Genomic DNA, 86,417 nt, shown 5'->3' with positions numbered 1-86,417 from the left:
AGCTACGGCATTTACCGGAAAGCAGACAGAAACTATTGTCTCAGGATTGACCACCACTGTTAAGGAAACAAATCCGGCAGACTACGGAAGGACAACTTCCCAGACGATGGACGCTTTAGGAAATGTTATTTCATCTACAGATAAGGGAGGAACCGTAAAGTTCTCTTACAATGCAGCAGGACAGCAGGTCCAGGCAGAATATGAGGATAATATGGTGGTCACAAATTATGATGAATGGGGAAATAAGATAGAGGTAGCAGATCCTTCTACTGGTACATACCTGTACGAATACAAAGGCTATATGGGCGCATTGTCCAAAATTATAAGCCCTAAAGGAGAGAAAAGATATACGTACAATAGTCTGGGCCAGCTGATCAGCCAGGTGGAGAAATCAACTACAGGAAACGATACGGATAAAAACATCAATTTTGCTTATAACAATAAAGGAAGACTTATCTCAAAAAAAGGAACGTCCAATGGAAAAGTGTATACCTACACGATAAAGTATGATCCTCAGGGAAGGGTGATCTCCTCTTCCCAAAAATCCCCCGAAGCTACTTTTGTTCACAAAAATGTAGTCTATGACAGCAAAGGAAAAGTAATCTCCTATGAAAAGGAACTACTTTCTTCAGGAACTGTAACAAAGGCCTCTATTGAAAACCTGTACAACCCGTGGAACGGGGAGCTTGCCCAGGTAAAAGACCAAATTTCCGGAAAGGTGTTATGGGAGCTGAAAGAAACCAATGCCAGGGCACAGGTACTCAAAGCAATGTTGGGAACTTCAGAAGTAAGGAATATCTATAATGATGCCACAGGGATGATTCGGGAAATTAATCATGTAAATTATGTGGGAGATCCTTTGGTCAATATTCAGTATAGCTTTAATGCCATCAAAAATGAATTGAGCTCCAGAAAAGTACTGGGGAATTTCAATAGTAAAGAAACCTTTGATTACGATGATAATAACCGCCTTATCAACTGGACCAACCCGGTAACGGGAATAAAGCCGACTTCCAACAGGAATATCTATGATATAAAAGGAAGGATCTTAAAGAATGACCAGATAGGAAAAATAAAATTTGACAATCCTGACAACGTCTACCAACCTACCGGAATGAGCCTGAATACTGACGGAATCCAGAACTATAATAATGACCTGATCCAAAGTATTACATACAACGAAAACAATGATCCGGTATTCATAGACGGTGAAAAAGGGGATGCTGCTTTCCAGTATGGGCTTACTGCCATGAGGCAGAGGGTTACTTATGGGGGGAATTTCAGCAGTGGAAGTGATGGGAAATTCACCAAATTATATAGTGAAGAAGGAAGCTTTGAAGTGGTAAAAGACAATACGACCGGGAAAGAAAAACATATTATTTATATCGGGGGATCGCCATATGATTCTGATATTGTATATTTGAAAAGTTTTGAGGCAACTAATGGTGGTTACCTGTTGCTGCATAAGGATTATCTGGGGAGTATTCTGGCCATCAGCTCTTTAAGCGGCAAGCCGCTCGAGCGCAGGCATTATGATGCATGGGGCAATCTTACTCATCTTCAGCTGGCTGGCGGTCCTGTTATTACGGATAAGAATATACTCAACACTACTCCGTTATGGGTGGACAGGGGCTATACCAGTCATGAGTATTTTCCGGAAATAGGGATTGTTCATATGAATGGAAGGCTCTACGATCCACTACTCAGAAGGTTCCTGAATGCTGATGAAAATATCCAGGCACCATTTAATACCCAAAATTATAACAGGTACGGGTATGTGATGAATAATCCGATGATGTATAATGACCCGGATGGGGAATTTGCCTGGATGATTGCAGGAGCAATAATGGGAGCTTATTTCACAGGAGTAAAAGCGAATGGCTCATGGAATCCTGCCAAGTGGGACTGGGGAGCCACCTGGGGTAAAATTGCAATGGGCGGAGCCATAGGTGCATTTACCGGAGGTGTAGGGTTTGCCGTAAGCACTTCTGCCGCTGCCGCTGCTGCTACAGTAGGAATACAAGGTGGCCTTTTGGGAGGAGCCATTGCAGGAGCTTCAGGAGGTGTGGTAGCTGGTGCTATCAGCGGATTTGCTACCGCGGTGATGTTTGGTGAAGATGTAATAGAGGGAACCCTAATGGGTGGTTTGTGGGGAGGAGCTATTGGAGGTGGACTTGGTGCCGTTTCTGGTGCCGGAGGCCAGGCGATCAAGAATTGGCAAGCCGCTAAAGTAGGTGATCCACAGCTTACAATCTTGAAAGGCGCTCCAATTCAGCCAGGAAGAACTCAATGGACGCTGAATAATACTCCGAAAACTACCACGATAGGGGGAACTCCGGTGAAAAGTATTCTAATTATTGGAGATGTTGAAGGTGGTATTTTAGAATCTGCCGGCAACAAATTTGTCAATGAGCGGCCTGTACCCATATTGAAGGAAGGTCCTGCAATTACCTATAAGGGTGAGTATACAAGGACGACGGGCGGAAGGCTTGGAAATGAGGCAACAAGAGCTCAACTAAGTGAAATATCGTCAGGATTGAAAAGTAGGGGGTATAGAATTATAGGTGGCGGAGGTAAAGCACCTGAAGAATATTTAAAACCCTTGAATGTTGGAAGAAAAGGGGGATCTTATCCGGATATTACCGCAAAACATCCTAAATATCCTACCTTAAGAATAAATACTGTTGATGTCTTAAAAGATGGAGTTACTCCGACTGCAAGAGAATTAAGAAATGCCATAAGAATCAGAGCTCAAATTCAGCCGGGAGAACATTTATTATTAATTCCAAAAAAGTAAAATAAATATGAAAAGTAAACAAACCATGTTTTTTACAGTATTTGAAGATATTGAACAAATACTACGAGATATTGAAACAACTGTGGATATTTGCTACTATTATGATGCGCCTTTATTGCTTGATACCAAAAATATCCCTGTATACGATTCGATATTTGACACTCCTAATGTTGGGACTGCTCAGTCTGCATTTTGGCTGACAAATTATAGTTATTTGGTAATGAAGAAGGACATATTGCTAAATATTAATGAAATTCCGCAAAGAAAAGGGGGAATGAAATATGATATCGATCAAGTAATCAATCCCCAATCAATAGAATTAAAACTTGGAGGTATCTATACTGAAAAAGAACATGTAATTATAGCAGGACGAGTTGCAACGATATCGCAAGCAAATGATTCTTTGGAGCTTTACAAGCTATTTTCATCCAAAATCAAAAAGGAATTTAAAAAGATTGGAATGTTCTATGTGGGGTCAGAAGCCGAAAAAAAACTTAGGGAAGGCTGGCGGCTAGTACAAGATGAAGGATTCTCTAAAGAATATGATTTGACTTTAAAAGGATAGCATAATAAATATTTCAGGCGGTATAAAAACATGCCGCCTGTTTTTTAGAGAAAGACAAAATAAACACATATGATTTTTCCAAAAGCAAAAAAAATAGCCAGAGATCTTGGCTGGTACAAAACTGAGGACGGTGTATTTGGACTGTACAAAGGTTACTTTTTTAATGTTTCAGACGCAAGCCTGGTAAGCACCCCTCAATACAAATTTGTATCTGTGACTACGGGAAACCTGACAGAAGAAAAATGGCTGCAGATCAATACGGAACTGGTCACCAACAAAAAGAGGTTAAAATTTACAGGTTTTGAAATTAGAGATACCAGCATTTTATTCCAGTTTTCAGAAACCTTTATTTACACAAAACTCAAGACTGTTTATACCTTGTTTGACTTTTTAGTCGATCTTTTCAAAAAACTCAATATACCGGAGCAATACAAATGTCATAGCTGTGGAACAAATCAAAAAATCAACTATTACAACTTAAATGATAATGGAATATTACTTTGTGACACTTGTTTTCACGAAACAAATAATAAATTCTACGAAATTGAAAAACTAAGAATTTCAAAGGAGAAAAATTATCTGACAGGATTTTTAGGTGCCGTAATATTTTCAATTCCATGGATTATACTTTGGGTTTTATCTGCCGTATATTTAGGAAGAATCGCCTCCGCAATGGCCCTTATTATTGCTTTTTTTGCTTCTATAGGATACAGCTTTTTAAAAGGGCGTGAAGGTACATTAAAAAAGTATATCATTTTTCTGACAAACATTGTAAGCATCATTATGGCAAATGTTATGACAGTACTTGCTTTATTAATAAAAGAAGGTTCTACTTTAAAGCAGGCAATTCTGGAGTTTCAAACAAATGAAACGGTAAAAGAAGTATTTTATACGAATATTATTATTTCTTCTATATTGGGATTGGTTGCCTGGATCTGGATATTGTTTGTCATGAAAGACGAAAAATTAATAATAAAACGTGCGGATAAATTTTAGAAGTAAAAGTATTAGATATAAAGATTCTTAAAAGAATATTATATCACCGGGAATGTTTGATCCTGATGCTTTATTAAAAAACAATTTTAAAAAACATATGATATGAAAAAACAATTACTAAGCTTATGCATAGTTATGGGAACTGTGGCATTCGCTCAATCTACAGACGGACCAAAATTTGGTATTAAAGCCGGAGGTAACATTTCAGGCATAACAGGAGATGACACCCAATCGAAGTTCGGGATTTATGCCGGGGCATTGGTCAATATTCCGGTTTCTAAAGAATTTAGTATTCAGCCTGAGATCGTTTACAGTTCGCAAGGAGCAAAGGCAAAGGATAGTTATAATGTTGCGGGATATAGATTTACGAATATGAAGCAGATCCTTAATTACATTAATATTCCGGTAATGTTTCAGTACAATGCGGCACCAAAATTTTATCTGGAAGCCGGTCCTGAATTTGGATTTCTTGTAAATGCTAAAGCGAAAGCAGATATTAATGGCAAGCCTTATGATACAAGCAATAAAGATTCATTAAAAACCTTCAATTTTGGATTGGGAATTGGTTTAGGCTACAAATTTACTCCAAACTTAGGCATCAATGCCCGTTATACTGCTGGTTTAACGGATATCGTTAAAAATGGAGGTGGAGAAACTTCAAAAAATACTAATTTCCAGTTGGGTCTGGTTATTATTTTTAAGTAAGAAGTAACAAAAAAGCGAGGAATACTTTCCTCGCTTTTTCTATTTATTTTTTACCTGTTAACCATTGGTTTTGCAGTTTCAGTTCTGCCGGACTAGGATTGGCTTTGTATTTAAGCATTTCCATCGTCAGTTTATCAAGAATCGCTTTTCCTTTCAATTCTACTTTCTCTTTCTTTTCTCCATTACCTCGTAAAACAGTCACGGAAACATTTTGTCCTTCCTTGATTGTTTTAGCATAATTAATGAAGTCCTGCATATTCTGAACATTAATTGTTTTGCCGTCTAACGCAAGAACCTGATCAGTGATTTTAAATCCGATACTTGTAGCAAAAGGGGATAGGGCAGAGCTTTCATCAAATACAAAAGCATTGTTTTTCTCATCGTATCCGGTTTGGTTAGGATCTTTCACAAACCAGAAAATAGGAGGAGTCTCTTGTTTCTGTAATTCTACACCTACCTGGCTCAGATATTCAGCATAAGGGGTTGGCTGGTTGCCAGCGATGTATTTATTGTAAAAGTCTTTCACTTGAGGATATCCGGTTACCGTTACCAGTTCATCAATTAATTTATCATCTTTGAAAGGTTTGTTCTCTCCAAATCTCTGAGATAACTTTCTGATCATATCACGATAGCCCATCTCTCCGTTGGAAAGTTTTCTCAGCTCAATATCCAGACACATGGCCAGAAGGGCTCCTTTCTCATAAACATTTCTGTACTGATCCTTATAAGGTGCTTTCAGTACATTTTTACTCATGACCGTAAACGGCATGGTATCATCATAATTCTTTGAATTGGTGATTTTTTCGTTAATTCTCTGTAAAAACTCGTCTTTTGTGATCAGCCCTTCCTGAATCTGGAATAAATTGGCAAAATATTCCGTACCTCCTTCATACATCCACAGATGCTGAGACATTTTAGGATCTGCATAATTGAAATAGTGGATCTCTTCAGAATGGGTTTTCAAAGGATTCACGGTATGGAAGAACTCGTGAGATACTACATCGGTAATAGTTTTGTCGATGGCATCTTTCGGCATCATTTCAGGAAGTACCACACTCGTTGATTCATGGTGTTCCAAAGCTCCAAAACCTTTAATTTTCGGGCCGCCACCTCCGGAAAGATAAAGCATGATAGCGTACTTTTTATTCGTGTTCATATCTCCCAGGAATTTTTTCTGGGCAATGACCATTTTTTCCAGATTTTCCTTAAAATCGGCAGCTTTATATTTTCCTGTTGGAGAATACACTCCCAATACCAGCTCCATTCCACCGGCATTGAAGGTAATATAGTCCGGTTTGGTATACATCAGTGGAGAATCAGTTACCTTAGCATAATTAGCCAGCGTAAAAGTATCTGTAGATTCAGATTTATCCTGATCTACTAAAGCGGTAGTTCCATAGAAATCAGTAGGCTTTTGGATTACCAGCTGATAAGGAACATCCTGCATATTATCGATATATCCAATAAATCCATGGGTATTGATCATAAAGATTTTTCCCTGTTCAATATCGGTCCCTGAAGGTGAGAATACAGCTTTATGCTTTGAAGTATCCATTTCATCATCAAAACTGTCGTTAACCAGATAGGTGATCTTATTTAAATTTTGAGCGTTCTTTAGTGAATAGGTATTATCATCCACTTTAGAATAGGTAAGTTCCTTTCCTTTGTTGTCATAAAATTTGATCCCTTCTATAAATCTTCCGTAATCATCTTCCGAATAAGTACCCGGAACAGTCTTTGGAAAATGAAACTTGATGTCACCGGATTTCATTTTTGGAAACTCCATGGTAACGGCTACTTTATCGTCTTTTACATTGACGAGATCAATGGTGGTTTTTATAGACTGGGCATTCGCTAAAAAAGCGGCAAAAAGAGCCAAGCTAAGTGCTGTTTTTCTCATTGGGTTAAATTTTATAGTTAAATAGTTGTTGTTTTTACCATTTTGTTACGTGATAGGGTATTAAACTTTTCTTAAAATTAATTCCAAAGGGTTAAAAAAATAAAAAGGCAAATTTGCTGGTTTGCGAATTTGCCTTTTTTATTATTTACTGAACATTTTTATAATTGATATAATAGTTCTTGTTAAACTCAACAGAAGTATTTTTTGTAAGTGTTACCGTCTGCCAGTCTTCCGTTGGAGTAATCGTCTGCTCTCCGTCAATTCTGATTGGGAGTTTCAGATTTTTAACCACATCTGTATATCGGAATTTCAACGTCTGGCCATTCTGAGAATACTCAAGAGTAGGGATTTTTACCGTTCTCAGATATTGATCAAAAACAGTGGAAAAATCGATTCCGGATTTTGATGACAGATAATCTTCAATCTGTTTGGTGGTAACGGTCTGATGATAAAAATCTTTATTGAGTCCTCTTAAAATCTGTCTGAATTTTTCGTCATTATTGATCACTTGTCTCATCGTATGAAGCATATTGGCTCCTTTAGGATACATATCACCACTGCCTTCATTTCTTACCCCATAGTGGCCGATAATAGGTATATCATTGTTAATATTATTTCTGATTCCCTGAACATATATCTCCGCAGATTTTTTGTCCATAAATTTTTCAGTGAAAAGAGTTTCAGAATAGTTAGTGAAACTTTCGTGGATCCACATGTCAGCCTGATCTTTTGCTGTAATATTATTGGCGAACCACTCGTGACCACTTTCATGAATGATAATGAAATCCCAGTTCAGACCGACTCCTGTCCCTGAAAGATCCCTGCCCAGATAACCATTCTGGTATTGATTTCCGTAGGCTACATTACTTTGATGTTCCATACCCAGGTGAGGGGATTCTACCAATTTATAAGAGTCTTCATAAAATGGATATGGGCCAAACCAATATTCAAATGCAGAAAGCATAGGTTTTACCTGTTGAAACTGTTTTTTGGCTTTATCTAAATTATAGTCAAGTACCCAGTAATCCAGATCCAGTTTTCCTTTTTCACCATCAAAACTATCTTTGAAGTTGACATACTTTCCGATACTGGGAATGATAGAATAGGCGTTGATCGGATTTTTTACCTCCCAGGTGTAAGTGGTTGTATTGCCTTTGGTCTTTTTATCTATCAGCCTTCCGTTCCCAACGCCTACAAGATCGTTAGGGGTGAGGATTTTCATGGTAATACCATTGTCGGGCTCATCACTCCATATATCTTTGGTAGGAAGCCAGATTGAAGCCCCAATTCCTTCGTCAGCAGCGGTCATCCATGGATGACCATTTTTGTCTTTAGCAAAAACCCAGCCGCCATCCCAGGGAGCTTTTTTAGCAATTACAGGATTCCCGGAATAGGTAACATCAATACTGTATTTTTCTCCTTTTTTAAACTTTTTATTAGCGGTAATAAAAATAAAGTCGCCCTCCTGCTTATAACTTTTAATAGAGAAGTTTCCTTCCACTTTATCAGCTTTCATAGGTTGCTGCAGATCAATTTGAAATACAGGATTGGTCACATCTTTAATGATTTCAAAACTGATCTTATTATTTCCTTTGATACTTTTCTGATCAAAATCAGGCTCTACGGAAAGGTCATATTTTTTGACATCCCAAAAATTTCGGAATTGAGTGTCCGAACCCTTTAACGTATCCTGTTTGGTATAAACCTGACCTTTTTCAAAGAATTGTCCGAAAACCAATCCTGAAGCAAATAAAAGCGTATATGATAACTTCTTCATTTTTAAACTTTATTAATAATCTTTTCAAAAATAGAAAATTTAATTAACAGCAAAATTGTGAAAAGGTAAAAATGTGCAATATTAAAAGAAGATCAATCATTCAGACACAAAAAAGCCCGGCTTATTGATTGCCGGGCATGGTTTGAAAAATATTATTTTTTATTTTTTGATGAATTTCAGGTTTGAAGTAGTTCCCTGATCCTCAATTGAAATCACATAAGCTCCGGTGATCAATTTGGATACCGAAATTTTATTGTCTGTAATCTGTCCGTTCATTACAATTTGTCCCGCCATATTGGTGATGGTATATTGAGCCTTAGCCGAAACTTTAGTCACGTTTAATACATCGCTAGCTGGATTAGGATAAATCTGTATTGAGTTGTTATCTTTTGTTATCTCTTTGGTAGCAAGGTTTTCTGCTTGAATTTGTACAGGATAATCTTCAATTTCACCATATTGTTGGCTGCTACATCCGTTGGTAGGTTGTGTATTATAGGCAAGCACAACTCTCATTATGATATTACTGCCGACATAGGCATCTGCAGGTACCGAGAAGGTTCCTGAAACAGGAGTGATTTTACTAGGAGCACTTGTGAAGATGATTTCAGAATCAGAAAAAATTCCGTCTCTGTTAAAATCAATCCATGCACTTACCCCTTCATTATACTGAGCACCAGACCATTGTTTTTGTACACTGATGGCATTACCGGAAGATCCTTTGGTAAGGGTAATCAGTTTTGTAGGATCAGTAGCATAATTGGTATAAGGTGAAGCAGTGCTGGTATTGGAAATAGGGCTCATTCCTGTAGGAGTTACCGTGACGTTGGAAATAAATTCATCAGAAGAATTTGTTCCGGTTGCAGAACACAAGGTAAACGGAAGGGTAGTAAAGTTAGTAGGTGCGGAATAGCTTCCAGTGGTAGATCCACAAACATTCGCTATTTGAATTTCATACTGGGTACCTTCATTTAATCCGGAGATGGTATAAGAATTTGTTGTTACAGGAACGGTAGTCCATGTGGCGGTTCCTGTTTTTCTATACATTAGTGAATAAGTAGCGCCCTGCAATGCAGCCCAGTTTATACTGGCAGAACTTCTTGTGATTCCTGAGACCACAATTCCTGTTGGTGTGGCTGAAGAGCAGTTTTCTGCGGATGCAGAAACGCCAGCACTGCCAATAGCGTAAAAAACATTGTCAATGGCACTTACTCTGATTTTTACGTTGGATCCGGTAGGCAGTGAAGAGAATGAAAAAGGTTCAGCTCCATCATTGGGAGTAGATGGGGTGATAACGGTCCATGTATTTCCATTGTCTGTTGTATAGTCTATTTTGACATTTTGTACGCTATATGGAGCATTATTTGTATTGACAACATCCCAGGTAACAGCCCCCGGTAGATTATTATAAACTGTAGCAGAAGTTACTTTAAATGGTCCCTCATTTCCTACATTTAATTTTACCAGACTGCTCTGGGTTTGCTGCTGAGTAATATCAGGATTATTGTCTCTTACGGTTACTTTGAACTTTAGCTGTCTGGGAACATTGGGTAGAAGTTCCCAATCCTGTACCGTAGTAAGTGTTCCATTAAGAACTGTTGAAAGCTTAGGAAAATAACGTGTTGGAGATGCTGTAGGGGGTAGGGATCTGAAGTTAGCTCCACTGGTTCGGGTGGCATCCAGGTTATTAAACTTAGTGGCTGAAATATCATATTGTTCCCATGTATAGGTCATAGGGTCGTTTTGGGCATCGGCAGCACTTGCTGTCAGTACAAAAGCGGTACCTTTGGGGATTGCCTTATCAGGTGATGGTTGTATTACCGGTGGGGTATTGACTACCGGGATATTGATATCACAGTTTTTACTGTTTACATAGGCTTGTATCTGCTCAATGTTAATCGTATGAAAATAGGCATCAGAATGCATTTGCACATTAGCCTGGGTAATTCCTGCATATCCCATGATAGTAGATCCTGACCCCGGTTCTATTGGGATATCTGTTTGACCATGAACTACAGACATGGTGTGACGTCCTCCAAATTGGTGTCCTAGCTCATGAGCCACATAGTCGATATCGAAAGTGTCCCCAAATGGTTGATCATCTACTGCGGGAGAAGTAATTCCTGCTCCTTTAGAAGTTGCGTCATTGTTGTTGCTTGGGTTTCTGCAGACGTTTCCGATATCACCGGCAGATCCACCACCACCTCTATGCCCGAAAAAATGCCCCACATCATATGCATTATTACCTACACCTGCGGTGTTGGTAAATGTTCGTTGGGCTTCCAGATTCCAGTTACCCATATTTGCCACATCTGAATAAGGATCTGTAGCCGGATCTGTAAAAATAAGTTGTGGGAGGTCCTGTACAATTAAATGAATTCCCAAGTCTTTTTCATAAACGCCATTTACCCTGTTGATTGTAGCGTTGATGCGGGCTGCTGCACCAGGAACTCCTCCTGCCAGCTGAGTGTATTCACCATTAACGGAAACAGCAATTCTGTAAGTTCGATATTTTTGATCGTTACTTTTATTAATCCCTGCTCCGTTTACTCCTTTTTTTGACTGTAACAGTTTTTTCATTTCCTTTTTTGAGCTTTCAGGCTCGGATGCTTTACATTCAAAAACACCGTTTCCCCGTGCTTTGTCAGATTTGAAAAAGACTCCATAAATATCTTTTTCTTTGTTTACAGGCTCTATAAATTCATATTGTCCTGTCTTGGTGTCAAAAAGCATAGATTGAAAATCATTAGGAGCTGTACTGAATCTGATTTGTTTATTGGGATTGTCTACACCAACCCCGGAATAAGCTCCAAGTTGATATCTTTCAGCCATTGACTTTTCAACCACCGGCGAACTGTACACAGAGAATCTTTCGATCTTTCCCTCGGTAGTAGGAAGAGAGATAATTACAGGATTAGCTCCCTTTCCTGCCTCAGGAGCATTTTTCAAAAGTTCACGAAGTGATGTAAGGTCAACTTTGTAAGCGTGGATGATATTCACTTCCTTTCTGATCGGAGTGACCTTCTCGGATACGGGCTCCCACCGTTGTGCTTGCAGACTTGTTAAGCCAATAGCCAACGCAAAAACGAAAATAATTTTCTTTTTCATAATATTTAATAAATTGGATTTTTTTTGTAAAATTAATTAATTTATTACGAATATTTCTGTTTTTGATACTATTTCATGTTATTTATTCCATTGAATGAAATAAAAGTTATTTAAATGGTAATTTTATTGATTTTTTAATATAAATAACTTTATTTTAAGAAAATTAATAATTGGACTTGTGTGTATGATAAAAAAGGTGCTGGTTTTAATTATTAAAACCAGCACCTTTTTTATCATACAGTATAATCGTTATTTATTTCTGAACGACCGGAAGATTTCCATTATTTTTCTGCACCTTTTTATAAGTGAAAGTACACATGACGATACTGAATTCGTATAAAATAAGCAGTGGGAAAGCAGCCATAAGCATACTTAAAACATCTGCAGGGGTAATGATTGCAGCCACTACCATAATCAAAACAATAGCATGACGTCGGTAGGTTTTCATAAATACCGGAGTCAGAATACCAATACTGGTAAGGAAGTAAATAAGGATAGGGAAAAGAAAGATAATACCCATTCCCAAAATTACCTGCAAAAATAAGGTTGTATAATCACTCAGGTCATAAAGGGGAACAATAATATCCGAAATTTTAAAAATAACCCCAAAGTTGACTGCAAAAGGAAGAATTAAAAAATATCCACAAAGAATTCCTGTCATAAAGAGAATCCAGACTGCATTGATGATATAAATGGAATTTTTTCTCTCTTTTGGATGTAAAGCAGGGCCTATAAAACGCCATAATTCCCAAACAATATAAGGAAATGCGGCTACCATGCCTCCAAAAACAGAAACAGCCATCATCACATTAAACTGTTGGTAAAGTCTCTGTACACGCACAGGGAAATCTTTGGGAAGATGAATACTGTCTTCACCTAAAAGCATTCTTGAAAAGTGGTTCACCACTCTGAAGGTAGGAAAGTCATTTCTTGTTGGCCCAAAAAAGATATGGTCCATAATCCAATTGATATTGAAACCAACTGCAAAAGCAGCAATTACGATAGCAATAATTGAACGGATCAGGTGTCCTCTTAATTCTCCAATATGCCCCAGAAAGGACATGTCTTTATTATTGTCCATATAGTAAAATCTATCCAAACGGTTCACCTGTCCGGATATGCCGTTTAAGTCTGCGAAATTATGAAATAATAATCAGTATTTAGAATTTATTGATCATGATTTTGTTCAATATTGTACATATATATTTACGGTATTGGCTTGATATTTTAGGTAAGGAAGTGAGATGAATGATTGAAGAAGCAGGTTTTATCCATAAAAAAACAGACCTAACCTTATTTTGATTTCAGGTATAGTCTGTTTTTATCTATTTTATTCTTAGTAAATTGCTTATTTTTCAAGTATTTCCAATACCTTTTCGGCTACGGCACCTCCGGATTGAGGATTCTGACCTGTTACCAGTTTTCCGTCAGATACCGCAAAGGAAACAAAATCCTGATCAGCTTTTACATAATGGGCTCCTTTGGTTTTTAAAACATCTTCTGTAAGGTAAGGCATATGATCAGCCAGTTCAGAGGCTATTTCTTCTGAATTCGAAAAGCCTGTGAGTGTTTTTCCGTTAATTAAAAGTTCTCCGTTAGAAAGTTTAATGTTAAAAAGACCTACAGCACCATGACATACTGATGAAACTATGCCTCCATTTTCATAAATTTTTTGAGCTATCTGCTGTAATGTTTCATTCTCTGGAAAATCCCAAACAACTCCATGTCCTCCGGTGTAGTAAATGACACTGTACTCTTTCGGGTTGATCTCTTCCGGTTTTAAAGTAGTGGCCAGTTTCTGTCTGAAAACTTCATCTGCATAAAATTTCCATTCCGCAGGCTGCACAAACATCTGTAATGAAATAGGATCCAGTGGAGTATACCCTCCCCGTGGGCTTACAAAATCAATATCATATCCTTTTTCAAGTAATTTTTCATAAAAATGGACCGCTTCACCCAGCCACAAACCGGTTGCTCTATCCATATCGGGGTATTTTTCTACACTTGTTACGACAATTAATACTTTCTTTTTCATTGTTTTTTAGATTAAAATTATAAAACAAAGATGAAGAATTTAACATCGTTATCACTATGACATAGCTCAAAAAAAAGATGTGACCCACGTCACATCTTAAGAATATAGTCTGCTTAATGTTTCTCTTGAAACTCCCAGGTAACTTGCAATAAGCTGTTTGGGAATATGGTCAATAAACCCCGGATACTGCTGCAAGAAATCTTCATAACGCTCTTTAGCAGACTTGCTTATTAGAGAAAGAATTCTCTGTTGTAAAGCGATATACCCAAAATTGGATTTTACCCGGAAAAAATGTTCCGTCTTTGGGATTTTTGTACAAAGAAGATCTAAGTCTTCATAGGATATACAGTAAACTTCAGCATTTTCAATACAGTCAACAGCTACTGAGGATAGATCCTGCTTAAAAAAAGCTGCAAAATCTGAAATCCACCAATTGGGTGCTGCAAACTGAAGAATATGTTCTTTGCCTGTGCTGTCTATGAAGCTGCTTTTAAGAAATCCTTTTTCAATCAGGTATATGTCTTTTACAGGTTGATTTTCCTGTATTAAAAACTGCCTTTTTCTGAATTTCTGTTTTCTGAAAAGTGAGGTTACCATTTCAAACTCATCATCCGTGAGATTAATAATCTCCTGTATATGTTTTTTCAGAAAGTCTTCCATATAAATCGCTTAATTGATGCCTTCATCCAGCAGCTTATGAAGATCAATGATCCCGAAGTACTTTCCGTTTTCAGTGACAATAAGCTGACCTATGTTGTTTTCTTTCAATACCTTCATTGCCTGTTTGGCAAGAGCTTCTTTTTCAATGGTTTTCGGATGGGCAGACATAATGTCTTTAGCCAAAACCTTACTGATATCTTCACCTTTCAGCAACATTCTTCTCAAATCTCCATCCGTAACAACTCCTATGATTTGCTCTTCATTGGTAACTACCGTAATTCCATGGCTGGATCCACTGATAGAAATGATAACATCTCTTATGGTGGCATCTTCTGTAACCTGAGGCTTTTGTGAAGAAAGAAACTGCTCGACTCTCGATGTAAGATTTTTTCCTAAACTGCCTCCCGGATGGAATTTGGCAAAATCATTGGCTTTGAAATCATTCAGTTCCATTAAAGCAACAGCCAGGGCATCTCCCAAAGCCATTTGGATGGTTGTAGAGCTTGTAGGAGCCAGCTTATTCGGGCAGGCTTCAACATCAACATGGGTATCCAGTACAATTTCAGAAAATTCGGCAAGTTTACTTTTTTTGTTGCCTGTCATCCCGATCAAAGCGGAAGAATAGTCTTTTAAATAAGGAACCAGATTGGCAATTTCAGGAGAGTTACCGGAATTGGAAATACATAAAACGACATCCTGCTTCTGAATAACACCCAAATCTCCATGAATAGCTTCTGATGCATGAAGGAACTGTGATGGTGTACCTGTAGAATTTAAGGTAGCCACAATTTTATTTCCCACATGAGCAGATTTTCCTATTCCCACTACAATAAGTTTCCCTTTTGCGGCATGAATAATTTCCACTGCCTCGGCAAATTGGTCATCAATTCTGTTTTTTAATTTTTCAAGTTCCGAAATCTCTATTTCTAAAGTACTTTTAGCTATTGATATAATGTTGGTTCTATCCATTTTACGATGATATGGTATACAAAAAAGTTCCTAAAAAATGTTATATTTTAAAAAGAATATTTAATATAAATTTTATTTTTATAAATCCGTTCGCTTTTATTTTAAGCAAAAATTTTATAACTTTGGGTTATATGCAAATTTAGCAATAGAAAATTAGATGAGCGCAAAAAAAGCCAATTTATCAGGCGAATTGAAAAAGTATTTTGGGTTTTCTACATTTAAGGGTCAGCAGGAGCAAATCATAGAAAACCTATTGGAAGGGAAGGATATATTTGTTTTAATGCCTACAGGTGGTGGAAAATCATTATGTTATCAGCTTCCGGCACTTATTTCCGAAGGCACGGCAATAGTCGTTTCGCCCCTGATCGCGTTAATGAAGAATCAGGTAGATGCAGTGAACGGCCTTTCCTCGGAAGATGGAGTAGCCCATGTATTGAATTCATCATTAAACAAAACACAGACAAAACAGGTTTTTGACGATATTAAAAGCGGAAAAACCAAACTTTTGTATGTTGCTCCGGAATCATTGATCAAAGAAGATTACCTGGAGTTTTTGAAAGAAGTGAAAATTTCTTTCTTTGCTATTGACGAAGCGCACTGTATTTCAGAATGGGGGCACGACTTCAGGCCTGAATACAGAAATCTTAAACAGATTATTGATAAGATCGCAGATGTATCTGTCATTGCACTGACAGCTACTGCCACTCCTAAAGTTCAGGATGATATCCAAAAAACATTAGGAATGACCAATGCTTTGGTCTTTAAGGAAAGTTTTAACCGTCCTAATTTATATTATGAGGTATGTCCAAAAGTCAATGTAGATAGGGAAATCGTAAAATTTATCAACCAACACAAAGGGAAATCCGGAATTGTATACTGTCTGAGCAGAAGAAAAGTAGAAGAATTTGCCCAGCTTTTACAAGTTAACGGTATCAATGCACTTCCTTATCATGCCGGTCTTGACCAGAAAATAAGGGTTGCCAATCAGGATAAATTCCTGATGGAAGATGTGGATGTCATTGTGGCTACCATTGCCTTTGGGATGGGAATAGACAAACCGGATGTACGTTTCGTGATTCACTATGATTTTCCAAAGTCACTGGAAAGCTATTATCAGGAAACAGGAAGAGCAGGAAGAGATGGGGGTGAAGGACATTGTCTGGCATTCTATGATCCAAAAGATATTGAAAAACTGGAGAAATTTCTGGCACAAAAACCGGTTTCCGAAAGGGAGATTGGTTTACAGCTTTTGAATGAAGTGGTAGGCTATGCCGAAACTTCAATGAGCAGAAGACAATATATCCTTTATTATTTTGGAGAAAGTTTTGATCCTGTAAACGGAGATGGAGCGAAGATGTGTGACAACTCTTCGAATCCTCCAAAATTAAAAGATGCCACTGATGATTTGGAAAGAGTACTGGCCCTGATCAGTGATACCGGTGAGAAGTTTAAAGCTAAAGATCTGATTTCTGTAATAGTAGGAAAAGAAACGGCGGTTACAAAATCTTACAAACTGGAGCAAAGCTCACATTTCGGTTTCGGAAAAGAAGAAAAAGATAATTATTGGAAGACAATTCTGAGACAGGCTACTGTTCAGAATTTTTTACAGAAAGATATTGAAACCTATGGGGTTTTAAAAATGGGGGCTAAAGGCAGAGATGTTCTGGCTGGCAAAACCAAAGATGTATTTTTAATTGCGGAAGACAGAGAATTTGACCTTAGCCAAACAAAAGCAGAGAGTGATCAGATCCAGCAGCAAGCCGGTGGTGGACTGGATCAAAACCTGTTTGGCCAATTAAAAGAACTGAGAAAAAAAGTAGCTAAAAAATACGGGATTCCTCCTTATACAGTATTTATGGATCCCAGTTTAGAGGATATGACTGTTCAGTATCCTATCTCGCTAGAAGAAATAGCCAAGATCTATGGGGTAGGAGAAGGAAAAGCCAAAAAATATGGTAAAGAGTTTGCCGACTTTATCAAAACCTATGTAGAAGACCATAATATTGAACGTACCCAGGATATGGTCCTGAAACAGGTCGCCAATAAATCGAGCCATAAAGTATTTATTATCCAGAGTACCGATAAGAAAATTGACCTTGAAGATATTGCAAGAGCAAAAAATCTTTCCATGAACGAATTACTGAAAGAAATGGAAAGTATCGTATATCAGGGAACAAAATTGAATATTGACTACTATATTGAAGATAATTTTGATGAAGATATCGTTGATGGCTTTATGGAATTCATGACTGATTCTGAAAGTGACAGCATGAAGGTGCTGTTGGATGAATTTGGAGATGAACTTTCTGATGAAGAAGTGAGAATGCTGAGAATTAAATTTATCAGTGATGTAGCAAATTAAAATGATGATTTTGAATGTAAACGAAATAATTTTAAAAGAAATTCTTCCAACGAAGAGTTTCTTTTTTAATATGACGGAGAAAATTAGGATTGTTTTTTCATTTTTTTATTTAACCATTTCCATTTTATTGCTTACAACTATGAATTCATTTTTGTTCATTTTTGCTATGATAATGTTTGGAGCAGGATTATATTTCACTATTTTTAGATGGGTTTTGAGATATTTTGATTTGAAAAATGATTGTTATTTAATAACCAATCAGAGAATAATCATAGTTGAAAGATCCAGTAAGGATATTTGGAAATATAAAAAACTGGAAGAAATAGAACAAGTAAATGTTGAATTGAATAGTCGGTTTTTTGGAAACATTATCTTCGGAGAACCGGAAAATATCTTTGGAAAAAATGACGAACCTTTTTCTTTGTTCAAAAGAAGAGGGATGAATTTTAATGAAGATAAGTATGTTTTTCTGAGTGTTGAACATATTGACGAAATTATTCCTCTATTTGAGGAGTTAGGTTTGAAGGTTAACAAAACTTTTTACTAATTTTACAGTGATGAAAAAAATATCAGTCATATTTATTCTGCCGGATCTAGAAACCGGGGGCGCAGAAAGAATAGTTACCACCATAGCGAATCATCTTTCCAGAGATCGGTTTGAGCCGAAGATTTTGCTGTTGCGTAAGAAAGGCGGGTATCTTAATTTTCTAAAAAAAGATGTTGAAATCATCGATATTAATACGGAGAGGATCAGACATTCACTGAAACCTATTTTGGGAGAAATTTACAGGAGAAAACCCGATATTGTTTTTTCCGGTTTTGGGGAAGTCAATGCTTACTTAGCATTATTTATCAAGCTTTTTCCAAGGACGAAATTCATTGCCAGGGAAACGAATGTGGTCACTCAGCATGTTACGAGAAAAGAAATAAAATTTTTCTATAATTTTTACAATAATTATCAGAGAATCATTGCCCAAAGCGATGATATGATGAAAGACCTGGTGGATAATTTTAATATCAAAAAGAAGAAAATTGTCAAAATAAATAATCCGGTTGATTTCGATTTTATTGATGATAAATTATCCGTTTCCCTTAAACCTGAATGCTTTAAATACAATTATAAAAATGTAGTGGCTATCGGTAATTTATCAGCAAGAAAAGGCTTTGATAACCTTTTGAAAGTTTTTTCAAGGCTTAAAAATGAACATATTCTGCTTCATATTTTAGGAGATGGAAAAGATAAAGAAGTCTTGCTTCAGATGAAAGAGTTTTTGGGACTAAAAAATGTAATTTTTCATGGCAGACAGGAAAATCCCTACCAGTTTTTAAAATATGCAGATTTATTTATTCTTTCGTCACGATATGAAGGCTTTCCAAATGTTTTATTGGAAGCAGGAGCTTGCGGAACCTATTCTTTAGCGAATAACTGCCCCGGAGGAATTAACGAAATCATTCAGCATAATGTGAATGGAGAAATATCTAATATAGAAAACTATGAAAACTTTGCACAGCAGATTATAAGAGTTATGCAGAGTAATTATAATCGGGATGCTATACGAAACTCTATTAAATCCAGGTTTTCAAAAAATATTATTTTAGATAAATATGAAAAGGTTTTACTGGATTTAGTAAAACGTTAATGACAGCATTTGCTTTATGGGTTGTTAATTTCTTACTTTTGGAATTATAAATTTTATCTGAAAACCCATTTTTCATTCATGAATAAAATCCAAAAATTAGGATGTGCCTGCGAGAAGCCAACTTCCAATTATACAGAATATAGAAGCTCAGCATTAGGAATTGATCATACAGACGGAAGAAATGCTGAGGTATCTGTTCAGCAATGTAAACTTTGCCAGAGGATATGGATCCATTATTGTATTGAATTTGAAAATGCTCCCCAATCTGAAAGATGGTACAAGGGGATTGTTTCTAAAAAAGACCGTCCTCAAATAAGTCCGGAAAATGCTGTCGGATTTTTAGAAAACCTTGACTGGTATGTGTATGGGGGTTCTTTTTTTGAAAGTACCGGTACATTTGGACAGGGAAAACTGAATGTGAGTTTGTAATATATATGCTGATTTAAGTAAAAAGGAGTCTAATTAAATATCAAATTTATGAAGCCATTTATAATCGTTATTTTGATACTGAATTCTGTTGTCATGACAGCCCAGCAGAAGACAATTTCCAGAAAAGAATTGTTAAAAACGGCTATTGATCAGCAAATTAAATCCACAGAGATTCAGGAAATAACAATGGCTGCAGGACAAGGAGCTCCTGAGCATCTGCATCCCTGTCCCGTTTTAGGAATAATCAATTCAGGAGAGGCTGTTTTTCAGATAGAAGGACAACAGAAAGTGATACTTCATGAAGGAGATGCTTTTTATGAACCTAAAAATGTGAAGATCCTCCATTTTGATAATGCTTCAGCAGAAAAACCACTTGTCTTTACCGCCATTTATTTGAAGGAAGGGAGTGAGGAAAATATAAAATTCATAAAATAACACTTTTCATAAAACTAAGGCTTATAATTATCATTTTTAAAATTGATAAAACTCACTTTGGTGCTTAGTAATTTATATGTAAATTTGTGAGAATTAAGATAGATAATAATAAACAAATTCATAATATAACATGAGTCAATTCGATGTTACCGTAATAGGTTCTGGTCCTGGAGGTTATGTAGCTGCGATCCGTGCAGCACAATTAGGTTTCAAAACAGCAATTATTGAAAAATATTCAACTTTAGGCGGAACTTGTCTTAATGTTGGATGTATTCCGTCAAAAGCACTTCTTGACAGCTCTGAACATTTTGAAAATGCAAAACACAATTTTGCAAGCCACGGAATTATCATCAATGAGCCACAGGCAGATATTGCAAGAATCATTGAGCGTAAAAATGAAGTGGTAGATCAAACGACTAAAGGGATCAACTTTTTGATGGACAAAAACAAAATCACTGTTTTTGAAGGATTGGGAAGTTTTGAATCTGCTACTCAGATTAAAGTAACTAAAAATGATGGTTCTTCTGAAACAATAGAATCTAAATATACAATTATTGCAACGGGTTCTAAGCCGTCTTCACTTCCTTTTATCTCTCTTGATAAAGAAAGAGTGATTACTTCTACAGAAGCGTTAAATCTTAAAGAAATTCCAAAGCACCTTGTCGTAATTGGAGGAGGCGTTATTGGTCTTGAATTAGGTTCTGTATACTTAAGATTAGGTGCTCAGGTAACGGTTGTTGAATTCATGGATAAAATTATCCCTGGAATGGACGGTGCTTTAAGTAAAGAATTGACGAAAGTTCTTAAAAAACAGGGTATGAAGTTTATGCTTTCTACAGCAGTTTCTGCAGTTGAAAGAAACGGAGATACTGTAAAAGTGACAGCTAAAGATAAAAAGGGAGAAGAAGTAGTTGTAGAAGGAGATTACTGTTTAGTTTCTGTAGGAAGAAAACCTTATACAGATGGCCTTGGTCTTGAAAAAGCAGGAGTAGAGCTTGATGAAAGAGGAAGAGTAAAAACAAATGATCACTTACAGACAAATGTTGCCAATATCTATGCAATCGGTGATGTGATCAAAGGGGCAATGCTTGCTCACAAAGCGAGTGAAGAAGGAACTTTAGTTGCTGAAATATTAGCAGGACAAAAACCACATATCAATTATAACCTGATTCCTGGTGTGGTATATACTTGGCCTGAAGTTGCCGGAGTAGGTAAGACTGAGGAGCAATTGAAAGAAGAAGGAGTGGCTTATAAAGTAGGTTCTTTCCCAATGAGAGCATTAGGAAGAAGCCGTGCAAGTGGTGATGTTGATGGACTTGTGAAAATTATTGCAGATGAAAAAACTGATGAGGTTTTAGGAATGCATATCATTGGAGCGAGAGCTGCAGATCTTATTGCTGAAGGAGTAATTGCTATGGAATTCCGTGCAAGTGCTGAAGACATCGCAAGAAGTTCTCATGCTCACCCAACTTATGCTGAAGCTATTAAAGAAGCAGCGTTGGATGCTACCGGAAAAAGACCAATCCACATATAGTACGATTAAAAAGATTTAATCATTTAAATATTGAAAAGAAAGAGAAGCATCTGCTTCTCTTTCTTTTTGGCACAAAAATGGAGATTGATTTTGAAAAGTAAAGTATGAAGAAAATTTTTATAAGTTTAATGTTTCTGGCTGGTATAAGCGTATGGGCACAGGAAGCGGGGAAAGCGGGGGAGTTGTTAAAGAATGAAGCTTCAACAACGGAAATGCAGTCTCCTAATAGCCTAAGCAGAGGAAATAAAACCTTTGATCACAATACAGCCAATCAAAACAACAAGATAAAAAATCCAGGGTATCAATGGAATAAAAATTACGGATATGCAGAGGTCTTTTTGCGCATTCCTGAGCAGGGGTTTTTCACTGTTGAAATTGGTGATCAAATGATGGCCAATGGTTCCGGGAAATATAGATTTTTTGACTTACAGTCCGGAAGAATACCGATTGCAATCTATGAAAATGGATTTTTAATGTACAGAACTACTTTGATGCTTCGGAATAACAGCAGAATGGTACTGGATTTCTTTACCAATGAAGGGTTATATCTGCTGGATTCTTATCCTGTTCAGGGGCAATACGGTTTTAATGACTGGAATGATGTCTGGAATAATCCTTACGGAAATCAATCCGGAAACTGGAATAACGCTGGTAATGTAATGGACAATACAACCTTCCGCCAGTTTTTTGAAATGTTGCAGAGAAATGAGAAATTTGATGATGGCAAAATAGCTATGATTAATCAGCAAATGCGAAATTCTATGTTTACCGCTGCACAGATCAGAGATTTGGTGAAGTCGATCAGTTTTGATAAAAATAAATTGTCTTTGGCTAAATCTATGTATCGGAATTGTGCCGATAAAAACAAATACTTTCTGGTATCCGATGCGTTTGATTTTGAAAGTAGTAAACGGGAACTCATGGAGTATGTTACGAATTTATAACAATAAAAAAAGAGGTGATTTTCATCTCTTTTTTATTGTTGATTGTTTAATCAGAAATATGCTTGTTTCTATTTTAATAATAAACGTATTTGGGTTTAGCCTCACCCTATTTTAGATTACATTATTTTTATTGGGTCATAAAATTGAGCGTGTTTGGGCGCAATATTAAACTGTATCCCAAATGTAACCCCTTTAAAGTATTTTTCTTTGTGGATAGGAAATGCATATCCGGTATTGAGAAAGATAATATTGAACAGTGTAATACCGATTCTGGGTTCTATGGAATAGGGGTTAGAAGATAGTCCGAATAATTTTCCCTGATCGGAAAGATAAATATGGGCTTCCGGAATAAATTTATCTGCATGATTGATATGGCTATACAGAAGGGAGGGGCCCAAAATAATAGATTTCCCATGAGTATTACCTATTCTGAATTCCAAGCCGGTCTGTAAAACATTTCTTCCGGTATAGCGATAGGCAACCGTAATAGCTGTTTTTTCGAGTAATTGAGCATTGATCGTGATCACCGAAATAAGAAATGCCACAGCGAAATACTTTTTCATGTCTTCTGGTATTTTTTATTCAAATGTACAGGTTTTAAAAGCTATCCGACAGATAAAATAATTCTTAAAAGTATTAAGTAGGGTAAAATCTTCAAATTTCCGTACCTTTGTCAGCTAATTTTATCATCAATGCAACTCGGAAAAACTCAAACTTTAAAAATTTCAGAAAAAAATAACTCAGGATGGATCTTAGCAGATGAATCCGGTGAAAAGGCTTTTTTGCCAAAAATTTTCACGAATGAAGACAAAGAAATAGGTGATGAGGTAGAGGTTTTTGTTTATCAGGATGATGATAAATTGAAAGCAACTACTGAGATTCCATTGGCTGAAGTGGGAGAGTTTGCTGTAATGAGTTGTGTGCAGAGTCTTCCTAGCGGAGCATTTATGGACTGGGGAATCATCAAAGATTTGTTTATTCCTTACAAACAGCAGAAAACCAAAATTATAGAAGGTAAAAGATACCTGGTTTATATCTACGTAGATGAAGATATGGACTTGATTACAGGAACTACAAAATTCAAGAGAAACCCTCAGTATCAGGATTTGCCATTCAAGAAAGGGGATAGTGTAGACCTGCTTATGATGAATGAAAGTGAGATTGGCTGGAATGTGGTGATCAACAAAAAATATATCGGGTTGATCTATGTTTCCGATGTTTTTAAAAAGCTTTATCCTTTGTCTGAAGAAACAGGTTATATTAAAGCGATTCGTGAAGATGGAAAAATTGATGTTTCTCTGCAGCCCGAAGGTTTTGAAAATGTTGATGAATTCAAACAAAAGATTCTGAACAGATTGGAGGAGAACTACGGACTTTTACATGTTTCGGACAAATCTTCTCCTGAAGAGATCAAAGATGAGCTTCAGATGAGTAAAAAGAACTTTAAGAAAGCAATTGGAGGACTTTATAAGGATAAGATTATTGATATCCTGGATGATAAGATCAAATTACTATAAAAAATAAAAGAGCAGAATTTTCTGCTCTTTTTTGTTATTCCCTGTTTTTAACCAGCAGCCATCCACTGTAGGTTCTTCCATCAGACACTTTTATGGTGTACCAGTAGGTTCCTGTGGATATAGGTTGGGAGTTATATTTTCCATCCCATTGAAAAGGTTTTTTACTGATGGTTTCCTTAAAGATCATCAATCCTTTTCTGTCATATAAATTGACTTCTGTTCCCGGATAATTCTCTAATCCGGCTATTTTCCATGTATCATTTGTTCCGTCACCATTGGGAGTGATGGCATTAGGAATGTTGAATATAGAGAAGTTTTTCTGGCCAATAATACATCCTGCTTTTGTTCTTACATAGACGGTGTATTCCCCGATATTTAAATTGGTGAAAATATGGGAGTCCTGCCAGGTACTATTGTTTAAGGAGTATTCATAATTTCCGGCTTGGGAAAGAATGACCGTTGCTGTATTATTAACAATGTTTACTGATACAATCTGAGCTAATACGGAATAGCTGATCTGCACAGAATCTGTATTTTCACAGCCGAAACTGTTTGTTACTTTTACAGAATAGGTTCCCGGAGTTGATACGGTAATGGTCTGGGTTGTTGCACCGGTGTTCCATAGATACTGCAATCCGGGTCCTGCATCTAAAGTCACAGATTTTCCTTCACAGAAATCCAACTGATCAGGAAGGTTGATGAAAGGTTTTGGATTGACCGTAATATTCAGCCTGACTATTGTAAAGCATCCGTCAGTTGTGGCAACTTTTACATGAACTAAGGTTGATCCATTGTTTACAACATAAGCTGAAGGATTAGTAATGACATTTCCACTCATATCTGTGTAAGTAAATATATAAGCGCCCGGATTCGTAATGATATTACTTTCAAAAGAATGTAGATCTACTGTCATTGTGTTTCCAGTTGTCGTATTACACAGTAGCGGAGTATAATCTTTGGCTGGAATATTATTGATAGAAAGGGTTACAGAAACAGCCAGTTTCTCAGATTCACAGCTGTTTGATGTCTGCGTTACATAATAGGTTTGTCCATGTACAAGAGGAGTGGTAGCGGGTAATACCGTTCCTGAGGCATTGTAAAACACCAGAGATGTTCCGGTTACGGCAAGGTTAGCTATCGTGGGATTAGCGGAAGCACAGAAATCCTGGTCAATATTGGCTGTCGGCTTAGGAGTGGTATTGACCGTCACCTGAACAGCAATTGTATTGCTTTCACAACCGTTGATAGTTTGAGAAGCATGGTAAGTCTGGCCATTGAGAAGAGGCGTTGTAGCCGCTAACAGATTTCCTGCAGCATCATACCATTTTATATTCTGACCTGTGATCTGGATATCTGAAATTTTTGGATTGTTTGTGGCACAGAAGGTTTGTATTAAGTTTGCTGCAGTGGGAAGGGCAGGTGATGTTATAGTTACATTTTGGTTTTGAGTGGCTGTATTTCCGTTTCCATCATTATACGTCCAATGAATGATATAGTTCCCTGGAGTTGAATATGACAGAGGGTCTGTGGTGGTTGCAGTAATTACCCCTGCACAGTTATCCGTAGCAGTTGGAAAGTTAGTAACCGTTGTATGGCAATCGCCTGTAATATCTGTTAGATTGACAGCATTCGGAACCGGAGCGGCATGATCACCTACCACAACGTTTACGGAGAAACTTCCGTCACAGCCTCCGGATCCGGAAACCTGACATATGTAGGTGCCGGAATTAGCTGCTGTTGCATTGTTGATGGTTGGGTTTTGTAAAGAAGAAGTAAAACCATTGGGCCCTGTCCAGCTGTATGTTGTTCCTCCGGTAGCATTCAGTTGGAGTGTTGAATTAATACAAACCGGAGAATTGGAAGTGATCACTGCAGCTGAGGTACAGTCCTGAAACTTGGCAATAAACATATCATTTGAAGGATGTGACCCCTGTTGTTGGAATGTTCCTGGTGTTGCTATACCTGTTGTATTGTTGCTAGACATACCGGTGAAATAAATGAAACCTTCATTATCCTTTGTGATTTCACCTAATTGTGTTCCTCCATTCCCTCCATAAAAAGTACCCCATTCTTTTATATTACTGGGATTATACTTAATCATAAATGTTTTAATATAAGGGCCGGTTGAAGTCATGTAAGCATTTGGTGTAGCAATGTCTGTTTGTCCTACATCTGATAATCCACTGTAAAAAATATTTCCCAGAATGTCAATATATGCTGAAAGTCCCATAGTATAGTGAAAAGGGAAATAAGTTTTCTCTATTGCATTGGTACTTAAGTTTACTTTCCATACTCCTGCGTTTTTACTCGGAATATTGTTGTCGAAAAATTCACCAGCCAATATCAATGTGTTGTTGATTATTCTTGCCTCACGTATAATATCTTGTCCGCTAAGGCCGTAATAGCTTGATCTTAATAGATTTCCTGTTTTTGAAAACTTTAAGTATAAGCCATCAGTTATTCCCGAATTTGTAGACTGAAATGGATTAATCATTAGTATGTTCTGAGCTTGGGTAGCCCCTATGACTTCTAAATCATCAACAGAAGAAAATATTTTAAAAATAGATGTTGAATGATCGGAAGCCCCAAAGAAAGTTGACAATTCTGTGTTCCCGGTGGAAGAATCAACCGAAGCTAAAAAAGCATCAAAGTACCCTGGAGGACTTGCTTTACTATTTTGTGTGGCATTAAGGACCGGAAAATTTGCGCTCATAGTTTCTCCTCCAATATAAACACGATTTTGGTTATATGAGACACCCCCGATATTATCATAATAGCTTCCGATAAAATCTTTCTGGAAAAGTAAATTACCATTGGTGTCAAATTTTACCAGAACAACGTCCCTGTTTGATTGTAAGCGCTCTATAAAACCTCCAGCATAAATATTATTATTTTCATCAAAAGTTACATCCATAAGTGCATCATTTCCTGAAAAGCCATAATATGTTCCCCAAAGCCTTTGTCCGTCTTTAGTTAATTTCATTAAAAAACCATCACTGTAAGCATTGATATTTTGCTGATATGCACCTGAAGTAGCCATATTGGTATTGCTGGTTGTACCTCCCAAAAGATAGCCTTTATTATCGATGTCTGTTTTAATCCTTCCGCCTTCTTCGCCATAGCCCCCTGCATAACTTCCCCAAACTCTTATGGGAACAGGGTCAATTATTACTGTTTTGTTTGAAATTTCTATTGGAGAGCTAAACCCAAAAGTCTGATCGCCCAAATCTTTAAAATAAACATTTAAACTTTGTCTGTTTTCTCCTTCAATCCAGCTGTTGGGTATATTTTCATGAATCTCTCCAAAACGGACATTCATTAAAAGTTTATTGTCTTTGATGGATGCAGAGGCACCATTAATTTTCATTTTAATATCCGAGATCTTTCCACCTGGGTTAATGATAAAATTATATTCAATGGGTTTTAGGGTATCCTTTGGTTTGAAGAATACCAGATCAATATGAGGATATATTTCTTTGTATATAAGTTTTTGATAACGGTGAATATTGGTAACCCCCTCAGGCTTTTCAGAAAGGTTATAGTAATTGTCATAATCCAGAGATTTTCCTTCTGCTATAACTGATGTGTTTTTATTGGAATTGACTAACTGAATATCAATTCTATGGAAAAGCTGCTGATAATTAAACTCATCTTCATAGTAGGGCTTTGAATCAGAAACCGCATTCTTAATAAATTTTGAGGAATTTAGATTCAATGTCTTTTTTATTTCGTAGATGTCATATGAGAAGCCATTAGTTCGTAGCTGTACATTTAATCCGGAAGAATGATATAAGTATTTTACGCTGGGATTTGCCTTTCCTTCTTGGTCAACAATTTGTCCTTTATTTTCGTAGAAATAGTAATCGTTCTTAGGTTTGTTTTGAGAATAATAAAACACACAGTGGAGAACCATGAACATCAATAAAATTTTTCGCATCAGGGTATTAATTTTTTTTGCGGCAAAGATATAAAAATGCCCCTCTCATCAAATATTAAATAACACATGGTGTTGAATTATATGAAAAATATGATGTAAATCATAACAATTTTGTTTAATATTTTTGTTTAACAATTTTGTCAAAAACAAAATTTGTTTAATTTTGCACAAATTTGTTTAACAAAAATGTCAAATCAAGCAAAAAAAGACCAAACACAGGAATTGATCAAGGAGACGGCGAAGAATTTATTCTTTGTGAAAGGAAAATTTGATGCTACAACGCAGGAAATTGCTGATGCAGCCGGAGTGAACAGAACACTGATAAACTACTATTTCCGCTCAAGAGATAACCTGATTCAGATTATTTTCGATGAAGCACAAAAAGTGGAACAGGAGAAATCTAAGATTATCCAGACCTCAAATCTTCCTTTTAAGGAGAAAATGAGTGAGTTTATAGAAAGCAGCCTTGCTACAAGCCTTCAGTATCCTTATCTGGAAACTTATATTGTTTCACAGATCAATAAAGGAAGCTGTCATCAAAGAGAAATTGAAGAAGATATCCTGGACCAGATGTACCGCGATATTGAAAAAGAAATGGAATTGGGAAATATTGAGAAAATGTCACCCGTTCAGTTTATTCTGAATATGGTTTCGTTATTGGTTTTTCCAAGTGCTATAAGACCTCTGTTTATGGAGAATCTGATGATTAGTGATGATGAATACGATAAGATTATTTCAGAACGGAAAGAGATTATTATCAATATGTTATTTAAAAATTAAAGTATTTCAGAACGGCGTTCGTCATATAGAAATAAAATAACAACATTAAACTACATAAAAAAATAAACGAAGTATAAAATTATGAAAAGAAAACGTATAACTGCGCAAAAGCTAAAAATTGGGATAGCTGCAGCATTTATGATTTTCGGCTTTTCATCGGTGTCTGCACAACAGCAGGTTTCTTTACAGGAAGCCATTAAGCAGGCTCTTCAAAATAAGGCAGAAGCCAAAAAAGCGGCCTTACAGATCAAAAAAGCTGAATATAAAATAGATGAAGCCAGAGCAGGAGCTTTACCTCAGGTAACCGGTACGGCAGGCTTAACTTATAATCCAATTATTCAGCAGTCATTACTGGAGTTTGGTGGACAAAGAATAACCGCTCAGTTGGGACAGCCTTGGAGCACCAATGCAGGGGTAAATGTTCAGCAGGCTATATTTGATCAGAGAGTCTTTACTGGCCTTAAGGCTGCAAAATCAACAAGAGAGTTTTATATCCTGAATGCTCAGTTGACCAATGAACAGATTATTGAAAATGTAGCCACTGCTTATTATCAGGTGTTTGTACAGGAAGAAAACCTTAAGACTGTGGAGGTAAGCTACACCAATACAGAAAAAACAAGAAATGTTATCAAGAGTCTAGTTGATAACGGATTGGCAAAAGCCATTGATTTAGATCGTACAAACGTACAGCTGACTAATATTGGATCAAACAGACAGCAACTTATCAATTCAGTTGAGCTTTCAAAAAATGCTCTGAAGTTTTACATGGGAGTTCCCATTGATTCCAGTATAGAGCTTGAAGAAAAGACTATTGAACCGAAACCTGAGCTAATCGTCAGCAACGTGGATCTGAATAACCGCTTGGAGATGCAAGTGAAGAATAAAAACAGGGAGCTTCTTGTGTTCAACAAAAAAGCAACGGAAGCCTATCTTTACCCTACTGTAAGCCTGCAGGCCAATTATGCATGGGCGGCAACAGGAAAGAAATTTCCTCTTACCAATGGTTTGAGTAATGGGGTACTTTGGAGTGATTATTCAGCAATAGGGCTAAATATTAATGTTCCGATCTTTACAGGAGGGTCTACAAAAGCTAAGATTCAGCAAGCTGAAATTGATATTCAGGATTTGGATTTGGATATTCAAAATACACAGTTGACTTTGAACTTGGATTATAAAAATGCGATTTCCAATATGGAAAACTCTATCATTAATATCCAAAGTATGAAAGACAATGTAGGCCTTGCGGAAAGAGTACAGAAAAATACTCAGTCTAATTATCAGAATGGTTTGGCAACACTTACAGAAGTTTTAGATTCTGAGAATGCTTTGACTCAGGCAAAACAGAATTATTCAAACGCATTATTAGACTATAAGCAAGCTGAGATCAAATTAATTAAAGCTAAAGGAGAATTAAACACACTACAAAACCCATAACTAAAATGAAAAAAACTTTAATATATATCATCGTAGCAGCTGTACTTGTAGGTTTGGCAGCCTATAAGATTGCAGGTAACAAAGAGAAACAGACAAAAGAGGTTAAAGAAGTTGCTAAGCAGGTTGATAAGATCAACGTGAATGTTGTAACGGTTTCTAGAGAAAATATCAATACCGATTACTCAGCCAACGGAACATTTATTCCTAAACAGGAAATGAATCAGTCTTCAGAAATTGCAGGGCGTATCGTTAGTGTTTTGGTAAAGGAAGGTTCCAGAGTTTCTGCAGGTCAGACGTTGGCAACTATTAAAAGAGATGCCATTGAAGTTGATGTAACACAAGCTCAGAATAATTTGCAAAATGCAATTATTGACAACCAACGTTACGAAAACGCATATAAAACCGGTGGTGTTACAAAACAGCAGCTGGATAACTCAAGACTACAGCTGAAAAACATGCAGGCTGCCGTTAAAGCTCAGGGAGTAAGAGTAAATGATACCAGCATTCGTGCAGGAATCAGCGGAACGATCAATAAAAAGATGGTTGAGCCTGGAACAGTGGTTTCTGTAGGGACTTCTATGTTTGAAATCGTTAATATCAACAGTCTTAAACTTTCTGTATTGGTAGATGAAAGTCAGGTAGGAAGAATTGCACTGGGACAGGAAGTTCCTATTAATGTCAATGTTTTACCTGAAGATTCTTTCAGCGGTAGAATTACCTTCATTGCTCCTAAAAGTGATGCATCTTTAAATTTCCCTGTTGAAATTGAAGTTCAGAACAGAGGAAACTTAAAAGCAGGGATGTATGCAACCGCTTTATTTAAAACCAATCACGGTGCTGAAACTCAGAATATGCTTACCGTTCCTGCAGAAGCTTTCGTAAACGGAGTAAGTTCAGGGCAATTATTTATCGTAAACAATGGTATTGCTAAACTGATCAAAGTACAAACAGGAAAAGTGTACGGTGATAAAGTTCAGATCTTAAGCGGACTGAACGGTGGTGAACAGGTAGTGACCAGTGGACAGATCAACCTTGATAATGGTGCGAAAATCAATATCGTAAAGTAACAGAAGATGAAGTTAGCAGAAATATCCATTAAAAGGCCATCCCTTGTTATCGTATTGTTTACGATACTTACGTTGGGTGGTTTATTAAGTTACTCCATGATGGGGTACGAGTTGATTCCAAAGTTTGAAACCAATATGGTAACCATTTCTACGGTATATCCCGGAGCTTCGCCTGCTGAGGTGGAAACTTCGGTAACCCGGAAAATTGAAGATGCCGTGGGTTCCCTGGAAAATGTAAAAAAAGTAGAATCTTCATCTTATGAAAGTTTATCGGTTATTATGGTTCAGCTGAATACCGGTGCCGATGTAAACTATGCTTTGAATGATGCACAGAGAAAGGTTAATGCTATTTTAGCAGATCTTCCGGACGATGCAGATCCACCTTCTTTGCAGAAATTCTCATTGGATGATCTCCCGATCATGACATTGAGTATTTCCAGTGATAAACTGAATAATAAAGATCTTTATGACCTTTTAGATAAAAAAATAGAACCTATTTTCTCCCGTGTAAACGGTGTGGCTCAGGTTGATCTTGTAGGAGGGCAGGAGAGAGAGATTCAGGTAAACTTAGATGAAAAGAAAATGCAGGGATATGGGATTGCCATCGCAGACGTACAGCAGGCGATTCTTTCCTCAAACCTGGATTTCCCGACGGGAGCTTTGAAGACGAGAACTTCAAGATCTACGATCAGACTTTCCGGAAAATATAAAAGTGTAGATGAGATGAATAACCTTGTCGTTTCCAATAAAAATGGGGCTCAGGTTCGTTTATCTGATATTGCAACAGTTTTCGATACACAGAAAGATGTGGAGAAAGTTGCAAGATACAATCAGAATTCTACGATTTTACTTCAGGTTAAAAAGCAATCTGATGCCAATGCGGTTTCAGTTTCAGAATTAGTGAAGAAAACAATTGCCGATGTTCAGAAGAATTATAAAACTCAGGCAATTAAAATAAACATTGTAGATGATACAACAGACTTTACACTTGAAGCTGCGGACCATGTAATTTTCGATTTATTCTTAGCGATTATCCTGGTAGCAGTAGTAATGTTATTGTTCCTTCATAACATCAGAAATGCATTTATCGTAATGGTTTCTATTCCGATGTCATTGATTGCAACAGTAATTGGGATGTATCTGATGGGCTATACCTTAAACCTGATGAGTTTATTAGGACTTTCACTGGTTGTTGGTATCCTTGTGGATGATGCCATTGTAGTTTTGGAGAACGTTTACCGTCACATGGAGATGGGGAAAAGCAGAATTCGTGCAGCCTATGACGGAGCTTCGGAGATTGGATTTACCGTAACAGCTATCACCCTGGTAATCGTGGTGGTATTCTTACCGATCGCGATGAGTTCAGGATTGGTATCTGATATCCTGGCGCAGTTCTGCGTCACGGTGGTTATTGCGACATTATTCTCCTTATTAGCTTCATTTACCATCATTCCTTGGTTATCTTCAAGATATGGTAAACTGGTACATTTGACAGGTAAAAATCCTTTTGAGAAATTTATCCTTTGGTTTGAAAAGCAATTGGAAAAATTCACTCACTGGATCACAGGAATTCTGGAGTGGGCTTTAAAAACAACATTAAGAAGAATTATGACAGTAGTCGTAACCTTCATTATCCTGATTTCTTCATTCATGCTGGTCGCTTTCGGATTTATCGGTGGTGAATTCTTCCCTAAAATGGACAGAGGACAGTTCCTTGTTCAGATGGAATTACCTAAAGATGCTTCTGTAGAAAAAACCAATCAGCTGACATTGGAGGTTGAAAGATATCTTAGAAATGATAAAGATGTTGTAGACATGATCACCACGGTTGGTCAGCAGTCATCAGGATTTGGTGGTGCGCAGGCTACTTTATATCAGTCAGAGATCCAGGTGATTCTGGTCGATAAATCTGAGCGTAATGAAAGCACAGATATAAAATCTGCAAGAATCAAGAGAGCATTGGAAGAAAAATTCACAGGAGTTGAATTTAAAACGGCACCAATTGGATTAATGGGAGCAGATAATGCACCGATTGAAATGGTGGTAACGGCTCAGGATAACGAAACAGCCAATAAAGAAGCTAACAGAATTCTAGAGTTGCTTAAAAAAGTTCCTGGTTCCGTAGATGCAGAATTATCGACTGACTCTGGAAATCCGGAAGTTCAGGTGAATATCGACAGAGATAAAATGGCATCTTTAGGCTTAAACCTTTCCAGTGTAGGACAAACGATGCAGACTGCATTCAGTGGAAATACAGACGGAAAATTCAGAGCCGGAGAATATGAATATGACATCAATATCCGTTTTGGTGATGCCAACAGACAATCCATTGATGATGTAAGAAACCTGATGTTTACAAACCCTCAGGGTGAGCAGATCAGACTAAGTCAGTTTGCAGAAGTGAAAATGGGTTCAGGACCGAGTTTATTGGAACGTAGAGATAAAGCACCTTCTGTAAAGGTAAAATCTAAAGTGGTAGGTCGTCCTGTAGGAGATGTTGCTAACGAATGGGCTGCTCAGTTTATGGATAACGAAAAAACAAAACCGGCGGGAGTAAGCTACATCTGGAGTGGTGATATGGAAAACCAGACCGAAGGTTTCGGTACCTTAGGAATTGCATTGATGGCCGCTATCGTATTGGTTTACCTGGTAATGGTTTCATTGTATGATTCATTCGTATATCCGTTTGTAGTATTATTCTCTATTCCTCTGGCATTGATCGGGGTAATGGTTATCCTTGCTATCACCGCAAATTCATTAAACATCTTTACGATGCTGGGGATGATCATGTTGATTGGTTTGGTAGCGAAGAATGCGATTATGATTGTCGACTTTGCGAATATGAGAAAAGAAGCAGGAGCCAGTACTCATGATGCTTTGATTCAGGCGAACCACGCACGTCTTCGTCCGATCCTGATGACAACAATTGCGATGATTTTCGGTATGATCCCGATTGCGATTGCAAAAGGAGCAGGAGCGGAGATGAACAACGGATTGGCATGGGTTATTATTGGTGGTTTGACATCATCTCTATTCCTGACGCTGATCATTGTGCCGGTAGTTTATTCATTATTTGATTCAATTCTAAGAAGAATGGGTAAACATGAAAAAGTAGACTACGAAGCTGAAATGAAAGCTGATTATGTACATAAAGAACTAAGTGAAGACGGATTTACTCCGAAACACGTAGACTAAAAATAACAACCTTTAATTAACCCAAAAAGCGTATCATTTTTTTGATACGCTTTTTGATTTTTATAAATAGTAAGATTGTTTAAACTTATGAGGAGCCTGACTGTAAAAGTTTTTCGGTTAAAATTTTCCATTGTTATTTTTCCAGTTTTCCTTTGCCGGAATTTCTTCTATGGTATCCCAATGTTCGACAATTTTTCCGTTTTCAATGCGGAATAAATCATAAAAAGAGGTGTGCTTTCCGCCAAATTTACCTTCGCTTGCAGTGAGTACGAAATTACCTTCTCCCAATACTAAATGGATGGTGTCATATTGCATCGTAATACCCTGAGAAGCCATATATTCCAAAGCTTTCCCCAGGCCAGACAGACCATCACCTATTTGTGGATTGTGTTGGGTATAGTTTTCACCATCAATATAATGGGTTAACTTGTCCATTTTTCCGTTGACCAGAATATCCTCTACAAAGCTTCGTGCCAATACTTTGTTAGCCTCCGTTTTGTCTGGGTCTGTAATCGTTGTTGTACCGTCTGTCATGGTATGACCGCTTGGATTTGGGCCGGATGTCTCCTGAAGGTTATCCCAATGTTCCACTGCTTTTCCTTCTTCGAAACGGAAAATATCAAATCCTATTTTGGGGCCGAAAAAGTTGTAATCTACATGACAGAAGGCATAGTCACCATCCTCAAAAGCCCTTATGATATTTACCTTGGTAGAGCCTTTTGGAAGCTGCGAAAACAGGGCTTCTAAGCCTGCATGTCCTTCGCCAATATTCAGATTGTGTTGTATGTACTTCTCTTCATTGATATGATCAAGAGGTACCCGTGTTTCAATACCATTTAAGAGTTCGATTGCTTTTTGTTTGTTTTTCATTTTTTATGTTTTTTAATTAAGAATTGAAGATACAAAAAGATAGAACTAAGTAGAGATAAAATAATCAGAAGTTTAAAGACCTGATTTTCAACCTCAATATTCTGCAGATTGGAGAAGAGTGGAAATGCTATGACAATATCTACATCGTTCCTAAACAAAAAAAACAGCACCCAATCAGGTGCTGCATGATATTTTTAAATTCTTCAATTTTTCAATAAAAACAGATCTTACAATTCTTCACAGTTTTTTTTCAGCTTCATGAAAATCTTATCAAAATCTTTGTAAACGGTTCCTTCATCTTCACGCTTTTGTCTGAAACTACTGTTGGCACAGTTGTGAAAACTAAGGCCGATCAGATCAATCAAGGCGTAATCTTCTTTTTGAGGATCATTCATTTTTAGATCAAATCTGGCCATCACGCCTTTAGGGTCTGCGTTGTTTTTGCTTTTTAATTCCGTAAAGTTTTTCCAGGCCTCAAACATTTTTTCCCGATCCGGAGAAGATATAGCATCTATAGGCTCTTTACAGGTATTATAAAATTTACTGTTTTTGAGGGTCGAAGGATCAGAAAAAGCCATAATCTCTTCCTTGTTTAATTCATACTCATTTTCAAAAGTCTGAATAGCATTCTCATACAGGTTTTTCCAAACCGGTAAATCGATCACTTTAAGACTATAAAGTTCTTCTTTTTTTTCCTGATATTGTTTTTCGAGGTTTTCTAAGTGAGCCTCTTTATTTTTGCGAACCTCTTCAAGGCTGGAAAGCTTAAAAATAGGATTCGTATCAAAATGAACCCCATTGAATTTATATAGCAGTTTATTAACGCCGTCTATTTCTTCTTTTTCATATTTGGCAGCATCAAAATATCCTTTGTTGTCACAATTGAATGTCTGATAACTGTAAGCGGTAAGATTACTTACTTTTGAGGGCTTTTTTTGTCCCAAAACAATAACCGATAGGGCTGAACAAAGCCCGATCATCATTTTTTTCATGTACATAGTTGTTGAAGAATCTGAATTTTCTGAATTTCGCTTCAAAATTAAGGCTTTAAATTTGAAAATTAAAGAATTAGGGCAATTTTATGCAGTAATTTTTCTGATTTAATAAGATTTTAATTTTTTGTATAATAATTTACTATTCTGGCTCATGATGATAAACTTTTCTGTATCAGACATATTGAGTTTTTACGCGTAAAGGTCTATAAGTTTAATATCATATTATTCCTGATTTTATGGGTATTTTCCTCTGTTTTTAATTTTGTTTTTTATATTTTGCATACCACATCAAAAAATCCTTAGGCTTCTAAAGCTGATAGGAAAAAACAATAGAATTTTAGAACAAAATATTAATAATGTACAACAATTTTGAACAGCTGTTTTATCGTGGAGAACTGGAACAGTGTATTGCACAGGGTGAAAACTACTTATTATCCCATCCTGACCATGAAGACGTTTTATTTTTAATGGCAGTGGCACATCATGACAGGGTGTATGATGAAGGACATGAAGAAGTCTACAATGCTATCTGTGACAAAGTAATTCCGTATCTGCGCAGAATTTTAAAACTAAATCCGAACAACCTTAAAGCCCTTTATAATATTCTGGATTATCCTTTAAGCAACGAATATACATTGATGCAGATAGGCAGGATGAAAAAACATATCACAGAAGAAAACAAGGTAGAATTTATAACATATGCAGAACGTTTACTGGATCATATTGAATACGAAGCCTATGGCTATGATTTTTTGGTAAAAATATATGAATCTTTGGGCGAAAATGAGGCCCTTTTAAACAGCCTTGAAGGCGGAATATATTATTTTCAAAGAGCATTTGCAGACAACCGGGAGCTGAGGGATAAAAATACCTCCTTGTTCTGGATCAAAAAGATATATCTGCTGGATCGCGAAAAAATGATCCCCGGAGAAAAATTAATAACTCTTATTGAAGAGGGACAATCTACGTTTGTAAGCAGAGATGACAATGATTTTATTAACCTTGCAGATATTGCCTATGAAAATAATGCTCCGGATCTTTCAGTGAAGATGATGCTGAAAGCCATCAAAGGGACTAACAGTGCTTTGTATATACAGGAAAAGCTGGTAGAGTGGCATCAGCGTTTTGCAGAATTGATTCAAAACGGATATGATTATCCTGATGTTTTCTACTACCAGCTGATCATTGAAAGAAATTATGCTGACCTGATGAATATCTCTGAACACTTTTATTATGAGCATGCTCTTGAAGTGATTACTATACATTCGGAACTTTTTTCAGGTTACTACTTTGCCGGGACTTATCTCTATGAAGAAGAGAGTTACGCTGAGGCAATTCCCCTGCTACAAAAAGCCGTAGCCTTATCATCAAACGCAACGGCATGGAGACGGAAAGCAGAATCAGAATATCACCTTTATAAAGTGATACCGGCTGAAATTCCTGTATTTTCGGATTTGCCCGGAGACATCTATAATGAAGGAGTTTATCTGAATGAGTTTATAGAAAATATACAAGATGAAAATGATACGTTACTGTGGACTGAAGTTAGCCGGATAGTGTATGAGCAGGCTTACAAAGCATTCCGAAGATATTATAAACAGGGCCAGTTTGATAGCGATTATTACAGTGACCTGCATACCAGGGCGATGTGCTGTAATAATTTAGCCATTAAATATTCTTTGCAGGGTGATCATTATACTTCTGCCGCCAAAGCCTCTGAAGGGCTTACATATTCCGAGTTCAGGGAACTTCATTTTGTATTGCTGGATGCATTGTTAGAGGGTGAAGACGATGAAGAGGCTGAGGCAGCGCTGAACAGATATTTTAATCTCTATGATGAAGAGGACGATCGTTATTTTTATAAAAATTTATACTATAAAGCACGCCAGATTGAAGTTCATTGCCTGCTGGGATGTGATAATGTTTACAGGAATGCTGAAGAAACCCTTACTTACTTCTATCAGTACAGTATGGAACATCCGGAGATCAGTGATTATGATTACAGGGATCTGGAAGCAGGTAAGAATATTTTGGAGGAAATAATGGATCAGCGTCTGGATAACGAAGATTATATAACCAGACAATCTTATTATGAAAAAGTTGCCGAACGTTTTCCCCGGGAACCTCATCCACAATATATTCTGATGCAGCTCTATAATGAACGCGAAGATTACAGAAAAGTAGCCATCACAGCTCATAAGTATCTGGAAAGCAAAAAAGATTTTATGCTGGACAGTTTCGACAGGGCGAAAACAATTTATATGATGGTAAAGAGCAATTATTTTCATGGAGCATACCCGGAAGCTGCGTCCGCATTTGGTAATCATGATACTTTCAATGCGGAAATCATGGACACTGAAGATTATGTACTTTGGCTCAGCTATGGAGTCAGAATTTACAGTAAACTGGATCATAAAGATCAGACTTTATCACTTGCTGAAAGGTTTTTTACGATCTATAATAATGAAGAGTGGGGATATGACAAATTAATGGAAGGAGTAGAGCTGGCAAAGGCAGCTGTTCTGTACAAGTCTGGTAATCTTAAGGAAGCACATGCGATATTGGATCATGTGTGTTCTTTTCCAGACTATGATTCTATTGCTGATGAATACAGAGCATCATGGAAAAAACCGGGACTGTTTTCTAAATTTGGGCTTTAACTGTCTATCACTATGATACTCCATGATATTGGGTACACTGTATTTATGGATATCATATAGATTCGGAAATCAAACAATACGATCCGCATTATCCGGAAGAATGGAATTATGAGAGATTCCGGAGATGTTTAAAAAAAAGCCGGCAAAAGCCGGCTTTTATATCAAATTCTATTAATTGATAAATGGGTTTGACCATTTTTTATCCTTATAAACATTTTTTCCGGTAAGAGTTTTCATAAAGGCAATAACCGCCTTTTTTTCCTCCGGTGTAGCATTTAAACCTCTTAAACGGAGGTTATTATCCAGTTTGTTGTTTCTGGGGTCTTGTGGAATATTGTTATAGTGATCTATTACCTGCTCTAACGTAGAAAATACAGCAGAATGCATCATAGGAGCATGAGGTTGTCCATTGGAATTAACCAGATCCCGCATTGAAGGAGAATTGGTCACAGTAAGATCTATGTCAGTACTCCCTATTTTATCAATTACGCCATTATTACCACTCAGGGCACTCATCCCAAATTCCGAAGCCAGGTGGCAGCTTGCACAGCCAAAACCTCCTCCTGCACGGGTTCCCCGTACAGCAACAGGAAATTCCAGGAATAGTTTTTTTCCAAGGTTTTCTTCGGCGGTAAAGTTAGGGAAATCAAGAAAATCAGATCCACTCATAGTTCTTCCTTCGTCATACTTTGAGTCAAAAGAGATGATACTGCTGACAAATTGGGCTAATGCTTTCTGCATTTTTTCTTCGGTAATCTCCGGGCTGCCATAGGCTCTTGTGAAAAGGTCTTTATAATACTCCAGGCCCTGAAGTTTTGTAATAAGATTATCAAATGATGGGGCTCCGTTCTTACCACTATAGCCCATTTCTACATGGTCTTTTATCGGAATGGTTGTCTGGGTATCCAGGGAGGCTGCCCGTTTATCCCAGAATAATCTGGCTTCTTCTGCAAATCTCACATTGATCAGCCTCATAGAATGTCTGCCCGTTGTTCCATTTACCCCCTGACTGGCAACATTATTATCTCCAAATGCCAATTCCTGTTTATGGCAGCTGGAACATGATACGGTATTGTTGCTGGAGAGCTTCTTATCATAAAATAAAACCCTTCCTAATGTAGCTCCTTCATTGGTGATACGATTAATGAACGGAATGTTGTTCCTGAATATATACATGGGAATATTTTGGTTGGCATAATTGGGTAAATTGTTGAAATCTATATTATCACCAAAATAAGCAGATAGCGATGAGACATTTCTGGACATGGATAAAGCTGATATTTGTGCATTGGGTTCAGCAATAGGTTCCAGTGTCATACTATCATTGGAGCATGCATACATTAGACTAAGCAAGGCGATTGCCGGTAAGAATAATAATTTTTTCACTTTCATTTTTTGTTTTTTTAAGTTAATGGATTGTTTTAGTTCAATATTTGTGTTAGTATTTGAGTAAGTAATCTGGCGGTTTCTTCCGGATGTTGCATCGGGAAAAAATGATTGCCCTTTATCGGAAACCATTCTGTATTGCCTGAAGTATGAAGTTTCCAGTTTTCATAATAGGATAAGGTAGGGTATAGTTCGTCACTTTCGCCCATGATAACGGCTATAGTATTGGATACAGATATTTTTGACCAATTATCAGTCTGATATTTTTCCAATATTTCTACATCTTTTTCCATAATCTCCATTCTTTTCTTATAAATTTTTTGAAAAAGAGGAGCCTCTTTGTTCTGCTCATACTTGATAGGTAAAAGATCAGATAATAATTTGTTTTTAGCCTTTTCGGACAGGGTATGAGGTGATGACTGGTGGGTAGGTGCTTTCATTCCTGAAACCAATAATCCAACCGTATTGAACTGATATTTATTTAATTTGGAAGAAACCAATAGGGCTAAAATAGCACCCATACTGTGCCCCCAGATTAAAATAGGTCTTTGCGGAAATACCAGACTGTCTTTTATATGTGCATAAAGGTCCTCCACTGCCTCATCCAGAGAGGAGAGGAGTGGTTCTTTGTGTCTAAGACCTCTTCCCGGAAGTTCCAGGCATTTAATCTCCAACCCCTCCATGCTGATCAGGCTTCTAATATTTGAAAATGACATTGATGATCCACCTGCATAAGGAATACAGAATAAAATAGGCGTATTCATGCTTAAGAAGAGATTTTACTTTTATCAACAGACATCACTGTGATTTTGCCTTTTGCACAGATAGAGCCTTCTACCGATGCTTTGACGTTCACAGAGCTGGCGGATCCCTTTTTCCAATCTATGCTGACCTCCAGTTCCAGTAAGTTTCCTGGAAGTACAGATTGTAAAAAGCTGATTTGAACGCTTCCCAATACTCCCATTGAAGTTGCTTCTGAAGTTGGAATTTCACTGCCAGCTTGCCAATCCAGACTATCCAGGACCGTCATTAATGAAGAGGTCTGAGCAAGAGCTTCGGTAATGAGGACGCCGGGCATGATGGGAAAATCAGGAAAATGTCCTGAAAAATAAGGTTCTCCCATAGATACAGCTTTGACGGCTTTTAGTCTTTCCCCTTTTACATATTCGGTGACTTTGTCTATGAGTAAAAAAGGGTATCGGTATTTTACTATTTGGGAGATTTGATAGGATTCTAAAATGGCTTTCATACTATATACTGTTTTTTTCTATAATGGTGTAGATTACTGTTCCGGACGGATCTGCTGACAGGACAAGGATGTTTTTTTTGTCTGTTCTGTGAGAGTTTTGGCCGTTAAATACTGAAATGGCATAAGCAATACCTAGCATTCCTCCGGCATTATCCAGATCACCGAATTTATCTTCAGGATACAATACTGTCACAGGAAAATTCTTTTCTTTAAATAAGTTTTCGAATATATTGGTATGTATTGTGGAAGTTCCGCCGGAGACAATGATCGTATCTGTATTGTACAGTCTTATGACCGGGAATAACATTTCATACAAATAGGTTTCAAAAGGAATTGCATCATGGGTATAGGTTTCAGAATGCAGCATTGTAATTCGGGCTAAAGGCTTCCTGTTGTCCTTTTCTAAAGATTCCTGACGTTCCAGAATCATGGAGATTCCCAGTTCCGGAGATTTATTTCTCTGGGTTTTTTGTATTGCTTTCTGATAGGAATTCCGTACCTCCGTAGAAGCCGTTACTCCGTAATCTATCATTCCCTGTTTCAAATGAAGATAAGCAATATCCAATGCCTGGAGACTTCCCGCCATTCCTGCGCATACACTGAAGTTAGGTCCTTTTATTCCGGTTTGTATAGCCATCTGGCTGGCTGCTGCATTAGCGATTGTGCTGGGTGCTTTCATAGGGCTTACTCTGTCCGGTCCCTGATTTTTAGCTGTTAAATCGAAAATAAAACAGTCCTCAAGGTTAGATAGTTCCGTTCCATCATAGAGCCCAATCCTCTCCGGATTGTTTTGTATATACTTACCTAAATCCCGGTTATGAATAGACTGGAATGCGGCATTACAGTAAATTAATGTGGCTTTATTCAGAAAACGCTGCCCTTTGGGTTTTAAAAATTTCTGAGGATCATGATCTTCAATGATAGAAGAAGGTAGGGGCAGATTTCCCCAATTGTTCAGGTATTCATCTATTTCTGTTCCATACGGACTGTTAAAGCCAATAGCAGAAATTACAATATCGGTTTTTGAATTAATTTGTATCATATTTGCTGAATATTACACTACAGATGTTACCGCCAAAGGCAAAAGAATTACTTAGAACGTGTTCTACATGATGTTCTATTTCCTTGGATGGCTGTATCTGGAAGTTGATATTAAAAGATTCGTCAATTCTTTCTGTGTTTCTGTTTTTCGGAATTTGCTGATGATATAATGATAAAACTGAGCTTACAGCCTCAAGAGCACTTGCTGCCCCCATACAATGTCCCAGCATTGATTTTATTCCATTCACATATAAAGTGTTTATTCCTTCTCCAAAGACATTACTCATTGCTTTTATCTCATGAGCATCATTTGCTTTTGTTCCGGTTCCGTGAGCACTTACATAGGTGATGTTTTTTCTGTCAATATTACCTGAAACAAGAGCATTAGACATGGATAATGTAGCTCCTGAGCCTTCCGGATCCGGGGCTGTGGGATCATATGCATCACAAGCCAGTCCATATCCCTTTATTTCTCCATAAATCCTTGCTCCTCTGGCCAACGCATGTTCCAATTCTTCAAGAATTAAAACAGCAGCGCCTTCTCCTACAATCATTCCTGTTCTATCCTGATCGAAAGGTTTGCAATCATTTTTTGACATTGCACCTAACCGGTAAAATACAGTATAACATGACCTTGTAAAAGGATCTGCACCTCCTGCAATAATAAGGGGAGATCTACCTTCCTGAATCATAGAATAGGCTGTTCCTATAGCGTAATTCCCGGCTGCACAGGCGGTAGGGATAACCATATTGGGACCTCCCAGATGATAATATTTTGCAATACCAGCACTTAACTCTACAGGTCTGAATCTATTCAGGGTTTCATTGGCCTCAGGATTGAGCTCTTCATGCTCCATACCAAGATCCCATTCGTCAACGATACGTTCTACAATATCCTGATTGCCATTCGTTGTTCCCAGGATAATTCCATAGTTGTTTTTTTGAGTAAACTTATTTTCCAGCCCTGCATCTTTTAATCCCATATCTACAGCAGCGGCAGCATAAGTAACAGCTTTTCCATATGGGCGGAAATGCTCAATGACGTTTATATTGTGATATTCTTTTTCAAGATGCACTTCTGCAGCTCTTGTTACCCCTTTATAATTTGAGGAATCCAGTTTGGTAAGATCACTGACTCCGGTATCTCCATTGAGTATTTTTTTCCAGAAATCATCTTTCTCACAAGCTAGCGGGCTTACGACTCCCATTCCTGTAATAACAACTCTTTTCATATTGGTTTTGTGTTTATTTATAAGGTTAATCCACCATCAATAACGAATGTCTGACCGGTCACATAATTGCTTTTTTCAGAACAGAGAAAAGTGACCATGTCGGCAACTTCCTGTGGCATTCCCATTCTTTTCATGGGGATCATCTGGTCTATTTTTTTCTTATCCTGTTCATTCATTTGGGCAACCATTTCAGTATCTATAAATCCGGGAGCCACTGCATTCACCTGCATATTAAACTTGGCAAATTCTAAGGCGAGTGTTTTGGTGAGTGAGATAATGGCTGCTTTGGATGCACCATAATTGGCCTGTCCTACAGCACCACGCACACCGGAAACAGATGAAATATTGATTATTTTTGAATTTTTCTTTCGGATAAATGATTTTATAACCGCTTTGGAAAGAAAATAAGTTCCATTTAAGTTGGTATTGATCACGTCTCTCCACATAGCATGGGTCATGCTGAAAAATGGGGCATCTGCAGTAATTCCTGCATTATTGATGAGCCCATATAAAGGTCCTAATGAGGATTTTTCAATAGTTTCTATTAATAATTTTGACTGTTCCTCATCTTGGATATCAGCATGGTATAATGCGATCTTATCAGGAAACTCAACAGAAAGTTCCTGTAAGTATTTTTCTGCAATTTCCCGGCCTTGATTATAGGTAAATGAAACGGATGCTCCTGAAAAAAGTAATTGCTGAACAATAGCTTTTCCAATTCCCCGTCCACCACCGGTCACCAGGAAATGTCTGCCATCTAAGTTAATATGCATACCAAAAATTTAATATTAATTAATAAGTGTTAGAATAGTTTTGTGAAAGACTGATATTTAATCATAATCTTTATCCATGACATTGTCTATATCACCTTCATTAGTGGATTTCTTTTTAAAATACTCGACAGCATCTTCAACATCTTTTTCAAAACCATTTGCTTTCCATACTTCTATATTCTCATGGGTACAGATTCCTATTTCTACGAAATACCTCATCATAGGGGCCATAATCTTTGAATTGATTTTTTTTCTGTTTTCAGTATTCAGAACAGTTGGGATAAGCTCTTTATAGTTTTTAAAGGCTTTATCTTTAAAACCAACTCTGGCATATACCATTATACTGGATATGGACATGTCGAGCATACTTCTTAGCATGGGAGCTGTAATCTCCCTGGCTTCATTTAAAAAATCAGGAACAACATCTATAAATTCCCGGATCATATTTTTTCCCCATTCTATATGTCTCGCTTCCTCTTTATGGTGTTCTACCGCTACTGCCCGGGAAAGTTTGGAAATTTCTTTGCTGTTACAGTCTTCCATGGCATTGTTTTCTGCCAGCCATTCTATTAAAATAGTAAGGTAGATGGCTTTAAGCGGAAATTCAGACATGGAGGCATTATGGCTGTATATTTCCCGTAAGTTTAAAGGAACAGGGAAGGGGGCAATATTAAAATAATTCATTGCTTTTCGGAATACCATGGCATGTACGATTTCTTCTTTGCAGAAATGATGTATATATTTTACCACCTCCGGAAATCTTTTCAGAGAACCATGATTTACAATTTTCATATAATATTCCGAGACCAGGTTTTCAAATACAATAAACGTATACCACCAGGCTCCGGTTTCATATACAGACAGAAGCCTTCTTTCTTCCTCTGATGCAAGATCATAATACGGAGTTCCATAGATGGAAATATTTTCTCTCTTCTTGAGCCATACATTATCTATGGGTTCATCCCAGGGGTGATCCAGAAGCAGGCTCATTTGCTTTTTTTCAGATGCTTTATTAAGCTTCTCCAGCAGATCTGAAAATCTTGGGCTGAGTGTTTTTTTCTTTAACGGATTCATATTTTTGTGTTTTTACTCAATAATTTACCTTGCGTAAAGCCAAAACACATTGCAGTCTCATAACCCGGACCTCCAGCCCAGGTACTGACTAATTTAATTTTGTCATTGGGAAAGTCACTAAGCAGGCTTAAGTTGGTTCTGGGGAGCATCTTATAGGCAAAAGCAGAACCTTTGGTGGCAAGAGTAAATTTGTAATTTGTTTTTGGTGTTGATGATTCTGTATAGATCAGTTTTCCTTCAAGTTTTGGAAATGTCTTAAGGGCTCTTTTTATAAACTTATCCTGAATTTTTTGTTTTCGGGCAGTATATTCTTCCTCAGAAAGATGAAACCATCTGTCTCCATGATCCAGCATGACAAGCTGGATGACATAGCCGCCGGCAGGATCAAATCTATGATAATTGCTTATACTCAGGGTAAAAAGATCATAATATCTGTCGTTTTCAAAGTCTTCCTTCGTAAAGTTGTCTCCTGAGTCTGAAACCAAAAGATATTCGGGAGAAAATATGCCGATTTCTTCCGGAGGAACTGAGATTACAATGTATACGCAAAAGTGTCCCCATCCGACCTCAAAATTATTAATAACGCTTTGGAAACGGTCTGTATATTCCTGTTTCTTCAGCATTTTCAGTACATCTTCCGGAGGACAGGTTGCAATTACATTCTTGGCCCTGATCATATTTTTTCGGGTTTTGACGAGCATATGTTCATCATGGTCTTCCATCTCATAGACCGGATTCTTTTTTAACAGGATCCCCCCGCGATTGATAAATTCTTTGAGTAATACATTCGAGAGGTGTTGTCCTGTTCCTTTTACATAAGCCTGGCCTCCATAAAACATAGCATACAGGCAATGAAGAAAATAAAAAGCATTCACTTCATTGGAAATAGACCCCGAATAGATGGCGATAGGGCTGAGTACTTCAATGATATCATTTCCTTTAAATATTGTTTCAAAATATTCCCGTGCTGTAATTTTGGAGAGGCCTCTGCTTTCTCTTAAGATATCTTTGTTGATGGTATACTCATTCATCAGTCTTCTGAAAAACATATAATGCTGATATCCATGGGTTTCTATATCCTTAAATAGCTGTTCTATTCCGGTGGTTTCATCCGGAAAGTACATTCTCAGAGTCTCTTTAATTTCGTTCGGTTCCGAGGGAATTCTGATAAAGTTGCCTCTATAAACGACGGTTCCGATTTCTTCATGCAGATGAAACTCTTCCAGTAAAGAATGGAGTTCCAACCTTTTCAGAGTATTCCAGAGGTTTCCTACATGTTCTCTGAGTCCGCTTACTTTATGCTGACTACAGTCAAAAATGAATTTTCTCTTGTTTCTGTAAAAATTGGTAGCATATCCGCCTACTTTATGATGTGCTTCGCTAATGACGACAGAGCGTCCCTCTGTGGCAGCTGTTAAGCCATACATTAACCCACAGAGACCGGCTCCAATCACCAAATCATCGACATTAATATTGTCAATCATGTTTTGTGTTGGTTTGTTACAATAAGTTGATTTTGATAATTTGTCTCATTCCCTACCTGTTCATTTTTTGAACAAAATATGAATGAATAGTCAAGATTTTAGCTTGCTAGTTCTTCTTCCAAAACTTTAACAATATCTTTTGGGGTCGTCATATTAGCTAAAAGCTCTTCATCAAGGCTGACCTGAAAATTTCTTTCCAGTTCTACCAAAACTTCCAGCCCCATGAGAGAGGTCATTCCCATATCGTGTAACAGGTTGGTATCCGGCTGAATCTCCTTTGGATTACACTCCGTAATATCACCTAAAATCTCGTACACTTTTTCGAATAATTTTTCTTGTTTTTCCATAATTTATATTTTAATTTATTATAATGAGCGCTTTACTATAGTATAAAAGCAACTGATTAGTATAAGGGTTATACTAATGCTGAGGGTACAATTATAAGTTTGGCCGTATTTACCTTTTTATGGTCATCCAAATATTTATAATATGATGATAAAAGAGGGGAGAGGCTGATGTATTGTTTGATGAAAACATACTATCCTCACACCTGTCATATATGTATTTTCTGATAAGAATAAAAGGATAATTACAGACTAAAACTATTTTAAAATGTTAATGTCCGTGTAGGAGTGGATAGAATCCATCTGTTTGGGAATCAGATAGGGGGAAATGTTTTTTTCGTATTTCATTATTTGTTGGTTTTGTTTGACAAATATACTATACTAAAAACAACTGACAAAGAAAATAAGTAACTTTATAGTGAAATATTAATTAAATAAATGAATGTTTTATTGCATTGACTTTTATTTAAGTTATGACCTTATTTGTGTTTATTTTTTTTAAAAATACCACCGTTTTTAAGTATATTTTTCTTTATAAATACAGAATGTATAATGTTGAAACAGGATGAATTGAGTACATTCTGCTTCATATTTTACTATAATAATATGTTTGTGGTTATTTGAAATCCGGATCGTTATAAGTACTCACCTCGATGAGGTTATGATCCGGATCACGGAAATAAGCAGATTGGATTTTTCCCATAGCCCCGGTTCTGTCTACAATACCTTCAATAATGGGTATCCCTTTTTGTTTAAGTTCTTCAAGAACTTCAAAAATATCTGTTCTGGCAATGAAGCAAAGATCTGCAGATCCACAGGTAGGATGCTCCGCCTTAGGCTCAAATTCTTTTCCTTTTTGATGCAGATTAATCTTTTGATTCCCAAAGGCCAGGGCTTTTCTGTTGTCCCCAAAGGTTACCACTTCAAATCCCATAATCTGGGTGTAGAACTCAACCGTTTTATCAATGTCTGCAACGGTTAATACGAGATGATCTATGTTTTTTATTTCCATAATTTCCTTTTTTTTAACATCTATGATATTATTTACAGATAGATCTTGTTTTTTAATTTTAAAATAATAGTTTTACATCAATTAAATAATTACATGAGCTGGACATTGCCCTATTTTTTTCTTATCCTTACCCTTATATTATTTGCAGGAATTTCTTATCTGGTGATGCGCCTTTTTAAAAGATGGACTCAAAAAAGTAAATATGCTTCTTCTTTAAATATTTTGGTATTTGTCAGTTCATTTCTTGTGATCCTGTTCATTACCTTCATTATTTTCCTTATAAATCTTAACCTTGGCCGATAAAGACTTTTTTTTTCTGAAAACTAAGTAGGCGATAAATAAATTGATAAATAGAGCCAGCCATACATTGATACCATAAAAAAGCTCATAATTATGATATTCTTCATTATAAAAAAGGTTTTTGATGATTCTGAAAGTAAGAGCCGTGGTAGTAACGGCATAACTTAAAATCATATAGTTTTGGTGGCTGATTATCTTTCCTTTTTTGATGGAGATAACCGCTGCTATGGTAAAATAAGCCCAAAGAATATCCTGCAGCAAAAATCCTGTAATCCCGATTAAACCTCCGTTAGAGAACAGACCCAGGACAAAACAGGCAGGAACATTGATGATAAGGATACTGTAAACATATATCTTACCGATGATTTTGTGGAGTTTTCTGTTCTCAGCCAGGAAGCGGTTGGAAAACTGCGTTAAGCCAGCCAAAAGACAAAGTGTAATGGAAAAGATATGAATATAAAAAAAAGTGAGCCAATATGGGTTTCCAACTACCTGCTGTTTAACCATAAGGAAACCCACATTTTTTTCAAAACTGGTGTACTGAGAAATTACTTTCAGCATGAGAATACTGAAAAGAAGTACTGAAAATAGAGCCAGAATTTTAAGAATGTTTATTCGTAACGTCTTTGTCATCAATAGTTGATCATTGTGCAGATTATTATAGAAAATGGTCAGAACAAGTATCTGTTAAAATCTCAAAGTATAGCCATTTACCTGAACCATAACAAACTTATATGCTATTTATTCACATGGATGATTTCAGGATCCATCCCATCCAGATTTCTTTTTGATCTCCCAAACAGCCCGATCTCCAGATCGTTGGGTGTATCATTCTCAAGTTCTGAAGGGTGTACGTAGGTATACATTCCATAGCCGTGTCCTGCAACAAGCCAACCCTCGGTTTCAGTAAGATAAATGGTATTGAAATCTCCTGCGGGTGTGCCTCCAAATACAGGTCCGTATTCTTTCATCAGCTTTATCGCTTCATCCTTTACATTACCTACATTGGCAATGTCATCAAAGATGATATAGGTACCATTTTTGAAAAGAACCCAGTCCTTAAATTGGGGGTTAATAGCAAGGGTTACATGCTCAATAATACTAAAGTTGTCCATGGTTTGTTTTAAAAATTGATTAGTTATAGATTACAAATGGTATAGGTAATTTTTGTTATAAAATACTTTTAATCCGTAAATGCTGGAGCAGCATAATCGTTTTAGCATCATTGATTTCTCCTGAGTCTACCATTTGGAGAGCTTTTTCAAATGGTAATTCCAATACTTCAATGTTTTCTCCCTCTTCTTCAAGACCTCCGCCATCAGCAATTTTCATTTCATTAGAATATTCAGCAATGAAGAAATAAAGAATTTCTGTTACAGAACCGGGAGACATATAAGCTTGAAATACCTTTTCAACTTTAGAAATTTTATATCCTGTTTCCTCTTCCGTCTCCCTTTTGATACAGTCTTCGGGATTGTCATTATCCAACAGACCGGCACAGGCTTCAATAAGCATTCCTGTTGAATTTCCGTTGATATAGGTAGGTAAACGAAATTGTCTTGTCAGAATAACAGTATGGGAAGATGTATCGTAAAGCAGAATGACGGCTCCATTTCCTCGGTCGTAAGCTTCTCTGCTCTGGGTTTCTATAGTTCCATCTTTTTTTAAAATGGTATAAGTCACTTTATTTAAAGTGTACCAGTTATCTGATAGGATTTCCGTTTTTAGAATAGTAATATTAGGATTTTGCATCGGGTATATCTTCTATGTTATAATAAATTTTAAGGCCTTTTTCTTTGGCAATTCTCACATCTTCATCAGCTCCTTTAGAAATTCCATGTATCCGGAGTACCGCATCACATTTTTCTAAAATACGGTGAGCCGCCGGATATTGTATTTCCTGCCATGCTTCATCGCCCATCTGAGTAGAGCCCGCAAGATTGATTAATGGTAATGCGATCCATTCTCCAATGATGGGGATATGTCCTTTTCTGAAAATAGGGAGTGCTGCAGCTTCAAGGTTATGAAGGTTCTGCTGAATCAATTCCGGATCATCATTTGTCCCGCTACGGTAGGGACCTGCAATAAGTATAAGCATATTTTTTTGCATAAAATAACGGAACTTACAAGGTAAAAAAAATAATGTAGATTAAGAGGGGTTATTTTTCTGTTTATTTATTTTCATGGTACTTAAAAATTCTGGAGTAACACCCAAATATGAGGCAATTTGTTTTTGAGTAACCCGCTGGGCTGCCAGGGGATATTTTTGGAGAAAACTGTCATATCGTTCCTCTGCTGAAAGGGAAAGGTTTTCAATAACACGCAGCTGCTCTCTTATATAGGCATTTTGCATCATAATTCTGAAGAATCTTTCAAACTTTGGGATTTTAAGGTACAACTCATCGAGACTGTCTTTTTGTAATTGCAAAATGACACTGTCTTCCAGGGCTTCAATGTTCAGCATGGCAGGTTGTTGGTTGATGAAACAGAACATATCGGTAATCCACCAATCAGAAACAGCAAACATAATGGTAGATTCTTTTCCTGCAGCATCCAGGTAGAATGCTCTAAGAATACCTGACTGAACAAAACTGATTTCTTTGCAGACCTGTTGCTGTTTTAAAATCAGTTCTTTTTTCTGAACCTTTTTCTCTTTTAATAAGGACATAAAATAGGAAATTTCCTGATCATTGAGTGAAATATGCCGGGATATATTTTTTAGAATTAAAAGGTCTTCCATGTAGAACGAGTAAAAATTTTTATTCCGTTATTTTATTTTTAATAAGTCTGCCAGGGCTTCTTTCAGATCCGGAAACTTAAATTGAAAACCTGTATTCTGGATTTTTTGTGATGAGGCCCTTGATCCTTCCAGTATAGCTGTAGCGAGTTCTCCAAATAAAAATTTTAAAACAAAAGCCGGAACGTTAGGCATCAATAAGGGCTTCTTGAGTACTTCAGCAATCTCTTTGGTCAGCTCACTATTGGTGATATGCTGAGGGGAAACGGCATTATAAGCGCCGTGAAGAGAGGGTTGTCTTAAAGCAAATTCATACATTGAACAGATATCTTCAATATGAATCCATGGCATGTACTGCCTTCCGCTTCCTAAAGGAGATCCTATACCGTATTGAATGGGAGGAACCATTTTTTTTAATGCTCCGTCTTTTTCAGAAAGTACAACAGCGGTGCGGATTTTCACCACTCTTTCTGCAAGGTTATGTTCCTTGAAATGGTCGGCTGCTCTTTCCCATAAAACAACCACTTCACTTAAAAAATCATTTCCCGGCTTATCCTCTTCGGTATAAATTTTTTCAGTGGTTTGAGTTCCATAGAAATTAATACCTGAAGCTGAAATAAAGGATTTAAGTTTAATCTCTTTCTTTTTTAAAGTATTCTGTAATAATGCCGCAGAATCCACTCTACTGGAAATCAATTCTTTTTTTCTTTCATCTGTCCAGCGTTTTTCTGAAATATTGGCACCCGCCAAATGAATGATATGGGAAACATTTTCCAACGAAGACTCATCTATTGTCTTATTTCTGACATCCCATTCATATTCATGATCATGTTTCTTTTTTCGGGTAAGGAACCTTACACTATATTCATTTTCTAATTTTTTTGCCAGTTCCCGGGCAATCATACCGCTAGCGCCTGTAATCAGAACAATTTCTTTCATATTCATATCGTTTTGGTGGTGAAGGAAGGATTATATCTGGTTTTTTACGATCAGTATAAAATCATCTTCCAAAAGCTTGTATCCGTAATCATAAATAAACTTGTATTCAGACCCGTTTTTATAGACTTTTATGTTGGTAAAATAATCGAAATCAAAACCTAAGCCATCGAGTTTGGATTTTGGAGCTTTTGTTTTACCATCGGTATTTATTTCTACCAGGATACGATAATTCTTACGAAGCTTGTTGTTCACATTTCGCATCAGATTAGTAGAATCTTTATTCTGTTTATTATTGTAGGCGTTCCGGCAGGCATCATTACAGAACTTTTTGTCAGACCTTCCGATGATCTTTTCGCCACATTCCAGGCAGTTCATGCTATTTATTTTGTGTGTTTTGTATGTCTTTTCTTTAACAATCTTATAAACCTGCCGTGGGAAGGATAGCTTCTGTTTCGTGTTATATTATTGAAGAATAATGCCACAATCAGCAGGATAATACACCCCGATAAAACAGGAGAGATAACGTACCAGTACCCTAATTCAGGTATTTTTCCGGTAGAGCTTACAGCAATAAGGGCCGTCGCGCCGCCAGGTGGGTGCAGTGTTTTGGTATACTGCATGATGACAATGGAAAAAGCTACGGCCAGCGGGGCAGAGAGCCAGATGATATCCGGAACAATTTTATACACTGTAACTCCCACAAGAGCTGATAAAACATGTCCGCCTATCAGATTTCTGGGTTGAGCCAAAGGACTCTGAATAGCTCCATAAATAAGAACACTGGAGGCCCCAAAGGAACCGATCAGGAATATATTCTCAGTCTCTGCCAAAGAATGAGACTGGATGAATGCAATAAGTCCAATCCCAAAAAAAGCACCCAAAAATGACCAGAAATGCTCTTTGTAATCAACCAGCGTTTCTTTATATATGACATACTTTGAGACTCTAAACGTTCTTTTTATGGTCTTCTTCATTTAGTCTTCTTTATTGTTTATAATTTGAATTAAATTTTCTACAAAAGCCTGGGTATAAAATCCATTTTTATCATAATCGGGATCTAAAATGGTGATCTCTATTCCAAAACATTCAGGATGATGAATCAATGGAATCAACATTTCTTGCAGATCATCATAGCTTATGCCATCTTCCATTCTGCTGTCTACTGCCGGCATGATCTCATCTTTCAAAACATCCACGTCAAAATGGATAAAGAAACCATCCAGCTTTTTTTCAGCTGTCATTTTCAAAAAAAACTCAGCCGTTTTTCTGAATCCGTTTTTCCGGAGATGGTCAAGATCATAATAATGAATGTTGGAACTGATGACCTGGCTGACATATTCCTCATCATCTGTCTCTGCATTGCCGCTACAAAAGATATTTTCTTGAAGGAAATAAGGCTTAAGCCCATCAATATTGGTTAGCTTTTCATGCCCAATTCCGGAAACTATAGCAAGGTCCATTCCTGCAACACCTCCGGTTTCTGATAATTGCGGAGGGATAAAATCGGTATGACCATCAAGATAAAAAAGCCCGAAGTTTCCCAGTTTTTTCAATGCAACAGCATTTCCAATCAGAATACTGCAATCTCCACCAAGAATGATATTGAACGTGCTTTTATCATAATTCTTCAGCATAAGGTCAGCCTGCTTTTTAGCATATTCAATAATAGCATCTGCATTTTTAACCCCTGATTCTTTATCGAAATCCATGGCATATTCCGGAGCTTCCAGTCTGAAAATATGTTGAGGACCAATTCTTTTATGAAAATCAAATTTTCTGAGCCAATCCGGAAGTTTTCTGACTCCGGGCTCAGTTTCATGCTCCTTTTTTGTAAGTCCTAAGTTGAGAGGAAACTCAAAAATATTGATATCCCTTTTCATAATGAATTTTGACAAAGGTACGGAATTATCCGTTTGTAAATGGATAGTAGTGAGAAAGGTAATCGTTTTCTTGAAGGAAACTGATTTAATCTTTTTCTGATTTTAACCTTGAACTGCCAGTACTTTATATTAGATTTTAATGGAAATGACTAAATTCACGTATTATTGAATTATATGCAATCATAAAGTAATATGTCAAATTAAATCAAAATAAAATTACCATGAAAAAACAACTTATTAAACCAGAATTTACTGAGAAGATGTTTGAAATGTTAGGAGGGATGTGGATTACCGGCTGCATAAAGACAGCCGCAGAACTGAATATTGCAGACCATCTGGAAGCTGGTCCTCAAACAATCTCTTCGTTGGCGAAAAAAACAGGTTCACAGGAAAAACAACTGTATCGGATTATGAGAGCCCTGAGTAGTGTTGGAATTTTTGAAGAGTTGGAAAATAAAACCTTTAGACTGAATGATTTTGGCGCCACTCTGTTAACTGGAGTTCCGGGGACTGTAAAAGATTTTGTATTGGCCAATTTGAGCGAGCATTTTCCCGGTTTTATGAAACTCACTTATTGTGCCCAAACCGGAAAGGTTCCTTTTGAACATGTTCATGGTATGAATCTCTGGGAGTATTATAAAGAATATCCGGAATTAGGAGCCAATTTTGGAAGAGGAATGACCGGGCTTTCCAATATGGAGCTCTCAGGAATTATCAAGACCTATGATTTTAGCCCATACAAAACGGTTGTAGATGTAGGAGGGGGAAACGGGATAATGATGTATGCAATCTTAAATGCCACTTCAGGGAGTTCCGGGATTATTTTTGATGAAGAGCATGTAATCGCAGATACAATTAGACTCATGCCCGAAAATATGAAAGAAAGGTGTTCTGTAGCTACTGGAAATTTCTTTGATAAAGTTCCGGCAGGTGCTGACCTATATACAATGAAGTGGATTATCCATGACTGGAATGATGATGAATGCATACAGATTTTAAAAAACTGTTGCGAAGCTATGCCTAAAGGAGCAAGACTCTTAATTATAGATGCTGTCATTCCCGATGATTCTCAAAATAAACCACATCCAGCCAAACTTCTTGATATTGTAATGATGGCTTGTATTACCGGTAGGGAAAGAACATTGAGTGAATTTAAAGAACTCATTGAAAAAGCAGGATTGCAATGTAATCAGCTTATTTCAATCGGGACAGAAGCAAAAAGTATTATTGAATGTGAAAAAGTATAGTTTATTCGACAACAAACGACTATAAGCGAATTTAAATAGTTTATAACCGACTGGCTTGTGGTGACATTACAATCTTTGCAACAGAGATTTGAGAAAGCAGTGAACGTCTCTTATCTAATTATTAATCTTTAAAAATATAAAGTTATGTCACTAAGAAACAAAGTAACACTAATTGGTTACACAGGTAAAGAAGTTGAAATGGTAAACTTTGACAATGGAAACGTAAAAGCCAGCGTATCTTTAGCTACCAGCGATCATTACACCAATGCTAAAGGTGAAAAGGTAGAAGAAACACAATGGCACAATCTGATTGCATTTGGGAAAGTAGCAGAAATTATGGAAAAATATGTTCCCAAAGGAAAAGAAATAGCTATTGAAGGAAAGCTTATGTACAGATCATATGACGACAAAGACGGCGTAAAGAGGTACATTACAGAAATTCGTGTAGATGAGATCCTTTTGTTAGGCGGTAAATAATTCTAAAAACACAAATGATGAAAGTAAAAGTTTTTAAAATTAGATTGCCTGAAGAATTTCTCTACAAAGATCAGAAAATGCTTGATGATTTTCTGGAAGTGAATGAAATTATAAAAGTGGAAACGGCTTTTGTAAATGATGAATGTTATTGGTCTGTTATATTGTATTTTGAAGCTTTGAAATTGACGAAAAATACAGTGAAAGAACCAAAAGTAGTGAAATACTCTGCAGAAAACGATTTTTTGAATACCGATGAAGAACAAATTCTCAATGCTCTGAAACTTTGGAGATCTGAGAAAGCCAGAGAACAGAATCTGCCTACTTACTTTATAGCAAGTAACAAAGAATTAATTTCTGTAGCCAAGTATAAACCCGCTAAAAAAGAGGAACTGCTGGAGATTAAAGGATTCGGGAAACATAAAATTGAAAATTATGGCGAAGAAATTCTGGAAATCCTTGAAAGTGTCTGATTTTTTAGAATAAATGATCAAATAACAACAAAAGCCGGGGAAGGTTACTTCTTCGGCTTTTTTATGCTGGGTAAAGTCCTAGTAATTCCTTATTTTTGCATCTATCAAAATGACATACTAGAAATGAAGCCAAGTTTAGCAAAAGGAACAAGAGATTTTACAGCACAGGAAGTTTCCAGAAGAAAATATATCATCAGTATTTTACAGAATAATTTTGAATTATTCGGGTTTCAGCCATTGGAAACACCAAGTTTTGAAAATCTTTCTACTTTAACAGGAAAGTACGGAGAAGAAGGAGACCGCTTGATTTTTAAAATTTTAAATTCAAGTATCAATGAAGCAAAAGAAGATAAAAAAGATCAAATGCTTCATGATTTTCAAAAAGCATTGGAGAAACCTTTTAATTCGGAATATCTTACTGATAAAGCCCTTCGCTATGACCTTACCGTACCTTTTGCAAGATTTGTAGCCATGAATCATGGGAAGCTGACGTTTCCATTCAAGCGTTCCCAGATCCAGCCGGTTTGGAGAGCAGATAGGCCTCAGAAAGGAAGATTCAGAGAATTTTACCAGTGTGATGCAGATGTGGTAGGAAGTGAAAGTTTATTGCAGGAGGTGGAACTGGTTCAGCTGTATTTAAAATCCTTTGCTGATCTTGGAGTTCCTGTAACCATTCACATGAACAATAGAAAGATTCTTTCGGGATTAGTTGAATATGCCGGGATTACCGACAAGCTGATTGACTTCACTGTAGCATTGGATAAACTAGATAAAATCGGTAAAGACGGAGTGGTTAAAGAATTACTGGAAAGAGAAATTTCTCAGGATTCTATTGATAAACTGGACTTCTTGTTTAGTCAGTCTGATGATGCTCTGGAAAACCTTCTTCAGCTTAAGGAGAAATTTGCAGGCAATGAAATAGGGTTGAAAGGAGTGGAAGAGTTGGAATATGTTCTTACCCAGTCTCTGAACCTTGGTGTTAATATGCAGAACCTTGTGTTTAATATTACATTGGCAAGAGGATTAGACTATTACACCGGAGCTATCTTCGAAGTGAAAGCGGATGAAGTGGCTATGGGATCTATCGGTGGAGGAGGTAGATATGACAATCTTACAGAAGTTTTCGGAGTTAAAAATATTCCGGGAATAGGGATTTCATTTGGGTTGGATAGAATCTATCTGGTAATGGAAGAACTGAACCTTTTCCCTGAAGAAGCTTCTTCTAAAATAGAATATTTATTTGCCAATTTTGGTGGTGAAGAAGTAACAGAAGCTCTAAAACTAATTATACAGCTAAGAGCAAAAGGAATTTCAGCTGAGCTGTATCCTGAAAGTGCAAAAATAAACAAGCAGTTTACTTATGCTGAAAAGAAAGGGATTAAAAATCTTGTTTTCCTGGGAGAAGAAGAGATTAAAAATAATACTGTTACTTTCAAAAACCTTGAAGCAGGGGAACAGAAAACGGTTTCTCTGGAAGAGTTTTTAGGATAAAAAGAAATATCTAATACTATATAAAACAGCTCAAGGTCAAACCTTGAGCTGTTTTTTTATCATAGAAAGAATTTTAAATATTTTTAGACTAAAAAATTAAATGAGAATTTGTAATTTGGGTCGATATAACAAAAACAGAGTGGATATCGTTCTCTGTTTTAATGAAAACTTTTAAACCTAAAAACCAAATGAGTATGATTTGCGCATCATGCGGAACACCACTGACGTCTACAGATATGCTTGTAGGAAAAAACAAACTCGCAGACGGAGGTTATTTGTGTACAGGATGCTTTAATAAAGCGGTCAGTATCAACCCTAATCTTATCAATACTTTAGATCAGTTTTATTTTGCAGAAATTACAGGAATGTTTCTTAAACATAAAATTGAGGAAAGCCAACATCCCGGAACATCTCAATATTTGGGAGAGAATACTTATGAATACGATGCCCCTACCAGGTTGGATCAGATTAAAGATCAGATAGTGGCTCTTAATGCCAGGCTAAGTGTTTTGGCTAATGAAGAAGTGAATGCATTGGATACTGTGTTGGATCAGGATGAAAAACTTTTAGCGATTGCAGAGTGTATATACCTTCAAAATAAGCGTGAAGGAATCGTTTTTGCAACGCCAAGAAGAGTTGTTTTTATTGATAAAAAGATTTTGGGTGGAGTGGTTAGGAATGAATTTCCTCTACATGAGATTATTTCTATTGAACATAATGAAAGCCTTCTGTATTCTATTCTGAAAATCAATATTAAAGGGGCCTCCGCAGAATTTAAATTACACAACAAAACTGACGGAAGGGGATTTTGTAATGTGGCGAACGGAAATATTCAATATCCTGAAAGGTCTCAAAGTCAGCAATCCGAACGCATACAGGCATTCCATCAAAGTATCCCAAATTTGGCTGAGGAAAATGTATTCAATACAGGTAAGGAATCTTCTGAAGCTATTTTCGAGCAATTGGAAAAATTAGGAAGGCTTAAAGAAAATGGAATTTTAACAGAAGAAGAATTTGCAGAGCAAAAGAAAAAACTGCTTGATAAATTATAAAAGAAGAAGAAATGAGCAATAATTGTGCATTGTGTAATACAGAATTAACATCCATGGATACGCTTTTGGGAGCTAATAAACTCTCAGATGGCAATGTTTTATGCAATAAATGTTTAAACAACGCAAGCAATATCAATGATGAATTGCTTTACAAGCTTAATACGTTTAGCATTGATGATATTAATGAAATGCTGAACACTGCGAAAACAGAAACGGTTCAGACATTGGCAGTGACAGGACAGAATATTCCTGCAGCTATAGATTCCGGGTCCCGTCAAATCTCAAAAGAGGTGTATAAACGAAGATATCAGAAAATAAAGCATGAGCTGGAAATACTGAATGCTAATCTTTCTGTATTCACCAAAGGAGAAATAAAAGAACTTCCTTATTTGATTGCTGAAGATGAAAAAATAATCGCGATTACAGATGCTCAGTTTGTCAATACATTGGCAGCCGGCATATTGGTAGCAACCCCCATGAGATTGATTTCTGTATCAAAAGCAATGTTCGGAGCAGCAATAATCAATGATTATCCTAACGAAACCATTAAAGCTATAAGTTTTGTAACAGATCCAAGATCACCCATTATTAAATTACATCTTGATGAAAGAGTAGTAGAGTTTGAATGTTTTATGGATAAGGATGATGCCGAGCAATTCTACGACAAGATAAAAGCTATTTATAATAATCCTAAGGAACAGTCTCCGAAACAAATTGATACTGTAAGTAAAGGGGTTTCAGTTTCCTCAGAAGAAGTATTTAATAAACTTGAGAAATTAGGAAAACTGAGGGAAAACGGAATCTTAACCGATGCAGAATTTGCAGAACAGAAAAAGAAACTGTTGGAGCAATTAAAATAAAACTTTTAACATTGGATCATGAAGGATAAAGTATCAGTAGAAATAGTGGAAAACTGGCTTAAAGGATGGTGTTTATCAAGAGAAGTATCTTTTCCTGTACCCTATAAGTCAGGATTCAAAGTGATTGTAGGTGATGAAAAACAAAAAGAACGTTTTGTATTTCCTAAACTTAATGATGATTTTTTCCAACTTGCCCATTCAATTGATGAGCCATGGATTTACCTGAAAGTATCCAGTTCTCCTGGTGAATTTATACAGAAAATCCCTGAAAGATGGAAACTACAGCCACAGGGATATATGATGACCTGTTTTCACCCTATGAATTTCCCGGAAATTAGCCTTGCTGAAGGATACTACTTAGAGTTTTCTGAGTACAATACGACTTTTGTTGTCAGCATTGTAGCAGAAAATGGCGAGCAGGCTTCTATAGGCCGTGTCTCTCTTATAGATGATATTGCGGTTTATGACAGGATTATTACCGAAAAAAATCACCAAAGGAAAGGACTCGCTACTTTTTTACTGAAAGAACTTGAAAAGATAGCTTTATCAAAAGGATTTTCAAATAATCTTTTAGTGGCTACAGAAGAAGGAAAACTCTTGTATGAAACCTTAGGCTGGAAGATGTACTGCCTGCATACTTCCGTTGTGATCCCCGCAGAAGACTAACATTTTTACTGAATTAAATTTTTTATGACTAAGAAATAGTAATTTAGATCCATAAACTAAGTAATATGAGTGAAAAATCAAGACTTGACGAAATAAGAGATGAGCTTAAAAAGCTGGATATCAGCCCTACGATATTTGCCCGAAAAGAAATTCATGAATTGCCGGATATCCTTTTGGCGGACGAAAAAATTGTCTATCTCGTTGAAGGCAGAAACAAATTAAACAATCACCATATTATTTTAGTAGCCACAGACAGAAGGTTGATTTTTGTGGATAAGGAATTCATGTACGGATTGAAAGTAGAAGACTTTTCTTACAGCAAAATAAGTTCCATACAGTATGAAACAGCATTCTTACTGGCTTCCATAGATATTCAGATTACAGATGATATCGTAGAGATTGATGGAGTAGGCAATTACCATGCTGAGCTGTTTTGTGAAAAAGTAAGAGAGTTCATGGCTCGTCCTAAGGAATATCTCCAAAACAAAACTGAACCGACTATTTTAGATCAATTGGAACAGTTAGGAAAATTAAAAGAAGGCGGTGTATTGACTGAAGAAGAATTTAATGAGCAAAAGAAAAAATTGCTTGAAAAATAGTAGACCCGGGCTCACTACGTAAAGAAAAACAATCATGGAAAATTACTTAGAAATCAATAAAAACTCATGGAATGCCAAGGTAGAACCGCATTTGAAGTCGGATTTTTATTTTGTAGATGAATTTTTAAATGGCAGAAGCTCACTCAATTCAATAGAGCTGGAGCTTCTTGGAGATATACAAGGAAAGAGTATTTTGCACTTGCAGTGTCATTTTGGACAGGATTCTATTTCGCTTTCAAGAATGGGCGCAAAAGTGACAGGAATCGATTTATCAGATAAAGCAATTGAAGCCGGAAGAGACTTAGCTAAGAGATGCGAAACCGATACGGAATTTATCTGCTCAGATGTGTACCATTTACCGGAGGTTTTGGATCAGAAATTTGATATCGTTTATACAAGTTATGGTACTATAGGATGGCTTCCTGATCTGGAAAAATGGGCTGGGGTAATCAGTCATTTTCTGAAGCCCGGCGGTCAGTTTATTATGGCAGAGTTTCATCCTGTGGTTTGGATGTTTGATGATGACTTTACAAAAGTAGCCTACAATTATTTCAATGAAAAACCAATTGTAGAAACGTATGAAGGTACTTATGCTGATCAGTCAGCACCTATTGTACAGGAATATGTCATGTGGAATCATTCTCTGGCAGAAGTTCTTGATAATTTGATTAAAAAAGATATAGAACTGAAGATATTTCAGGAATTTGACTGGTCACCATATCCATGTTTCAGGCATGTAGAAGAATTTGAAAAAGGAAAATGGAGAATTCCTCAATTTGGAAACAAAATACCGTTGGTATACGCATTTACCGGAAATAAAAAATAAGCGGTTTCATTGGTAAACTGAAAGATCCGGTAAGGTTTTAAAGTTGAAAAATTATGAATATATAGACTGTGAAATCAAAAAAGCCACCGTAATGATTACGATGGCTTTTTCTATATATGAATGTTAAAAAACTACTTTCTATTTTCTTAGCTTAAAGAATCTTCAGCTTTTGTTTTGGCTTCATCAACTTTATTCTGAACCTGGGAAGCAACATCATTGGCTTTACTTTTAAGGTCATTTCCCCATTTGTTAAGATTATCTTTTGCTGTATTGATTTTATCTTTTACAGCTTGTTGATCTTCAGGAGTTGAATTTTTATATTTCCAATAAGCTAAAGCTCCTAATCCTAATAACGCTAATATGCCTTTTGTTTTGTTTCCCATGATTTCTATTTTTAAAGTATTAATATTAAAATTTGTTATTAATAAGTATGTAAAATACGTGCCAAAAAAATAAATACAATGATAAAAAAATGTTAAAATTAAGAGAAGGTTTCAAAATGTTCTCCATCGAAACTTGCAAAAACCATTGTAGGATAGGAATCCTGATGATAGATATTGCCATTTTTATCTATGGCAATGGCTCCCGCAAACCCATCAATTGTTTTAAGCTCGTCAAAGGTTTTTTGAAAGGCTGTTTCAAGGCTCATACCGTCAGTAACCCTTGTTACAATTTTTGTGGCAGTAGCATTACTTACAATATCTTCTCCCACTCCTGTACAGCTTACTGCACAGAATGAATTGGCATAATTTCCGGCCACAGTGGCAGAATCTGAAATTCTTCCCGGAATCTCAAAACCTTTTCCGCCAGTGGAAGTAGCAACGGCTAATTTTCCGTCCTTATCGATGGCTACGCAGCCTACCGTTCCTTTTCCTCCATTACTGAGTTTGGCTTCATATTCTTTCCTTCTTTGTGGGATTTCTGTAGAAAAGTCTTCAAAACCATGTTCAGTAGCATAGATTTTTGCCCCTTTTCCTCCCAATACACGGTCATCTTCTCCAATCAGATCTTTGGCAACCAATATGGGATTTTTTACATCCTGAAGGTTGATTACACCACTTAGTCTCTGAGTATCTCCGTTCATAATGGCTGCACTCATACGAATAACACCATCACTCTGAATCTGTGATCCAATTCCCGCATTGTATAAAGGATCATCCTCCAGAAGAGAAACTGCATATGCTACTGTATCAAAAGCCGAATGAGTCTGAAGGTATTCAAATGCTTTTTGAGTTATTTCTTTTAAAGATTCCTGTTTTGCGGTCTTTACTTCATGGCTTTGATCGCTTTCAGAGAAAAAACCACCGTGGATAATGAGCTTCATAAATAAAGTTTAGTTTTTAGATTATTATTTGTCCGGAAAAGGTTAATAAGGTATTGTAGTTCTTTTAAAATGAACCTTTAATTCCTGACAAAGCTTTGAAATATTTTCTACATTATGTTTTTCTACAATCATGACTTGCAGCTCATCAGAATAGCTGTCTGCCAGCTCAATAATTTCCAGTGGAGGATTTTCCTGATCAAGCCTGGGCTGCAGCCATGCAAAATAATCTGATACATATTTTACTCCCATTGGAAAATCTCCGATTATATTGTTAAGACTTTCATCAATGAGCTCGTGTACTTCATCTATTTTGTCACCACGGATCAGAAAAGAAAACAGTTCGTTAGTAACTGAAAACTCAAAAGCACCATCTTCATCACTTTCAATTACCCATTCCGCTTCATTGTCTGCTATATACTGAGCCGGGTTTGTATAGGAAAAAAAACAGTTTGAAATGATTTCCTGCTTATTGGCAACATCATAACCCTCCAAAAGGAGATCTATAAATTTTTCAATTTTTTCTTCTACCATTTAGTTTTATTTTTTAACTAAAATAGGAATTACTTTTGAATAATTTTTTTAGATTATTTATCCTGTGGGATCGGGTTAAACTGAGAATTTTCAATAGTCAGTGCTTTTGTGGTAAGATCATAATGGTCGTTCATAGACATTACATGTACCGTTAAATTATCAATAGAAATAGGTTCTCCAAGGTTGATATTCGTAAGATTGGTGTCTTTGATGAATCTGCCATCGACTAAAATGACAAGACCGGAACCTACAGCAGTCATTACATCATTATGGATGAAAAGTCCTGTGTCTTCACCTAATCCAATTCCTAATGTTCTAGGGTTATTAACCACAGCCTGGAAAAGACGGCCTATTCTGCCTCGCTGTACAAAATGGGTATCAATAATGACATTGTCAATAAGACCTAATCCTTGTGTTGTTTTAATCTCTCCCTTTAACAGAGCTTCAGAACTGCTTCCCTGATAGATCATATTTTCAGAAGCAGCGGCTGCCCCGGCAGAAGTTCCGGAATAAATAAAATCCTGTTCCTGATATTTTAATAAAATAGTATCGTGAAATCTTGTTCCTCCAAGAATAGAAGTAAGTCTCAATTGATCTCCACCGGTAAACATCATTACATCTGCAGCATTGGCTCTTGCCACCATAGCATCAGAATTCGCTTCTTCTCGGTTATGGATATCCAGAATATTGACGTTTTTGGCACCTAGAAATTCGAATGCTTTTTTATATTCTGTTCCTACGATCTGAGGGATTTGAGAAGCGGTTGTTACCACTTCAATAACAGAATCTTCCTTCAGTTTTGATTCATTAATAATCTTTCTTAAAATTCCTCGCTCAAAAAAATTAAGGTTCTTCTCGATGTTCTGATCATAATCGGTTTCTGCAAAACTACCTTTGTTTACAGCTCCTCCGATAACTATTAATTTTCCAACAGGTTTCGTCATGGTACAAAATTAAAAAATAATTAACATTATTTGGCGAAATTCGTGCCATCTTTAGTTGATTTTTAATGTTTTAGAAATGTTAATGAAAATTAATTTTTTTTTAATAAATCTTTAAATCTGCTATAGTTTCGTTTAGGGTTTTACATTATCTTTGGCTATAAAAGGAGTTATTGTTAACTGTTAAAATGCCAATAGACTATGAAAATCGAAAAGATTCAGGCACTGCGTGGTCCTAATATCTGGAGTATCAGAAGGAAGAAACTGATACAGATGAGATTAGACCTTGAAGAAATGGAGAATTATCCGACCAATAAAATAGATGGATTCAGGGAAAGGATTGAAAAATTAATCCCATCGTTGATGACTCACAGATGCTCAGAAGGAGTGGAAGGAGGTTTTTTCCATAGGGTGGAAACGGGAACCTGGATGGGGCATGTCATAGAGCATATTGCTTTGGAGATCCAAACGCTGGCCGGGATGGATGTTGGCTTCGGAAGGACCCGTGAAACCAAAACTCCGGGAGTATATAATGTGGTTTTCAACTATATTGAGGAAAATGCAGGAATTTATGCGGCTGAAGAAGCGGTAAAAATTGCTTTGGCCTTAATAGAAGGGAAAGAATATGATATGAATGCCTGTATTCATAAACTGAAAGAGATCAGAGAGCGTGTTCGCCTAGGTCCTTCGACCGGGAGTATTGTTGAAGAAGCTGCTTCCCGAAAAATTCCGTGGATCAGACTGGGAACCAATTCTTTGGTTCAGTTGGGCTATGGAGTAAATCAACAGAGATTTCAGGCGACTATTACAGGGAAAACAAGTTCTATTGCTGTAGATATCGCATGTAATAAAGAGCTTACCAAGAGAATGCTTCATGATGCTGCTATTCCTGTTCCTATCGGAGATCTTGTGGTGGATGAAGAGGACTTAAATATAGTGATCAAAAAAATTGGATATCCTATTGTTTTGAAACCGCTGGATGGAAATCACGGAAAAGGATCATCAATTAACGTAAACGATTGGGAATCTGCTAAAATAGGGCTGGAGCATGCTCAGAAATACTCCAAAAAAGTAATTGTTGAAAAATATATTACAGGCTATGATTTCAGGGTGCTGGTTATTGATAATAAAATGGTTGCGGCCGCAAGAAGAGTTCCTGCTCATGTGGTGGGAGATGGTGAGCTGAATATTCATGAGCTTATTGAAAAAGAAAATAAAGATCCAAGAAGAGGATATGGCCATGAAAACGTCCTTACTGAAATAGAAGTAGATAAAGATACTTTGGAATTGCTTGAAAAGCTTCAGTATACCCTTGAAACCATACCTCAAAGAGGAGAAGTAGTATATCTGAAATCAACGGCAAATCTTTCAACGGGAGGAACTTCAATAGACGTTACCGATATGGTGCATCCGGAAAATATCACAATGGCTGAAAGGATTTCTAAAATCATAGGCCTAGATGTCTGTGGTATTGATATTATGGCGGAGAATCTTACCCAGCCTTTAAAGGAGAGTGGTGGTGCAATTATAGAAGTAAATGCAGCTCCCGGGTTCAGAATGCATTTGGCGCCAAGTGAGGGATTGCCAAGAAATGTAGCTGCTCCTGTAGTAGATATGCTTTATCCTCAGGGGAAACCTTTTACAATTCCGATTATTGCTGTAACGGGAACCAATGGAAAGACAACAACAACCAGACTTATATCACATATTGTTAAAAGCAATGGCCATAGGGTAGGTTTCACTACTTCGGACGGTATTTATATTCAGAATACCATGCTTTCGAAAGGAGATACTACAGGGCCGCTTTCTGCAGAATTTATTTTGAAAGATCCTACCGTAGAATTTGCTGTTCTTGAAACTGCCAGAGGTGGTATCCTGCGTTCCGGGCTAGGTTTTTCACAATGTGATATAGGAGTGTTAACCAATATCGAGGAAGACCACTTAGGAATGAATGATGTTCATAATTTAAGAGATCTTACCAAAGTAAAAAGAGTCGTTCTGGACAGTGTGAAAAAAAGTGGTTGGAGCGTTCTTAATGCTGATAACGAATATTCCATGAAGATTGTCAATGATCTGGACTGTAATGTGGCTATTTTCAGTATGAATGAGAACAATCCTCATATCGTTAAGTTTGCGAAGGAGGGAAGAATTACCTGTGTATATGAAGAAGGTTTTGTAACGATCAAAAAAGGTGACTGGAAGATCAGAATTGGAAAAGCGAAAGACTTTCCTATTACGATGGAAGGAAAAGCCAGATTCATGATTGAAAATGTATTGGCTGCCAGTTTGGCGAGTTATCTTCACGGTTTTGGAATTGAAGATATTTCAAATTCTTTAAGAACATTTATTCCGAGTGCGCAGCTTACTCCGGGACGATTGAATGTTTTTAAATTCAAAAACTTTAAAGTCCTGATTGACTTTGCCCATAACCCTTCAGGCTATGAAGCCATTGAGGATTATCTGAAAAATGTTGAATCTACCAAGAAAATAGGAATTATTTCCGGGGTTGGAGACAGACGGGACAGTGATATTAGGGAATGTGGAAAGATTGCCGGAAGAATGTTCGATTATATTATTATCCGTAATGAAAAACACCTTCGTGGAAGAACGGAAGAAGAGATTAACGGACTTATTATTGACGGTATTAATGAAGCCGGTAAAGACGTAAGTTATGAGATTATTCCTAAGGAAATTGAAGCATTGAAGCACGCCATGGGAATGGCTGAGGAAGGAACGTTTATTACGGCCCTAAGCGATGTGATTTCTAACGCTATTGATCTTGTACAGGAATACCAGGCAAGAGAGTTGCTGGAAGACGATAAAAACGGATAGATCAATCTTTATAAATTTATTAAATTGCAATACGGAATGAAAAACGTATTGCAATTTTTTATTGTACCCGTTGCATTATAGAAGGTGGTTTTCAATGATTCAATAGAGGAAGTACATACTTTTAACCTTTTTTTAAAGAGATAAGAAATAAAAATTATTAACTTGCCGTACGATCGGTTTTATGAAAAAGGCACTCTTTATTTTCTTTCTTTATTTTTCTGTACAGTCTTATTCTCAAAACTATATTCCGGCAAAGCTGGATAGTATCACGAGTATCTATAAGAATAAAGGAGAGTATGAAAAAGTTTTTCAATACAATATAGCTGCACTTCAGTATTATAAAGAACATGATAACCCCGAGGGAGAGGCTTTAGCTAACATTAATATTGCTAATGCCCTTTCTACCTTTGATGAACACCAGAAAAGCCTACATTATCTGGATGAAGCTAAAAAGCAGCTTCATATCATTAATAATAACGGACTGAATGCCAGATTGTGTAATGAAATTGCAAGAAACTATGCTTTTTTAGGGCTTTATAGCCAATCAAATATTCAGCTTAATAAATCGATAGAATATCTTAAGCATGCCCCTGATACAAAAGAGAACAGAAATTCTTTATTTTTTGTGTATATTTGGAAGTGGTCCAATTTTGAGGATTTAAAACTACCTGATTCTATTAACGCTATGCGGAAAAAAGGAAAAAAGGATTTTCCTAATGAACCTAAGATTTATGTAAGAATTGCAGAGCAGTTTTTATCTAAAAAACAACATCTTGATTCCGTAGAATATTACCTGAATAAAGCATCTGTACTAGCCGTAAAAAATAACAGCTCACTTCACGCCTACGGAGCTATTGCAACAAGACGAGGAAATCTGTATACGCTGAAAAAAGATTATCCGAAGGCACTTGAATATTATCAGGAATCTTTACCTATCTATCTGAAAATAAATCGTGGTGCAGATATTATAAACACTTATAAGAAGATTTATGAAACATATCTGGCCTTACATGATATTCTTAAAGCCAATGAATATCTGACAAAATATACTGAACTCAACGACAGCATTAATTCCGGAGAAAGAAAAGCGGTGGCCTCTGTCGTTAATAATCTTGCTATTGAACAGGAAAAAGAGAAGAATAATCTATATCTTATTATCGTTGTCATTACAGGTATTGCTTTGGTGTCTCTTACTGCGGTATTTATGGTCCGGAAACGGAATAAAAATAAAAATATAAGAAGAGATCAGCTGCTTGAAGAGCAGAAGAAACTCATCAATGAGAAAATATTAGAAACAGACCAGCTGAAAAAGAAAGTAGATACTTCCATTAATGATTTGGCTAAAATGGCTACCTCCAACAATCCTTTTTTTATAAGTAAGTTTAAAGAAGTATATCCGGAATTTTATGAAAAACTGATTTCACAATATCCTGAGCTTACCCATCATGATATAAAATTTATCGCTTATGTAAGGCTTAATCTGACCAATAAAGAAATCGGACAATGTGGAAATGTAACACTAAGAGCTGTGGAAACCAAGAAATACAGGCTTAAAAAGAAACTCGAATTACCCGCTGATATGGACTTAGGAACCTGGGTTTCAGAATTATAATTAAAATAAAAATACCTCAGGTATTTCTGAGACATTTCATTGTGATTGATTATAATTTTTCAGACTTTTCTAAATAAGATAAGAGTTTATAAGCAATATCAATCCTTTCAGAATTAGGATAGTTTTTATTGGAAAGAATTACGACACCAATTTTTTTCGAAGGAACATACATTACATAGGCTCCAAAACCATTGGTAGCCCCAGTTTTATTAATTAATACATCAAGTTTCGGTTTTTGATGAGGAAGAATTTCCTTCACAGGATTAGGTTTAAAGGCCATGTCCGCTGAATTTCCTTTTTGGAGCTGTTCCAGTGTTACCGGGTAATTATATTGCTCCCAGATAAGATCCTGCGTCATTTCTGAGGTGTTAAAATAGCCGGTATGCGTATTCATTATAGCAGCAGATAATTTACTGTCAATGTTTCCAATTCCCATATTGGCGTCTACAAACGTAATCATATCCTGTGTGCACGATTTTACTCCATAAGCTTCATTTGCCAAAACTCCCGGATTTACACGGATCGGTTCATCATTTTTACTATACCCGAATGCATATTGATTCATATTTTCAGCCGGTATTTCATAAAAGGTATTATTTAAACCCATTTTAGCAAAAACATTTTCAGTCATTGCTTTTGTGAAAGGCTGATTCATTGTTTTTCCTGCAATTACCCCTAGCAGACCAATGCTTGGATTAGTGTACATTCGTTGTGTGCCTGCCGGATAATCTGGCTTCCATGCATTATAATAATTAATGAGCTGTTCATTGTTGGTCACCTCATCAGGTAACTGTAATGTAAATCCACCAGCTGTGTGGGTACCCAAATTGTAAAGTTTTATTTGGTCAAAAGCTGTATTTTTCAGTTCAGGCATGTATTTGCTTACGGGATCAGATAAGTTAAGCCTTCCGTTTATTTGTGATAAACTGGCTAAGGTAGCTGTGAAGGTTTTACTTACAGAACCCAGCTCAAATAACGTTTTATTGGTAACTTCTATTTGGTCTGCTTTCGAAGCCAGTCCGTAATTGAAAAATGTATGTTTTCCATCTATCGTTATGGCAATACTCAGCCCAGGAATTTCATTTTTCTCCATTACAGGTTTCACCAGAGCATCCAAATAATTGTTAAGATCTGACGCATCCTCTTTCTTAGGATTGTTACAGTTTGACAAAAAAGATAAACATAATACCGCAACAGATATGTTTTTTAAATTTTGCATAATTTTAAGATTTTATAATTGATTTTTTTTACTATTGTTTATAATGAGAAATTTCCGAAAATTTTAAGCGAAAGTAAAAGAAATTCGTTGATGTGATTGTACTACAATTGCACTACAATATCTTATTGTATTTAAAATCAGTTATTTGTGGTTTTGTTGAAGTGCGTTTGAAATAATGGAGAATTTGTAGAAAATAATTATCTGAAAGAATTTTATCCTTAAAAAAGGAGTGATGGCGAATAGGTATATGATAGATAAGCTTCGGCTGAACCAAAGGTTCAGCCGAAGCTTATCTTATTTCAAATGATTATTAAAATGAATCTTATCCTTCAGCAAAAAAAGCATTGGAACTCCCAATCCAAATAGCATCTTTCTTATTGAAGTCTACATTCACCATTGCTGCTTTGGTCATTCTCCCCAGATTTTCCAGAAGAATAGGGCGTTCATCATTTTCTCTCCAAATATACAGTAACCGGATCTCTGCTTTTGAAAACTCACCGTTGATATCTTCAAAAATAGGTTCATAGCTTACTTTTCTCTGCAGAATATAGTTTTCTTTATCCTCAATAGCCTCGGTAATCTCTTTCGTGGGATTCAGATTCACCCCACTTCCTGCAAATGAAAATAAAGGCTTCAATACAAAATCTTCAAGATTTTCATGTTGAGGAAACTCATGTAAAAAATAGCTTTTAGGAACAAACTGATGTTGTAGCAGTGGAAGAAGGTACTTTGATATTTTAAAGAACCAGTTGGGATGTGTGATCCATTTTACATCCACTTCTTCACGGAAATCAAATTCTGTATTAAGATTAGGAATTCTGTCCAGTTCATCAAAAATAACACGATTGTAGATCCTTTTAATTTCTGTCAGCTTTCCATTATTTTCATAATACAGCTTTTTGCCTACTTTCTTTACTTTTGTAAGGCAAACAGTTTTTATTCCCAGTAATTTCTCTGTCAGAGCAAAATCTATGGCCGTTTTTTGCTTTTCGGGAAAAATTTCCAATAGGATTACATTTTCCGGGTTTTCATCACCTACGATCAGTTCCTTCAGGAGACTTTTAAAGGTTTCGTGAGGCATTGGGTTTCTGATCTCCGAAAGAAAAGGGTAGACTTCACAAAATGCATCTTCAAAAGTTTTCTGAAAAGCATAGAGTGAAGGAAATGCCTGGAGCTCAATAAGCTGAGGTTCTATTTCTCCATTTTCACTTCTGCAGACTCCAAAATCTATAGTGAAAAAATGAGGTCTGTCGGTATCATTAGGAACTCTGCAGTTTTCAGGAATAGCTTTTCTCAGAGTTTCTGCAGGAAGTGCATTGATCTGACTGATGATGCTTTCACTGGCATTAATAAGCTGGGTTTCAAATTCTTTGGAAAGAATAATTGGGCTTTCCGAAATCCTGAAACCCGGCTCTACACCGCCTTTTTCTTTTAAAATATCTTTGAGCTTCCGGTATTTTTCTTCTGAAAATTCCTGATTAAACTGTTTTCTGTATTTTGGGATCATATTTTTTCTTTTGTGATGTTAAAAAATCGAGCATGTATGCCCGATTTATGTATGGTTTAACGACTCATGTGAGGTCACATTCATGTTGTTTATTCTTTTAAGCCAAAGATTCAGTCTTATTCAAAATATTTTTTTTTGCAAACTGAAGAAACCTTGGAAGGATCTGGTTTCTGGTTAAGATGATTTTGTCTTCATCATCTATTCTATCCATTGTTTCAAGATATTTTTCCATTCCGAAGTTTTCGATCATAGCTTCTCTGTTTTTATCATCTTTCAGATTTTCTATCAAAGCTTCAGGGCTGGCTTCAGGGTGAAACTGGGTTCCGAATATTTCATCTGAAAAGCGAACAGCCATTATAGCTCTTTCTAAATTGATATGGGGACGTGACTTTTCTATAGCAACGATTTTCATACCCAATTTTTCAAAACGTTCATGATCCGGTTCAATAAACTGGTAGGCCCTGGAGTCTACTGCATAAAAAGGATCCTGAAGATTTTTGAATAAAAACTCCTCTTTACCTTCTTTTGTTTTATGAACAGGCATGACTCCGAAAGAATAGGATTTTCTTTTACAGATATTGCCCAGGTTCCAATGAATACTTGCCAGCTGAAATGAATGACAGATCAGGAACAGGTATTTTTTATCCTCATTATCCTGATTATGCTCAAAAACAGCGTCTAAAAATTGAGCAAATCTGTTTTCCCATTCAAGACCTTCTCTGTGTGGGTTACCGGGACCGCCTGAAGAAATGAAGATGTCAAAATCTCCAATTTCCGGCATTTCATCTTTAAACCTTACATCAAATGTCTTTATGACTACATTTTCTTCAGAATTCTGTTGGAACGTTTCAGAAATTTCTTTTATATTTCTAAAGCCTTGATTGACATGGTTGTTATTCATATCCAGCAGAGCAATTCGAATATCTTTCATTACATCATATTTTTTGTAAAGTTACCAAAAATATTATGAAGCAGGCTGACCGTGTGTGATGCCATATTCTGTTTCTGAGATCATATAATCTACCACTTTCGTCAGATCGCCTGTTTCCTTGAATATTTGAAGTTGTCTGTCTGCACCGGTTCCGTTTTCCAGAATAGTCCAGGCATATTCAACTTCATTTCTGCATCCTAAATCATCTACTACATCATCAATAAACTCTAAAAGTTCTTTTAAAAGATGAGGATACGGAACAGACTCTTCTTTTCCAAAATCGATCAGATGTGCTTCAATACCGCTCTTGGAAGCCCTCCATTTATTTTCATTCAAAAGCAGCCTTCTATAACTTCGGAAACTTAGATTCAGCTGATGGAGTTTGTAAATCTTAGCAACCAGACACTGCATAATGGCAGCAAGGCAGACTGTTTCGTCAATCCTTAACGGCATGTCACAGATTCTGAATTCTATGGTCGGGTAGAATGGGTGAACTCTTAAGTCCCACCATATTTTCTTGGCATTGTCGATGGTTCCGGTTTTAATCAGAAGATCTACATAGCTGTCGAACTCGGCCAAAGAATTAAAATAACTGGGAATACCCGTTCTTGGAAATTTGACAAAAATTTCCTGTCTGTAAGATTTAAAACCTGTATTTCGTCCAATCCAAAATGGAGAGTTGGTAGAAAGAGCATACACATGGGGAAGGAAGTACCGCATGACATTCTGTATTCTTACTCCCTCTTCACGGTTGGGAATTCCAATATGTACATGCAGACCGAAAATAAGATTTTCACGCGCAACATCTCCCATGTCATCAACAATTTTGATGTACCTCTCGCCCTGAGTGATTGTATTTTCTGACCAATGGGAGAAAGGATGTGTCCCTCCTCCGGATACCCGCAATCCCTGTTCATGAGCGGTATTAATAAGATGTCTTCTTAGATTTGTCAGTTCGGCCCTTGCTTCCTGGATATTCTGACAAATTCCCGTTTCCATTTCAATCATAGACTCGTGCATTTCGTGCTTTAAGTTTTCACTTAAAACCGCTTTGCCCCCTTCAATGATTTTTGAAACGTGAGAAATAAGATCCCTGCTTTCAACATCAATGATCTGATATTCTTCTTCGATTCCAATAGTAAATTGATGCATTTTATTGTGTTTTTTTATTTCTTTTTCAACGTTATTTGATTGAATCCTTCACAAAGGTTCCCCAGGTAATATTAGGTTTTCCCGGAACATATTCTTTAGCTTTTTCTACGGCCAGTTTTGCAGCATGTTCTATAATCCAGGCAAAGTTTTCTTCTCCTACAGAATTTCTGTCTGCATCCGGAGCCGGATTACAGAAATCAATAGCATAAGGAATACCGTCTCTTACTGCAAACTCTACTGTGTTGAAATCATACCCTAGTGCTTCATTCATCTTGATGGTATAATCATGAATGGTTTTTAGTAATTTTTTCAGCTCTTCGCCCTCAGTCTGATGAGTGGTAGCATATCTCAAATGGGGTGCATTTCTGGGTTCATAAGGCATGATATGAACATATTTTCTTCCCAAACAGTATACTCTGTAATAGTCGTCGAAAATGATTTCCTCCTGAACCATCATCACCAGCTGCTCTGTTTCTCCGAGCTTATTCCAAAGATCATCAGGGTTTTCAACTCTGTATACATTTTTCCAGCCGCCACCATCGTGAGGTTTCATATAGGCAGGGAAACCAACATAGTTAAAAATATATTCCCAGTCATGAGGAAACTTAAGGTTTCTGAATGAGGTTTCCGATGTATTGGAAGGTCTTTCATGGGAAGGCAGTAAAACAGTCTTTGGAAGGGGGATTCCCAATTTGATCATCAGGGCATTGTTGAAAAATTTTTCATCAGCACTCCACCAGAACGGATTGTTGATTACGTACGTCCCGTTAAGTGCGGCATTTTTCAGGTAAGCTCTGTAAAAAGGAACATCTTGTGAAATTCTGTCGATAATCACTGCATACCCATAATCTGCACCTTGCTCCAGTTTATCAATGGTTACAGGCTCAGCTACGATCTCTCCGCCACCCAGTTCATTTACCTTGTCTATGAATGCCCAAGGGAATGTATCTTCCATGCCGAATAGAATTCCTACTTTTTTTGTCATAATTTTTGTTTTTTTAAAATTGGTGTATATTTTTTCTATTGTATCATGCCTAAAGCCCCACCCATTAATCTTTGATTTGACCCTTCTCCGGAGGAGGTGAGTATCACGTCTTTAATTGTGATCTTCAGGGAGGGTAAGGTTTTGTGGTTTATAAATCATTATTTAAGAGAAATAAGCACTTATAAATGTAGGAAAGACCATTCTCCATAATGGCCAGTCGTGTCCTATCCATTTTCTTTCGTCATACCAGAAGTCTATGCCTTTTACCCTTAGGATTTCTGCCATTTCAATATTCTTGTCTTTGCAGATATCCTGATCGGAAGTGCTGAGGACAATATGCATATGCTTATACTTCCAGGCCTCATCATTTCTTATAAACTCCCTAGGGCAGTTGAAATACACTAAATCATCAGAATATCCATCCATAAAATTTCTTATGCTGAAAGCTCCCGAAAGACAGAAAAGATGAGATACCACATCAGGAAATCTAAAGGCAAAGTTGGCTGCGTGGTAGCCTCCAAAACTTGCTCCGGCTACTGCTACCCGATGGGTTTTATGGAGTTTCTGAATGTAGGGAACAAATTCTTTAATGAGGAACTGTACATAGCGTTCATAATTTCTTATTCTCTGCTGTGGAGAAATATTTTCATCATAAAAGCTCCAGCTGTCGATGGTCTGGATATTATACAATTTTACTTTTCCCTGTTCTACAAACCAGTTGATACTTCCATTGAGATGAAAGTCATGGTTCTGGGTATATTGGCCCTGAGAGGTTGGAAACATAATAATAGGATGTCCGTAATGTCCGGTTACTTCCACTTTAAGGCTTATTCCCAGTATATTTGAATAATACTCCGTATGTTCTATATGAGGCATTGATAAATTTTCTTTAATGATTATGTTTTAATTGCTCAGCTTCTTACTTTTGGAGGTAAAATATTGAGCATTTCGGCCTGGATCTTATCGGCAGCACTGTCCAATCTTTCCTGTATGATAGCAGCATCATTGGATTTGTATACAATTCCGACGTGATGATCTATAGGGAGAAACTTCACGACTTCTTCACATTCAAAATTACTGTAGTTGGGTTCCTTATCTTTAATCAAAGCAATGATTAATCCCGAATAATATCCTGTAGGAGGAGAAATGGTATAGGATTTATCCCTTAAAAGAGCATCCTCAATTTTGGCCCATTCTCTCCAGATATTGATATTACTTGATGCTTCCACCAAATCAGGAATGTGTGCTCCACCCACTCTGGAAGAGGTTTCCAGAAAGTACCATTTTTTGTCCTCTTTTCCTCTGATAAACTCCGTATGGGTTGCCCCATTGAGCAGACCGAAATTGGAGAGAACTCTGGCATTGATCTCCTCAAGAGCTTTAAATTCTTCTGAATACCTTCCTAAGGTTTTAGACCTGAATACCCCTCCTTCATGAGAAACCTGCATAGGAGGAGCCAGATATTTTGATGCTGAGGTAAATACAATTTCTTTATTGAAAGTGAGGCTGTCTACATGATAAACATCTCCGGGTTTAAAGCTTTCCAGTAGAAAAAGATGACGCTCTTCTCCAAGAAGATTTAAAGCTTCATGAAGCTGTTCCTGTGAGGTGATCTTTTTAATTCCCGATGCAGAAGCTTCTGATCGTGGTTTTAATACCCACGGAGCAGGAACTCTTTCTACAAAGCTATTCACCTCATCATCATTGAAGACCGCAGTAAACTCAGGAACACTGATTCCTGAATCTTTCGCTTTCTGCCTCATGGCCAGTTTATCCCTGAAATAACGGTGGGTGGTCTGTCCCATTCCCGGAATGCGAAATGTTTCCCTGATCAGGGCAGCCTTTTCCACGTCATAATCATCAAGAGCTACTACAGCATCTACTTTTCGCGTTTTCATCAGGTGTGAAAATCCCTGTATTAAATGCTCAAGATTCCATACTGAAGGTTTTAATTCCGGCATATAGAAGGTTTCTTCAATAGCATGCCAGGGCCAGTTTTTTTCTTTAAGATTTTCTGATGTAACTAAGATTATTTTATTACCGAGCGCTTTCATTTCGTCCATGAAATCGTAACCCTTGTAATAGCACGAAATACATACAATAGTTTTCTCCTCCATATAATGTTTTTTTAAGTTTAGTGAATTATCAAAAATAAAAGCAATTCTTTGTTGTTTGATTAATATCAAAAATTGAAATATGCTGAACTTTTGAGAAATCCCTACTCAAGTATACAGAGTTTTTTTTTAAAAAACTAATTTTTAATGATAATTTTCGATTAAATCAGCCAACAATTGAACCCCAAATCCGGTAGCTGCTTTTTCCTTCGCATACTTCACGTTTCCGAAAGCTACTCCAGCGATATCTAAATGAGCCCAATTAGGGTGACCTTCAGTGAATTGCTCTAAGAATTTTGCGGCAATAATACAGTCCCCAACCGGCTTCAGAGAGATGTTTTTCAGGTCTGCTACATCAGACTGAATGTCGTCTTTCCAGATGTCCCAAAGCGGAAGATTCCACAGTCTTTGATTGGTATGATCTCCTGTCTTTATTAAAAGATTTTTCAGGTCTTCATTATTGGAAAATAAAGCACCGCAGGTATCCCCGAACATCCTTACGGAACTTCCTGTGAGCGTTGCCAGATCAATCATACAATCAGTTTTATAATTCCTGGCCAGATAGGAAAGTCCATCCGCAAGGATCATTCTTCCTTCTGCATCAGTATCGATAACTTCAATTGTTTTTCCGTTGTATGCAGTCACTACATCACTTGGAAGTAAAGCCTTTTCAGAAACAGCATTGTCGGTGATTGGAAGAACGGCTATGATATTAACGGGAAGTTTCATTTCTGCAGCATAGATCAGTGTACCCAAAACGGCCGTAGCACCACCCATATCAGATTTCATATAGTGTAAATTGGCGGAACCTTTGATGGAAATCCCTCCTGTATCAAACAATACACATTTTCCTACTAAACCGACGGTTTTAGCATTTTTAACGGTAGACTTATATTCTAAAATGGTGAAAGCTGCATCATAAGCACTTCCCTGATTGACTGCCAGATAAGCTCCCAAGCCTAGTTCCTCACACTTTTTTCTATTAAAAACAGTGTATTTTAACCCCTGTTTTTTGGCTAGGTTTTTAAGATATGAACTGAAAATATCAGGCTTTTTCAGATTGGCAGGTTTATTCAGCCATTCCTGACAGGCGGTCTGCCCGTTGCTTAATGCCTCTGCTTTTTGGCTAATGTGATCTAATGTTTTTTGGCTTATATTTTCAAAGTGAAGTTCGAATGCCGGGTTCCAGAATGCATGTGTTTTTTCAAAAGGATAATTGTAGGTGCCTATTAGCAATCCTTTTACAAATTCTTCACATTGTTTCTTATTTATGAAATCTGCCACTACTAAGGTAGGAACAGCTAATAGTCTTTCTTTTTGTGCCTGAGAAAATGTATTTCCTACCTGCTGTACTTCAAAATCCTGAAGAGAGGTTTTACCCAATCCTATGAAATAAGTAATGGTTTTCTCATCTGTATGGACAAAAGTTTCGTGTTTCTTTCCGGTAAAAAAGTTGCTTATATTTTTATTGAAATTGGTATTGGATTTTGCCCATTCCTCTTCTGTAAACAGTTGAAAAACCTGGGTGTAATTCTTATTTTTTTTATGGATTAATTTCATAAACTTAATTTTTAATGCTTTGTTGCTGAGGTTTTACCTCTACAGGGTTCTCAGTATTGTCATAGAACAGCCACTCAATAGCTCTGGGGAACTCCTGTGACCAGTAAAACTCATTGTGGGTACCTTCAGGGTTAATATTTGTTCTGAATTCAAAATCAAAAAGATTCTTTTTTTCCCACCTTTTTAAATATTCTTCAAAAATATGTATTCTTTTTACCATTTTGGAGCCTTCCTGACCACCGCCGTACAAATATATTTTTGTTTTAAACGGAACCCTGAAGTTCATCATAGGAAAGTTATTATTAGGCTCTACCCAAAGAGATGGAGAGAAGATCAGCAATTTAGAATAGACTTCCGGATAAAGAAACCCACTGTAAATACTGATAAGAGCTCCCAGTGAACTGCCACCAATACCGGTGTTATCCCGGTCTTTTTTTGTGCGGTAATTTTCGTCTACAAAAGGTTTTAAAGTATCCGTAATAAAGCGGATATATTTTTTGCCTTCAGAGCCGTTAGCAATATTATCATTGTCAAAAATATATTCTTTAATCCTGTCTTCACTTCCATGTTCTATAGCAATGATAATAACGTCACCCCGCCCATATTCAGCAAGGATAGATAGCTTTTTGTCAATTTCCCAATTTCCGAATCCACTTCCTTCATTGAAGAGATTCTGTGCATCCTGAAGATACAGGACCGGATAGTTTTTGTTGGTAGTGTGATAGTCGAAAGGCAGTAAAGCCCAGATCTTACGGTAACGGTCAAGCTGAGGAATATAGAATTCTTCAGAAATTACTTCTGCTATAGGAAAAAATTCTTCTTTAAAAGGGCCCCAGTTAAATCTCCATTTTTCTACAATGTCGGATGTTTTTCCTGCTGTTTTTTTTACCTTACGGTTGGGTGAGATATTTCCATATTTATCAAGTTCCACATTTTCCCATCCTCCCTTTGTGAATTTGTATTCAATTTCATCAGGAAGAGAAGAGGAATCAAGTTCTATAAAGTAATTATGAGGATCCACCTGCTTAAGCTGGTAGTTGTAGTCCTTAGGATTCCATTTGTTGAAATTCCCGGTAACAAATACAGGTCTGTCATCTTTTTCTTCTATGTAAAGTTCCAATCTGATCATATGTGTTTAATTGATAATTATTTAGTTTCTAAATTTATAAAAAAGATTGTTTTAAAATCATAAAAAAATGAATAGAAAAATGATATATTTGATAGATGTGCGAATGAGGAACCCTGGCATGACAATAATTTGATTAATAATTAACGGCTGTTGTCGGTATTTTTCGTAGTTTCAAAGAAAATATTAAATACAATCGGACCTTGATGAATTCTGTTAGAACCTATACACTTTTTACTGATCATGATGTGTATCTTTTCAAAGAAGGTAGGCATTATAAGCTGTATAGTAAGTTTGGGTCACACGCTGCGGAAAAAGATGGAGTGAAAGGAATTTATTTTTCGGTCTGGGCTCCCAATGCTAAAAAGGTTTCTGTAATAGGAAACTTTAATAACTGGAACCATAAAGATCATATTCTGTATCCACGATGGGATGGATCAGGGATCTGGGAAGGTTTTATTGAAGAATTATCCTGGGGAACTCTTTATAAATATGCTGTTGAAACAGCAAGAGGTGAAATTTTAGAAAAAAGTGACCCTTATGCATTAAGCTGGGAACAGAATAAACAGGCCGCTTCACAAATCTCTACTACCTGGTATGAATGGAATGATCAGGAATGGATGGAAAACCGCTGGCAAAACAACAGCCTGAAAGCTCCCTTATCCGTTTACGAGATACACCTCGGATCATGGTTGAGGGATGAAAAATATCCTGACCGGTTTTTAAACTACCGGGATATTGCAAAAAAGCTTGTTCCTTACGTCCTGGAAATGGGCTTTACCCATGTAGAATTTATGCCGGTTATGGAGTATCCGTACGATCCGAGCTGGGGATATCAGATTACCGGTTTCTATGCTGCAACTTCCCGTTTTGGTTCCCCACAGGACCTGATGTATCTTATTGATGAGCTTCATCAAAATGGAATTGGGGTTATCATGGATTGGGTACCCTCACATTTTCCAGGGGATGCTAACGGACTTCACCGTTTTGATGGATCATATCTGTATGAGCATGAAGATCCGAGAAAAGGTTTTCATCCCGACTGGAAGTCCTATATTTTTAATTACGGAAGAAATGAGGTTAAATCTTTCCTTATTTCCAATGCTATGTTCTGGCTGGACCGTTATCATGCTGACGGATTGCGTGTAGATGCGGTAACCTCAATGCTTCATCTGGATTATTCTAGGAATGAAGGAGAATGGGAGCCAAACATATATGGGGGTAATGTTAATCTTGAAGCAAAAGCCTTTCTTCAGGAGTTCAATACAGCTGTTTATAAGGAATTTGGAGACCAGATTATGACCATAGCTGAGGAAAGTTCAGATTTTCCTATGCTTACTAAACCTGTTCATGATGGTGGTGTAGGATTTGGAATGAAGTGGATGATGGGGTGGATGCATGATACACTGGATTACTTCAAGGAAGATTTTATCAACAGAAAATTCCATCACCATAAGCTCACCTTTGCTTCCATGTATATGTATAATGAAAATTATATGATGCCGTTGTCACATGATGAAGTAGTGCATGGTAAGGCAAGCCTGATATATAAAATGAAGGGAGATGAGTGGCAGAAGTTTGCGAATCTTCGTACCTTGTATGTCTATATGTTTACCCATCCGGGAGCAAAACTTCTTTTTATGGGAGATGAATTCGGACAGACCAGTGAATGGAATTTTACCCAAAGTCTGGATTGGCATTTACTGGAATATCCAGTTCATAAAGGATTACAGAGGCTTGTAAAAGAGCTGAATCATTTATACACCACAGAATCTGCCTTGTATGAAAACCAGTTTGATAAAAGCGGTTTTGAATGGGTGGAAGCTGATGATCTTGAAAATTCGGTATATGTATATCTGAGGAAAGGAAAGAGAAGAGATGATGTTTGTATGGTTATTTTAAATCTTGCTCCACAGGTACTGGATTACAAAATAGGAATTCATACAGCAACGCATTGGGAAGTTGTTTTCAACTCTGACGATGAGAAATATAGCGGCAGCGGAGTAGATGCTGAAATTCTGGATCAGAAACATGAGGAATGGATGGGGCACCCGGAATCATTAACTGTAAAACTTCCTCCGTTGGCCGGAATTATCCTTAGGCAGAAAAAAGATAAAAAGTATAAATTACATAGAATTAAACATAAAAGATAAAAATGGTTGTTTATCATTTAAGTACAGAATGCTATCCTGTAGCGAAAGTAGGAGGTCTGGCGGATGTAGTCGGGGCACTGCCGAAATATCAGAACAAAATAAAAGGAGTAGAAGCTAAGGTCGTAATGCCGTGGTATAATAAATCTTTTGTCTACGATCATGAATTTGATATTGTTTTTGACGGATTTATTCATCAAGGGGAAAATATGCTTCAGGTTCAGATTATGAAAGAGAAGACCAATGTGTTGGGATTTGAGCTGTATATGGTGAAGATTCCAGGGCTATTGGATAGAGAAAATCCTTATGGATATCAGGATGAGAGTTTTCAGTTTCTTGCCTTCCAGCAGGGGATATTGCATTGGATGTGCGCAATGAAGATTCATCCGGATGTTCTGCACTGCCATGATTACCACACCGGACTGGTTCCTTTTATGATTGAGCACTGTCCGGAATTTCAGTTCTTGCAGGGAGTAAAGACCATAGGAACGATTCATAACGGAGAATATCAGGGTATGATGAGATGGAGTATGGCCAATTATATACCTTCTTTTGATGCTTATAAATGGGGGCTGATGGATTGGAACGGACTGATTAATCCTCTGGCCAGTATGATTAAATGTTCTACGGCTTTTACTACAGTTTCTGAAGGGTATCTGGAAGAGCTGTTTATCAGCTTCCATGGACTGGAAAGCCTGGTGCGTCAGGAATTTGGTAAAGCATATGGTATTATTAACGGTATTGATACCGAAGTCTGGAATCCTGAAACGGATCCTATGCTGGATTTTAATTTTAATATCAAAAATGCAGTTGCCCAAAAGAAAAAAAGCAAAGAAAAACTGTGTAAGGAATATGGCTTAAAGCCTGAGCTGCCTTTGTTTGCCTTCATTGGTAGATTTGCTACGGAAAAAGGAGCAGATTTGCTGCCGGATGTTGTCTGGAAAAGCATTAAACAGAGCTATGGAGCCTTAAATATTATGATTCTTGGATCCGGAAACACCTATATTGAAAATAAACTGAAAGAGTACGAATATACTTATACCAATTTTGCTTTGGATCTGGGATATAAAGAACATCTTTCCCATAAGATCTATGCATCAGCAGATTTTTTACTTATGCCGTCACGTGTAGAGCCCTGCGGACTGAACCAAATGTATTCTATGAGATACGGAACAGTTCCTGTCGTAAGGTATACCGGAGGACTCAGAGATACAGTGGAAGATATTTCTACCGGCGGAGCGGGACTGAATTTTACCTATCCCGGAGTAGATGATATCGTGCATGCGATGAATAGGGCTATGGGAATCTATAACCAAAAAGGCGTTATGAAGGAACTTATTCATGCCAATATGAATTTTGACTTTTCATGGGAAAAATCTGCGGAGAAATACATAGCTTTATATAACAACTGATATGATAAGAATTTTTCTTGTTATGTCTCTGATAATAGCTCTTGTTTCCTGTAAAGTAAAAAACACTAATGCTTTTTTAAAAGAAAATACTACAGCTCAGGACAGCTCTTATTATACGATTGTAAGTTATGGCTTTCCGAATTCGGAAAGGCTGGCACTTATGGAGATGATTTCAGAAAAATGGAAAATAAAATATATAGAAGCTGCCGGCTGTGAAGTTACTGAAGAACTGATAGACAATGCTGATGTTGAGAATAAGAAAACATATGCAGCCATAGAAAAGAAATATGGTAAAGACTGGAGGGAAAAATATGAAAAAGACCTCGAAGATGCAGCAATGAAACAAGCTGACATTATGGACATTTTAATTACCAATAAAACCTTCAGAGTACAGCTTAAAAAGTGTAATATTGAAATTGACGGAATTTATAAGGACGTAAAGCAGCTGAAAGGTTCTGCAATATATGAAACAACTATATATGGGTATGATGAGGAGAACAAGAGAATTAATTGTTGTACAGTATGGGTAGACACCAAAGAAAGGACGATAAAAATTTAATACAATAAAAAACGCAAAATAGTTATGAATCGAAACGTAATCTCCATTGTTTTAGGAGGCGGCAGAGGGACAAGATTATTCCCGTTAACGTATACAAGATCAAAACCGGCAGTTCCTATTGCTGGAAAATACAGGCTTGTAGATATTCCTATTTCGAACTGTCTGAATTCGGGATTGAATAAAATTCTGGTCTTAACTCAATTTAATTCAGCTTCACTGAATTCACACATCAAAAATTCTTTCCATTTTGATATTTTCAGCAAAGGATTTGTAGATATCCTGGCCGCCGAACAGAATGTAGAAAATGAAAGCTGGTATCAGGGAACAGCAGACGCCGTACGTCAGTCTATGAAGCATCTTGAAAAATATGATTATGACTATATTTTAATCCTTTCAGGAGATCAGCTTTATCAGATGGATTTCCGGGAAATGCTGGATTTTCACATTGAAAACGGTGGTGATCTTACCATCGCTACTATTCCTGTGAATGCCAAAGATGCCACCGGTTTTGGGATCTTAAAATCTGATGACGAAGGAAATATTACTTCCTTCTATGAAAAGCCGGAATATGATATGCTGGACGGGCTGAAATCTGAAGTTTCGGACGAAAATAAGCATAATGGGAAAGAGTTCCTGGCTTCTATGGGAATTTATATTTTTACCAAGACCATTCTCAAAAAAATGTTTGATGAAGGTGCCGGAGATGATTTCGGAAAAGATATCATTCCAAGTTCAATAGGAAAATATAAAACACTCAGCTATCAATATGAAGGTTACTGGACAGATATAGGAACAATAGAGTCTTTCTACGAAGCCAATCTGGACCTTTGTCAGGATCTTCCACAGTTCAACCTTTTCTCATCTTCCCCTATATACACCAGGGCGAGGATGCTTCCGCCATCAAAAATCAACGGTTCTTATGTAAGCAAAGCTGTATTTGGAGATGGATGTATCATTATGGCTGACAAAATTGAAAACTCTGTCATTGGAAACAGAACGAGAATAAATAAAGGAAGTACTATTGTGAATTCTTATGTGATGGGAGCAGACTTCTATCAGAATACCACAGAAATAGTTCTGAATGACAGGAAAGGACGTCCCAATATGGGAATAGGGAAATATTGCTATATTGAAAAGGCAATCCTGGATAAAAATTGCTATATCGGGGACAATGTAAAAATCATAGGAGGAAAACATCTTCCGGATGGAGATTATGAGACCCATTCTGTACAGGATGGTATTGTAGTTGTGAAAAAAGGAGCTGTATTGCCTCCGGGAACACATATAGGATAATATTTCCTGACTTTAAAAACAAAAAAAGTACCTCATATCGAGATACTTTTTTTGTTTTTTATATAAAACTATTCTTTAGCTTTAGACTTCCAGTAAGCAACCTGCTGTTCCAAATCTTTTATACGGACTTCATACAGTTCAATCAGTTTCTCAGAAAGCATATTGAAAGTATTTATACTGGTGTCAACATTTATAACTCCCTCATTTTTTTCAACAGTATTGATATTTGTTTTTCTTTCATCAAGAATATCATTAATATTCACATCCAGCTCCTGGGCTATTTTGTTCAAAAGTATAGAATTAGGAATACTTTTATCAGACTCTATACTGGAGATCGTAGTTTGGGCTACGTCCAGACGGAAAGCAAGGTCTTCCTGTGACCAGCCTTTAATTTCCCTGTATTTTCTTACTTTACTTCCGATACTCATTTTAGCATTATTTTGCTCAAAAATAGCAATATTTTGGTAATAAATATCACAATGGAAGTTTAGTTTTGTGAAAAAATAATCACCACGCGGTGATTATTAAAAAAAATGATATATTTAACCACTTAAAAAACACACTTATGACGAAAAAACTAATTCTTCGGCTGGCTCTGCTGGCTGTGACGGTCTTCTCGGTATATTCCTGCCGGATTGAAGATGATGTCACTCAAAACACCAAAGAACCTCAAAACAAATTTGCGGCCTTTACCCAACAAGGAAATGAGAAAGTAAATTTCC

The 86,417-nt window shown here is 36.8% G+C and carries 76 protein-coding genes; 32 read left to right on the top strand and 44 right to left on the bottom strand.

Annotated features, from left to right (window positions below):
* The 4 genes from DRF57_RS17510 to DRF57_RS17495 form a co-directional block, all read left to right on the top strand.
* Positions 1 to 2,797, top strand: a 2,797-nt coding sequence (locus tag DRF57_RS17510; protein ID WP_317126111.1) for an RHS repeat domain-containing protein, incomplete at its 5' end; no start/stop codon positions are given.
* Positions 2,798 to 2,804: 7 nt separating this feature from the next.
* Positions 2,805 to 3,362, top strand: coding sequence for a hypothetical protein (locus DRF57_RS17505; RefSeq protein WP_115919893.1), 558 nt, complete (start codon positions 2,805 to 2,807; stop codon positions 3,360 to 3,362).
* A 69-nt stretch (positions 3,363 to 3,431) separates the two neighbouring features.
* Positions 3,432 to 4,358, top strand: coding sequence for a hypothetical protein (locus DRF57_RS17500; protein ID WP_115919891.1), 927 nt, complete (start codon positions 3,432 to 3,434; stop codon positions 4,356 to 4,358).
* A gap of 102 nt (positions 4,359 to 4,460) precedes the next feature.
* Positions 4,461 to 5,063, top strand: coding sequence for a porin family protein (locus tag DRF57_RS17495; RefSeq protein ID WP_047491179.1), 603 nt, complete (start codon positions 4,461 to 4,463; stop codon positions 5,061 to 5,063).
* Between the two features lie 43 nt (positions 5,064 to 5,106).
* Here DRF57_RS17495 and DRF57_RS17490 read toward each other — a convergent pair whose 3' ends face one another.
* The 7 genes from DRF57_RS17490 to DRF57_RS17460 all read right to left on the bottom strand — a co-directional run bounded on the left by DRF57_RS17490 (position 5,107) and on the right by DRF57_RS17460 (position 15,509).
* On the bottom strand, positions 5,107 to 6,963 hold the full coding sequence (locus DRF57_RS17490; RefSeq protein ID WP_115919889.1) for a M61 family metallopeptidase: 1,857 nt from the start codon (positions 6,961 to 6,963) through the stop codon (positions 5,107 to 5,109).
* A 145-nt stretch (positions 6,964 to 7,108) separates the two neighbouring features.
* The gene (locus DRF57_RS17485) at positions 7,109 to 8,740 is read right to left on the bottom strand and encodes a M1 family metallopeptidase (protein WP_115919887.1); all 1,632 of its coding nucleotides are present in this window, start codon (positions 8,738 to 8,740) and stop codon (positions 7,109 to 7,111) included.
* Positions 8,741 to 8,899: 159 nt separating this feature from the next.
* A complete protein-coding gene (locus DRF57_RS17480) occupies positions 8,900 to 11,845 on the bottom strand; it encodes a reprolysin-like metallopeptidase (RefSeq protein WP_115919885.1) in 2,946 nt (981 codons plus the stop codon).
* 253 nt (positions 11,846 to 12,098) lie between these two features.
* Positions 12,099 to 12,926: a twin-arginine translocase subunit TatC gene (gene tatC / locus DRF57_RS17475; RefSeq protein ID WP_047491171.1), complete on the bottom strand. Its 828-nt coding sequence runs from the start codon at positions 12,924 to 12,926 to the stop codon at positions 12,099 to 12,101.
* A 267-nt stretch (positions 12,927 to 13,193) separates the two neighbouring features.
* Entirely contained in the window at positions 13,194 to 13,880 is a 687-nt protein-coding gene (locus DRF57_RS17470; RefSeq protein ID WP_115919883.1) for a type 1 glutamine amidotransferase domain-containing protein, read from the bottom strand.
* A gap of 96 nt (positions 13,881 to 13,976) precedes the next feature.
* Positions 13,977 to 14,540, bottom strand: a complete 564-nt coding sequence (locus DRF57_RS17465; RefSeq protein WP_115919881.1) for a Crp/Fnr family transcriptional regulator — start codon at positions 14,538 to 14,540, stop codon at positions 13,977 to 13,979.
* A gap of 9 nt (positions 14,541 to 14,549) precedes the next feature.
* Positions 14,550 to 15,509, bottom strand: a complete 960-nt coding sequence (locus tag DRF57_RS17460) for a KpsF/GutQ family sugar-phosphate isomerase (protein WP_047491165.1) — start codon at positions 15,507 to 15,509, stop codon at positions 14,550 to 14,552.
* A gap of 157 nt (positions 15,510 to 15,666) precedes the next feature.
* Here DRF57_RS17460 and recQ point away from each other — a divergent pair, with 157 nt between their 5' ends.
* The 7 genes from recQ (at position 15,667) to DRF57_RS17425 (ending at position 22,853) form a co-directional block, all read left to right on the top strand.
* Entirely contained in the window at positions 15,667 to 17,871 is a 2,205-nt protein-coding gene (recQ, locus tag DRF57_RS17455) for a DNA helicase RecQ (RefSeq protein ID WP_047491159.1), read from the top strand.
* 10 nt (positions 17,872 to 17,881) lie between these two features.
* The gene (locus DRF57_RS17450) at positions 17,882 to 18,418 is read left to right on the top strand and encodes a YdbT family protein (protein WP_123863344.1); all 537 of its coding nucleotides are present in this window, start codon (positions 17,882 to 17,884) and stop codon (positions 18,416 to 18,418) included.
* Positions 18,419 to 18,428: 10 nt separating this feature from the next.
* Positions 18,429 to 19,511 carry a glycosyltransferase gene (locus DRF57_RS17445; RefSeq protein WP_047491153.1) on the top strand — a complete coding sequence of 361 codons (1,083 nt, stop codon included), beginning with the start codon at positions 18,429 to 18,431 and terminating at the stop codon, positions 19,509 to 19,511.
* Between the two features lie 78 nt (positions 19,512 to 19,589).
* Positions 19,590 to 19,940, top strand: a complete 351-nt coding sequence (locus DRF57_RS17440) for a hypothetical protein (RefSeq protein WP_115919877.1) — start codon at positions 19,590 to 19,592, stop codon at positions 19,938 to 19,940.
* A gap of 48 nt (positions 19,941 to 19,988) precedes the next feature.
* Positions 19,989 to 20,375: a cupin domain-containing protein gene (locus DRF57_RS17435; protein ID WP_081989087.1), complete on the top strand. Its 387-nt coding sequence runs from the start codon at positions 19,989 to 19,991 to the stop codon at positions 20,373 to 20,375.
* Between the two features lie 130 nt (positions 20,376 to 20,505).
* Positions 20,506 to 21,909 (top strand): dihydrolipoyl dehydrogenase, encoded by a 1,404-nt coding sequence (lpdA, locus tag DRF57_RS17430; protein WP_047491146.1) that lies wholly within the window; start codon positions 20,506 to 20,508, stop codon positions 21,907 to 21,909.
* Positions 21,910 to 22,013: 104 nt separating this feature from the next.
* Positions 22,014 to 22,853 carry a DUF4476 domain-containing protein gene (locus DRF57_RS17425; protein ID WP_047491143.1) on the top strand — a complete coding sequence of 280 codons (840 nt, stop codon included), beginning with the start codon at positions 22,014 to 22,016 and terminating at the stop codon, positions 22,851 to 22,853.
* A gap of 116 nt (positions 22,854 to 22,969) precedes the next feature.
* On the opposite strand, the gene DRF57_RS17420 is transcribed toward DRF57_RS17425, so the two are convergent.
* A complete protein-coding gene (locus DRF57_RS17420) occupies positions 22,970 to 23,416 on the bottom strand; it encodes a hypothetical protein (RefSeq protein ID WP_115919875.1) in 447 nt (148 codons plus the stop codon).
* 129 nt (positions 23,417 to 23,545) lie between these two features.
* On the opposite strand from DRF57_RS17420, the gene DRF57_RS17415 reads away from it, so the two are divergent.
* Positions 23,546 to 24,370 carry a CvfB family protein gene (locus tag DRF57_RS17415; RefSeq protein ID WP_047491138.1) on the top strand — a complete coding sequence of 275 codons (825 nt, stop codon included), beginning with the start codon at positions 23,546 to 23,548 and terminating at the stop codon, positions 24,368 to 24,370.
* A gap of 34 nt (positions 24,371 to 24,404) precedes the next feature.
* Here the strand turns inward: DRF57_RS17415 and DRF57_RS17410 are convergent, their stop codons facing one another.
* Complete coding sequence (locus DRF57_RS17410) at positions 24,405 to 28,307, bottom strand: DUF7948 domain-containing protein (protein ID WP_115919873.1); 3,903 nt, start codon at positions 28,305 to 28,307, stop codon at positions 24,405 to 24,407.
* A gap of 186 nt (positions 28,308 to 28,493) precedes the next feature.
* Here DRF57_RS17410 and DRF57_RS17405 point away from each other — a divergent pair, with 186 nt between their 5' ends.
* The 4 genes from DRF57_RS17405 to DRF57_RS17390 all read left to right on the top strand — a co-directional run bounded on the left by DRF57_RS17405 (position 28,494) and on the right by DRF57_RS17390 (position 34,783).
* Entirely contained in the window at positions 28,494 to 29,087 is a 594-nt protein-coding gene (locus tag DRF57_RS17405) for a TetR/AcrR family transcriptional regulator (RefSeq protein WP_047491133.1), read from the top strand.
* An 81-nt stretch (positions 29,088 to 29,168) separates the two neighbouring features.
* On the top strand, positions 29,169 to 30,521 hold the full coding sequence (locus DRF57_RS17400) for a TolC family protein (protein ID WP_115919871.1): 1,353 nt from the start codon (positions 29,169 to 29,171) through the stop codon (positions 30,519 to 30,521).
* A gap of 5 nt (positions 30,522 to 30,526) precedes the next feature.
* On the top strand, positions 30,527 to 31,588 hold the full coding sequence (locus DRF57_RS17395) for an efflux RND transporter periplasmic adaptor subunit (protein ID WP_047491129.1): 1,062 nt from the start codon (positions 30,527 to 30,529) through the stop codon (positions 31,586 to 31,588).
* A 6-nt stretch (positions 31,589 to 31,594) separates the two neighbouring features.
* The gene (locus tag DRF57_RS17390) at positions 31,595 to 34,783 is read left to right on the top strand and encodes an efflux RND transporter permease subunit (protein ID WP_047491127.1); all 3,189 of its coding nucleotides are present in this window, start codon (positions 31,595 to 31,597) and stop codon (positions 34,781 to 34,783) included.
* Between the two features lie 117 nt (positions 34,784 to 34,900).
* On the opposite strand, the gene DRF57_RS17385 is transcribed toward DRF57_RS17390, so the two are convergent.
* Together DRF57_RS17385 and DRF57_RS17380 are read right to left on the bottom strand one after the other, a co-directional pair.
* Positions 34,901 to 35,653 (bottom strand): nuclear transport factor 2 family protein, encoded by a 753-nt coding sequence (locus DRF57_RS17385; protein ID WP_115919869.1) that lies wholly within the window; start codon positions 35,651 to 35,653, stop codon positions 34,901 to 34,903.
* 227 nt (positions 35,654 to 35,880) lie between these two features.
* On the bottom strand, positions 35,881 to 36,645 hold the full coding sequence (locus DRF57_RS17380; RefSeq protein WP_047491265.1) for a hypothetical protein: 765 nt from the start codon (positions 36,643 to 36,645) through the stop codon (positions 35,881 to 35,883).
* A gap of 359 nt (positions 36,646 to 37,004) precedes the next feature.
* Between DRF57_RS17380 and DRF57_RS17375 the strand changes: the two genes are divergently transcribed.
* Entirely contained in the window at positions 37,005 to 39,308 is a 2,304-nt protein-coding gene (locus DRF57_RS17375) for a hypothetical protein (protein WP_115919867.1), read from the top strand.
* Positions 39,309 to 39,479: 171 nt separating this feature from the next.
* Here DRF57_RS17375 and DRF57_RS17370 read toward each other — a convergent pair whose 3' ends face one another.
* From DRF57_RS17370 to DRF57_RS17280, 19 genes are all read right to left on the bottom strand, one after another.
* Positions 39,480 to 40,700, bottom strand: coding sequence for a cytochrome-c peroxidase (locus tag DRF57_RS17370; RefSeq protein ID WP_115919865.1), 1,221 nt, complete (start codon positions 40,698 to 40,700; stop codon positions 39,480 to 39,482).
* Between the two features lie 29 nt (positions 40,701 to 40,729).
* Positions 40,730 to 41,458 (bottom strand): thioesterase II family protein, encoded by a 729-nt coding sequence (locus tag DRF57_RS17365; protein WP_115919863.1) that lies wholly within the window; start codon positions 41,456 to 41,458, stop codon positions 40,730 to 40,732.
* A 2-nt stretch (positions 41,459 to 41,460) separates the two neighbouring features.
* Entirely contained in the window at positions 41,461 to 41,943 is a 483-nt protein-coding gene (gene fabZ, locus DRF57_RS17360; protein WP_115919861.1) for a 3-hydroxyacyl-ACP dehydratase FabZ, read from the bottom strand.
* A gap of 1 nt (position 41,944) precedes the next feature.
* Complete coding sequence (locus tag DRF57_RS17355; protein WP_115919859.1) at positions 41,945 to 42,985, bottom strand: beta-ketoacyl synthase N-terminal-like domain-containing protein; 1,041 nt, start codon at positions 42,983 to 42,985, stop codon at positions 41,945 to 41,947.
* The gene (locus DRF57_RS17350) at positions 42,972 to 44,216 is read right to left on the bottom strand and encodes a beta-ketoacyl-[acyl-carrier-protein] synthase family protein (protein WP_115919857.1); all 1,245 of its coding nucleotides are present in this window, start codon (positions 44,214 to 44,216) and stop codon (positions 42,972 to 42,974) included. The genes DRF57_RS17355 and DRF57_RS17350 overlap by 14 nt, the downstream gene beginning before the upstream one ends.
* A 17-nt stretch (positions 44,217 to 44,233) precedes the next feature.
* Complete coding sequence (gene fabG / locus DRF57_RS17345) at positions 44,234 to 44,989, bottom strand: 3-oxoacyl-ACP reductase FabG (RefSeq protein ID WP_084083806.1); 756 nt, start codon at positions 44,987 to 44,989, stop codon at positions 44,234 to 44,236.
* 57 nt (positions 44,990 to 45,046) lie between these two features.
* Positions 45,047 to 46,063 carry a diiron oxygenase gene (locus tag DRF57_RS17340; protein ID WP_115919855.1) on the bottom strand — a complete coding sequence of 339 codons (1,017 nt, stop codon included), beginning with the start codon at positions 46,061 to 46,063 and terminating at the stop codon, positions 45,047 to 45,049.
* Entirely contained in the window at positions 46,060 to 47,547 is a 1,488-nt protein-coding gene (locus DRF57_RS17335) for a phytoene desaturase family protein (protein WP_047491111.1), read from the bottom strand. Before DRF57_RS17335 ends, DRF57_RS17340 begins: the two co-directional genes overlap by 4 nt.
* A 98-nt stretch (positions 47,548 to 47,645) precedes the next feature.
* Positions 47,646 to 47,894 (bottom strand): acyl carrier protein, encoded by a 249-nt coding sequence (locus DRF57_RS17330; protein WP_047491109.1) that lies wholly within the window; start codon positions 47,892 to 47,894, stop codon positions 47,646 to 47,648.
* A gap of 613 nt (positions 47,895 to 48,507) precedes the next feature.
* Positions 48,508 to 48,903 (bottom strand): VOC family protein, encoded by a 396-nt coding sequence (locus DRF57_RS17325; RefSeq protein ID WP_115919853.1) that lies wholly within the window; start codon positions 48,901 to 48,903, stop codon positions 48,508 to 48,510.
* A 237-nt stretch (positions 48,904 to 49,140) separates the two neighbouring features.
* Positions 49,141 to 49,836 (bottom strand): DUF2306 domain-containing protein, encoded by a 696-nt coding sequence (locus DRF57_RS17320; RefSeq protein ID WP_115919851.1) that lies wholly within the window; start codon positions 49,834 to 49,836, stop codon positions 49,141 to 49,143.
* A 104-nt stretch (positions 49,837 to 49,940) separates the two neighbouring features.
* A complete protein-coding gene (locus DRF57_RS17315) occupies positions 49,941 to 50,318 on the bottom strand; it encodes a hypothetical protein (RefSeq protein ID WP_115919849.1) in 378 nt (125 codons plus the stop codon).
* Between the two features lie 55 nt (positions 50,319 to 50,373).
* Positions 50,374 to 50,955, bottom strand: a complete 582-nt coding sequence (nudK, locus tag DRF57_RS17310; protein ID WP_115919847.1) for a GDP-mannose pyrophosphatase NudK — start codon at positions 50,953 to 50,955, stop codon at positions 50,374 to 50,376.
* Positions 50,942 to 51,301, bottom strand: coding sequence for a hypothetical protein (locus tag DRF57_RS17305; protein WP_047491253.1), 360 nt, complete (start codon positions 51,299 to 51,301; stop codon positions 50,942 to 50,944). The genes nudK and DRF57_RS17305 overlap by 14 nt, the downstream gene beginning before the upstream one ends.
* Positions 51,302 to 51,352: 51 nt before the next feature.
* Positions 51,353 to 51,943 (bottom strand): Crp/Fnr family transcriptional regulator, encoded by a 591-nt coding sequence (locus DRF57_RS17300; RefSeq protein WP_047491085.1) that lies wholly within the window; start codon positions 51,941 to 51,943, stop codon positions 51,353 to 51,355.
* A 27-nt stretch (positions 51,944 to 51,970) separates the two neighbouring features.
* Positions 51,971 to 52,879 (bottom strand): TIGR01777 family oxidoreductase, encoded by a 909-nt coding sequence (locus tag DRF57_RS17295; RefSeq protein ID WP_115919845.1) that lies wholly within the window; start codon positions 52,877 to 52,879, stop codon positions 51,971 to 51,973.
* A 30-nt stretch (positions 52,880 to 52,909) separates the two neighbouring features.
* Complete coding sequence (locus tag DRF57_RS17290) at positions 52,910 to 53,254, bottom strand: hypothetical protein (protein WP_047491081.1); 345 nt, start codon at positions 53,252 to 53,254, stop codon at positions 52,910 to 52,912.
* A 5-nt stretch (positions 53,255 to 53,259) separates the two neighbouring features.
* Positions 53,260 to 53,853 (bottom strand): HPP family protein, encoded by a 594-nt coding sequence (locus DRF57_RS17285; protein WP_115919843.1) that lies wholly within the window; start codon positions 53,851 to 53,853, stop codon positions 53,260 to 53,262.
* Complete coding sequence (locus DRF57_RS17280; RefSeq protein ID WP_115919841.1) at positions 53,854 to 54,759, bottom strand: arginase family protein; 906 nt, start codon at positions 54,757 to 54,759, stop codon at positions 53,854 to 53,856.
* A gap of 221 nt (positions 54,760 to 54,980) precedes the next feature.
* Here DRF57_RS17280 and DRF57_RS17275 point away from each other — a divergent pair, with 221 nt between their 5' ends.
* From DRF57_RS17275 to DRF57_RS17235, 9 genes are all read left to right on the top strand, one after another.
* A complete protein-coding gene (locus DRF57_RS17275) occupies positions 54,981 to 56,006 on the top strand; it encodes a methyltransferase (protein ID WP_115919839.1) in 1,026 nt (341 codons plus the stop codon).
* A gap of 144 nt (positions 56,007 to 56,150) precedes the next feature.
* Positions 56,151 to 56,483, top strand: coding sequence for a single-stranded DNA-binding protein (locus DRF57_RS17270; protein WP_047491066.1), 333 nt, complete (start codon positions 56,151 to 56,153; stop codon positions 56,481 to 56,483).
* A gap of 14 nt (positions 56,484 to 56,497) precedes the next feature.
* Positions 56,498 to 56,953: an HRDC domain-containing protein gene (locus DRF57_RS17265; protein ID WP_228405957.1), complete on the top strand. Its 456-nt coding sequence runs from the start codon at positions 56,498 to 56,500 to the stop codon at positions 56,951 to 56,953.
* 123 nt (positions 56,954 to 57,076) lie between these two features.
* Positions 57,077 to 58,444 carry a histidine--tRNA ligase gene (gene hisS, locus DRF57_RS17260; protein WP_115919837.1) on the top strand — a complete coding sequence of 456 codons (1,368 nt, stop codon included), beginning with the start codon at positions 57,077 to 57,079 and terminating at the stop codon, positions 58,442 to 58,444.
* Positions 58,445 to 58,638: 194 nt separating this feature from the next.
* On the top strand, positions 58,639 to 59,496 hold the full coding sequence (locus DRF57_RS17255) for a PH domain-containing protein (protein WP_157969910.1): 858 nt from the start codon (positions 58,639 to 58,641) through the stop codon (positions 59,494 to 59,496).
* Positions 59,497 to 59,507: 11 nt separating this feature from the next.
* The gene (locus DRF57_RS17250) at positions 59,508 to 60,356 is read left to right on the top strand and encodes a PH domain-containing protein (protein ID WP_115919835.1); all 849 of its coding nucleotides are present in this window, start codon (positions 59,508 to 59,510) and stop codon (positions 60,354 to 60,356) included.
* An 18-nt stretch (positions 60,357 to 60,374) separates the two neighbouring features.
* Positions 60,375 to 61,022: a GNAT family N-acetyltransferase gene (locus DRF57_RS17245; RefSeq protein WP_115919833.1), complete on the top strand. Its 648-nt coding sequence runs from the start codon at positions 60,375 to 60,377 to the stop codon at positions 61,020 to 61,022.
* Between the two features lie 65 nt (positions 61,023 to 61,087).
* The gene (locus DRF57_RS17240) at positions 61,088 to 61,621 is read left to right on the top strand and encodes a PH domain-containing protein (protein WP_047491051.1); all 534 of its coding nucleotides are present in this window, start codon (positions 61,088 to 61,090) and stop codon (positions 61,619 to 61,621) included.
* A 34-nt stretch (positions 61,622 to 61,655) separates the two neighbouring features.
* Positions 61,656 to 62,447: a class I SAM-dependent methyltransferase gene (locus DRF57_RS17235; RefSeq protein WP_047491048.1), complete on the top strand. Its 792-nt coding sequence runs from the start codon at positions 61,656 to 61,658 to the stop codon at positions 62,445 to 62,447.
* 146 nt (positions 62,448 to 62,593) lie between these two features.
* Here DRF57_RS17235 and DRF57_RS17230 read toward each other — a convergent pair whose 3' ends face one another.
* The 4 genes from DRF57_RS17230 to DRF57_RS17215 all read right to left on the bottom strand — a co-directional run bounded on the left by DRF57_RS17230 (position 62,594) and on the right by DRF57_RS17215 (position 65,246).
* The gene (locus tag DRF57_RS17230) at positions 62,594 to 62,830 is read right to left on the bottom strand and encodes a YtxH domain-containing protein (RefSeq protein WP_084083843.1); all 237 of its coding nucleotides are present in this window, start codon (positions 62,828 to 62,830) and stop codon (positions 62,594 to 62,596) included.
* A gap of 98 nt (positions 62,831 to 62,928) precedes the next feature.
* A complete protein-coding gene (locus DRF57_RS17225; RefSeq protein ID WP_084083845.1) occupies positions 62,929 to 63,771 on the bottom strand; it encodes an isoaspartyl peptidase/L-asparaginase in 843 nt (280 codons plus the stop codon).
* A 42-nt stretch (positions 63,772 to 63,813) separates the two neighbouring features.
* Positions 63,814 to 64,302 carry a hypothetical protein gene (locus tag DRF57_RS17220; RefSeq protein WP_115919831.1) on the bottom strand — a complete coding sequence of 163 codons (489 nt, stop codon included), beginning with the start codon at positions 64,300 to 64,302 and terminating at the stop codon, positions 63,814 to 63,816.
* A 53-nt stretch (positions 64,303 to 64,355) separates the two neighbouring features.
* Positions 64,356 to 65,246 (bottom strand): cyanophycinase, encoded by an 891-nt coding sequence (locus tag DRF57_RS17215; protein ID WP_047491038.1) that lies wholly within the window; start codon positions 65,244 to 65,246, stop codon positions 64,356 to 64,358.
* 198 nt (positions 65,247 to 65,444) lie between these two features.
* On the opposite strand from DRF57_RS17215, the gene cphA reads away from it, so the two are divergent.
* Positions 65,445 to 68,075: a cyanophycin synthetase gene (gene cphA, locus DRF57_RS17210; protein ID WP_115919829.1), complete on the top strand. Its 2,631-nt coding sequence runs from the start codon at positions 65,445 to 65,447 to the stop codon at positions 68,073 to 68,075.
* A 181-nt stretch (positions 68,076 to 68,256) separates the two neighbouring features.
* Entirely contained in the window at positions 68,257 to 69,687 is a 1,431-nt protein-coding gene (locus DRF57_RS17205; protein WP_115919827.1) for a tetratricopeptide repeat protein, read from the top strand.
* Between the two features lie 49 nt (positions 69,688 to 69,736).
* On the opposite strand, the gene ampC is transcribed toward DRF57_RS17205, so the two are convergent.
* The 9 genes from ampC to DRF57_RS17160 form a co-directional block, all read right to left on the bottom strand.
* The gene (ampC, locus tag DRF57_RS17200) at positions 69,737 to 70,906 is read right to left on the bottom strand and encodes a class C beta-lactamase (RefSeq protein ID WP_115919825.1); all 1,170 of its coding nucleotides are present in this window, start codon (positions 70,904 to 70,906) and stop codon (positions 69,737 to 69,739) included.
* A gap of 322 nt (positions 70,907 to 71,228) precedes the next feature.
* Positions 71,229 to 72,413 carry a hypothetical protein gene (locus DRF57_RS17195; RefSeq protein WP_115919823.1) on the bottom strand — a complete coding sequence of 395 codons (1,185 nt, stop codon included), beginning with the start codon at positions 72,411 to 72,413 and terminating at the stop codon, positions 71,229 to 71,231.
* A gap of 97 nt (positions 72,414 to 72,510) precedes the next feature.
* Positions 72,511 to 73,344 (bottom strand): type 1 glutamine amidotransferase, encoded by an 834-nt coding sequence (locus DRF57_RS17190; protein WP_047491022.1) that lies wholly within the window; start codon positions 73,342 to 73,344, stop codon positions 72,511 to 72,513.
* A 33-nt stretch (positions 73,345 to 73,377) separates the two neighbouring features.
* A complete protein-coding gene (locus tag DRF57_RS17185; RefSeq protein ID WP_047491020.1) occupies positions 73,378 to 74,496 on the bottom strand; it encodes a carboxylate-amine ligase in 1,119 nt (372 codons plus the stop codon).
* 31 nt (positions 74,497 to 74,527) lie between these two features.
* Positions 74,528 to 75,481 carry an ATP-grasp domain-containing protein gene (locus DRF57_RS17180; RefSeq protein ID WP_047491016.1) on the bottom strand — a complete coding sequence of 318 codons (954 nt, stop codon included), beginning with the start codon at positions 75,479 to 75,481 and terminating at the stop codon, positions 74,528 to 74,530.
* Between the two features lie 162 nt (positions 75,482 to 75,643).
* Positions 75,644 to 76,357: an alpha/beta hydrolase-fold protein gene (locus DRF57_RS17175; RefSeq protein WP_084083855.1), complete on the bottom strand. Its 714-nt coding sequence runs from the start codon at positions 76,355 to 76,357 to the stop codon at positions 75,644 to 75,646.
* A gap of 35 nt (positions 76,358 to 76,392) precedes the next feature.
* A complete protein-coding gene (locus DRF57_RS17170; protein WP_084084879.1) occupies positions 76,393 to 77,598 on the bottom strand; it encodes an ATP-grasp domain-containing protein in 1,206 nt (401 codons plus the stop codon).
* A gap of 141 nt (positions 77,599 to 77,739) precedes the next feature.
* Complete coding sequence (locus DRF57_RS17165) at positions 77,740 to 79,155, bottom strand: leucyl aminopeptidase family protein (RefSeq protein WP_115919821.1); 1,416 nt, start codon at positions 79,153 to 79,155, stop codon at positions 77,740 to 77,742.
* Positions 79,156 to 79,159: 4 nt separating this feature from the next.
* Complete coding sequence (locus DRF57_RS17160; protein WP_084084881.1) at positions 79,160 to 80,281, bottom strand: alpha/beta hydrolase; 1,122 nt, start codon at positions 80,279 to 80,281, stop codon at positions 79,160 to 79,162.
* 206 nt (positions 80,282 to 80,487) lie between these two features.
* On the opposite strand from DRF57_RS17160, the gene glgB reads away from it, so the two are divergent.
* Genes glgB through DRF57_RS17140 form a run of 4 tightly spaced genes read left to right on the top strand, consistent with a single transcriptional unit; the run spans position 80,488 to position 85,695 of the window.
* Entirely contained in the window at positions 80,488 to 82,434 is a 1,947-nt protein-coding gene (gene glgB / locus DRF57_RS17155; RefSeq protein ID WP_115919817.1) for a 1,4-alpha-glucan branching protein GlgB, read from the top strand.
* Positions 82,435 to 82,436: 2 nt separating this feature from the next.
* Positions 82,437 to 83,843: a glycogen synthase gene (locus DRF57_RS17150; protein ID WP_115919815.1), complete on the top strand. Its 1,407-nt coding sequence runs from the start codon at positions 82,437 to 82,439 to the stop codon at positions 83,841 to 83,843.
* 22 nt (positions 83,844 to 83,865) lie between these two features.
* Positions 83,866 to 84,402 (top strand): FEKKY domain-containing protein, encoded by a 537-nt coding sequence (locus DRF57_RS17145; protein ID WP_123863343.1) that lies wholly within the window; start codon positions 83,866 to 83,868, stop codon positions 84,400 to 84,402.
* A gap of 24 nt (positions 84,403 to 84,426) precedes the next feature.
* The gene (locus DRF57_RS17140) at positions 84,427 to 85,695 is read left to right on the top strand and encodes a glucose-1-phosphate adenylyltransferase (RefSeq protein ID WP_115919811.1); all 1,269 of its coding nucleotides are present in this window, start codon (positions 84,427 to 84,429) and stop codon (positions 85,693 to 85,695) included.
* A gap of 68 nt (positions 85,696 to 85,763) precedes the next feature.
* Here DRF57_RS17140 and DRF57_RS17135 read toward each other — a convergent pair whose 3' ends face one another.
* The gene (locus DRF57_RS17135; RefSeq protein WP_115919809.1) at positions 85,764 to 86,123 is read right to left on the bottom strand and encodes a helix-turn-helix domain-containing protein; all 360 of its coding nucleotides are present in this window, start codon (positions 86,121 to 86,123) and stop codon (positions 85,764 to 85,766) included.
* Positions 86,124 to 86,417 lie beyond the last annotated feature (294 nt).

It is taken from the genome of Chryseobacterium rhizosphaerae (genome assembly GCF_003385455.1).
Classification (GTDB): Bacteria; Bacteroidota; Bacteroidia; order Flavobacteriales; family Weeksellaceae; genus Chryseobacterium; species Chryseobacterium rhizosphaerae.
Note: the sequence above shows the minus strand (reverse complement) of the source record. Positions and strands in the feature narration are given on the sequence as shown.

Bases quoted from the DNA above. Each gene is read 5' to 3' on its own strand.
- DRF57_RS17505 (WP_115919893.1), top strand. From the start codon at position 2,805: ATGAAAAGTAAACAAACCATGTTTTTTACAGTATTTGAAGATATTGAA.
- DRF57_RS17500 (WP_115919891.1), top strand. From the start codon at position 3,432: ATGATTTTTCCAAAAGCAAAAAAAATAGCCAGAGATCTTGGCTGGTAC.
- DRF57_RS17495 (WP_047491179.1), top strand. From the start codon at position 4,461: ATGAAAAAACAATTACTAAGCTTATGCATAGTTATGGGAACTGTGGCA.
- DRF57_RS17490 (WP_115919889.1), bottom strand. From the start codon at position 6,963: ATGAGAAAAACAGCACTTAGCTTGGCTCTTTTTGCCGCTTTTTTAGCG.
- DRF57_RS17485 (WP_115919887.1), bottom strand. From the start codon at position 8,740: ATGAAGAAGTTATCATATACGCTTTTATTTGCTTCAGGATTGGTTTTC.
- DRF57_RS17480 (WP_115919885.1), bottom strand. From the start codon at position 11,845: ATGAAAAAGAAAATTATTTTCGTTTTTGCGTTGGCTATTGGCTTAACA.
- tatC (WP_047491171.1), bottom strand. From the start codon at position 12,926: ATGGACAATAATAAAGACATGTCCTTTCTGGGGCATATTGGAGAATTA.
- DRF57_RS17470 (WP_115919883.1), bottom strand. From the start codon at position 13,880: ATGAAAAAGAAAGTATTAATTGTCGTAACAAGTGTAGAAAAATACCCC.
- DRF57_RS17465 (WP_115919881.1), bottom strand. From the start codon at position 14,540: ATGGAAGACTTTCTGAAAAAACATATACAGGAGATTATTAATCTCACG.
- DRF57_RS17460 (WP_047491165.1), bottom strand. From the start codon at position 15,509: ATGGATAGAACCAACATTATATCAATAGCTAAAAGTACTTTAGAAATA.
- recQ (WP_047491159.1), top strand. From the start codon at position 15,667: ATGAGCGCAAAAAAAGCCAATTTATCAGGCGAATTGAAAAAGTATTTT.
- DRF57_RS17445 (WP_047491153.1), top strand. From the start codon at position 18,429: ATGAAAAAAATATCAGTCATATTTATTCTGCCGGATCTAGAAACCGGG.
- DRF57_RS17440 (WP_115919877.1), top strand. From the start codon at position 19,590: ATGAATAAAATCCAAAAATTAGGATGTGCCTGCGAGAAGCCAACTTCC.
- DRF57_RS17435 (WP_081989087.1), top strand. From the start codon at position 19,989: ATGAAGCCATTTATAATCGTTATTTTGATACTGAATTCTGTTGTCATG.
- lpdA (WP_047491146.1), top strand. From the start codon at position 20,506: ATGAGTCAATTCGATGTTACCGTAATAGGTTCTGGTCCTGGAGGTTAT.
- DRF57_RS17425 (WP_047491143.1), top strand. From the start codon at position 22,014: ATGAAGAAAATTTTTATAAGTTTAATGTTTCTGGCTGGTATAAGCGTA.
- DRF57_RS17420 (WP_115919875.1), bottom strand. From the start codon at position 23,416: ATGAAAAAGTATTTCGCTGTGGCATTTCTTATTTCGGTGATCACGATC.
- DRF57_RS17415 (WP_047491138.1), top strand. From the start codon at position 23,546: ATGCAACTCGGAAAAACTCAAACTTTAAAAATTTCAGAAAAAAATAAC.
- DRF57_RS17410 (WP_115919873.1), bottom strand. From the start codon at position 28,307: ATGCGAAAAATTTTATTGATGTTCATGGTTCTCCACTGTGTGTTTTAT.
- DRF57_RS17405 (WP_047491133.1), top strand. From the start codon at position 28,494: ATGTCAAATCAAGCAAAAAAAGACCAAACACAGGAATTGATCAAGGAG.
- DRF57_RS17400 (WP_115919871.1), top strand. From the start codon at position 29,169: ATGAAAAGAAAACGTATAACTGCGCAAAAGCTAAAAATTGGGATAGCT.
- DRF57_RS17395 (WP_047491129.1), top strand. From the start codon at position 30,527: ATGAAAAAAACTTTAATATATATCATCGTAGCAGCTGTACTTGTAGGT.
- DRF57_RS17390 (WP_047491127.1), top strand. From the start codon at position 31,595: ATGAAGTTAGCAGAAATATCCATTAAAAGGCCATCCCTTGTTATCGTA.
- DRF57_RS17385 (WP_115919869.1), bottom strand. From the start codon at position 35,653: ATGAAAAACAAACAAAAAGCAATCGAACTCTTAAATGGTATTGAAACA.
- DRF57_RS17380 (WP_047491265.1), bottom strand. From the start codon at position 36,645: ATGAAAAAAATGATGATCGGGCTTTGTTCAGCCCTATCGGTTATTGTT.
- DRF57_RS17375 (WP_115919867.1), top strand. From the start codon at position 37,005: ATGTACAACAATTTTGAACAGCTGTTTTATCGTGGAGAACTGGAACAG.
- DRF57_RS17370 (WP_115919865.1), bottom strand. From the start codon at position 40,700: ATGAAAGTGAAAAAATTATTATTCTTACCGGCAATCGCCTTGCTTAGT.
- DRF57_RS17365 (WP_115919863.1), bottom strand. From the start codon at position 41,458: ATGAATACGCCTATTTTATTCTGTATTCCTTATGCAGGTGGATCATCA.
- fabZ (WP_115919861.1), bottom strand. From the start codon at position 41,943: ATGAAAGCCATTTTAGAATCCTATCAAATCTCCCAAATAGTAAAATAC.
- DRF57_RS17355 (WP_115919859.1), bottom strand. From the start codon at position 42,985: ATGATACAAATTAATTCAAAAACCGATATTGTAATTTCTGCTATTGGC.
- DRF57_RS17350 (WP_115919857.1), bottom strand. From the start codon at position 44,216: ATGAAAAGAGTTGTTATTACAGGAATGGGAGTCGTAAGCCCGCTAGCT.
- fabG (WP_084083806.1), bottom strand. From the start codon at position 44,989: ATGCATATTAACTTAGATGGCAGACATTTCCTGGTGACCGGTGGTGGA.
- DRF57_RS17340 (WP_115919855.1), bottom strand. From the start codon at position 46,063: ATGAATCCGTTAAAGAAAAAAACACTCAGCCCAAGATTTTCAGATCTG.
- DRF57_RS17335 (WP_047491111.1), bottom strand. From the start codon at position 47,547: ATGATTGACAATATTAATGTCGATGATTTGGTGATTGGAGCCGGTCTC.
- DRF57_RS17330 (WP_047491109.1), bottom strand. From the start codon at position 47,894: ATGGAAAAACAAGAAAAATTATTCGAAAAAGTGTACGAGATTTTAGGT.
- DRF57_RS17325 (WP_115919853.1), bottom strand. From the start codon at position 48,903: ATGGAAATAAAAAACATAGATCATCTCGTATTAACCGTTGCAGACATT.
- DRF57_RS17320 (WP_115919851.1), bottom strand. From the start codon at position 49,836: ATGACAAAGACGTTACGAATAAACATTCTTAAAATTCTGGCTCTATTT.
- DRF57_RS17315 (WP_115919849.1), bottom strand. From the start codon at position 50,318: ATGGACAACTTTAGTATTATTGAGCATGTAACCCTTGCTATTAACCCC.
- nudK (WP_115919847.1), bottom strand. From the start codon at position 50,955: ATGCAAAATCCTAATATTACTATTCTAAAAACGGAAATCCTATCAGAT.
- DRF57_RS17305 (WP_047491253.1), bottom strand. From the start codon at position 51,301: ATGCTTATACTTATTGCAGGTCCCTACCGTAGCGGGACAAATGATGAT.
- DRF57_RS17300 (WP_047491085.1), bottom strand. From the start codon at position 51,943: ATGGAAGACCTTTTAATTCTAAAAAATATATCCCGGCATATTTCACTC.
- DRF57_RS17295 (WP_115919845.1), bottom strand. From the start codon at position 52,879: ATGAAAGAAATTGTTCTGATTACAGGCGCTAGCGGTATGATTGCCCGG.
- DRF57_RS17290 (WP_047491081.1), bottom strand. From the start codon at position 53,254: ATGAACTGCCTGGAATGTGGCGAAAAGATCATCGGAAGGTCTGACAAA.
- DRF57_RS17285 (WP_115919843.1), bottom strand. From the start codon at position 53,853: ATGAAGAAGACCATAAAAAGAACGTTTAGAGTCTCAAAGTATGTCATA.
- DRF57_RS17280 (WP_115919841.1), bottom strand. From the start codon at position 54,759: ATGAAAAGGGATATCAATATTTTTGAGTTTCCTCTCAACTTAGGACTT.
- DRF57_RS17275 (WP_115919839.1), top strand. From the start codon at position 54,981: ATGAAAAAACAACTTATTAAACCAGAATTTACTGAGAAGATGTTTGAA.
- DRF57_RS17270 (WP_047491066.1), top strand. From the start codon at position 56,151: ATGTCACTAAGAAACAAAGTAACACTAATTGGTTACACAGGTAAAGAA.
- DRF57_RS17265 (WP_228405957.1), top strand. From the start codon at position 56,498: ATGATGAAAGTAAAAGTTTTTAAAATTAGATTGCCTGAAGAATTTCTC.
- hisS (WP_115919837.1), top strand. From the start codon at position 57,077: ATGAAGCCAAGTTTAGCAAAAGGAACAAGAGATTTTACAGCACAGGAA.
- DRF57_RS17255 (WP_157969910.1), top strand. From the start codon at position 58,639: ATGATTTGCGCATCATGCGGAACACCACTGACGTCTACAGATATGCTT.
- DRF57_RS17250 (WP_115919835.1), top strand. From the start codon at position 59,508: ATGAGCAATAATTGTGCATTGTGTAATACAGAATTAACATCCATGGAT.
- DRF57_RS17245 (WP_115919833.1), top strand. From the start codon at position 60,375: ATGAAGGATAAAGTATCAGTAGAAATAGTGGAAAACTGGCTTAAAGGA.
- DRF57_RS17240 (WP_047491051.1), top strand. From the start codon at position 61,088: ATGAGTGAAAAATCAAGACTTGACGAAATAAGAGATGAGCTTAAAAAG.
- DRF57_RS17235 (WP_047491048.1), top strand. From the start codon at position 61,656: ATGGAAAATTACTTAGAAATCAATAAAAACTCATGGAATGCCAAGGTA.
- DRF57_RS17230 (WP_084083843.1), bottom strand. From the start codon at position 62,830: ATGGGAAACAAAACAAAAGGCATATTAGCGTTATTAGGATTAGGAGCT.
- DRF57_RS17225 (WP_084083845.1), bottom strand. From the start codon at position 63,771: ATGAAGCTCATTATCCACGGTGGTTTTTTCTCTGAAAGCGATCAAAGC.
- DRF57_RS17220 (WP_115919831.1), bottom strand. From the start codon at position 64,302: ATGGTAGAAGAAAAAATTGAAAAATTTATAGATCTCCTTTTGGAGGGT.
- DRF57_RS17215 (WP_047491038.1), bottom strand. From the start codon at position 65,246: ATGACGAAACCTGTTGGAAAATTAATAGTTATCGGAGGAGCTGTAAAC.
- cphA (WP_115919829.1), top strand. From the start codon at position 65,445: ATGAAAATCGAAAAGATTCAGGCACTGCGTGGTCCTAATATCTGGAGT.
- DRF57_RS17205 (WP_115919827.1), top strand. From the start codon at position 68,257: ATGAAAAAGGCACTCTTTATTTTCTTTCTTTATTTTTCTGTACAGTCT.
- ampC (WP_115919825.1), bottom strand. From the start codon at position 70,906: ATGCAAAATTTAAAAAACATATCTGTTGCGGTATTATGTTTATCTTTT.
- DRF57_RS17195 (WP_115919823.1), bottom strand. From the start codon at position 72,413: ATGATCCCAAAATACAGAAAACAGTTTAATCAGGAATTTTCAGAAGAA.
- DRF57_RS17190 (WP_047491022.1), bottom strand. From the start codon at position 73,344: ATGAAAGATATTCGAATTGCTCTGCTGGATATGAATAACAACCATGTC.
- DRF57_RS17185 (WP_047491020.1), bottom strand. From the start codon at position 74,496: ATGCATCAATTTACTATTGGAATCGAAGAAGAATATCAGATCATTGAT.
- DRF57_RS17180 (WP_047491016.1), bottom strand. From the start codon at position 75,481: ATGACAAAAAAAGTAGGAATTCTATTCGGCATGGAAGATACATTCCCT.
- DRF57_RS17175 (WP_084083855.1), bottom strand. From the start codon at position 76,357: ATGCCTCATATAGAACATACGGAGTATTATTCAAATATACTGGGAATA.
- DRF57_RS17170 (WP_084084879.1), bottom strand. From the start codon at position 77,598: ATGGAGGAGAAAACTATTGTATGTATTTCGTGCTATTACAAGGGTTAC.
- DRF57_RS17165 (WP_115919821.1), bottom strand. From the start codon at position 79,155: ATGAAATTAATCCATAAAAAAAATAAGAATTACACCCAGGTTTTTCAA.
- glgB (WP_115919817.1), top strand. From the start codon at position 80,488: ATGAATTCTGTTAGAACCTATACACTTTTTACTGATCATGATGTGTAT.
- DRF57_RS17150 (WP_115919815.1), top strand. From the start codon at position 82,437: ATGGTTGTTTATCATTTAAGTACAGAATGCTATCCTGTAGCGAAAGTA.
- DRF57_RS17145 (WP_123863343.1), top strand. From the start codon at position 83,866: ATGTCTCTGATAATAGCTCTTGTTTCCTGTAAAGTAAAAAACACTAAT.
- DRF57_RS17140 (WP_115919811.1), top strand. From the start codon at position 84,427: ATGAATCGAAACGTAATCTCCATTGTTTTAGGAGGCGGCAGAGGGACA.
- DRF57_RS17135 (WP_115919809.1), bottom strand. From the start codon at position 86,123: ATGAGTATCGGAAGTAAAGTAAGAAAATACAGGGAAATTAAAGGCTGG.